This is a genomic window from Deinococcus radiopugnans ATCC 19172, assembly GCF_006335125.1.
GTDB lineage: Bacteria > Deinococcota > Deinococci > Deinococcales > Deinococcaceae > Deinococcus > Deinococcus radiopugnans.
The window spans coordinates 1-112919 of the sequence record NZ_VDMO01000010.1 but is presented as its reverse complement, the minus strand read 5'-3'; the positions used below and the strand labels follow the sequence as shown (position 1 = coordinate 112919).

At 67.8% G+C, this 112919-nt stretch carries 106 protein-coding genes and 1 tRNA gene; 57 read left to right on the top strand and 50 right to left on the bottom strand.

Going from position 1 to position 112919, the window contains the following annotated elements:
- Positions 1 to 355: 355 nt before the first annotated feature.
- The gene (gene gyrA / locus FHR04_RS10840) at positions 356 to 2806 is read right to left on the bottom strand and encodes a DNA gyrase subunit A (protein ID WP_139403215.1); all 2451 of its coding nucleotides are present in this window, start codon (positions 2804 to 2806) and stop codon (positions 356 to 358) included.
- 225 nt (positions 2807 to 3031) lie between these two features.
- On the opposite strand from gyrA, the gene FHR04_RS10835 reads away from it, so the two are divergent.
- The 5 genes from FHR04_RS10835 (at position 3032) to FHR04_RS10815 (ending at position 5587) form a co-directional block, all read left to right on the top strand.
- Positions 3032 to 3709, top strand: a complete 678-nt coding sequence (locus FHR04_RS10835) for a tyrosine-protein phosphatase (RefSeq protein ID WP_139403213.1) — start codon at positions 3032 to 3034, stop codon at positions 3707 to 3709.
- 125 nt (positions 3710 to 3834) lie between these two features.
- Complete coding sequence (locus FHR04_RS10830; protein WP_039682975.1) at positions 3835 to 4185, top strand: roadblock/LC7 domain-containing protein; 351 nt, start codon at positions 3835 to 3837, stop codon at positions 4183 to 4185.
- A complete protein-coding gene (locus FHR04_RS10825) occupies positions 4182 to 4523 on the top strand; it encodes a roadblock/LC7 domain-containing protein (RefSeq protein WP_039682977.1) in 342 nt (113 codons plus the stop codon). Before FHR04_RS10830 ends, FHR04_RS10825 begins: the two co-directional genes overlap by 4 nt.
- Positions 4520 to 4840 carry a roadblock/LC7 domain-containing protein gene (locus FHR04_RS10820; RefSeq protein WP_039682979.1) on the top strand — a complete coding sequence of 107 codons (321 nt, stop codon included), beginning with the start codon at positions 4520 to 4522 and terminating at the stop codon, positions 4838 to 4840. The genes FHR04_RS10825 and FHR04_RS10820 overlap by 4 nt, the downstream gene beginning before the upstream one ends.
- Positions 4841 to 5008: 168 nt before the next feature.
- Complete coding sequence (locus FHR04_RS10815; protein WP_139403210.1) at positions 5009 to 5587, top strand: RBBP9/YdeN family alpha/beta hydrolase; 579 nt, start codon at positions 5009 to 5011, stop codon at positions 5585 to 5587.
- A gap of 72 nt (positions 5588 to 5659) precedes the next feature.
- Here FHR04_RS10815 and trxA read toward each other — a convergent pair whose 3' ends face one another.
- Positions 5660 to 6019, bottom strand: coding sequence for a thioredoxin (gene trxA, locus FHR04_RS10810; protein WP_170213923.1), 360 nt, complete (start codon positions 6017 to 6019; stop codon positions 5660 to 5662).
- Positions 6020 to 6147: 128 nt separating this feature from the next.
- Here trxA and FHR04_RS10805 point away from each other — a divergent pair, with 128 nt between their 5' ends.
- The 6 genes from FHR04_RS10805 (at position 6148) to FHR04_RS10780 (ending at position 12155) form a co-directional block, all read left to right on the top strand.
- Positions 6148 to 6483, top strand: coding sequence for a DUF309 domain-containing protein (locus tag FHR04_RS10805; RefSeq protein ID WP_139403204.1), 336 nt, complete (start codon positions 6148 to 6150; stop codon positions 6481 to 6483).
- A 131-nt stretch (positions 6484 to 6614) separates the two neighbouring features.
- A complete protein-coding gene (locus FHR04_RS10800) occupies positions 6615 to 7235 on the top strand; it encodes a LabA-like NYN domain-containing protein (RefSeq protein WP_039682987.1) in 621 nt (206 codons plus the stop codon).
- Positions 7225 to 8307: a phosphate acyltransferase PlsX gene (gene plsX / locus FHR04_RS10795; RefSeq protein WP_139403201.1), complete on the top strand. Its 1083-nt coding sequence runs from the start codon at positions 7225 to 7227 to the stop codon at positions 8305 to 8307. Before FHR04_RS10800 ends, plsX begins: the two co-directional genes overlap by 11 nt.
- A gap of 172 nt (positions 8308 to 8479) precedes the next feature.
- On the top strand, positions 8480 to 10276 hold the full coding sequence (locus tag FHR04_RS10790; RefSeq protein ID WP_139403198.1) for a circularly permuted type 2 ATP-grasp protein: 1797 nt from the start codon (positions 8480 to 8482) through the stop codon (positions 10274 to 10276).
- Positions 10276 to 11232: an alpha-E domain-containing protein gene (locus FHR04_RS10785; protein ID WP_039682989.1), complete on the top strand. Its 957-nt coding sequence runs from the start codon at positions 10276 to 10278 to the stop codon at positions 11230 to 11232. The genes FHR04_RS10790 and FHR04_RS10785 overlap by 1 nt, the downstream gene beginning before the upstream one ends.
- A gap of 98 nt (positions 11233 to 11330) precedes the next feature.
- Positions 11331 to 12155, top strand: coding sequence for a transglutaminase family protein (locus FHR04_RS10780; RefSeq protein ID WP_039682991.1), 825 nt, complete (start codon positions 11331 to 11333; stop codon positions 12153 to 12155).
- Between the two features lie 68 nt (positions 12156 to 12223).
- Here FHR04_RS10780 and FHR04_RS10775 read toward each other — a convergent pair whose 3' ends face one another.
- The gene (locus tag FHR04_RS10775) at positions 12224 to 12769 is read right to left on the bottom strand and encodes a YIP1 family protein (protein ID WP_249039084.1); all 546 of its coding nucleotides are present in this window, start codon (positions 12767 to 12769) and stop codon (positions 12224 to 12226) included.
- 181 nt (positions 12770 to 12950) lie between these two features.
- Here FHR04_RS10775 and FHR04_RS10770 point away from each other — a divergent pair, with 181 nt between their 5' ends.
- The 4 genes from FHR04_RS10770 (at position 12951) to FHR04_RS10755 (ending at position 17492) form a co-directional block, all read left to right on the top strand.
- The gene (locus FHR04_RS10770) at positions 12951 to 13760 is read left to right on the top strand and encodes an SDR family NAD(P)-dependent oxidoreductase (RefSeq protein WP_139403195.1); all 810 of its coding nucleotides are present in this window, start codon (positions 12951 to 12953) and stop codon (positions 13758 to 13760) included.
- A gap of 60 nt (positions 13761 to 13820) precedes the next feature.
- Positions 13821 to 14822: a GTPase Era gene (gene era / locus FHR04_RS10765; RefSeq protein ID WP_081994934.1), complete on the top strand. Its 1002-nt coding sequence runs from the start codon at positions 13821 to 13823 to the stop codon at positions 14820 to 14822.
- Positions 14823 to 15095: 273 nt separating this feature from the next.
- Complete coding sequence (locus FHR04_RS21185) at positions 15096 to 15818, top strand: c-type cytochrome (protein ID WP_211344191.1); 723 nt, start codon at positions 15096 to 15098, stop codon at positions 15816 to 15818.
- Between the two features lie 93 nt (positions 15819 to 15911).
- Positions 15912 to 17492 carry a flavin monoamine oxidase family protein gene (locus FHR04_RS10755; protein WP_039682997.1) on the top strand — a complete coding sequence of 527 codons (1581 nt, stop codon included), beginning with the start codon at positions 15912 to 15914 and terminating at the stop codon, positions 17490 to 17492.
- Between the two features lie 61 nt (positions 17493 to 17553).
- Here the strand turns inward: FHR04_RS10755 and recA are convergent, their stop codons facing one another.
- Genes recA through FHR04_RS10740 form a run of 3 tightly spaced genes read right to left on the bottom strand, consistent with a single transcriptional unit; the run spans position 17554 to position 20761 of the window.
- Positions 17554 to 18645 (bottom strand): recombinase RecA, encoded by a 1092-nt coding sequence (gene recA, locus FHR04_RS10750; protein WP_039682999.1) that lies wholly within the window; start codon positions 18643 to 18645, stop codon positions 17554 to 17556.
- Positions 18642 to 19559 (bottom strand): RNA 2',3'-cyclic phosphodiesterase, encoded by a 918-nt coding sequence (gene thpR, locus FHR04_RS10745; protein ID WP_139403192.1) that lies wholly within the window; start codon positions 19557 to 19559, stop codon positions 18642 to 18644. Before thpR ends, recA begins: the two co-directional genes overlap by 4 nt.
- Positions 19556 to 20761: a CinA family nicotinamide mononucleotide deamidase-related protein gene (locus FHR04_RS10740; protein WP_139403189.1), complete on the bottom strand. Its 1206-nt coding sequence runs from the start codon at positions 20759 to 20761 to the stop codon at positions 19556 to 19558. The genes thpR and FHR04_RS10740 overlap by 4 nt, the downstream gene beginning before the upstream one ends.
- A gap of 166 nt (positions 20762 to 20927) precedes the next feature.
- On the opposite strand from FHR04_RS10740, the gene FHR04_RS10735 reads away from it, so the two are divergent.
- The 5 genes from FHR04_RS10735 (at position 20928) to FHR04_RS10715 (ending at position 25434) form a co-directional block, all read left to right on the top strand.
- Complete coding sequence (locus FHR04_RS10735) at positions 20928 to 21341, top strand: DoxX family protein (protein ID WP_139403186.1); 414 nt, start codon at positions 20928 to 20930, stop codon at positions 21339 to 21341.
- Between the two features lie 270 nt (positions 21342 to 21611).
- Positions 21612 to 22322 (top strand): phospholipase A2, encoded by a 711-nt coding sequence (locus FHR04_RS10730; RefSeq protein WP_139403183.1) that lies wholly within the window; start codon positions 21612 to 21614, stop codon positions 22320 to 22322.
- Between the two features lie 275 nt (positions 22323 to 22597).
- Positions 22598 to 23275, top strand: coding sequence for a hypothetical protein (locus tag FHR04_RS10725; RefSeq protein WP_039683007.1), 678 nt, complete (start codon positions 22598 to 22600; stop codon positions 23273 to 23275).
- Positions 23276 to 23584: 309 nt separating this feature from the next.
- Positions 23585 to 24778, top strand: coding sequence for a sensor histidine kinase (locus FHR04_RS21590; RefSeq protein WP_139403180.1), 1194 nt, complete (start codon positions 23585 to 23587; stop codon positions 24776 to 24778).
- Positions 24775 to 25434, top strand: a complete 660-nt coding sequence (locus tag FHR04_RS10715) for a response regulator (RefSeq protein ID WP_039683009.1) — start codon at positions 24775 to 24777, stop codon at positions 25432 to 25434. The genes FHR04_RS21590 and FHR04_RS10715 overlap by 4 nt, the downstream gene beginning before the upstream one ends.
- A gap of 18 nt (positions 25435 to 25452) precedes the next feature.
- Here the strand turns inward: FHR04_RS10715 and FHR04_RS10710 are convergent, their stop codons facing one another.
- A complete protein-coding gene (locus tag FHR04_RS10710; protein ID WP_139403177.1) occupies positions 25453 to 27993 on the bottom strand; it encodes a heavy metal translocating P-type ATPase in 2541 nt (846 codons plus the stop codon).
- 199 nt (positions 27994 to 28192) lie between these two features.
- Here FHR04_RS10710 and FHR04_RS10705 point away from each other — a divergent pair, with 199 nt between their 5' ends.
- From FHR04_RS10705 to FHR04_RS10690, 4 genes are all read left to right on the top strand, one after another.
- Entirely contained in the window at positions 28193 to 28408 is a 216-nt protein-coding gene (locus FHR04_RS10705; protein ID WP_375782554.1) for a CopZ family metallochaperone, read from the top strand.
- Positions 28409 to 28464: 56 nt separating this feature from the next.
- Positions 28465 to 28728 carry a metal-sensitive transcriptional regulator gene (locus FHR04_RS10700; protein ID WP_139403353.1) on the top strand — a complete coding sequence of 88 codons (264 nt, stop codon included), beginning with the start codon at positions 28465 to 28467 and terminating at the stop codon, positions 28726 to 28728.
- Between the two features lie 184 nt (positions 28729 to 28912).
- A complete protein-coding gene (locus FHR04_RS10695; protein ID WP_139403175.1) occupies positions 28913 to 31039 on the top strand; it encodes an ABC-F family ATP-binding cassette domain-containing protein in 2127 nt (708 codons plus the stop codon).
- Between the two features lie 36 nt (positions 31040 to 31075).
- The gene (locus tag FHR04_RS10690; protein ID WP_039683015.1) at positions 31076 to 31531 is read left to right on the top strand and encodes a hypothetical protein; all 456 of its coding nucleotides are present in this window, start codon (positions 31076 to 31078) and stop codon (positions 31529 to 31531) included.
- 203 nt (positions 31532 to 31734) lie between these two features.
- Here the strand turns inward: FHR04_RS10690 and FHR04_RS10685 are convergent, their stop codons facing one another.
- Positions 31735 to 41685 carry a translocation/assembly module TamB domain-containing protein gene (locus FHR04_RS10685; RefSeq protein WP_139403171.1) on the bottom strand — a complete coding sequence of 3317 codons (9951 nt, stop codon included), beginning with the start codon at positions 41683 to 41685 and terminating at the stop codon, positions 31735 to 31737.
- 123 nt (positions 41686 to 41808) lie between these two features.
- On the opposite strand from FHR04_RS10685, the gene FHR04_RS10680 reads away from it, so the two are divergent.
- Positions 41809 to 42072, top strand: a complete 264-nt coding sequence (locus FHR04_RS10680) for an acylphosphatase (RefSeq protein WP_039687102.1) — start codon at positions 41809 to 41811, stop codon at positions 42070 to 42072.
- Positions 42073 to 42089: 17 nt separating this feature from the next.
- Here FHR04_RS10680 and FHR04_RS10675 read toward each other — a convergent pair whose 3' ends face one another.
- The 7 genes from FHR04_RS10675 to FHR04_RS10645 all read right to left on the bottom strand — a co-directional run bounded on the left by FHR04_RS10675 (position 42090) and on the right by FHR04_RS10645 (position 47503).
- A complete protein-coding gene (locus tag FHR04_RS10675) occupies positions 42090 to 42662 on the bottom strand; it encodes a GNAT family N-acetyltransferase (RefSeq protein WP_139403168.1) in 573 nt (190 codons plus the stop codon).
- 9 nt (positions 42663 to 42671) lie between these two features.
- A complete protein-coding gene (locus tag FHR04_RS10670) occupies positions 42672 to 43352 on the bottom strand; it encodes a phosphate signaling complex PhoU family protein (protein ID WP_139403164.1) in 681 nt (226 codons plus the stop codon).
- A 214-nt stretch (positions 43353 to 43566) separates the two neighbouring features.
- Positions 43567 to 44157: a protein-methionine-sulfoxide reductase heme-binding subunit MsrQ gene (locus tag FHR04_RS10665; protein WP_249039083.1), complete on the bottom strand. Its 591-nt coding sequence runs from the start codon at positions 44155 to 44157 to the stop codon at positions 43567 to 43569.
- A gap of 89 nt (positions 44158 to 44246) precedes the next feature.
- Positions 44247 to 45239, bottom strand: coding sequence for a protein-methionine-sulfoxide reductase catalytic subunit MsrP (msrP, locus tag FHR04_RS10660; RefSeq protein ID WP_139403158.1), 993 nt, complete (start codon positions 45237 to 45239; stop codon positions 44247 to 44249).
- 410 nt (positions 45240 to 45649) lie between these two features.
- Positions 45650 to 46045 (bottom strand): barstar family protein, encoded by a 396-nt coding sequence (locus FHR04_RS10655; protein ID WP_221265342.1) that lies wholly within the window; start codon positions 46043 to 46045, stop codon positions 45650 to 45652.
- Complete coding sequence (locus FHR04_RS10650) at positions 46045 to 46500, bottom strand: guanyl-specific ribonuclease (protein WP_139403155.1); 456 nt, start codon at positions 46498 to 46500, stop codon at positions 46045 to 46047. The genes FHR04_RS10655 and FHR04_RS10650 overlap by 1 nt, the downstream gene beginning before the upstream one ends.
- A gap of 16 nt (positions 46501 to 46516) precedes the next feature.
- Entirely contained in the window at positions 46517 to 47503 is a 987-nt protein-coding gene (locus FHR04_RS10645; protein WP_139403153.1) for a heme-dependent oxidative N-demethylase subunit alpha family protein, read from the bottom strand.
- 79 nt (positions 47504 to 47582) lie between these two features.
- Between FHR04_RS10645 and hemB the strand changes: the two genes are divergently transcribed.
- The 5 genes from hemB (at position 47583) to FHR04_RS10620 (ending at position 50489) form a co-directional block, all read left to right on the top strand.
- On the top strand, positions 47583 to 48644 hold the full coding sequence (hemB, locus tag FHR04_RS10640; protein ID WP_170213922.1) for a porphobilinogen synthase: 1062 nt from the start codon (positions 47583 to 47585) through the stop codon (positions 48642 to 48644).
- Positions 48641 to 49231 carry a cyclin-dependent kinase inhibitor 3 family protein gene (locus FHR04_RS10635; protein WP_249039082.1) on the top strand — a complete coding sequence of 197 codons (591 nt, stop codon included), beginning with the start codon at positions 48641 to 48643 and terminating at the stop codon, positions 49229 to 49231. Before hemB ends, FHR04_RS10635 begins: the two co-directional genes overlap by 4 nt.
- Positions 49232 to 49258: 27 nt before the next feature.
- Positions 49259 to 49570 carry an antibiotic biosynthesis monooxygenase family protein gene (locus tag FHR04_RS10630; RefSeq protein WP_139403151.1) on the top strand — a complete coding sequence of 104 codons (312 nt, stop codon included), beginning with the start codon at positions 49259 to 49261 and terminating at the stop codon, positions 49568 to 49570.
- Between the two features lie 56 nt (positions 49571 to 49626).
- Positions 49627 to 50139 carry a hypothetical protein gene (locus FHR04_RS10625; RefSeq protein WP_249039081.1) on the top strand — a complete coding sequence of 171 codons (513 nt, stop codon included), beginning with the start codon at positions 49627 to 49629 and terminating at the stop codon, positions 50137 to 50139.
- A gap of 155 nt (positions 50140 to 50294) precedes the next feature.
- Positions 50295 to 50489, top strand: a complete 195-nt coding sequence (locus FHR04_RS10620) for a hypothetical protein (protein WP_139403149.1) — start codon at positions 50295 to 50297, stop codon at positions 50487 to 50489.
- Between the two features lie 26 nt (positions 50490 to 50515).
- Here FHR04_RS10620 and FHR04_RS10615 read toward each other — a convergent pair whose 3' ends face one another.
- The 4 genes from FHR04_RS10615 to sdhC are packed head-to-tail and all read right to left on the bottom strand — an operon-like array spanning position 50516 to position 53868.
- Positions 50516 to 51286 carry a succinate dehydrogenase iron-sulfur subunit gene (locus tag FHR04_RS10615; protein ID WP_039684243.1) on the bottom strand — a complete coding sequence of 257 codons (771 nt, stop codon included), beginning with the start codon at positions 51284 to 51286 and terminating at the stop codon, positions 50516 to 50518.
- Positions 51287 to 51342: 56 nt separating this feature from the next.
- The gene (sdhA, locus tag FHR04_RS10610; protein ID WP_039684242.1) at positions 51343 to 53094 is read right to left on the bottom strand and encodes a succinate dehydrogenase flavoprotein subunit; all 1752 of its coding nucleotides are present in this window, start codon (positions 53092 to 53094) and stop codon (positions 51343 to 51345) included.
- Positions 53095 to 53132: 38 nt separating this feature from the next.
- Positions 53133 to 53510 (bottom strand): succinate dehydrogenase hydrophobic membrane anchor subunit, encoded by a 378-nt coding sequence (locus tag FHR04_RS10605; RefSeq protein ID WP_039684240.1) that lies wholly within the window; start codon positions 53508 to 53510, stop codon positions 53133 to 53135.
- 1 nt (position 53511) lies between these two features.
- Complete coding sequence (gene sdhC, locus FHR04_RS10600) at positions 53512 to 53868, bottom strand: succinate dehydrogenase, cytochrome b556 subunit (protein ID WP_039684238.1); 357 nt, start codon at positions 53866 to 53868, stop codon at positions 53512 to 53514.
- A 276-nt stretch (positions 53869 to 54144) separates the two neighbouring features.
- Between sdhC and FHR04_RS21180 the strand changes: the two genes are divergently transcribed.
- A complete protein-coding gene (locus tag FHR04_RS21180) occupies positions 54145 to 54471 on the top strand; it encodes a hypothetical protein (RefSeq protein ID WP_179162725.1) in 327 nt (108 codons plus the stop codon).
- Positions 54472 to 54554: 83 nt separating this feature from the next.
- On the opposite strand, the gene FHR04_RS10590 is transcribed toward FHR04_RS21180, so the two are convergent.
- Positions 54555 to 57062: a BTB/POZ domain-containing protein gene (locus FHR04_RS10590; protein WP_139403147.1), complete on the bottom strand. Its 2508-nt coding sequence runs from the start codon at positions 57060 to 57062 to the stop codon at positions 54555 to 54557.
- A gap of 188 nt (positions 57063 to 57250) precedes the next feature.
- Between FHR04_RS10590 and FHR04_RS10585 the strand changes: the two genes are divergently transcribed.
- Positions 57251 to 57325, top strand: a tRNA-Val gene (locus tag FHR04_RS10585).
- 477 nt (positions 57326 to 57802) lie between these two features.
- On the opposite strand, the gene FHR04_RS10580 is transcribed toward FHR04_RS10585, so the two are convergent.
- Entirely contained in the window at positions 57803 to 58366 is a 564-nt protein-coding gene (locus tag FHR04_RS10580; protein WP_139403145.1) for a hypothetical protein, read from the bottom strand.
- On the opposite strand from FHR04_RS10580, the gene FHR04_RS10575 reads away from it, so the two are divergent.
- On the top strand, positions 58356 to 58952 hold the full coding sequence (locus tag FHR04_RS10575; RefSeq protein ID WP_249039080.1) for an ATP-binding protein: 597 nt from the start codon (positions 58356 to 58358) through the stop codon (positions 58950 to 58952). The two genes, FHR04_RS10580 and FHR04_RS10575, sit on opposite strands and share 11 nt — an antisense overlap.
- A gap of 2 nt (positions 58953 to 58954) precedes the next feature.
- On the opposite strand, the gene FHR04_RS10570 is transcribed toward FHR04_RS10575, so the two are convergent.
- The gene (locus FHR04_RS10570) at positions 58955 to 59338 is read right to left on the bottom strand and encodes a hypothetical protein (RefSeq protein WP_139403143.1); all 384 of its coding nucleotides are present in this window, start codon (positions 59336 to 59338) and stop codon (positions 58955 to 58957) included.
- A 61-nt stretch (positions 59339 to 59399) separates the two neighbouring features.
- Between FHR04_RS10570 and FHR04_RS10565 the strand changes: the two genes are divergently transcribed.
- On the top strand, positions 59400 to 59744 hold the full coding sequence (locus FHR04_RS10565; protein ID WP_139403141.1) for a hypothetical protein: 345 nt from the start codon (positions 59400 to 59402) through the stop codon (positions 59742 to 59744).
- A 2-nt stretch (positions 59745 to 59746) separates the two neighbouring features.
- Here the strand turns inward: FHR04_RS10565 and FHR04_RS10560 are convergent, their stop codons facing one another.
- Together FHR04_RS10560 and FHR04_RS10555 are read right to left on the bottom strand one after the other, a co-directional pair.
- Entirely contained in the window at positions 59747 to 59983 is a 237-nt protein-coding gene (locus FHR04_RS10560) for a DUF7669 domain-containing protein (protein WP_081995078.1), read from the bottom strand.
- Between the two features lie 146 nt (positions 59984 to 60129).
- Positions 60130 to 60507: a hypothetical protein gene (locus FHR04_RS10555; protein ID WP_139403139.1), complete on the bottom strand. Its 378-nt coding sequence runs from the start codon at positions 60505 to 60507 to the stop codon at positions 60130 to 60132.
- A 623-nt stretch (positions 60508 to 61130) separates the two neighbouring features.
- On the opposite strand from FHR04_RS10555, the gene FHR04_RS10550 reads away from it, so the two are divergent.
- A complete protein-coding gene (locus FHR04_RS10550; protein ID WP_139403137.1) occupies positions 61131 to 61325 on the top strand; it encodes a hypothetical protein in 195 nt (64 codons plus the stop codon).
- Positions 61326 to 61906: 581 nt separating this feature from the next.
- Here the strand turns inward: FHR04_RS10550 and FHR04_RS10545 are convergent.
- The 3 genes from FHR04_RS10545 to FHR04_RS10535 all read right to left on the bottom strand — a co-directional run bounded on the left by FHR04_RS10545 (position 61907) and on the right by FHR04_RS10535 (position 63941).
- On the bottom strand, positions 61907 to 62689 hold the full coding sequence (locus FHR04_RS10545) for an alpha/beta hydrolase family protein (protein WP_139403136.1): 783 nt from the start codon (positions 62687 to 62689) through the stop codon (positions 61907 to 61909).
- A complete protein-coding gene (locus tag FHR04_RS10540; RefSeq protein WP_139403134.1) occupies positions 62682 to 63362 on the bottom strand; it encodes a phosphatase PAP2 family protein in 681 nt (226 codons plus the stop codon). Before FHR04_RS10540 ends, FHR04_RS10545 begins: the two co-directional genes overlap by 8 nt.
- Before the next feature lie 117 nt (positions 63363 to 63479).
- Entirely contained in the window at positions 63480 to 63941 is a 462-nt protein-coding gene (locus FHR04_RS10535; RefSeq protein WP_139403132.1) for a PepSY domain-containing protein, read from the bottom strand.
- 490 nt (positions 63942 to 64431) lie between these two features.
- Here FHR04_RS10535 and FHR04_RS10530 point away from each other — a divergent pair, with 490 nt between their 5' ends.
- The 6 genes from FHR04_RS10530 to FHR04_RS10505 all read left to right on the top strand — a co-directional run bounded on the left by FHR04_RS10530 (position 64432) and on the right by FHR04_RS10505 (position 69938).
- Complete coding sequence (locus tag FHR04_RS10530) at positions 64432 to 65346, top strand: polysaccharide deacetylase family protein (RefSeq protein WP_249039079.1); 915 nt, start codon at positions 64432 to 64434, stop codon at positions 65344 to 65346.
- The gene (locus FHR04_RS10525; protein ID WP_249039078.1) at positions 65343 to 65930 is read left to right on the top strand and encodes a DedA family protein; all 588 of its coding nucleotides are present in this window, start codon (positions 65343 to 65345) and stop codon (positions 65928 to 65930) included. The genes FHR04_RS10530 and FHR04_RS10525 overlap by 4 nt, the downstream gene beginning before the upstream one ends.
- 292 nt (positions 65931 to 66222) lie before the next feature.
- On the top strand, positions 66223 to 67371 hold the full coding sequence (locus tag FHR04_RS10520; RefSeq protein WP_139403129.1) for a heparan-alpha-glucosaminide N-acetyltransferase domain-containing protein: 1149 nt from the start codon (positions 66223 to 66225) through the stop codon (positions 67369 to 67371).
- Positions 67372 to 67435: 64 nt separating this feature from the next.
- The gene (locus tag FHR04_RS10515) at positions 67436 to 68479 is read left to right on the top strand and encodes a hypothetical protein (RefSeq protein ID WP_249039077.1); all 1044 of its coding nucleotides are present in this window, start codon (positions 67436 to 67438) and stop codon (positions 68477 to 68479) included.
- A gap of 8 nt (positions 68480 to 68487) precedes the next feature.
- Positions 68488 to 69150: an ABC transporter ATP-binding protein gene (locus FHR04_RS10510; protein WP_170213921.1), complete on the top strand. Its 663-nt coding sequence runs from the start codon at positions 68488 to 68490 to the stop codon at positions 69148 to 69150.
- Positions 69147 to 69938 carry an ABC transporter permease gene (locus tag FHR04_RS10505; protein ID WP_139403126.1) on the top strand — a complete coding sequence of 264 codons (792 nt, stop codon included), beginning with the start codon at positions 69147 to 69149 and terminating at the stop codon, positions 69936 to 69938. The genes FHR04_RS10510 and FHR04_RS10505 overlap by 4 nt, the downstream gene beginning before the upstream one ends.
- Positions 69939 to 69940: 2 nt before the next feature.
- On the opposite strand, the gene FHR04_RS10500 is transcribed toward FHR04_RS10505, so the two are convergent.
- The 6 genes from FHR04_RS10500 to FHR04_RS10480 form a co-directional block, all read right to left on the bottom strand.
- On the bottom strand, positions 69941 to 70909 hold the full coding sequence (locus tag FHR04_RS10500; protein ID WP_139403123.1) for a S8 family serine peptidase: 969 nt from the start codon (positions 70907 to 70909) through the stop codon (positions 69941 to 69943).
- A 65-nt stretch (positions 70910 to 70974) separates the two neighbouring features.
- Entirely contained in the window at positions 70975 to 71196 is a 222-nt protein-coding gene (locus tag FHR04_RS21640; protein ID WP_311734690.1) for a hypothetical protein, read from the bottom strand.
- Positions 71144 to 71971 carry a PIG-L deacetylase family protein gene (locus FHR04_RS10495; RefSeq protein WP_311734691.1) on the bottom strand — a complete coding sequence of 276 codons (828 nt, stop codon included), beginning with the start codon at positions 71969 to 71971 and terminating at the stop codon, positions 71144 to 71146. The genes FHR04_RS21640 and FHR04_RS10495 overlap by 53 nt, the downstream gene beginning before the upstream one ends.
- Positions 71968 to 72657, bottom strand: coding sequence for a hypothetical protein (locus FHR04_RS10490; protein WP_139403121.1), 690 nt, complete (start codon positions 72655 to 72657; stop codon positions 71968 to 71970). The genes FHR04_RS10495 and FHR04_RS10490 overlap by 4 nt, the downstream gene beginning before the upstream one ends.
- Complete coding sequence (locus FHR04_RS10485) at positions 72654 to 74090, bottom strand: sensor histidine kinase (protein WP_249039076.1); 1437 nt, start codon at positions 74088 to 74090, stop codon at positions 72654 to 72656. Before FHR04_RS10485 ends, FHR04_RS10490 begins: the two co-directional genes overlap by 4 nt.
- Positions 74087 to 74758, bottom strand: a complete 672-nt coding sequence (locus FHR04_RS10480; RefSeq protein ID WP_139403119.1) for a response regulator transcription factor — start codon at positions 74756 to 74758, stop codon at positions 74087 to 74089. Before FHR04_RS10480 ends, FHR04_RS10485 begins: the two co-directional genes overlap by 4 nt.
- 561 nt (positions 74759 to 75319) lie before the next feature.
- Here FHR04_RS10480 and FHR04_RS10475 point away from each other — a divergent pair.
- Both FHR04_RS10475 and FHR04_RS10470 read left to right on the top strand, forming a co-directional pair.
- Entirely contained in the window at positions 75320 to 78547 is a 3228-nt protein-coding gene (locus FHR04_RS10475) for a S41 family peptidase (RefSeq protein ID WP_139403116.1), read from the top strand.
- A gap of 490 nt (positions 78548 to 79037) precedes the next feature.
- Positions 79038 to 80318, top strand: a complete 1281-nt coding sequence (locus tag FHR04_RS10470) for an MFS transporter (RefSeq protein WP_139403114.1) — start codon at positions 79038 to 79040, stop codon at positions 80316 to 80318.
- 262 nt (positions 80319 to 80580) lie between these two features.
- Here FHR04_RS10470 and FHR04_RS10465 read toward each other — a convergent pair whose 3' ends face one another.
- From FHR04_RS10465 to FHR04_RS10415, 11 genes are all read right to left on the bottom strand, one after another.
- Positions 80581 to 80832, bottom strand: a complete 252-nt coding sequence (locus FHR04_RS10465; RefSeq protein WP_139403111.1) for a hypothetical protein — start codon at positions 80830 to 80832, stop codon at positions 80581 to 80583.
- Positions 80833 to 81110: 278 nt separating this feature from the next.
- Positions 81111 to 82010 carry a carbohydrate kinase family protein gene (locus FHR04_RS10460; RefSeq protein ID WP_139403108.1) on the bottom strand — a complete coding sequence of 300 codons (900 nt, stop codon included), beginning with the start codon at positions 82008 to 82010 and terminating at the stop codon, positions 81111 to 81113.
- On the bottom strand, positions 82007 to 82879 hold the full coding sequence (locus tag FHR04_RS10455; protein ID WP_139403106.1) for a PIG-L deacetylase family protein: 873 nt from the start codon (positions 82877 to 82879) through the stop codon (positions 82007 to 82009). The genes FHR04_RS10460 and FHR04_RS10455 overlap by 4 nt, the downstream gene beginning before the upstream one ends.
- Positions 82876 to 83763 (bottom strand): carbohydrate ABC transporter permease, encoded by an 888-nt coding sequence (locus FHR04_RS10450; RefSeq protein WP_081995075.1) that lies wholly within the window; start codon positions 83761 to 83763, stop codon positions 82876 to 82878. The genes FHR04_RS10455 and FHR04_RS10450 overlap by 4 nt, the downstream gene beginning before the upstream one ends.
- Before the next feature lie 106 nt (positions 83764 to 83869).
- On the bottom strand, positions 83870 to 84748 hold the full coding sequence (locus FHR04_RS10445; RefSeq protein WP_139403104.1) for a carbohydrate ABC transporter permease: 879 nt from the start codon (positions 84746 to 84748) through the stop codon (positions 83870 to 83872).
- A gap of 327 nt (positions 84749 to 85075) precedes the next feature.
- A complete protein-coding gene (locus FHR04_RS10440; protein WP_039684196.1) occupies positions 85076 to 86317 on the bottom strand; it encodes an extracellular solute-binding protein in 1242 nt (413 codons plus the stop codon).
- 119 nt (positions 86318 to 86436) lie between these two features.
- Positions 86437 to 88704 carry a PIG-L family deacetylase gene (locus tag FHR04_RS10435; protein WP_139403101.1) on the bottom strand — a complete coding sequence of 756 codons (2268 nt, stop codon included), beginning with the start codon at positions 88702 to 88704 and terminating at the stop codon, positions 86437 to 86439.
- Positions 88701 to 90110 carry a lyase family protein gene (locus FHR04_RS10430; RefSeq protein WP_139403099.1) on the bottom strand — a complete coding sequence of 470 codons (1410 nt, stop codon included), beginning with the start codon at positions 90108 to 90110 and terminating at the stop codon, positions 88701 to 88703. Before FHR04_RS10430 ends, FHR04_RS10435 begins: the two co-directional genes overlap by 4 nt.
- Positions 90100 to 91119, bottom strand: a complete 1020-nt coding sequence (locus FHR04_RS10425; protein WP_139403096.1) for an ROK family protein — start codon at positions 91117 to 91119, stop codon at positions 90100 to 90102. Before FHR04_RS10425 ends, FHR04_RS10430 begins: the two co-directional genes overlap by 11 nt.
- A gap of 165 nt (positions 91120 to 91284) precedes the next feature.
- Positions 91285 to 92370, bottom strand: a complete 1086-nt coding sequence (locus FHR04_RS10420) for a GGDEF domain-containing protein (protein ID WP_139403093.1) — start codon at positions 92368 to 92370, stop codon at positions 91285 to 91287.
- A gap of 153 nt (positions 92371 to 92523) precedes the next feature.
- Positions 92524 to 93672, bottom strand: a complete 1149-nt coding sequence (locus FHR04_RS10415; RefSeq protein WP_170213920.1) for an HD-GYP domain-containing protein — start codon at positions 93670 to 93672, stop codon at positions 92524 to 92526.
- Between the two features lie 160 nt (positions 93673 to 93832).
- On the opposite strand from FHR04_RS10415, the gene aphA reads away from it, so the two are divergent.
- Positions 93833 to 94555 (top strand): acid phosphatase AphA, encoded by a 723-nt coding sequence (aphA, locus tag FHR04_RS10410; protein ID WP_139403090.1) that lies wholly within the window; start codon positions 93833 to 93835, stop codon positions 94553 to 94555.
- Positions 94556 to 94559: 4 nt separating this feature from the next.
- Here the strand turns inward: aphA and FHR04_RS10405 are convergent, their stop codons facing one another.
- Both FHR04_RS10405 and FHR04_RS10400 read right to left on the bottom strand, forming a co-directional pair.
- On the bottom strand, positions 94560 to 95303 hold the full coding sequence (locus tag FHR04_RS10405; protein ID WP_139403088.1) for an SIR2 family NAD-dependent protein deacylase: 744 nt from the start codon (positions 95301 to 95303) through the stop codon (positions 94560 to 94562).
- A 34-nt stretch (positions 95304 to 95337) separates the two neighbouring features.
- On the bottom strand, positions 95338 to 96150 hold the full coding sequence (locus FHR04_RS10400; RefSeq protein ID WP_249039075.1) for an endo alpha-1,4 polygalactosaminidase: 813 nt from the start codon (positions 96148 to 96150) through the stop codon (positions 95338 to 95340).
- 511 nt (positions 96151 to 96661) lie between these two features.
- Between FHR04_RS10400 and FHR04_RS10395 the strand changes: the two genes are divergently transcribed.
- From FHR04_RS10395 to FHR04_RS10385, 3 genes are all read left to right on the top strand, one after another.
- The gene (locus FHR04_RS10395) at positions 96662 to 97225 is read left to right on the top strand and encodes a UbiX family flavin prenyltransferase (protein WP_170213919.1); all 564 of its coding nucleotides are present in this window, start codon (positions 96662 to 96664) and stop codon (positions 97223 to 97225) included.
- A 13-nt stretch (positions 97226 to 97238) separates the two neighbouring features.
- On the top strand, positions 97239 to 97937 hold the full coding sequence (gene ispD / locus FHR04_RS10390) for a 2-C-methyl-D-erythritol 4-phosphate cytidylyltransferase (RefSeq protein ID WP_139403080.1): 699 nt from the start codon (positions 97239 to 97241) through the stop codon (positions 97935 to 97937).
- Positions 97938 to 98001: 64 nt separating this feature from the next.
- The gene (locus FHR04_RS10385; RefSeq protein WP_249039074.1) at positions 98002 to 98856 is read left to right on the top strand and encodes a 4-(cytidine 5'-diphospho)-2-C-methyl-D-erythritol kinase; all 855 of its coding nucleotides are present in this window, start codon (positions 98002 to 98004) and stop codon (positions 98854 to 98856) included.
- Positions 98857 to 98991: 135 nt separating this feature from the next.
- Here the strand turns inward: FHR04_RS10385 and FHR04_RS10380 are convergent, their stop codons facing one another.
- A complete protein-coding gene (locus FHR04_RS10380; RefSeq protein WP_139403075.1) occupies positions 98992 to 99981 on the bottom strand; it encodes an NADPH:quinone oxidoreductase family protein in 990 nt (329 codons plus the stop codon).
- A gap of 134 nt (positions 99982 to 100115) precedes the next feature.
- Between FHR04_RS10380 and FHR04_RS10375 the strand changes: the two genes are divergently transcribed.
- The 9 genes from FHR04_RS10375 (at position 100116) to tmk (ending at position 107640) form a co-directional block, all read left to right on the top strand.
- On the top strand, positions 100116 to 102221 hold the full coding sequence (locus FHR04_RS10375) for a 3-hydroxyacyl-CoA dehydrogenase NAD-binding domain-containing protein (RefSeq protein ID WP_139403073.1): 2106 nt from the start codon (positions 100116 to 100118) through the stop codon (positions 102219 to 102221).
- Between the two features lie 39 nt (positions 102222 to 102260).
- On the top strand, positions 102261 to 102452 hold the full coding sequence (locus FHR04_RS10370) for a type II toxin-antitoxin system HicA family toxin (RefSeq protein WP_139403070.1): 192 nt from the start codon (positions 102261 to 102263) through the stop codon (positions 102450 to 102452).
- Positions 102453 to 102905 (top strand): helix-turn-helix domain-containing protein, encoded by a 453-nt coding sequence (locus FHR04_RS10365; protein ID WP_139403067.1) that lies wholly within the window; start codon positions 102453 to 102455, stop codon positions 102903 to 102905. It abuts the gene before it with no gap.
- Complete coding sequence (locus FHR04_RS10360; protein ID WP_139403064.1) at positions 102902 to 103195, top strand: hypothetical protein; 294 nt, start codon at positions 102902 to 102904, stop codon at positions 103193 to 103195. Before FHR04_RS10365 ends, FHR04_RS10360 begins: the two co-directional genes overlap by 4 nt.
- Before the next feature lie 11 nt (positions 103196 to 103206).
- Complete coding sequence (locus tag FHR04_RS10355) at positions 103207 to 104388, top strand: acetyl-CoA C-acyltransferase (RefSeq protein WP_139403060.1); 1182 nt, start codon at positions 103207 to 103209, stop codon at positions 104386 to 104388.
- 99 nt (positions 104389 to 104487) lie between these two features.
- A complete protein-coding gene (locus FHR04_RS10350) occupies positions 104488 to 105135 on the top strand; it encodes a hypothetical protein (RefSeq protein WP_139403057.1) in 648 nt (215 codons plus the stop codon).
- Between the two features lie 11 nt (positions 105136 to 105146).
- Positions 105147 to 106091: an alpha/beta hydrolase gene (locus tag FHR04_RS10345; RefSeq protein ID WP_139403056.1), complete on the top strand. Its 945-nt coding sequence runs from the start codon at positions 105147 to 105149 to the stop codon at positions 106089 to 106091.
- A 100-nt stretch (positions 106092 to 106191) separates the two neighbouring features.
- A complete protein-coding gene (locus FHR04_RS10340) occupies positions 106192 to 106986 on the top strand; it encodes a Nif3-like dinuclear metal center hexameric protein (protein ID WP_139403052.1) in 795 nt (264 codons plus the stop codon).
- 3 nt (positions 106987 to 106989) lie between these two features.
- A complete protein-coding gene (tmk, locus tag FHR04_RS10335; protein ID WP_139403049.1) occupies positions 106990 to 107640 on the top strand; it encodes a dTMP kinase in 651 nt (216 codons plus the stop codon).
- 128 nt (positions 107641 to 107768) lie between these two features.
- Here the strand turns inward: tmk and FHR04_RS10330 are convergent, their stop codons facing one another.
- From FHR04_RS10330 to FHR04_RS10320, 3 genes are all read right to left on the bottom strand, one after another.
- Positions 107769 to 108635 carry a glutaminyl-peptide cyclotransferase gene (locus FHR04_RS10330; protein WP_249039073.1) on the bottom strand — a complete coding sequence of 289 codons (867 nt, stop codon included), beginning with the start codon at positions 108633 to 108635 and terminating at the stop codon, positions 107769 to 107771.
- A 74-nt stretch (positions 108636 to 108709) separates the two neighbouring features.
- Positions 108710 to 109822 carry a tRNA epoxyqueuosine(34) reductase QueG gene (queG, locus tag FHR04_RS10325; RefSeq protein WP_139403046.1) on the bottom strand — a complete coding sequence of 371 codons (1113 nt, stop codon included), beginning with the start codon at positions 109820 to 109822 and terminating at the stop codon, positions 108710 to 108712.
- A gap of 60 nt (positions 109823 to 109882) precedes the next feature.
- Positions 109883 to 110113: a hypothetical protein gene (locus tag FHR04_RS10320; RefSeq protein ID WP_039684157.1), complete on the bottom strand. Its 231-nt coding sequence runs from the start codon at positions 110111 to 110113 to the stop codon at positions 109883 to 109885.
- Between the two features lie 114 nt (positions 110114 to 110227).
- On the opposite strand from FHR04_RS10320, the gene priA reads away from it, so the two are divergent.
- Positions 110228 to 112744, top strand: coding sequence for a replication restart helicase PriA (gene priA / locus FHR04_RS10315; protein WP_170213918.1), 2517 nt, complete (start codon positions 110228 to 110230; stop codon positions 112742 to 112744).
- Positions 112745 to 112919 lie beyond the last annotated feature (175 nt).

The window sequence follows — 112919 nt, the reverse complement described above, 5'->3', positions numbered from 1 at the left end:
TCCCGACGTGCTTACAGTGTAACCTATCTCTACAATTTTGTAAACACTTTTGTTTCTTTAAATAGTATTTAGCTGACAAAGGCTGATGCTGGCCTGATCGCAGAAATACGTGTGCTGAACGCTAGAACCGTCACTTGGGCTCTTGTTCGTGCTCTCACTCCGACTTCATCTCAGGACGGCCCTGGTGTCGTGCTGCGTTCACCCGTCTGGCGACTGTTCAGGGTTTGAATCAGGCCTGAAATCCCATACAACACCCGGAAAGATGAAACGGCGTCCGAGGCCAGAAACCCCGGACGCGTGTTCTACCGTCCCTATGTAAATTGGGGGTTAACTCCCCAAGTTCACAGGCTGTCGATCAGACCTCATCCTCGCGGCGGATCGGGAAGGCGCTGATCACGCTGTCCTTGTCGCCGATGTTGATGACCTTGACGCCCTGCGCGTTGCGTCCGGTCACGCGCACTTCCTCCACGCGGGTGCGGATGACCGTGCCCTTCTCGGTCAGCACCATCAGTTCCTCGTCACCGGCCACGCGGGCCAGGGTGACCAGCTTGCCGGTCTTGTCGGTCACGTCCAGCGTGATCACGCCCATGCCGCCGCGACCCTTGGCCGGGTAGTCGCCCACCGGGGTGCGCTTGCCCAGCCCACACTCGCTGACCGACAGCAGTTCGCTGGTGTCGTCGCCGCCGGGCACCAAGGCCATGCTGACCACCGCGTCCCCCTCTCCATCAACACTGCCGCCCTCACGCAACCGGATGCCGATGACGCCCTGGGTGGCGCGGCCGGTGTCGCGCACCTCGCCGCTCTGGAAGCGCATGGCCTTGCCGTTGCGCGTGGCCAGCACCACATGGTCATCGTCCTGCACGATGCCGACGCCGATCAGCTCGTCGCCGTTCTGGAGGTTGATGGCAATCAGTCCGGCGGAAGTGATGTTGCCGTAGTCCGTAATCAGGGTCTTCTTGACCACGCCCTTGCGGGTGGCGAAGATAAAGCAGCCCTTTTCCTCGAAGCTCTTCACGCTCAGCACGCTGGCGATGTTCTCGTCGTCGCGCAGGCCCGGCAGCAGGTTGCGGATGTGCGTGCCCTTGGCGTCACGGCCCGCTTCCGGCAGGTCGTAGATCTTCTCGTGGAACACGCGGCCCTGATCGGTGAAGAACAGCAGGAAGTCGTGCGTGCTGCCCACAAAGACGCGGGTGTTGATGTCCTCTTCCCGCAGCTTGCCGCCCGAGGCCCCGCGTCCGCCGCGCTTCTGCTCGCGGTACGAGGTCAGGTTGGTGCGCTTGAGGTACCCGGCCTTGGTCATGGTGATGACCATGTCCTCGACGGCGATCAGGTCTTCCTTGGAGATGTCGTCTTCCAGAATGGAAATCGTGCTGCGCCGCTCGTCGCCGTAGCGGTCGCGGATGTCGCGGATTTCCTTCTTGATCTCGCGCCACAGCAGCTTCTCGTCGCCCAGGATCGAGCGCAGGCGGGCGATGGTGACGCTCAGCTCGTCGTATTCGGCCTGGATTTTCTCGCGCTCCAGCCCCACCAGGCGCTGCAGGCGCATGTCCAGAATCGCCTGCGCCTGAATCTCGGACAGGGTAAAGCGCTGCATCAGGGCGTCGCGCGCCTCGGCGCTGGTGTTGCTGGCGCGGATGCGGGCGATCACCTCGTCGATGTCGTCCAGCGCCTTGAGCAGCCCTTCCAAGATGTGGGCGCGTTCCTCGGCCTTTTTGAGGTCATAGGCGGTGCGGCGCGTCACCACGTCCTGACGGTGGGCCAGGAAGTAACGCATGGTGTCCACCAGGGGCAGCACGCGCGGCTCGCCGTTCACGATGCTCAGGTTGATCACGGTGAAGGTGCCCTGAAGCTGGGTGTACTTGTACAGCTGGTTCAGCACCAGCGTCGGGATTGCGCCGCGCTTGAGTTCGATCACCACGCGCACCGGGTCCTTGCGGTCCGACTCGTCGCGCAGGGCCGAGATATCAGGAATCTTGCCGGCCTTGTACATCGCCGAAATCGTCTGGATCAGGTTGGTCTTGTTCACCTGATACGGAATCTCCGAGATGATGATTTGGTTGCGGCCGTTCTTTTCCTCGATGCGGGCCTTGCCGCGCACCTTCAGACCCGAGTGCCCGGTGGCGTAGGCCTCGCGGATGCCCATCTTGCTGATGCGCCCGCCGGTGGGGAAGTCCGGCCCCTGAACGTGTTCCATCATCTCGTCGAGGGAGATCTCCGGCTTGTCGATCATCGCCAGCAGGCCGTTGCTGATCTCGGTCAGGTTGTGCGGCGGAATGTTGGTCGCCATGCCCACGGCGATGCCGGTGGCCCCGTTGATCAGCAGGTTGGGCACCGCCGAGGGCAGCACGCTGGGTTCGACGGTGGTCTCGTCGTAGTTGGGCTTGTTGTCCACCGTCTCTTTTTCGAGGTCGGCCAGCACTTCCTCGGCCACCTTGGTCATGCGGGCCTCGGTGTAGCGCATGGCGGCGGGCGGGTCGCCGTCGATGCTGCCGAAGTTGCCCTGAGGGTGAACGAGGGGGTAGCGGATGTTCCACCACTGACCCAGGCGCACCATCGCGTCGTAGATGCTGGAGTCGCCGTGCGGGTGGTACTTCTTCATCACCTCGCCCACCACCGAGGCGGACTTGGCGTGCTTCTGGTTGCTGTACAGGCCCTCGAGCATCATGGCGTACATGATCCGGCGCTGCACCGGCTTGAGACCGTCGCGCACGTCGGGCAACGCGCGGTCCACGATCACGTTCATGGCGTAATTGATAAAGTTGGTCTTGACTTCGCTGGTGATGTCAACAGGATGAATTCCAGTCATGTGGCTCCAGTCGGGGCGGCGAGTGATCCGCCCGGCAATGTGGGGTGATGGAGGCCTGGCGCGGCTGCCAGGAGTGAAACGATTCTAGCACATTATGCTGCTGACGTAATGAAAATCGCTCCGCCGAAGGGCTTCCCTCAATAGACCTATTGTACCCGAAAATGTCGGCAAGGACGGTGATTCACCTCGCCTCACGGCTTGCGGTCAGACGGGCATTCTTGAGGGATGCCAAGACCGCCCGAAGGTGCACTGAACTTCCGCCGTCCTCTGCCCGGCCTGTACCGGAGTGGCAATCTCAGCCGTTTAAGGGAGCAGGGGAGAGGCGAGCTGCTGGCCCTGGGGCTGAGCCGCATCCTCGACTTGCGGACGCGGGCCGAACGGGAGCGAGACGCGCCGCCGTTTCTGGGGCGAACGGAATATTTGAACCTGTCCCTGCTGCCGTATCGTGTCCACGCACTGAACGAGGCCACACAGGCTGGAAGCAATGCGGTCTACTCCACCGCTCTGCTGGAACACGGTGCCAACAACATCGTGGGCATTCTGGGGGCATTGTTGGACGCCCCGCCCGGCCCGGTACTGATCCATTGCCATGCCGGAAAAGACCGCACCGGGCTGATCGCCGCGCTGTGTCTGGAACTGGCAGGCTTCAGCCGCAATGAGATCGCCGCCGATTATGTCGCCACCGGGCCGGAGCTGGTGGACTTTTACGCCCGGATGCGAGCGCGCAAAACGCCGGAACAGTGGACGCGCCTTTCACCATTCATCCCCACTGTCGCGGACGACATTCTGCTCCCTCTGGCACATCTGGATGCGGTCTGGGGCGGCGCTGGGCCGTATCTGGCCGCCTACGGCTTCTCAGATGCGGAACAGGCGACATTGGGCGGCAGGCTGCTGCAGGTCTGAACGACTGGTGAGGTTCCCGAACGCTGAAGTCCCACTGTGGACACGCCACGCTCTCAGACATTTGCACGCCTTGAGGCGGAATTTGTGCATGATTTGAAAGGAAGCGTCCCTATCATGGATTCAGAATGCTTGCTCACCTCACCCAACTGGTCAAGGACGTGGACGGCGCGTGGGCGGCGGCCATCGGTGGGCTCGACGGCCTGCTGATCGAGGGCCACGCCATCACCGACACGGACCTCAACCTGCTGATCGCCGAACACGCCGGACTGCTTCAGGCGTCCGCCAACGCCTACACGCAGACCCTGAACGCCGGGCAGCCCCGCGAGCTGTACCTGCGCGGCGAACGCCTGAGCGTGTACCTGCAGCCCATCCGCACCGACTACTTTCTGCTGCTGGCCCTGGACGCCCGCAGCAATCTGGGCCAGGCCCGCCTGTACAGCCGCGAGGCTGCTCGCAAGCTGGAGGGGACGCTGTGAAACTCGACACCCTGACCAACATTCCCGGTGTCATCGCCAGCGCGCTGGTGGGGCCGGATGGCCTGCCCATCGAGTCCAACGGGGACGGCGGCGAGGTGCTGGCCGCCGAGCTGGCCGCCCTGCGAACGGGACTGGACCGCATGGGCCGCCGCCTGGGGTCCGGCGAGGTCACCCGGTTGGCGTTTACCAGTGACCGCATCGAGGTGGTGGCGCTGGCGGTGGGCGACTGGATGTTGGGCGCCGCGCTGGTCCGCAGCAGCGATACCCGCAGCGCCCAGCAGGCCCTGGCCCGGCTGGCCCACGAGGTCGACAGCCTGCCGCGCGTGGACCGCTCGTGATCGCGGCGCTGCTGGAGGTGCGCGGGGTGCGGCACGCCCTGCTGGTGGGCCACGCGGGCGAGGTGGTTGCCCAGGCAGGCGTCGAGGAGGGCCAGCTCAGCGGCGACGTGGGTCTGGTGGCCGCCGGACGCGCGGTGATCGGCAGCCTGCAAAGCCAGATGGGCAGCGAGTCCTGGCAGGAGATGGTGCTGGACGTGGACAGCGGTCCGGTGCTGCTGACCCCCCACGGCGATCAGGTGCTGCTGACCGCCTTCGACGACGTGTCCAACCTGGGCCGCGTGCGTTTTGCCGTGCGGAAGTTGCTGGGCCTGACCTGACCATCCGGGTGTCGGTGCGTCGCACAGGGGAGGAGCCCTCAATCTCAGTTTCCCAGGCCCCCGCCACCTGCTGGGGCTTTTGACGTTCAGCGCGGAGCTGGCGCGGCCACCGGGTTCCAGGGAGCAGGAAGTCTCACAGGGCGGCAGCTGCCTGCTACGCTTTGCCCCATGACCCCCACCCTGATCATCGTGCCTGGCCTGGGCGACAGCGGCCCACAGCACTGGCAGACGCTGTGGCAGCACAAGTTCGGTGCCGAGCGGGTGCGGCAGGATGATCCCGAAACGCCGGTACCCGACGTCTGGGCCGCCCGCCTGCACGAGGTCATCGAGGCCACGCCGGGCGATCTGGTGCTGATTGCGCATTCGGCAGGCGTGGCGACAGTGGTGCACTGGGCGCGGCTGTCTGCCGGTGAGGACCGCGAACGGGTGCGCGGCGCGCTGCTGGTGGCCCCCGCCGATCCGGAGGAACCGGACGTGGCACGGCGGCATCCTGAACTGCTGGCCCTGGCCCCGCTGCCCCTGGAGGTGCTGCCCTTTCCGGCCCTGCTGGTCTATAGCGAGAACGATCCGTACTGCACGCCGGAGCGGGCCGAGGCGCTGGCCGACGCCTGGGGTGCCGCGGCCGTGTCGGCGGGCGAGGCGGGTCACATCAACGTGGACAGCGGTCATGGGGAGTGGGCCGACGGCGAGATCCTCCTGAGCGAGGCCCTGCACGCCTGGACCCCGCCTGCCGTCGTGCGGCTCTGAGCTGAGCCCCAGAACGCTGGAATAGCAAAAAGCCACCCGCAACCTGGGGTGGCTTTCGCTGGAATGTGGGTTTTAGTTGGCGCTGACGGCGGTGTTGCCGCTGGTTGCCTGCGCGGTGCCGATGTGCTTGTCCAGCAGGGTTTCAAAGGCCCGCTTGGGCTGCGCGCCCACCACACCTTCGACCGGCTGGCCGTCTTTGAACAGGATCAGCGTGGGAATGCTCATGACGCGGTACTGGCCCTGGGTCACGGGGTTCTCGTCCACATTGACCTTGCCGATCTTGACGCGGCCTTCGTACTGTCCAGCCAGTTCCTCGATCACGGGGGCAATGATGCGGCAGGGGCCGCACCACGGCGCCCAGAAGTCGACCAGGGTCAGGCCGCTGGCGATCTCGTCATTAAAATTGGTATCGGTGAGTTCCAAAGGCTTCATATTGAAAACTATACGCTTCCTGACGGTAGAGCGGATTTGCCGGGTATGGGCAGGCGCTAAGGCGTCATTCATGCGTGGTGGCAAGGCCCACGTTCCGGCCCGGCCGCCGGGAAGGGGTAGGCTGAGGCATGTTCACAGCCGCCGATCAGCAGGCCTTTGAGGAGGGTGTGCGGCTCTTCGACTCGGGCCAGTGGTGGGAGGCCCACGAGGCCTGGGAGGGGCCGTGGCTCACCGCACAGGGACCGGACCGCGCTTTCCTGCAGGCGCTGATTCTGCTGGCGGCGGCCCTGCACCGACGCTGGCACTACGGCAGCCTGACCTACCGCAATTTCCACAAGGCCGTGAAGTACCTGGAGACCCTGCCGGACGAATACGGCGGCGTCCAGCTGGCCCATCTGCGCGCGGCGGTGTGGGACGCCCTGCACACGCCGGACGTCTTTCCCCGGATTCCACGCCAGCCTTGAAGGTCCTGCCGAGGAAAAAGCCCTGCCAATTGAGTGGACTGCACGGGTCCGCTATGCTGCCGCGATGCCGTGGCAACCGTGCCGGGCCGCACAATGCAGCAGATTGAAGCACGCGATCGGGAGAAACGAGTATGGAACAGACACCACGAATTGCACTTTTTATTGATGGGGCCAATGTCTACGCGGCGGCCAAACGGCTGGGCTGGAACTTCGATCACCGCAAGATTCTGGACCACTTCGCCGCGCAGGGCGTCCTCTACAACGCGTTTTATTACACCGCCGTGCCCCTGCCCATCGACGACAAGCAGCGCCGCTTCACCGACGCGCTGACCTACATGGGCTACACCGTCCGGACCCGCCCCCTGCGCGAGAGCACCGACGAGCACGGCGACCCGTCGCGCCGCGCCAGCCTGGACATCGAGATCGTCACGGACCTGCTGACCACCACCGGGCTGTACGACACCGCCGTGCTGCTGACCGGCGACGGCGATTTCGAGCGCCCAGTGGAAGTCCTGCGGGCGCGCGGCAAGCGGGTGATCGTCGCCAGCATTCCCGAGATGACCAGTTACGAACTGCGCAACGCCGCTGACCTGTACGTGGATCTGGGTGACCTGCGCGGCCAGATCGAGCGTCCCGGCTACCGCTTGCCCAGTGAACAGCGGGGCAGTGAGCAGCGCGGCCCGGAGGCCCGGACGGCGGAAACCCGGCCCTTCTACCTGACCGCCGCGCTGGCCGACAACGATGAGCGCTGAGGCCGGGACTTCGGCGGCCAGCCTGCCCATCGCGCTGGACGCGGCGGGCGGGGACCACGGTGCGGCGCCGAACGTCGAAGGCGCGGTGCTGGCGGCGCGGGCCGGAGTCCACGTCCTGCTGGTGGGAGAGCGCGTCGCCCTGCACGCCGAGCTGGGCAAGTTCCAGGGCAGCGCGGCTCTGCCCATCGAGATCGTGGACGCCCCCGACGTGATCGGCATGGACGAGCACGCCAGCGACGTGCGCAGCCGCACCGGCGCCAGCATCAACGTCTGCACCCGGCTGGTCCGGGAGGGTCATGCCGCCGCCGCCGTCAGCATGGGTCACAGCGGCGCGACCATGGCCTCGGCGCTGCTCACTTTCGGGCGCATCAAGGGCGTCGAGCGCCCGGCCATCCTGACCCATCTGCCCGCGCGCGGCGGCATGACCACGCTGCTGGACGCCGGGGCCAACGCGGACGTCAAGGCCAGTTACTTCGCGCAGTGGGCCAGGCTGGCCACCGTGTACCTGAAGGTGCTTGAGGACCAGGAAAACCCCACCGTGGGCCTGCTGTCCATCGGCGAGGAGGCCCATAAGGGCAGCGCCCTGGTGCTCGAAGCCCACGCCCTGCTGCGCGAGCTGCACGGGCGCGGCATCAACTTTCACGGCAACGTGGAGGGCCGCGACGTCTTTCTGGGCACCACCGACATCGTCGTCACCGACGGTTTCACCGGCAACGTGGTCCTCAAGCTGGCCGAGGGCGAGGCCAAGGTGATGTTCGGCTGGATCCGCGACGCCCTGAACAGCGGCCTGAAGAGCAAGGTGGGCGGCCTGCTGGTGCGCGGTTCCCTGCGCAGTCTGGCCGAGCGCATGGACCCCAGCACCTACGGGGCCAGCATCCTGATCGGCGTCCGGGGACTGGCCTTTATCGGTCATGGCAGCGCCGATGCCACCGCCGTCAAGAACGCCCTGCTGCGGGCCGCCCGTGCCCACGAGGGACGGCTGCTGCCGCGGCTGGAAGCGGCTTTCGGGGCGCAGGCGGCTTCCACCGCGCCCGTGGACGAAGTGAAGGGGACCGAACAGAAAGAGACATAGAGACTATAGAGGGGCGTCATCCGCCGCTCCGTTTCCGATGGGGGAAGTGCACGGCTGGGAAGGAGGATTCCCTCCCGTTTCTAAGGGGTTCACCTAGCCACGCCGTTCCGCATTCGCGTCATCAGCCGTTATGCTGCGGGCCATCATCAGCAGCACAAAGGGGGCAGGGCGCGTGAAATATGAGCCAGGCAACAGCTTTTTTGACGAGATGTACACCGCAGACGGCACGGTCAGGCCGCACTACCAGGGTCTGGAGCAGTACATCGACCTGCTGGGCGTCCCCGAATTCCAGCGGCGGCACGGCATGCTGGACCTGGCCTTCCGCAATCAGGGCATCACCTTCACCGTCTACGGCGATTCCAAAGGCACCGAGCGCACCTTTCCCTTCGATCCGGTGCCCCGGGTCATTCCGGCCTCCGAGTGGGCGCACGTTGAGGCGGGCCTGACCCAGCGCGTCCGGGCACTCAACCATTTCCTGAACGACATCTACGGCGAGGCGCAGATTCTCAATGACGGCGTCATTCCCAGCGAACTGGTCTATACCTCGGCGCACTTCCGGCGCGAGGTTCACGGGGTCACCCCGCCGGGCAAGCTGTACACCCACATCGTCGGCACGGACCTGATCCGTGACGAGAAGGGCGAATATCTGGTGCTGGAGGACAACCTGCGTTCGCCCAGCGGCGTGTCGTACCTGCTGTCCAACCGCGACGCCATGCGCCGCATCTACCCCCGGATGTTCGAGGGCCAGGGGGTGCGCTCGGTTCAGCACTACGCCACCTCGCTGCTCTCGCTGCTGCAGTCGGTCAGCCCACGCGACAACGGCACGGTGGTGGTCCTGACCCCCGGCATGTACAACAGCGCGTATTTCGAGCACGCCTACCTCGCGCAGCAGATGGGCGTGGAACTCGTCGAGGGCCGGGACCTGTTCGTGGACGCGGGCCGGGTCTGGATGCGGACCACCGGGGGCCGCCAGCAGGTGGACGTGATCTACCGCCGCATCGACGACGACTTTATCGATCCGCTGGCCTTCCGCCGCGACAGCGCGCTGGGGGTATCGGGGCTGATCGAGGTCTACCGCCAGGGCCGCGTCGCCATCGCCAACGCGGTGGGCACCGGGGTGGCCGACGACAAGGCCGTCTACGCCTACGTGCCGAACATGATCAAGTACTACCTGAACGAGGACCCGCTGCTGAATAACGTGCCCACCTTCCTGGGCACCGATCCGGACCACCTGGAGCACATCGTCGCCAACGCCGCCAGCATGGTGATCAAGGCGGTGGGGGAGGCCGGCGGCTACGGCATGCTGATCGGCCCCTCGGCCAGCGAGGAGGAGGTGGCGGAATTCGTCGCCAAGGTCAAGGCCAACCCGCGCGATTTCATCGGGCAGCCGGTGGTGGGCCTGTCGCGCCACCCGACGTTCTATCCCGACAGCGGCGAGTTCGAGGGCGCGCACATCGACCTGCGCCCGTACATCCTGTGCGGCAAGGACGAGGTGACCATCGTGCCCGGCGGCCTGACCCGCGTGGCGCTGCGGCGCGGCAGTCTGGTGGTCAATTCCTCGCAGGGGGGCGGCAGCAAGGACACCTGGGTGCTGGACCACGACGGCCCGGTGGCCCCGCAGGGCCTGAACCAGATCATGCACGGCGACGGCCAGGGCCAGTCGCAGAGCCAGTTCCAGTCAGGCCCCGGGGTGGTGCCTGTCGATCTGCCGGTGCCCGACGACGTGGTTCTGGAGGTCATGCCGGAACCCGATGTCGTGTCGCCTGACCAGGGCACCGGGGATGGGCCGTCCAGTGCATTTGCCCAGAGCGGGGAGCTGCAGCAGGGTGAGGGGGGGGACGGCGCCCACCCCGGCCTGTCGCAGGAGCACCCGGGCAGCGGCTCTCAGGCGCAGCGGCAATCTCAATCGCAGGGCCAGATCTCCTACCAGCAGGAACTGGAGAAAAATGAGCTGGAGGGAGAGAACTGATGCTGCTGTTGTCCCGTCTGGCCGAGAACCTGTACTGGATCGGCCGTTACATGGAGCGCGCGGAAAACACCGCCCGTCTGCTGAACGTCAACTACTACGCGGGTCTGGAGGTCTCGGGCCGTGCCCGCGAGTACTGGACGCCGCTGCTGGAACTGACCGGCGGCGAGGCGCAGCTGCGGGCCAAGTATGGCCGCCTCGACGCCCGCAGCGTCAGCTCGTGGATGGCCTTTGACCGCGACAACCCGTCGAGCATCGCCAGCAGTCTGGCCCGTGCCCGCGAGAACGCCCGCGGCCTGCGCGACCGCATCCCCAGCGAGATGTGGGAGGCCCTGAACCGCTCGTACCTGACGCTGTGTTTCGAGAACGGCGACGTGCTGGACCGCGACGGCCTGTTCGAGTACTGCGCCGCCGCAAGGGACGCTTCTCAATTTTTCTTTGGCATCGCGTTCGCCACCCTGCCGCGCGACGAGGGCTGGTCCTTCATGCGGGCCGGGCAGACGCTGGAGCGCGGCGACAACACCCTGCGCGTGCTGCAAAGCCGGTTCAAGGATGCCGACGCCCTGGCCGCCCGCCAGGATCCGGCAGGCCGCGCCCTGCAGGACCAGCGCTGGGTCAGTGCCCTGAAGGGGGCCAGCGCCAACGAGGCGTACCGCAAGCGGGTTCACAGCGGCATCACGCCCATGGGGGTCACCGAGTTCCTGCTGCTGGACGACTACTTTCCGCGCAGCGTGCGCTACAGCGCCGTCAACCTGAACGACGCGCTGGAGCAGATCGACCGCTTCCATCCCGGCGTGCATCCGGAAATCCTGCGCCTGTCGCGCTGGCTGGTGGCCCGGCTGCAGTACGCCCATGTCGGCGACATCATCGAGAAGGAAGATCCCGGCATCGAGACGCTGCTGGAGGACTTCAACCGGGTGGGCGCGGCCATCAACCGAGCGTATTTCGAGGAGGAGTGAAGACGCTCCAGACTGCAAATTCGTCTGCCCTGCGCCGCTCCCGCTCCGCCGCGGCATGTCAGACTGCCCGGCAGAACCGTTAGAGGGTTCTCCCACTTATGCGCTGCGAAATCCGGCACACCACCGAGTACCACTACCCCAGGCCGGCCTGGAACTCCTTTAACCAGGTCCGGCTGCATCCCGCCGTCGAGACGCGCCAGAGCGTGCGGCTGTTTCACCTGAACGTGACCCCCGAGGCCGAGATCACCTCGCACCAGGATTACTTCGGGGCCATCGTCCACCACGTCCACGTCCACGAACACCACCGCCACCTGCTGATCGAGGCCCAGGCCATCGTGGACACCCACGCGGTTACGCTGCCGGTGGCGACGCCATTCAGCGAGCTGCGCCCGGAGCATGGGCGCAACGCCGAATTTCTGGTGCCCAGCCCACGGGTGCCCAGCGGGCGGTGGCCTGAACTGTTCGGCGTGGCCCGTCCCGGTCCCGGCGACGACCTGCCCGGTTTTCTGCTGGACCTGACCAGCCACCTGCGCCGCCGCTTCACCTATGATCCCAGCGCCACCGACGTGCGGACCCCGCTGGCCGAATTCGCCCAGACCGGACATGGCGTGTGCCAGGACTTCACGCACGCCATGCTGGGCATCACCCGGCAACTGGGGATTCCGGCCCGCTACGTCAGCGGCTATCTGTACAGCGGCGGCGAGATGCGCGGCGCGGAGGCCACCCACGCCTGGGTGGAATGCCTGATTCCCGGCTACGGCTGGCTGGGCTATGACCCCACCAACGACTGTCTGGCCCTGGAAAAGCACATCAAGATCGGCCACGGGCGCGAGTACAGCGACGTGTCCCCGGTGCGCGGCACGTACTTCGGCGGCGGCCAGGGCCAGTTGGACGTGGCCGTGCACGTCTACGGCGATCAGTAGCAGGCGCGGAAGGCAGCAGAAAGGGGGCAAATTCGAACTGACTTTGCCCCCTTTTCCTCGGTTTGCGCTTAGCTGCTCACGATATGGCCCACCAGGAACAGCCCACCCAGCACGGCGCCGACGGCGAAGTTGGCGATCCCGGCCAGCACCAGCGTGGCAATCGCGGGCACCTGTTCACGCAGGTTCATACTGCTCTGCACGGCCAGGTAGCCGAAGTAGATCATCACCAGACTGATCAGCACCGACACCAGCCAGCCCAGAATCGGGATGATCCCGATGATGGTGCCCAGAATGCTCAGCGGCACGAAGAACAGCGCGAAGGTGTAGGCGACTTCCGCGTAGGTGCCGGTGCCCTTGAACAGGCTGCCGCCGATCAGGTACACGGCCCCCGTGAAGATCAGGAACTGCACCGGAATGGTGATCAGGCGCGAGAACAGCTGCCCGAAGAAGGTCACGTCCGAGTGGAAGAACGAGAACAGGGCGGCGATCAGGGCCGAGACCACGGCCGCCACCATCACGTAGATGAAAGCGCTCTGGATGCCGCCGCGTTTCTCGTAGCGCTCGAACGTCGCCACGCTCGGCTGGGTGATCACGGCGGTACTCTGCGCGAACATATCCTGAAGACTGACTTCAGGGCCGGAAGTGACTGGTCCTCTCATGCCCTACAGTACGCGGAGAGTGTCATCTTCGTTTCTTTAATCAAGACTTAATGTTTGATGGGGTCACCGTAGATGCATGCGCGAAATTCTCGCCCGGCATGCGGTTTGCCGCTTACCAGCGCCTTACCCTCGGGATATGAACCTTCATGGCACACGCTCCACCGCCCTCGTCACCGGGGCCAGTGGCGGCATCGGCGAGGCGATGGCCCGTCAACTCGCGGCGCGCGGCGCCAATCTGATTCTGGTGGCCCGCAGCGCGGCCCGGCTGCAGACGCTGGTCGAAGAACTGGCCCAGCAACACGGCATTCGCGCTGAAGTGATCGCCACCGACCTGTCCGGCCCCGGCGCCGGCGAAAGTCTTCAGAACGAGGTCGAGGCGCGTGGCCTGCAGGTGGACCTGCTGGTCAACAATGCCGGCTTCGGGGGCTTCAGCGAATTCGCGCGGCAGGACGCCCAGGAGATCAGCGAGATGATCGCAGTGAATGTCACGGCGTTGACGGATCTCACGCGCCGCTTTCTGCCCGCCATGCTGCAGCGCGGACGGGGCCGGGTGCTGAATGTCGCCAGCACCGCAGGCTTCGTTCCCGGCCCGCTGATGGCGGTGTACTACGCCACCAAGGCCTACGTGCTGTCTTTCAGTGAAGCGGTCAACGAGGAACTGCGCGGCACCGGCCTGAGTGTCACGGCGCTGTGCCCCGGCCCGGTCGAGACCGGTTTTCAGGACGCGGCCACGCTGAACGAGAGCCGCCTGATGTCGGGCGTCACCCGGCTGGCGGTGCTGGACGTGGATACGGTGGCCCGCACCGGGGTAGAGGCCATGCTGCGCGGCCAGGGGGTGGCGGTGGCCGGACTGGCCAACAAGGTTCAGGTCTCGTCTTTCCGCCTGCTGCCCCGCTCTGTGGCCGCGCGGATCATCGCGGGCGTGCAGGCCCGGCGCGGGCCGTAGCCCGACTCCGCCTGCGCCGGCTTCCTTTTGCCCGCGCTCCGGCGTGAGACAATATCCGCGATGACTGATTCCTTCTTTCCACCCGATCCGGTCGAGGACGACTCCAGCGCCCACGCTGCCTCGCACGATGCCACCTCCCCCAGCTTTGGCGACCACGCCGCCGGGACCCAGGACACCCGCTCCGGCTTCGTGGCGATTGTCGGCAAGCCCAACGTGGGCAAGAGCACGCTGCTCAACTCGTTCCTGAACACCAAGGTGGCGCCCACCAGCCCGCGCCCGCAGACCACCCGGCGCGGCGTGCGCGGCATCTACACCACCGATACGCAGCAGATCGTTTTCGTGGACACGCCGGGGCTGCACAAGGCCAAGGACGCCCTGGGCAAGTACATGAACCAGGAGGTTCACAGCGCCCTGAGCGACGTGGACGCCATCCTGTGGGTGGTGGACCTACGCCACCCGCCCGGCGACGAGGACAAACTGGTGGCCCGTCAGGTGCGTGACCTGCCCAAGCCGCTGTTCTTGGTGGGCAACAAGCTGGACGTGTCCAAGTACCCTGAAGAGGCCATGAAGCTGTACCGCGCCCTGCTGGACGGGCGCACCGCCCAGACCGGCGAAACCATGCTCAGCGCGCAGAACCAGCCCGAGGCGGTCTCTACCCTGCGCGAGCAGGTGCTGGACGTGCTGCCCGAAAACCCCTTTTTCTACCCGCGCGGCGCCGCCAGCGACCAGACCCGCGAGATGTGGGCCGCCGAAATCATCCGCGAGGAGGCCATGAAGAAGCTGCGCGACGAGCTGCCCTACGCGGTGGCCACCCGCGTTAACCGCTGGACCGAGCGTGAGGACGGCCTGCAGCGCATCGAGGGCGAGATCGTCGTGGAGAAGAACGCCCACAAGGGCATGGTGATCGGCGCGGGCGGCAAGCAGCTGCGCGAGATCGGACAGGCGGCGCGCAAGCAGCTGGAAATCTTCCTGAACCGCAAGGTCTTTCTGGGCCTGGAAGTCATCGTGATCAACGGCTGGCGCGAGGATCCGGAAGCGCTGCGGGAACTGGGCTACGAGTAGAGCCTGAGCACGCCTGCACGCCCAATCCAGACTCTTCTCCCCCCGCCAGTCTCCTGCTGGTGGGGATTTTGATTGCTGCTGCGGAACCACCGCCTCCGGCTCATTTGTCTCCAGGGTCAGTTTCAGCTCGTGGGCTGTGCCCTTTCCTGCTGCCGAAGACCCAATCTCTGGTGAAGGGAACGGTCCCGCCGCTCATCCCGCACCTGCGCTGTGTGGGCCAGGATACAGTGACCGGATATTCGCCTTGAATTGTGCGTCTGGGAGGGGTTCTTTATGGGAGATTACAGTTCGGCACCGTCCAAGGGCTTCGTCTGGGGTGCGGTCATCGCGACGTTGATCGTGGTGGCGGTGCTTGCTTTCATCTTTAAGGTGGTGACGCCGGCCGGGCCAGCCGCCAGCGCGCCTGAGCAGACAAGGGCCACGCCGGCAGCGTCCGCTCCGGCCAGCCCCACGGCTCCGGCCACCGACACGGCGGCGGACGCGCCTGTGGGAACGGACACGGCTTCAGCGGACACAGAGGCGGCGGCCACCACCGCCTCTGCCCCGGATCAGGCTCAGGCGGGCAGCGACACGCCGACCACCGCGCCGGATCAGGACCGCGCCGATGAGGGCGGCACCGCCCAGGCCGCTGCTTCCGAGGAAACGCAGATGGCGCAGGTGGCCTTTACCGGCGACACTGGCGCGGCGCTGTACGTGCAGGCCTGCCAGAGCTGCCACATGCCGGAGGGCCGCGGGGCCAAGGGCGCGGGCCAGTACCCGGCGCTGGCGAACAACGAGCGCGCCACCAGCACGCCCTACGTGACTTCCCTGATTCTGAACGGCAACGGCGGCATGCCCAGCTTCGGGCACTACCTGAACGACGAGCAGATCGCCCAGATCGTCAACTACGTGCGCGGCGACCTGAACGGTCAGGACAGCGACGTGAAGCCGCAGGAGATCAAACAGCTGCGCCCCGAAAATCCCGATTACCTGATCTTCGGCGAGAGCGCAGGCTAATTCCAGGGCAAGCACGGCCCCGCCACGCCAGACGTGTGGAGGGCGCGCTTCCGCTTTTTAAGATTCACGTTCAGCACAGGGGGAGAGACGCACATGAGCGAGATCAACCGCAGGAGTTTTCTGGAAATGGTGGGCATGGTGGGCGGCGGCACGGCCCTGTATCAGGTGATGACCAGCATGGGACTGGCGCAGGCCTCGCCGCAGAAGATGCCCGACCTGCAGGGCGGGGGCCAGGGCAAGAGCGTCCTGATTCTGGGCGCGGGGCTGGCGGGCATGGCCAGTGCCTACGAGCTGAGAAAAGCCGGCTACGACGTCAAGGTTCTGGAGTACAACGCCAGGGCGGGAGGCCGCTGCTGGACGCTGCGCGGCGGCGACGAGTACACCGAACTCGGCGGCTTCAAGCAGAAGGTTGGCTTTGACCGGGGCCTGTACCTCAACCCCGGCCCGTGGCGCGTTCCCTACCACCACTACGCGTACATGAACTACGCCCGCGAGTTCGGCATCAAGCTGGAGGTCTTTCCGCAGGTCAACTTCAACGCCTATATCCACCGCAAGGGCGGCAATGGTCAGGCGGGCACCAAGGTGCGCCTGCGCGAGCCGATGGTGGACATGCAGGGCCACGTGTCCGAGCTGCTGTCGAAGGCGGTGGCGGCGGGCAATGATCTGGACACGGGCGTGACCGGCGAGGACCGCGAAAAGCTGATGGACTCGCTGCGCGGCTGGGGCTTTCTGGACAAGAACGGCCGCTACAGCAAGGGTCTGGCGACCAGCGCGGCGCGCGGCTACGACGAGGACCCCGGCGCGCGGCTGCAGCCCGGCAAGCCGTCCACGCCGCTGACCCTCAAGCAGATTCTGGATGACCGGCTGTGGACCGATCTGGCGACGGGGATGCTGTACGAGTTCCAGAGCACCATCTTCGAGCCGCAGGGCGGCATGGACGCGATGGCCCGCGCCTTCGAGTCGCGCCTGAAGCCCCTGATCACCTACCGCGCCCGCGTGACCGAACTCAGTCAGAACGATTCTGGCGTCACCGCCGTGTACGAGGATCTGGCGGGCGGCGGCACCCAGACCGTGCAGGCCGACTACTGCATCTGCACCATTCCGCTGTCGATTCTCAGTCAGCTCAAGTTGAAGGTGGGCGCGGAACTGGAGGCGGCCATCCGCAAGGTGCCGTACGCGCCGTCGTTCAAGGCAGGCATCCAGTACAAGCGGCGGTTCTGGGAGCAGGACGACGAGATTTTCGGCGGCATCACCTACACCGATCAGGAGATCCAGACCCTCTCCTACCCGGCCAATAACTACCTGTCCCAGGGCAAGGGTGTGGTGCTCAGCGCCTACATGTTCGGCCCCGACGCTGTGCGCTTCACGGGCATGAATCCAGCCGACCGCATGAAAGAGGTGCTGCGCCAGAACACCCAGATCCACCCGCAGGCGCAAAAGGAGTTCGACAACGGCGTCAGCGTGGGCTGGCACCGCGTGCCGTGGACGCTGGGCTGTTACGGCCTGTACACCGACGAGACCCGCAAGAACGCGTACCCGGTGCTGTGCGCCCGGCATGGCCGCCTGATGCTGGCGGGCGAGCACACCTCGTACTGGAACGGCTGGCAGGAGGGCGCGCTGCTGGCCGCCACCACCGCCGTCGAGGAAATGCACGCCTTCGCGATGAAGAGCTGACCCGGCACGGCACGAGAACGCCCCGGCCTTTAATCTGGCCGGGGCGTTCTTTTGTGCGCGGTTACTCTGCCAGCGCGACAATCTTCTCTTCGGCGGGTGGCGCGGCCTTCTCGGAGGCGCCGCCGCTGCGGATGCTGGCCATCACGCGGTCACGGATCTCCTGCTCCACGGCGGGACGCTCGGCGATGTAGGCGATGGCTTTCTCCTTGCCCTGGCCGATGCGTTCGTCGCCGTAGCTGTAGAAGCTGCCCGCTTTCTTGATGATGTCCATATCGGCGGCCAGGCCCACCAGATCGGCCACCTGATCAAAGCCCTTGCCGTAGACCAGCGCCAGTTCCACTTCCTTGAACGGCGCGGCCACCTTGTTCTTGACGGTCTTGACCTTGACGGTGTTCGCCACGGCGTCGTTGCCCACCTTGATGGGCTGGCCGATCTTGCGGACGTCCAACCTGACGCTGGAATAGAACTTCAGCGCGCGGCCCCCGGTGGTGGTTTCGGGGTTGCCGTACATCACGCCGATCTTCTCGCGCACCTGGTTGATGAAGATGGCGGCGGTGCCGGTCTTGGACAGGATCGCGGTCAGCTTGCGCAGCGCCTGGCTCATCAGTCGGGCCTGCAGGCCGGGCAGGCTGTCGCCCATCTCGCCCTCGATCTCGGCGCGCGGCGTCAGGGCGGCCACGCTGTCCACCACCACCACGTCGATGGCGCCCGAGCGCACCAGCAGTTCCATGATTTCCAGCGCCTGCTCGCCGTTGTCGGGCTGAGACACCAGCAGTTCGTCGGTGTTGCAGCCCAGCGCGCGGGCGTAGACCGGATCGAGGGCGTGCTCGGCGTCAATAAAGGCACAGGTGCCGCCGGCCTTCTGGGCCTGGGCCACGATGCTCAGGGCCAGGGTGGTCTTGCCGCCGGATTCGGGGCCGTAGATCTCGGTCACGCGCCCACGCGGAATGCCGCCCACGCCCAGCGCCAGATCCAGGCTCAGGCTGCCGGTGGACACCACCTGCACGTCCAGCTTGCTCTCGGCGCCCAGCTTCATGATGCTGCCCTTGCCGAAGGCCTTCTCGATCTGGCTCATGGCCGTCTCGATGGCCTTGGCGCGCTCCTTGCTGTCGCTGGGGGCGGCGGTGATTTCTTTTGGATTCTCTTTGCTCATGACGGCTCCTGTGCTTCTGGTGATGGTGCGGGAGAGGGCGAATTGGCGTCGGGGTGGTGGGTTGAATGGGGGGAATCTTCGCCCGGCGGCGCGGCGGGCTGGCTCTGCGCGGGCGCCTGAAAGCGGAAGGTACCCACCTGCTCGTACACCGGCCCGGTTTTTTGCAGGTGAGAGCGCTGCAGGGTGGCCCCGCCCGCCGTCCAGCCCAGATCGAACAGCAGCGGCGGCAGTCGCGGCGCCGGCCCCTTCTTGCGCGCCAGGGTGATGTGGGCCTTGAAGCTCAGCTCCTCGGTCTCGATGCCCAGCGCCTGCACCCCGGCCCGCAGGGCGGCGGCCAGCTCGTCGAGGCCCTCGGCCTCCACCTTGACGAACCACACGCGCGGGCTGCCCTCGTTGGGGAAGTAGCCGGTGCCGCGCAGCCGGACGTCCAGCGGCCCCAGCGTCTGCGTCAGGCGGGTGCCCAGCGCTTTCAGCTCGGCCACGCGGGCCAGGGGCACCGAGGGCAGGTAGCACAGCGTGACGTGCATCTGCTCGCGCGTGGTGATGCGCCAGTTGCCCTTGAGTTTGCGCTGCGCCTCCGACAGCGGCCCGGTGACGGATGCCGGGACGTTCAGGGCGTAGAAGAAGCGTCCGGTGGTGGGCGTGTGCTGTTCGGGCGCAACCCTGCCCCGGCGCCCCCCTGCGGACTGGTGTTCCTGGCGCCGCCTGAACTCCGCCGAGGCCTTCTGTTCCTGGGCCTGGCGGGGCACGTCGGCGCTCGCCTGGGTCTGCTGGCCCGGCTGAACGGGTGCCTGGGTGGCCTGGGCAGGAGCGGCGGGCAGGGCGTCTTCCCGCCTGAGCCTCAGGGCGACGTCCAGATCGGAGGCACGCGTTTTTTCCGGTTTGGCTCTGGCCTGTGTTTTCCGGATTTTCATGCCAGTTCACCCCCCGCCCGCAGCGCCCGGTAGGCCAGCGCCAGCGCGGTCACGGCGGCCCGCTCGCGGATCTGCGCGGCGTCGCCGGGCCAGTTGACGCCCACGGCCTTGTGGCCCTTTTCGCTGCTGATCGCGGCGTAGGCCTGCCCCGCGTTCTCGCCGCCCACGCCCACCACCACCGCCAGACCTACGTCCGCGCCCAGGTGTTCGCGTGCCCCGGCGGCCAGTTCCAGCGCGGCCCCCTCGCTGACCAGCCCGGCGTCGCGCAGGGTCACCGGGGTCAGGCCCAGGGTGATCAGGCGGGCGTGATCCTGGGTCACGGCGGCGTCCAGAAAGCCCGCCTCGTCGGCCAGCAGGCCGCACAGCGCGCCCGCACTGCCCGCCTCGATCACGCCCAGACTGCGGCCCGAGAGGGCGGTGCCCAGCGCCCCGGCCAGCGTCTGCGCGTCCTCGCCCCACGTCCAGCGCGACAGCAGGGCGCGCACCGTTTCCAGCAGCGGGGCCAGCAGGGCGCGGGCCTCGGCCTCGGTCTCGGCGCTGGCGGCCACCCGCACGTCCACGCCGGTCTTGCGGGCGTAGGTGCCGACGCTGGGGTTGGCACTCTGGGTCAGCCCGGCCAGCAGCTCGGCCACGTTGCTCTCGCCGATGCCCTGGGTGTGAACCGTGGTGGAGACCAGCGCGTGATCGGGCAGCGGCAGGCGCGGCAGCACCTGTTCGCGCCACATCCGCTGCATCTCGCGCGGCGGGCCGGGCAGGGCCACCACGAACTTGCCCCCCGTTCGGACGAACCAGCCCGGCGCGGTGCCCACCGGATTGGGCAGGGCCTCGGCGCTGGGAATCAGCCACGTCTGCTTGCGGTTGACCCCCGGCATCTCGCGCCCACGGGCGGCGTACAGCCCTTCCAGCCAGGCCAGCAGTTCCGCATCCTCGGCGGGCGTCTCGCCCAGCGCGTCGGCAATGGACTCGCGGGTCAGGTCATCGTCGGTTGGCCCCAGCCCGCCACCCAGAATCACCAGATCGGCGCGCGACAGGGCCAGCGTGATGGCCTCGCTGACGCGTCCCAGGTTGTCGCCCAGCACCGTCTTGCGGTGCAGGATGACGCCCCGGGCGCCCAGTTCGCGCGCCAAGAAGGCCGCATTGCTGTCGACGATCTCGCCGAACAGCAGCTCCGTCCCTACGCTGATGATTTCTGCTAGCAACATAACAACACCGCCGAAGTATAGGCGAATGCGAAACGAACGTCTAGTCCTGAGGGAAGTGCTGACCGCATCCCCAGAGTGTATGTCGGGGGCAGGCGAGGGGAAGGCGACACCGTTTCTGAAGGGTGGCGAAACGTGGAATGGGAGTGTAGGGGTCAGACTGTCGGGCATGGCATCCTCTGTTTCTCCCGTTCAGAATCTGGCCCGCGTGCTGCTGGGCGCGGCCCTCGCCTTCGCGGGCACCGGCCACCTGACCTTCGCGCGTCAGGACTTCCAGGCGCAGGTGCCCGACAGCCTGCCGCTGAATCAGGATTTCGTGGTGCTGGCCTCCGGTGTGGTGGAAATCGGAATGGGCGCGGCGCTGATCGCCCTGCCCCGGCAGCGGGTCACCGTGGGCTGGATCCTAGCCGCCTTCTTCGTGGCGGTGTTTCCTGGCAACATCTCGCAGTACCTGACGCATGCGGACGCTTTCGGCCTGGACACAGACCGCAAGCGACTGATCCGCCTGTTCTTCCAGCCGGTGCTGGTGGCCTGGGCGCTGTGGAGCACCGGGGCGTGGGTGGCGCGGAATAATCGCGACTAGCGTCACCAGGGTGGCAAGCCCGTCCCACCTCTCGGGGGCGTGAGAGGATATGAGAGGATGGTTAATTCGGCCGAATTCTACTGCTGACTTTCGGCAGTGGGCGCGGGACGTGGGGTCACCTAAGCTCTGTTCAGTTCCACAGTTCCGTTCTTCCTGATTTCCCGCCCAGACGCGGCTGCCCGCGCCGCAGGGCAGGGAAGAGACTGTCGGACGTCGCCCCGGCCCTTTCCCCCTTGAAAGGCTCCCGGTCCTGCCCAGGAGGCCCGCGCCATGAAAACCCCCACTTTCCATTTCGGTCTCGGTGTCCTGCTGATGGGCGCCATGCTCCTGACCTCCTGCGGCTCGCAGGGCGACACGGCCAGCACGCCGCCCACACCGTCGGCCGCCGCGGCGACCGCCGCACCGACGGTGGCCGAACAGATCGCCGAATTTGCCGCGCGCCCCGAGTTGCAGGACGCCGAGAGCCAGACCATCCTGCGCGAGAACGCCGATGACCCGCTGCTGCTGCAGGGCCTGCAAGAAGCCTACGGACTGCCCAACGCGGGCCTGGACGCCGAGGCCCTGGCCCTTGCAGCGGGTGACCCGGGCCTGAGCGTTCAGGCCACGGGCAAGGCGGGGTATGCCCAGCGGGTGGCCTGGGGCAGCATCAGCCACTACGCCGCCGAGCGGCGCTCGCCCGATTACAGTGGCCTGAACTGGAACTACGACGGCTGCAGCGCCCCCAAGGGCCTGGGCCTGGGCTACAGCGACTTTTTCCGCAGTGCCTGCAACGTGCATGATTTCGGCTACCGCAACCTGCCCAAACTGATTTCCATTCCCTACTGGCCCTACAACAAGGCCCGGACCGATTCGGCCTTCCTGAGCAACATGCGCGGGCTGTGCAACAGCAAGAGCCTCTGGGCGCGTCCCGGCTGTTACGCCGCCGCGCAGGCGTATTACGTCGTGGTGCGCGACTTCGGCTGGGCCAAGTGGCACCGCTAGCCGCGCGCTAGCCCTCACCCGCCGCCCGCCCCGCAACGTCCCCCCGGACCGTTTAGTGCCCTGGCCCCCGGAAGCCCCCAGGCGCGTTCAGATCGTTTCCCGCCCTTCTCCCAGCCCCAGGAGGTCACGTCCCACCCAGAGTCCCCGCCCAGTTCATGTTCCGGTGATCCCCTCCGCTGCCGCCTCCTTTCCCCCGTCACTCCCGGCAGCGCGACTTCTCCCCAGGCGCAACCCCGCTTCAGCCCGGTCGCGCCCGTCTTCCCCGGAGGCCCACCATGTTCCGCAACACTGTTCCTGCTCGCCGCAGCGCCACCGCCGCCTTTCTGTCCCTGATGATCACCCTGAGCGCCTGCGGCCAGACCCCGCTGGCCGGCGTGCCCGTGCCTGCTGAAACCGCCGCCGAAAGTCAGGCCAGCCTGCCGCTGTCGCCCGCCGCACAGGCGAACGAGCAGCGCACGCTGGACATGGCCTCGGCGCGTGGGCTGACGGTGGTCTCTCAAATCACGCTGGAAGAGGACGGCGTGCCCACCACCTACCTGGAGGCCCAGACCCGCTCCGGCGAGGCCGTCTCCGTGCTGGGCACCGTGGAGGCCGGCACGCCGCGCTTCGCCGAGCTGCGGGTGATTCCCGAGGGCCAGCGTGGAACCGCCGGTTCCCCCTTCGTGATCGTCGGCCTGACCGCCCAGGGCACGGTGGCCACCGGCCTGGCGGCCCAGGGGGTCAGCGACTGGGTGTTTAACCGGCTGGTGTCGCTGGTCAACCAGTACAAACGTGCGCCGAAGTGGGTCAAAGCCGCCCTGAAGGGACCACTGCGTGGAATCATCAAGCTGATCATCGGCGAGGCGATTTCCAGGGGCTGCACCTATGCCTACAACGCGCTGGTCAAGAAGCTCAAGGCCTCGGGGCGCTGGGTGCCGCTGGGCCGGGACCTGCTGTGCGAGGTCATCGTCTAGCCCTGACCAGGGACAACGTGGGGCCAGAGACGCCGCGTTTCTGGCCCCTGCGCCCGGCCTCCGCCTCTTGAACCCGGTGCAGACCCGTGGCCCAGCGCGGCCCAGACCCCCTACAGTACAGGGCAATCCACACCGCACCACCCTGCCAGTTGTCCTGAATCACACCTTCCTGCGGCCCTCTTCCACCCTGCCGAGGCGACAACGATGACGGTTCTGCCCCCCTCTCCGGTTTCTTCGTCCCCCTCTCCTGCTGGCCCCGGCGTGCCGACGCTGGGGCGCTGGCCCTGGCCCAGGTGGCTCCTGACTGCTGTGCCTGCCGTGGCCGACAGCCCGCTGGCGCAGGTGCGCCGGGGGCTGCGCTGGACCGGCCTGCTGTTCTGGACGGTGCTGCTGGTGCATTCCCTGCTGGCCCCACCCAGCCGCGAGGGCCTGACCCCGGAGGAACTGCTGCCCTGGGGCGCGGTGATGGTGGCCTTTATCACCGTATTTCTCACGGCCATCTCGCTGCCGGATCAGCCGCGGTGGCAGCGGCTGGCGCTGTACCTGGCGGCGCTGGAATCGGTGCTGGCGCTGGTGGGCAACGAACTACTGGACGCCAACAGCGTGCAGGCCGGGCTGCTGGTGCTGGTGGCGGCGCAGGTGGCCGTGACCCTGCCGGTGCGCTGGATGCTGGTGTGGGTCACGGCGCAGACCGTCGCCCTGCTGAGCGTGTTCCTGACGCACTGGAATGCTGGGGACGCCTGGGCCTTCGGCACCGGCTACTTCTGTTTTCAGCTGTTTGCCATGACCACCGCGCAGACCGCCGTGCGGGAGGTCCGCGCCCGGCAGCAACTGGCGGTGGTGGTGGATGAGCTGCGCGCCACCCGCGCCCTGCTGGCCGAGGCGAGCCGGCAGGCCGAACGCTTGCAGATCTCGCGCGAGCTGCACGACCTGATGGGCCACCACCTGACCGCGCTGGGCATGAACCTGCAGGTGGCGCTGCACCAGCTGCCGGCAGGTCCGGCGCGGGGGCATGTGGAGCAGGCTGGAGAGCTGGCCCACACCCTGTTAAGCGACGTGAGAACCGCCGTGCGCGGCATGCGCGGGGCCGCCGCCCCCTGTGACGTGCGGGCCGAGATCGAGGCGCTGGCCCGCACCGCCTGCCTGCCGGTGCACCTGAGTTTCTCGCCGGAGTTCAGCGTGCCGTGCCCAGTGCAGGCGCATGTGCTGCTGCGCACCGTGCAGGAGGGCCTGACCAACGTGGTGCGCCACGCCGGGGCGCGGCAGGTCTGGCTGGAACTTGCGTGTGGGACGGCGCAGGACGGGGGGCGGCAACTGACCCTGCATGCCCGCGACGACGGCCACGGCACGCTGCGCCTTCAGCCCGGCTGCGGCCTGAGCGGCATGCGCGAGCGCATCGAGAGCGTGGGCGGCACGCTGGAGGTGCGGGCGCAGCCGGGCCAGCCCCTGGAACTGCTGGCCCGGCTGCCGCTGTCTGGCCCGGTCACAGGAGGCGCAGCATGATCCGGATCTGCATTGTGGAAGACCAGACGCTGGTGCGCCAGGGTCTGCGCAGCATGCTGGCCCTGGCCGGCGACATGACCGTGGTGGCCGAGGCCGAGAACGGCGAGCAGGCGCTGGTCACGGTGCCGGACGCCTGCCCCGACGTGCTGTTGCTGGACTACCGCATGCCCCGTCTGGACGGACTGGGCGTGCTGCGGGCACTGGCGGAGCGGGCGCAAGCCCACGGCACCCCGCTGGTGCCCACCCTGATCCTGACCACCTTCGACGACGACGAGCTGCTGCTGTCCGCCGTGCAACTGGGCGCGAAGGGGTATCTGCTCAAGGATGTGGACCTGCCGGTGCTGCTGCAGGCCATTCGCACGGTGGCGGGCGGGGGGCGCTGGCTGCAGCCCACCCTGACCGATCAGGTGCAGCGCGGTCTGGACGAACTGCGCCCGCAGCGCGAGGATGAAACCGAAATCCGCATCCTCCTGACCAGCCGCGAGCAGGAGGTGCTGCGCCTGATCGCTGGGGGCTTCAACAACCGCGAGATCGCCGGGCTGACCACCACCACCGAGGGCACCATCAAGGGCTACGTCTCCAACATCCTGTCCAAGCTGGGCGTGCGGGACCGGACCCGCGCGGTCCTGAAAGCGGTGGAGTGCCGGCTGCTGTGATGGCTGGACGCAACCGGCTCAGGAGGTCTGCGGCAGTGTGGGAGACACTGGATTGCCAGTCCTTCCAGCGGCGCTGGCATCGCCCCCCAGCGGCGGTTTGAACCCCCGCAGCCGCAGCGCGTTGCTCAGCACGAACACGCTGCTCAGGCCCATCGCCGCCGCCGCCAGCACGGGGGAGAGGGTGATGTTCCACGCCGAGAGCACACCCGCCGCCACCGGAATCAGCAGGATGTTGTAGGCGAAGGCCCAGAACAGGTTGACGCGGATGTTCCGCAGCGTGGCCCGCGAGAGGGCGATGGCGTTCGGCACGCCGCGCAGGTCACCCGACATCAGGATCACGTCGGCCGTCTCTACCGCCACGTCGGTGCCGGTGCCAATCGCCACGCCCACGTCGGCGCGGGCCAGGGCGGGCGCGTCGTTGATGCCGTCGCCGACAAAAGCCACCTTGCGGCCCCCGGCCTGTAGTTCCTGCACGGCGTCCGACTTGCCCTCGGGCAGGACTTCGGCCAGCACGCGCGACACGCCCACCTCGGCGGCCACGGCCTGCGCGGTGGCGCGGGTGTCGCCGGTGATCATGGCGACTTCGGTGCCCTGTCCCTGCAAGGTGCGGATGGCGTCCACGCTGCCTGCCCGTACCGGATCGGCCACGCCCAGCAGTCCGGCCAGTTCACCGTCTACCGCAACGAACACCGGGGTGCGTCCGCGTTTTGCCAGGGCGTCGGCCTGCGCTTCCAGGGCGCCCAGTGCCAACCCCAGTTTCGCCATGTAGCGGGCCGCGCCCACCTCCACGCGCTGGCCGTCCACGGTGGCCTGCACGCCGTAGCCGGGGATGGCCTGGAAGTCGGTGGCGGGGGAGAGGCTATTGACGTCATTTTCCTCGCCCAGGGCCGCCCGCTCAATCGCCCGCGCCAGCGGGTGTTCGGAGGACGCCTCGGCGGCGGCGGTCAGCCTCAGCAGTTCTCCATCACCCTTCAACCATCCACCATTCACCACCACTTCCGTCACCTCGGGCCGGCCCTGTGTGACCGTGCCGGTCTTGTCCACCGCCACCACCTGCGCGGCCCCCAGGCCTTCCAGCGCCGCGCCGCTGCGGAACAGCACGCCCATCTGCGCGGCCCGTCCGCTGCCCACCATGATGCTGACGGGGGTGGCGAGGCCCATCGCGCACGGGCAGGCGATGATCAGCACGGCCACGGTATGCACCAGGGCATTCGCCAACGCGCCCTCGCCCCCGATGAACATCCAGACCGCGAAGGTCACGGCGGCAATCACCAGCACCACCGGCACGAACACGGCCACCACCCGGTCGGCCAGCCCCTGGATCGGTGGGCGGCTGGCCTGCGCGTCCTCCACCATGCGGATAATGCGCGACAGCGCGGTGTCGGCCCCCACCCCGGTGGCTCGGAAAGTCAGCGCGCCGGTGCCGTTGACCGTGCCGCCTGTGACCCGCGCGCCTGCCGTTTTCTGCACGGGGACGCTCTCGCCGGTCAGCATGGACTCGTCCACGTAGCTGCTGCCGTCCGTCACCTCGCCGTCCACCGGCAGGCGTTCGCCGGAGCGCACCAGCACGTGGTCGCCCACGCGCACGTCGTCGGCAGGGACTTCCACCACGCCGCCGTCCCGCTGCACGCGGGCCACGTTGGGTTGCAGCGCCAGCAGCGTCCGCATGGCCTCGCTTGAGCGGCCCTTGGCCAGCGCCTCGAACAGCTTGCCCAGCAGGATCAGGGTGATGACCACGCCGGACGCCTCGTAATACACGTGGGCGCTGCCTGCCGGAAACAGGCCAGGAGCCAGCGTGACCAGCAGCGAGTACCCGAAGGCCGCCGACGTGCCCAGCATCACCAGCGTGTTCATGTCGGGGCTGCGGTGCTTCAACGCCGCCCAACCGCTGCGGTAGAAGCGCAGGCCGGGGCCGAACTGCACCGGGGCGGCCAGCGCCAGCATCACCCAGTTCAGCGTCTGCATGCCCACCCGGTCCATCAGCCACAGGTCCAGCGCGGGCCAGAGCATCGGCAGCATCGCCACCAGGAACAGCGGAATGCTGAAGGCGGCGGCGAGGGTCACCGAACGCCGCAGCGCCGCGATTTCCTCGGCTTTGCGGGCGCGGTCGGCGTCCAGGCGCGACTCCGCCTGCGTGGCCTCGTCGGGCACGTCATAGCCCGCCTCGCGCACGGCCTCTTTCAATGCGGCGGGGGAGGTGGCGGCGGGCAGGTACGTCACGCTGGCCCGCTCGGTGGCGAGGTTGACGCTGGCGCTCAGCACGCCCTCGGCCTTTTGCAGCCCGCGTTCCACCCGCCCCACGCAGGCCGCGCAGGTCATGCCCTCTACCGGGAAGGACAGTTCCGCCGTGCCCGCCTCGTAGCCGGTGTCCCGCACGGTCTTCACCAGCTGGGCCGGGGTGGTGAGCGCCGGATCGTAGGTCACGCTGGCCCGCTCCGTCGCCAGATTCACGGCGGCGTCCTGCACACCGTCCACCTTTTTCAGGCCGCGTTCCACCCGGCCCACGCAGGCGGCGCAGGTCATCCCGCCCACATCCAGAGTCAAGGTCTTCGTCGTCATGTGAACAGTCTATCCCCCTGGGGAGGGTAAGGCAAGATGGGCAAGGGTGATGGTAAATGCTTGATGGAGCGAGGCTCTGCGCTTTTGGCAAGCCCGAGCTGACCGAATAGAAAATCTTCCCCCTTGGACCTTCAGACCCTTTGACCCTTAGGCCTTCCTGCTCTTGACCTTCCTCCCCCCCAGGGTCTAGAATTCAGCCATGACCCACACCATGACCACTGAACTGAAAGTTGACGGCATGACCTGCGGCCATTGCGTGAAAGCCGTGGAAAAGGCGCTCAAGGGCGTGACGGGCGTGCATGACGTGCAGGTGGATCTGGAGGCCGGCAAGGCCACCGTCCACGGCGACGCCGATGCGGGGGCCATGATCAGCGCCGTGGCGGAAGAAGGCTACGCCGCGCAGGTGGCGGGTTGACCGACGCCTCTGCCGTGGCGGACGCCCCCCACTGCACCGCCGAGGGCAAGCTGTGCATGCCGGAGGACGCCCGCAAGCGCGCCCGCCGCCGCCTGAGCATCGCGCGCGGTCATCTGGACAGCATCGTGCGGATGCTGGATGACCCGGATGTGTACTGTGTTGACGTGCTGCGGCAGATCAAGGCGGTGCAGGGCGCCCTGAGCGGCGCGGGCGACGTGGTGCTGCGCGGCCATCTGGAAGCGCATGTCGCCACCTCTGCCGGACGCGGCGACAGCGTGGAAATGGTGGAAGAGGTGATGGAGGCGTTGCGTTACCGCTGACGCCGCACCGCAGGCCAGGTCTTCATTCCAAAGTCAAACCGCCAGGGCCGCCCGTGCGCTCCGGCGGTTTGTCCTTTGGCCCATACCCTGCAGACGCTGAATCCTGCTGGCGGCCACAGGCGGCCCGCGCAACTGGGCCTTTTCGCCGATTCTTTCCTGCCGCGCGTGCGCTAGCCTCCTCCCCGTGTCCACGCTGATCGCCGCTGAAAATCTGACCGTGTTCTACGGGGAGCGGGCGGTGCTGCGTGACGTGTCACTGAGTGTCTCGGGCGGCGAGCGCGTGGCGCTGCTGGGCCGCAACGGGGCCGGCAAGACCACGCTGCTGCGCGTGCTGACTGGCGAAGTGCTGCCGGAGGAGGGATCGGTGTGGCGTGCGGACGGCCTGCGCGTCGGCGTGCTGGAGCAGCACCACACGCATCCCGCTGGCAGGACCGTGCGCGCTCTGGTGGACGCCGCGCACCCCTACCGCGAGCTGGAAGCCGAGCTGCTGGCCCTGGAGGCCAATCTGGGCGATCCCGCCGTGCTTGCCGCCTGGACCACGCTGAACGCCCGCCTGGAAGACGCTGAGGCGTTCGCGTGGCCCTCGCGGGTGGCGCGCGTGCTGGGCACGCTGGACCTGACCCGCTTTCTGGGCCGCGAGGCCGCCACGCTGTCGGGCGGCGAGCGCACCCGGCTGGCGCTGGCGCTGGCGCTGGCCCGCGAGCCGGACCTGCTGCTGCTGGACGAGCCCACCAACCACCTGGACATCCGCATGCGCGAGTGGTTGGAAGGCTGGCTGCGGGCGTTCCGGGGCGGCGTGGTCCTGACCAGCCATGACCGCGACTTTCTGGACGCGGCGGCCGGGGCCGCCGGGGGGCGCAGCCTGTGGCTGGAGGCGGGCGAGGCCACTGCCTACCCCGGCGGCTACACGCGGGCCAGGGCGCAGCGTGAACTGGAACGCCGCACCCAGGAACGCGCCGCAAGGCTCTCGGCGCAGGAGAGTCGGCGGCTCTCGGACAGCGCGGAGAACCTGGACCGCTGGGGCCGCCGCTCGCGTGGCCTCAAGTCCCGTGCCGGACGCCTGCCCACCGCCGAGGCGCCGCTGCCCGAGCGCCAGTTGCGGATGCGGCTGCTGGCCGGCAGCGCCCGCGCCCCGCTGGTGGCCTGGGGCGAGCACCTGTCCAAATCCTACGACGGGCGCAACGTGATCTCCGGCGTGGCCTTCAAGCTGCGTCAGGGGGACCGCGTGGCTTTAATGGGCGCCAACGGCACCGGCAAGACCACACTGATGCGGCTGCTGGCCGGGGAGGAGCAGCCGGACCCGGCGGCGGACCTCGGCGTGGCCGCTCCGGTGTTGCGCGTGGCAAACGGCGTGAGCGTGGCCAGTCTGGACCAGACCTGGCACGGCCTGCTGCCCGGCGAGGGGCTGCGCGCCCAGTTCGAGCGCCGCTTCGGCGCGCAGGCCGCCCCCCTGCTGGGCCGTGCCGGTTTCACCGAGGCCGACTGGCCCAAGACGCCGCGTCAGCTGTCGGGCGGCGAGCGGGCGCGGGCGGGGCTGGCGCTGGTCAGCGCGCTGCGGGCCGACCTGCTGCTGCTGGACGAGCCGACGAACCACCTGGACATCGAGGCGCTGGACGCGCTGGAGGCCGCCGTCCACGCCTACGGCGGCGCGGTGGTGATCGTGACCCATGACCGCCGCTTTGCCCGCGAGGTCGCCAACCGGCTGTGGGTCATCGAGGACGGCCAGTTGCGCGAGGTCAGCGGCTGGGGCAGCCGGGAGTACACGGACCCGGCCCGGCACCTGCGGGGCGACCCGCCGCCGCCGCCGCCCCGGCCCACCGCGCGGCAACGGCTGGTCCACATCGAGAACCAGCTGGCCGAGGTCCGGCGGGCACTGGATTCCACGCCCGGCGGCCTGAGCGGGCGCGAGGAAGCGCGGCTGCGTTCCCAGGCCCATCAATTGCAACATCATCTGTATGACCTGTACGCCGAGGCCTTTGCCGCCCCGCAATACGATTTGCAGGTCCGCGAGCCGCCGCTGACGGTGCGTGCCCAGCGGCTGGGAGACCCGGCGGTGGGCGGGGGCGGCATGTTCTGGGCGGCGCGGGACGAGAGCTGTCCGCACCTGGCCTGGGACGGCACCGTGCTGCGCTGGAGCGCTACGCCGCCCGCGTGGTACGGCGCGGCGCTGCTGGGCGGGGCGCTGCGGATTCTGTTCGAGCACTGGAACGTGGGGCGGGTCCGGCTGGGCGAGGACGGCCCCCCGCTGACCCGGCGGCACTACTTCGAGCGGCTGGGCCTGATCCGCGCCGCCGCGCCGGCCCCAGCCTGAGCCCACGGTCAGGCCACGCCCGCTATACTTCCGCGCATGGACGACCTCATCAAGGGACGCCTCGGGGGCGCGGACGGATACGACATCCGCTGCACCATCGATGGCGACACGATTTCGGGCCGCGCAGGCGGCAAGCTCCACGGCAAGGACATCGATCTGGAAATTACCGAGCGCGGCGTGCAGGGCACGGTGGGCAATGATCCTGTGAAGATCGAGCTGGACGGCGGCGAACTCAAGGGCAACGTGGGCAGCCAGAAGCTGGTGCTGCGCGGTGTGGACCGCGTGACCGGCTTCATGGGCGAACCCATCGTGGGCTGGAACGTGGTGGCGCAGCAGACCGGCGAGCGCCTGACCGGGCAGCTGGGCAGCACCGTGCTGGGCCGTCCCTTCGAGCTGGAACTGGGCAGCGCCCCCGGCTGGGTGGGCACCCTGGTGGCGCTAGTGGCGTTCTACGCCCTGGAACCCCGCGCCAGCGTGACCGTCAGCCGCTAGAGCATTTGTCAAAAGAGCTGTTTCCTTTTGACCGAACGGAGTGAGTGAATTTCAACGAGCAGTTGAGAGAATGGAGGCATCAGAAGTCTTCTTTTCTGATGCTGCAATTCGGACAACTGCTCTAAGCTCCTCAACCTCTGGAAGGGCCGCCGAAAGTGGGCGGCCCTTCCTCGTTTGACCCGTTGCTGGGGCGACGAACTGACTTACCGTCCCCCGATCCGGTACGTCACGCCGAAGCGGATGCGCGTGCTGACGTCGCCGTTCTGCACGCCGATGCTCAGGTTGGTGCGCGGGTTGACGTTGTACCCGGCGCTGAAGCTGGGGCGCAGGCTGCCCAGGTCCAGCCCGGTCAGCGGCGTGCTGACCCGGAAGGTGAAGCGGTCGTCCGGGGTGCTGTAGGTGGCGTCCAGCAGGCCCTGTCCCGCCAGATCCACCTGATACTGCAGGTACAGGTCACGGGTCAGGTACGAGCCCAGCGTCAGGGTCGCGCCCAGGTTGCCGTCCTCGGCGGTCAGGTTGGGGGTCAGGCGGAACACGTCCAGCCCGAAGGCCTTGGCCAGGGTCCGTTCCAGCTCGCCCAGCACGAAGACGTTCAGGGCGGTCTGCACGGCGCTGGCCCCCAGCGCGCCGATGTTGCCGGGCAGCGCGGTCAGGTTGGGCACCCCGGTGGCGACCAGCGCGTACAGCTCCGGCTCGGTGTAGTCCTGACCGGTGTCGGGATTGCGGCAGGCGCTGCCCTCGCTGGTGCAGCGCAGCGTGGTGTTCAGGTCCAGGGCCGCCTGACCGTCGGCGCGGGTCACGAATTCGCCGCGCAGGTTCAGGGTCACGGGCACGCGCTGGCGGGTGGTGACGGCCTGCACCTGCCCCGCCGCCGTGATGTCGAAGGTGGGCAGCAGGCCCTCGCCGCCGAAGGTCACGCTGCTGCCCGCCAGGGTGAATTCGTTCTCGCGCAGGTAGATCAGCCCACGCTCGGAGCGGACACTGCCGCTCAGGCGTGGCCGCGCGCCGCTGCCCGCCAGGGTCAGGCCCGCCGTACTGAATTCGGCGCGCGCCAGGCTCTCGTCGACCCGGACGCCGCCAGGCGCGCGGATGGGAAGGTCCTCGAACACCACCCGTTCCAGAAAGGGACGCGCGGGCCGGGGGGCGGCCTCACCGGTGGGCGCCGGGGCCGGGAAGGTGGAGTAGATCTCGGGCAGCGGGCTGACGTAGTTGTCGGTGGTGCGCCCGGTGCCGCTGCCCGGCCCGTTCAGGGTCTGTCCGTTGGTCTGTCCCAGCGTGGGAATGGTGGCTTTCGCGTCGGCGCGGCCCAGGATCAGGCGCTGGAAGCTGGCCGCGCCGCTCACGCGGATCAGGGTGCCGTCGTCCACCGCGCGCAGGTCCGCGTTCAGGGCGCTTTCGCGGGCGAAGATCACCGACAGCGGCAGGTTGTAGTTGCGGGCGGTCAGGGTCAGGTCCAGGGTGGGCGAGACCTGCCCGGTCAGCCGCAGGGTGCCGGCCCCACTGGCCGCACTGCTGCTGCGGCTTGCGGCGTCCACCGTGAACGCCTCGCCGTTCTGGGTCAGCACCACCGTGCTGTTCGGCAGCGCACCCAGGCCCTGTGGGGCCAGCAGGCCGCTGAAGGCCACGCGGGTGCCACTCAGCCGGCCCAGCGTGAGCTGCCCGCGCACGTCCAGCGTGCCGTTGGCCCCCAGCGCGCCGCCGGTCAGGACCGTGCCGCCCGCCGTGAACGCGCCGCTGTCGGGCAGGTCGCCCGCGAAGCTGGGAATTTCCAGGCTCAGGCCCGCCACGCTGCCGCTGAGGTTCTGCACGCGCAGCAGCCCGCGCGGGCGCTCGTAGGTGCCCGCCGCGCTGAGGGTCAGGCTGCCGCGCAGGCTGGGGTCCAGGTCCGCCAGACCGGGAATCAGGCGCAACACCGGGGTAAAGGTGGTGTTGGTGAAGCGGGCGTTGAGGTCGACGGCCTGCCGGGTGTACTGGCCGCGCACGTCCCAGGTGCCGGCCCCGGTCAGCTGAATGTTCACGCCGCGCAGTTCCCGCCCGGCGTACTCCAGCGTCCCGGTGCCGGTCAGCGTCTCGGTGGAGGCGGCCTCGCCCGCGCCGCTGCTGGCGCTGACCCGGATGCGCTCGGCGACCACGTTGGCGCTGCCGGCCAGCGGATCGGCCAGCGGGAAGCGGAAGCGGGCCACCCCGGTCACGACGCCCTCGCCGGGGGCCGCCCCGGTGAAGGCCGCCACCAGCGCCCCCACCGGCAGGGCGCGCAGGCTGCCCTGACCGAAGACCTCGCCGCTGCCCTCCCCGGCGGTGCTGAAGCCGGCCGTGAAATCCGACTGGCCCAGGAAGCCGCGAATGCGCCAGCTGCCCCCGGCCAGCGTGCCCTCCAGCCGGGCCGGCAGCGTTTTCGGCCCCACCATCAGGCCCTCCGAGCGCAGCACGAAGGTGCCGCCGCCGTCTTGCAGGTTGGCGTTGCCGCTCAGCCGTCCCGACAGGTCGGGGGCAATCTTCAGGTTGCTGATCTCCAGATCGTCCAGCACAGCCTGGGCGCTGTAGCCCTCGCCGGTGGGGCGCAGGGCCAGCAGCTCCAGCGGCGCGTCCGGCAGCAGATCGGCGATGCCGCCCGAAGCCGCCACGCTGGCGCCCCCCACCTCGTTGCGGGCGCTCAGGGTGGCCCCGAAGCTCTGGCCCTTGAGGTTCACCTCGCCGTCCACGGTCAGCCGCTGATTCGCCACCTCGACCGGGTAGGTCACGGCACCCAGCCGTCCGGTCAGGCCGCCGCTGTCCAGGCCCACGTTCACGTTCAGCGTCCCGCCCTGCTGGCGCAGGCTGCCGGTCAGCCGTCCGGTCCAGGTCTTCTGGCCCTGCAGGGCGTTCAATTGCAGCGTGCCGGAAGGCAGCGTGAGCTGCGCCGCCACCGTGGGCCGTCCGCCGCGCAGCGTCACGTCCGCGCGGCCGTCGCCGGACAGTTGCAGCCCCAGGTACGGCACCTCGGCGGCGGAGGTGAAATCCGTGACTTTCACCGACACCTGCCCGTCTTGCGTGCCGGTGTCCAGGGTGCCGCTGGCGGTGAGGACGCCGTTCAGGTCTGGGATGCCCAGGCGGGCCAGTTGCAGGCCCGGCAGACTGGTCTGCAACTGGCCGTCCCTGAAGCTCAGGGAGCCGTCGCGCTCGCCGTCACTGACGCGCAGGTCCGTGCCCGCCAGCGTAGCCGTGCCGCTGGCCCGCCACTCGCCCCGGCGCACGCTGAGCAGCACCCTGGGATCGGCCAGCGCGCCGCTGGGGGTGACGCTCAGGCTCAGCTCGGGGCGGGTCAGGCTGAGCGCGCCGTCCCAGCGCCACTCGCCGTTCTGGCCGGGCCGCACGCCCACCGCGCCGTTTGCGCTGGCGCCGGGACCGTCCACCAGCCGCACCTGCACGCCGGTCTGCGCGGCCACGATGCGCGCCCCCGCTCCCAGCAGTCCCGCCGTGCCCCGCGCCAGCGGGTGGGCCAGCGGTCCCGAGACGTTCAGCACCGCCGGGGCCGTCAGCACGTCGCCGCTACCGCCCAGCGACGGCCCGCCGGTCACGCGCACGTCCCCGTGCCAGCCGGTGAAGGGATCGGCCCGCAGGTCCACCGCCGCCGCCAGGTTCTGCGGCCCCTCCAGCTGGCCTGCCAGGGACAGTGAGCGGGCACGGTATTTGGCTGTCAGGACCCCCCTCAGCGTCCCGTCGGCTGTCAGGTCGAGGTCCGCGCGGCCGTCCAGCCCTGCCGCACCACTGACCCTCACGGTGCTGCCCGCCGCGCTCAGGCGCAGGCCGTCCAGCGTGACCTTCCCAGCGTCCAGCGTCGCCACGGTTTTGCCGGCCTGACCCAGGGTGCCCATCACGTCGTTCAAGGTGCCGCCCAGCCGCCCCGCCGTATCGGCCAGCGTCACGCCGTAGGCCGAGGCCCCGCGCGAGACCACGGTGGCCGCAACGGTGGGGGCGCTCAGGGTCCCGGCCAGCGTGGCGGCGACATCCAGCTGCCCGCTGCCGTTCACCCATGGCAACGGTGTCAGGCTCAGGCTTCCGGTGAGGCCGGGAATAAATCCCTGACCCTGCTGAAGCGTGACGGTGCCGCTGCCCAGACTTCCGGCGTCCAGCGCGTAGCCGCCGCGCCCGTCGGCAGTCAGGTTGAGGGTATCGTCCACTCCAGCCAGCGTGGCCTGGACGGTGCCGGCCAGCCGGGGCCACACGCCGTTCAGGTTCACCGTTGCCGTGTTGCCGCCGCTCTGGACCGTGCCGTAAAGCTTGGCCCGCAGCGTTCCAGCGCTCAGGTCCAGAGCCTGTGCGTCGGCGTAGAGGGTGCCTCCTGCTGCGCCCAGCAGCGTGATGCGGGCCACGGCGTGGGGATCACGCACGCGCCCGGCAAGGGTGGCGAGCGCATCGAAGCTGCCGGTCCGGGCGGTGACCGAACCTTCCACCGCCGGGTTGCCCACCGCGCCGCGCAGCGTTACGTCCGCGCCCACCTTGCCCCCGTTCAGAACAGGTGAGTTCAGGAAGCTGGTGCCCAGATCGCGCACGGTCACGCGCACGCCGTCTGGCAACTGGCCCTGGGCTTTCAGCACGCCGCCGCGCAGGCTGCCGCTCAGGGCCGTTCGCAGGACATCCTGGCCGCCCGCCCGCCAGCGGTAACCCGCGTCGCCGTACAGGCTGAACGGCCCGGCCTGCTGCTGCTGGCCTTTGAGGGCGATATTTTGCAGTTCCAGCACCTGGGGTCCGGCGGCCAGCGTGCCTGCCGCCTCTACCCGGCCCGCGAAGGTCAGGGCGTCCACGTCCAGCCCGCGCGGCAGCAGGCGGGCGAGCCGCAGGGTGCCCGCCTTCAGGCTGGCCACGTAGCGCCCGCTCTCCAGCGCGGCGCGGCCGGTCACCACCGGCCCGTTCAGCTGCGCGCTGACGTTCCCGCCGCGGTAGGAGGCCGCCAGGGTGCCGCTCAACTCGTTGCCGCTGTCCTGCAGCTTTCCGGTGAAGCTGCCTTCGGGGGCACTCCAAGACGCGCCGCCCACGGTGGCGGCGCCGCTGACGCGCAGCTGTTCGGGGCGGCCCCACAGCGCCCCCACGTCGAAGGCCTGCAGATTCAGGGTGCCGCCGGGCCGGAAGGCCAGATCGGCGGGCAGGCGGCCGGTCAGGCGGGCCTGGGTCTTTCCGGTGCCCACCAGTGCGGCCACGTTCAAGGCCCCATCGCCGTCCAGCACCGCGTCCAGTGGTCCGCCGGGAACGTCGCCCACCGCGCGCAGGGTGCCGCTCCAGCCGGTGCGGGCGTTCCAGCCGGGATGGCCGCTGAGGCGCACGCTGATGGGCGCGTCGGCACCGCCTCCCAGGTAGGTGGCGTTCACAGTCAGATCGGCCCTGGACACGCCGCCCAGCGCATTCGTCCCCAGCTGACCGCGCAGGGTGCCGGCCAGTTTCGTGCCGCTCAGGCCCACCTTCCAGTCCTGGCCCAGCAGGCGGGCGCTCAGTCGTGTGCCCTGGGCCTGAAGACCGGCGAGACCCTCCTTCAGCACGCCCTGCACGTTTATATCGGGCTTGCCGTACGCCCCCGTGATCTGCACGGTGTAGCTGCCCGGTAGCAGCTCGGTGATGGTGGCCTTCGCGCTCAGCCTCAGCGCTGGAAACACCGGCCCGCTGGCCCGCACTGTGCCCTGCGGCAGCGTGGCCGTGGCCCCCTGTAGGCGCAGCACGCCGCCCCGGTAGGAGGCGGGAGCCTGAACGTGAACTCCTGCGACGGTGCCGGCGGTGTTCAGGCGCAGATCGGCCAGGGTGCCGTCCAGCGTCGCCGTCAGGTGGCCCGCAAGGTCTGAGCCCAGAACAGGTTTCAGATCGGGCACGCTGACGCTGCCCGCCGTATTCCAGGCGGCAAGTCCCTTGCCTGCGCCCTGATTGACGGCCAGATTCAGGGCCGCGCCCGCCACCGTCCCGTCAAGCTGGACCGAGGCCGCGTCCGTGGTCAGGCCCGTCGCTGCCACGGTCACGTCGACTGCCCGCTCGGCGTACTGCCCGGTGGCGCGCAGGGTCAGCGTGTTCTCCGCGTTGCCCCGGAGTGTCGCCTTCAGCCCGTCCAGTGTCAGGGCGGCGTTGGCCTGCGGGTACAGCGGCCCGCGCAGCCGCACGTTCAGGCCCGCCAGGGTGCTGTTCAGATTGGCACTCACCTGTCCCCTCGCCAGGGCAATGTTTCCTGCGGCCCGCTGCCCCTGCGCGCTCAGGTCGAGGCGTGCCTGCCCACTGGCCTGGGCAATGTCCAGCTGAGGCACACTCAGGTCGAGGGTGGCCCGGCCCCTCAGGTCGCTGAGCGGGTCACCCAGCACGGGCTTCAGTGCGCGGGCGTCCAGCGTGGCCCCCCTGATCTTCAGAGTCTGACCGGCGTAGGTGAAAGGCAGCCGCGCCCACGGGTGGTCCAGAGCACCCGAGGCCGAGACCGCCCCCTGCCAGTTCACGCGGGCCTGCAGGTCCAGCGGCTGGCCCAGGTAGCGGGTGCCCGCGCTGCTCAGGGTGGCTCCGGCCTGCGACAGTTGCGCGGTCACGCGGCCCGGCAGCACCTCGGCCCGCAGGGCTGCGGGCAGCAGCGGCAGGGCGGGGGAAAGGCTGGCCGTGACCGCGCCGCCCAGTTGCGGCAGCACCTGCACCCGCCCGCTCAGCGGCCCGAACGGCACGGCGGCCAGCGTCTCGTTCCCGCCCACCAGCCTGACCGTGCCGGGCGTGCCCGACAGCGCGTAGCGGGCGGTCAGCGTGCCGCTCCATCCTCCGTTCGAGTACGTCAATCCGCCCACCGTCGCCCGCCCCCCGGTCAGCGACGCCGTGAGGGGAAAGCGCTGGGCCGGCACACTCAGGGTCAGCGGAGCCGCGCCGAACCGCTGCGCCCTGAGGGCAACCGTCCCGCGCAGGTCAGACACGCCGCCGCTGGCCTGGGCGGTGAGGTACGGCCCGCTCACGTTCAATTTCAGATCGTCCAGCGTGGCCGGGAGGGTCAGGCGTCCGCTGGCGCTGACCGTCTGCCCGGCGATCTCGCCTGCCGCGTTGATGCGTCCGTTCTGCGCGTTGACGGTCAGGGGTCCGGCCTGCAGGGTGCCGCTCAGAACGCCGCTGCGCGCCTGCAGGTCGCCTGTCAGCTTTTGCCCCGCCAGCGTCAGTCCGCGCGCCTGGACGTCGAAGTCCGAGAAGCCGCGCAGGTCCACGCGGGCCGAGCCGCCCTGGCGGTCCCGCACGGCAATGCGTCCGCGGGGCTCGCTGCCGCGTCCCTGCACCTGGCCCTCCACGAACAGTCCGCCCGCGATGGGGCCGCGCACGTTGACGTCGTAGCGCCCGTCCGGCAACGAGGCGGTGCCGCGTGCGCTGAGGCCCTCGCGGTCCGTGAGCAGCACGTTCAGGTTGCTCCATGGGCCGCTCAGGGCCACCGTGTACTGATCCAGTTGGCCGCGGGCGTCCACCGCGCCCCGGAAGGCGCCGCTTTCGCCCGGTCCCCAGGTGGCGCGGCCCTCCACTCGGCCTGTCTGCCCGAAGGCGGTCAGCGCCTGCGTGCCGGTCACGCGGGCCAGCCCGGTGGCGCCGTCGTAGGTCACGTTCAGCTCGCCCCAGCTGCCGCTGACCGCCAGCCGCGGCGTCAGGGTGCCGCTCAGGTCCACCGCCTGGGGCGGCAGGGTCACGCCGCTGAACGACAGTTCGCCGCTGCGGCCCGTGACCCGCGCCCGCAGCGCGTCGTAGGGGCCATTCACCGCCGCGTTCAGCGTCTGCCCCTGCGCCGAGACGGTGCCGCTGACCGCCACCCGCGGGTAGACCTGTCCGCTCAGGCGGGCGGTGGCCTGGGCATAGTTCGCTTTCAGGTCCGCCGTCACCGCGCCGTCCGTGCGGTTCAGTGTTCCGGCCACGTCTGCCCCCGCCACGCTGGCGTCCACGGCCACCGTCCCTCCCCGCCCGGCCAGATTCAGGTTCAGCGTGCCGTTGAGGTCCGGCAGGTTGACCAGCGGGCGCAGCGCCGCGAGGTTGACGCGCCCGCTGGCGTCCACGTTCTGGCCGTCGATCACGCCCCGCGCCGTCTGCCCCGCCGTGGTCAGATCGAAACGGACCCCCGCGTCCGTCAGGCTGAGATTGCCCTGAATGTCGGCGCCCTGCAAACGGGCCGCCGTGTTGTAGGGGGCTTGCAGTTGGGTATCGGCCAGCACGGTCACGCCGTTCGCGCTGCCGCGCAGGCTGGCGCGGGTGCCGCGTCCGGTGGCGGTCAGGTCGAAGCCGTTGCCGCGCGCCGTCAGGGTGCCGAAGGCCTTGAGGGTGTTGGTCACGGTCACGTCGCCGCTGACCCGCAGGCCGCCCGCGACCGGCAGATGGCGGAGCGTGACCGGAAAGGCGTCGCCGTTCCAGCGCAGCGCCTGCTGACCAGAAGTGAAGGTGCCCTGCTGCCGCAGATAGTTCACGCTCAGCGGCCCGCTGAGGGTCTGGGTCACGCCCGGCACGCGGGCCGTCAGGGTGCCGGTCACGTCGCCGCTGGTCAGGTCCAGTCGCCCCGCGCCGGACAGGGTCAGGCCCGCGCCCTGCACGTCGCGGGCGCGCCAGCTGCCCTGAAAGTCGCGATTCAGATCGAGCTGCACCGTTCCCGCAGCCCCGCTGGTCAGGGCCGCCTGCAAGCCCTGCCCGTTCAGGCGGGCCGTGCCGGCCAGCGGGAACGGTCCGGCCGCGCCGTCGGTGATCACCGCCCGCAGGTCGTCGGGCGTGCCGCTCAGCGCCACCCGCGCCCGCGCCGCGCCGTACTCGGGCTGGATGAGCGCGTTCAGGCGAGTGTCCTTCAGATTGAAGGTGCCCGACAGCGGGCCGCCCAGCCCCTCCCCGTTCAGTGTGACCAGATTCTGCGCGTCGATGCTGGCCTGCACGTTCAGCGGCTTTTGCCCGAACGCGCCGATCAGCTGGGCCTCGCCCATCTGCCCGAAGGTCCAGTTGCCGGTCAGCCGCTGCGGGGCCTCCCCCAGCTGGGTGTCCGCGCTGAAGGTCAGGTCGTTGTTCTGCGGCGCCTTTTCCCCCGCGACATGCCCAAAGGCGTAGCTGGCCTGCGCGTCGCTGAACTCAATGCCGGCCAGGCGCCCGGTCCCGGTGGCCTGCGCCGAGACCCGCACGTCCTGCCAGCCACCCGCCGTGACCCGTAGCGCCAGCGTGCCCGCACCCGTGGTGCCCAGCGCCTGCGCCAGCCCCGAGACGGTGGGAGCGGCGTCCGCCGTGACCGCCCAGTGCTGGGCCTTCAGGTCCACCCGCCCCGTGGCCGTCACCGGGCCGTTCCAGCCCTGCCCAGCCAGTGTCACGTCGATGTCGTCGCCCCGCTGGGTCACGGTGCCGCCGATGCCGGTGACCGTCACGAATTTCGCTTCCGGCACGCGCAGGGCGGCGCCGGTGAGCTTCAGATCGCCGCGCAGGGGACCGTCGTTCAGCACGTACGTTCCGCGGAGGCGCCCCGCCGTCACGCCCGGCCAGTAGAAGTTGATGATCCGGGCGTCCGCGTTCAGATCGGCGGTGATGACGTTATTGTCGCCCAGGGTCACGTCGGCACTCAGTTCGCCCTGGGGCGTGCGACCCTGCACATTCCAGCCGCCGTCCGGACGCGCCGTCACCTGGAACTGCCCGTCCGGGATCTCGCCCTTCTTGCCGTCCACGTTTACGCGGGTGTTCTGCACCTCGACCCGGCCGGGGATCACGGTCCAACCGGCGCCGCCGCCCTCGCCGCTGCCCCCGCTGTCCAGGCTGCGGATCAGCTCGTCGGCGTTCAGGTTCACGGTGGCGTCGCGCACCGACGCGCCCAGCCGCAGCGTCCGGGTAAAGGGGTTGAACGCTTCCACCGTCACGCCCGCCGACCCGGCCTGCGCGTCCACACCGGGCCGGGTCAGCGTCACGCCTTCAAGCCGTGGCGCCCAGACTGGCCCGGTCACCCGCCCGGCGCTGAGGCCCAGGGCCGGGCCGGAGCGGGCCAGCAGCCAGCCGCCGAACAGGGTGGGGGAGAACACCACCACCAGCGCCAGCACGGCCAGCAGGCCCAGCACGGCCCACGGCCAGCGCCGCCGGGCGGCGGGGCGGGCGGGTTGACGGTGTTCAGGCTCGGCGCGGACCTCGCGGGCCGCCGGGTCGTCGGTCACGCGCCCCCCACGCCGCGCCCGGTCCAGTTTCTCTCGCATTGTTCCTGGGCCGCGCGCATTGCAGGTATTCTAAAGGCCAGCGCGTGAGTTGGCAGCCCCGCCGCTCACCGGACCGTCAGATTTCCACCCTCTGTTGCCCTGGTGGGCGTTACCCTGGGAACCATGCGTCTGACTGCCCTGGTGATCGGCGACGTGCAGGGGGTCGGCTACCGCCTGTACGTCCAGAGATATGCCCGAGATCTGAACTTGCAAGGTTACGCCGAGAACCTGACCGATGGCCGTGTGGAGGTCGTCGCCGAGGGCCACGAGGCCGATCTGGAGCGCCTGCTGCACTGGCTGCGGCGCGGCCCGCCCCACGCCCGCGTGCGCGACGTGCAGACCCAGATGAGCGAGGCGACGGGGCTGCGGGACTTTCATATTTATTAGTCAGGCCTGTTGAGGAGTTAGGCTCCCTCAACCCGGCGGGTCATGTGGTTATAGCCGTGCCCGCCCAGTTGCCGTTCTTCCGCCAGCACGAAGCCCTCGCGCTGGTACAGCCGGGCGGCGCGGTTGCCGTGTTCCACCAGCAGCCCCACTTGCTCCAGCCCTTGTGCGGCGGCCTGTGCCGATGCCTCCTGCAACAGCCGGGCGCCGAGGCCATGCCCCCGCGCCGCTTCGGTGACCGCCAGGGTGTCCAGGTACCACTCGCCGGGCTGGCCCTCGGAGGGAAAGTCGTCCGGCAGGCCCCGCTCCCGCAGGTGCGCCCGGAACGGTTCGTCCAGCGCCGCTGCCGCCGCACCGGCGTAGCCCAGCAGCAGGCCCAGCGTCTCGCCGTCACGCTGCGCGATCCACACGTTCTGGAAGCTCAGGCGGTTGCCGGGCCGGGCGAAGAAGGCCAGCATCACGCCCTCGGCTTCGGCGTCTGACGCCGCCCCGATCAGGATCAGGCCGATGTGGCCGATGGTCTCCTGAATCAGGGGAACGGCAAACGCGGCGTCGTCTGGCGTGGCGGGGCGGACGGTGACAGGCTCAGTCATGCCCGCAGGCTAGTGCGTCGGGGCGGCCTGCTGCCTAGTGACCCGGCCCAGCACCAGCGCCTCGAGCCGCTCGGCCACGTTGACCAGATGGTCTCCCAACCGCTCCAGATTGCGCGCGATCTGCCCGGCGGCCAGGGCCACCTCGGTGTCCTCGGGGCGCTCCAGCAGCCGGGTCAGGCTGGCGCGGCCCATCTGCTCGTACAGGGCGTCCACCTGCTCGTAGTCCAGCCGCATCACCTCGCGGGCCGCGCTCAGATCGCGCTCGGCGAAGGCGTAGGCCAGCCGCTCCAGCATCCGCGACAGCAGCCTGACCAGCGGCAGCACGTCCTGCAGGGTGGCGCTGCGGGCGCGCGGGGCAAACCGTTCTAAGTCGCGGGCCAGCTTCAGCGCGTAGTCGCCCACCCGTTCCAGGTTGGTCAGGCTGCGGAAGACCACCAGATGAAAGGCCAGCTCGTCCTCGCTCAGCGGCGCGGCAAAGGCGCGCAGGCAGGCGTCCTCGATCTCGCGTTCCAGCTCGTTGGTCTCCTGCTCCAGCGCCCCCGCGCGGGCGGTCAGGCCAGCGAACTCGGCGCGGGCGTCGGCGTCGCGCACGGCTTCGAGCTGCTCCAGCGCAATGCTCAGCATCCGCAGAAACCGGGCCGTGACCTGCTCCACGCTGGCCGCGCCGCTGGGAGTGGAGGAGAGGGTCATGCGGCCAGTATGGCGTTTCTGTGCCAGGTCAGGGTCAGGGCGGCGCCCGCCAGGCGTTCGCGTTCAGACGAAGCGCCCCGTCCGGTCTGCCTCGGTCCCCCGTGGTGCGGCGACTGATATAGCCTGGCGGTGGGGCCATGTGCCATCCGGTCACCTGCGAAAAAGGCACGCCGCCCCTCCCGGAGCAGAGGGGGCGGCGCACGGAAGCGGCTTCTCAGGTGGGGCTGGCCTTTTTCCGTGTCGGCCTGCGCTTAAGGAAACGCACCGCGAACAGCGCGGCGATCACCCCGGCGTAGATCAGCGGCGGCGTGTGATCCTGCTTGACCCCCCAGTAGTAGTGCAGCGCCCCCAGCGCCACGGCCAGATACACCAGCTGGTGCAGCCGCGTCCACCTCTGGAAGCCCAGCCTCTTGACCGAGTTCCGGCCGCTTGTCAGGGCCAGCGGCACGAGCAGCAGCAGCGCCGTGAAACCCACCGTCACGAAGGGGCGTTCCAGCACGTCTTCGAGCATCAGGCCCAGGCTGAAGCCGTGATCGAACAGGTAGATCAGGAAGTGCAGCGCGGCGTAGCCGAAGGCCAGCAGCCCCAGCGCCTTGCGGATGCGTGCCGGCCACGTCCAGCCGGTCAGCAGCCGCAGCGGCGTGCAGGCCAGCGACGCCACCAGCAGCGCCAGCGTCAGCAGGCCGGTCTGCAGGGTGGCCCGCTGAATAGGATTGGCCCCCAGCGCCCCCGTGTAGGCGTCCCAGATCAGCACCGCCACCGGCAGCAGGCCGCCCACCGTCACTGCCGGCACCAGCCAGCCCACGGAGGCCGCCTGACGGCGCGGTTGATACGCACGTCGGGCCGGTGCGCTTGCCACAGGTGGCGGGCGGCGCGCGTCTCCAGTGCTCATGCTTAGAAGTTCTTCCGGAGGTCCATGCCCTTGTATAGCCCGGCCACCTCGTCGGCGTAGCCGTTGAACGGCAGGGTCTTGCGGCGGCCCAATTCCCCGATGCGGCGCTCGGTGGCCTGGCTCCAGCGCGGGTGCGGCACGGCGGGATTGACGTTGGCGTAAAAGCCGTACTCGCTGGGCGCGGCGCGCATCCAGGTGGTCTGCGGCTGCTTTTCCGTCAGGGTGATCTTCACGATGCTCTTGATGCCTTTAAAGCCGTACTTCCACGGCACCACCAGCCGCAGCGGCGCGCCGTTCTGACCGGGCAGCACCTTGCCGTGCAGGCCCACCGCCATGAAGGCCAGCGGATGCAGCGCCTCGTCCAGCCTCAGGCCCTCCACGTAAGGCCAGTCCAGCACGTTTCCCCGCTGTCCCGGCAACTGCTTGGGGTCCAGCAGCGCGGTGAACTGCACGTACTTTGCCTTGCTGGTCGGCTCCAGGCGGCGAATCAGCCCGGCCAGCGGGAAGCCCAGCCACGGCATGACCATGCTCCAGCCCTCCACGCAGCGCATGCGGTAGATCCGGTCTTCCAGCGGAAACCACGACTGCAGGGTGTCGATGTCCACGGTCTGGGGCTTCTTGACCTCGCCGTCGATTTTCACCGTCCACGGACGCGGCTTTAGGCTGCCCGCGTTCCGGGCCGGATCGGCCTTGTCGGTGCCGAGTTCGTAGAAGTTGTTGTAGGTGGTGGCCTGCTGGTAAGGCGTGACCGCTTCCTTGGTGTCGTACGGCCCCAGCGGACGGTTCGGGCGCACGAAGTCGGTGCCCTGGGCCTCGGCGCTGCCTGCACCGGGCCGGCGGGTCAGCACCTCCAGACCACCGCCCAAGGCGGCCACCGTGCCAGTAAACAGCGCGGCGCTGCGCAGGAATTCGCGGCGGGGGTTCAGGCTGCTGCCGGGCACCAGAATGCGGCGCTCGTCCGGGTTGCTGTCGGTGTGCTCAGGTTTGTGACTCATGACGGTCCTCCTGTGATGGGCTGTGCCTCTCGTTCAGCTATATGCAGTCTGCGCTTGATCGGTTCACCAAACCGTCATAGGCTTTGCCAAAACGGCAGGAGCATGGGCATTCTCTTCAGGCCACGTGAGCGGCCATCGGCGCATGGCACCTCAACGGGTTTACGTCAGGCGGCATCGTTTGAGGGGCGCCGGACTTGCACTGGCAGCGCCGCCGCTCTGGTGCTGGGTTGCGCTTTAGAACATTTGTCAAAAGAGCTGTCTGATTTTGACCGAACGGACTGGCACAGCTCGCAGAGAGGGAGTGAATTTCAACGAGCAGTTGGGACTGATTCAGCTCCGAAGGAGAGAATGGAGGCATCAGAAGTCTCCTTTTCTGATGCTGTAATTCGGACAACTGCTTTAGAAGTCTCTCACCAGTTCGCCGGATCGCTTTCGAGTTCCTCGGACAGCAGCCACAGTTGACGGCCATGCTCGGCGGCGTCGCGCTGGGCGTCGAGCAACACCCGTTCCAGTTCGCCGCTCAGGTGTGGATGGCGGTGGCAAAAATGTTCGAAGTCGCGCAGCAGCAGCCCCAGTTTGGCGGGCCGGGCCTCCGGGTCGGTCAGCACGTCGTACAGGGCGTCCCAGTTGCGCCCGAAATTGTCGGTCAGGGCCAGTCCGCGCAGCAGCGCCAGCATCAGCGACTCCTTGTCGTGCACGTCCGAGAACACCACCTCGCGCAGGGCCACCTGATACCCGGCGGCCAGCATGCGCGGCTCGTGCGGAGCCTTCTGAATGCCCTCGGGGGCCTCGTCAAACACTTGCATCACGGACGGATCCTCCTGAAACTGGCGTAGTGGTCGGCAGTGTAGTAGCACTCGGCGGTGCGGGTGACCGGCTGGCCGCCGCACACGATGCGCCGCGCGCCCCGGTCGCCCTCGCCGGGAGTGGGCACGGTGTATTCGCGGTAGTAGCCGCTCGCCTGCCGGGGCAGGATCCGCTCCCGGTTGCCGAAGGTCACGCCGTCCTTGCGGTAGCGGAATGGGCCGCCCCCCGCGATGTCCTGCAGAACCTGGGTCCCCTCGCGCGGCAGGTCGCTGGCGTCGATCCAGCGCAGGCCGCTCTGAGGGTCACGGCTGGCGGTGGCTGGAGTCGACGGAGAGCGGGTCTGGGTCTGGGTCTGGGCAGGCGGCTGCGCCTGCGCCGTGTCCTGACCTCCGGCGGGCAGCTCACACCCCGCGAGAAAGGCGGCCAGCAGGGGCGTCAGCAGGAGGGCGCGCATGTTCACGGCCCCTACTCTAGAGCGCCCGCGCCTCCAGCCAGATGAGGAGTTCGGGCAGAACGCCGCGCAAACCCTTGTAGATCTGCTGCTCCGGCGTCATGGTCCGCAGCGCGGCGGCCAGTGCGTGGGCCTGTGCAGGCGTCTGGACCGCCACGTCTAACGGGTACACGTACGGGCGGATGGTAAACAGCGCTCCGTGCGCCGCCGGGAACCCGGTCAGGGTCTGGCGCTCCACCCGGAGAAACGTCTGATCTGGATCAAAGGCAGCCGCTTCTCCTGCCCCCAGCGCGGCGGGATGATGGTCTAGCCGGTCATCTCGGGTGAGGCCCCAGGCAAAGCGCACGAAGGGGCCGCGCCCGATCACCGCGTCCACCAGCCGGGGCGCGGTGGCGTTCATGGGGCCGCTGCCCGCCACCGGGGCGTGGACCGCCACGAAATCCCGGCCCAGCTTGTCGCGCGGGTCCCAGCGTTCCGGCGACAGCACGTGCGTGGCCGCCAGCCAGTCGCGCCCGGTGTGCGGGTCTCGCGCGATGATCGCCAGGTCTTCGGGGGCGTTCAGGCCCAGGAAATCCAGCGCGCCCCTCGGTTCCAGGTCACCGCGCACCCCCGCGAGCGGAGCGTCGAAACGGCGCAGGTCCGCCACTCCACCCCAGCGGAGGTCCAGGCGAGCCTGCCAGCCCAGCCGCCGGTTGTGCGGGGTCTGCCCGTCCCAGGCCACCACCCCGCCGCTGTCGGCGTCCAGCGTGCGCGCCGTGAAGGTCAGGGCCGCCGCGCGCAACTCGGGCGATAGATTCGCCTCACCCGCGTATTCGTGCAGGCCCCGGCGGTGGGCCGCCCATTTGCTGACCACGAAACGCTCGTACCCGTCGTCCAGGGCGAAGGTGTGCGTCTCCGCCATGCTGTCCTCGCGCCAGGGAATCGGCTGCGTGCCCATGCGGAACAGCCCCGCCGAGACCGTGTAAGCGCCGTTCAGGAAGGGGCGGTAGACGGTGGGCGCGGGCATGGGGAAAGTGTGGCAGAAAGCCGGGAGCCTCTTTCTCATCTTCCATTTCTGGACGGGCATCCGCGTTAGCCTGTGGCCCATGCCAGAACGTCCCCGGCGACTGCGCCGCACCCCCGCCCTGCGCGCCCTGACCCGCGAGGTCAGCCTCAGCCCCGCGCACCTGATCTACCCGATCTTCGTCCACGAACAGCCTGGCGAATCCCCCATCGCCTCCATGCCCGGCGTGAGCCGCCACAGCATCGACGGCGCCACCACGCAGGCGCGTGAGGCCCTGCGGCTGGGCGTGCCCAGCGTCATCCTGTTCGGCATTCCGGACCACAAGGATGCCAGGGGCAGCGGGGCGTATGCCGACGACGGCATCATTCAGCGGGCCACCCGCGCCATCAAGACGGCGGTGCCGGCACTGACCGTCATGGCCGACACCTGCCTGTGCGAGTACACCGATCACGGCCACTGCGGCCCGCTGTGCGAGGTGCCCGGCCAGAGCGGCGCCGAAGCCTGGACCGTGGACAACGACCGCAGCCTGGAACTGCTCGCGCTCACTGCCGTATCGCAGGCCCGGGCCGGGGCCGACGTGGTGGCCCCCAGCGCCATGATGGACGGGCAGGTGGGGGCCATCCGCGCCGCCCTGGACGCGGCGGGTTTCAGCGACATTCCGATCATGAGCTACGCGGTCAAGTACGCCAGCGCGTATTACGGCCCCTTCCGGGACGCGGCGGGGTCGGCGCCCAGCGTGGGCAACCGCGCCACCTACCAGATGGACCCGGCGGGCGGCCACCGCGAGGCGCTGCGCGAGGCCCGGCTGGACGCCGAGCAGGGTGCGGACACGCTGATGGTCAAGCCGGCGCTGGCGTATCTGGACGTGGTGCGGCTGCTGCGCGACGCCTTCGATCTGCCGCTGGTGGCGTACAACGTCAGCGGGGAATACTCGCTGGTCAAGGCCGCCGCGCAACTGGGCTTCATGGACGAGCGGCGCACCGTGCTGGAAAACCTGACCGCCATGCGCCGCGCCGGCGCCGACGCGATCATCACCTACCACGCGCTGGACGCCGCGCGCTGGCTGACCCAGGACGTCTTGCAGGAGGACGCCCTGCGTCCGGTTGGCGCGCGGCAAGACGCCGCACCGGAGAATGGCGCGTGAGCCCTTCGTCCCGCACCAACAGCCCAGCGGCCAGCAGCCCGGCCTCCGACAGCCCGATTCGCGTGGACTGGATTCCCACCGGCCTGTGGCCCGGACGGCTGGGCCTGACCTTTGCCCCCGGCAAAAAGGGGCGCAGCGTCGTTCAGGCGGGGGTGACGCATGACCGCGACGTGCACGGCGACATGCAGACGCTGGCGGCGGATGGGGCCACCGTCCTGGCCCCGCTGATCGAGGACTTCGAGTTCGACATGCTGGGCATGGACGGGTACCACGCCGCCGCCGAGCTGAACAATCTGGAGGTCAAGGCCTTCGCCATTCCCGACCGGCACGCGCCCGGCAGACGTGCGGATTTTGCCGCCTTCATCGACGAATTGATGACCGATCTGCTGGACGGGCGTGGCGTGGTGGTGCACTGCCGGGGCGGACTGGGACGCGCAGGGCTGGCTGCGGCCTGCCTGCTGGTCCAGGGCGGCATGGCCCCGGACGAGGCCGTCACGCTGGTCCGCCGGACCCGCAGTCCACAGGCCATCGAAACGCGCGAGCAGTTGCAGTTCGTCCACGATTTTGCCGACGCCCGGCCCGTCTGAGCGCCCCTTCCCACCGGAGGTTTTGCCATGATCACCGTTGCCAACCGCATGTACGTCAGCCCCGAATACCGTGAGCAGTTCGAGCAGCGCTTTCGCCAGCGCGCCGGATTGGTGGACGGCATGCCCGGCTTCCTCGCCAACCACGTGCTGCGCCCCACCAAGGAGGGCGAACCCTACGTGGTCCTGACGTTCTGGGACAGCCGCGAGGCCTTCGAGGCCTGGACCTCCAGCGACGCCTTCCGCCAGGGCCACGCCCGCAGCGGCGCGCTGCCCAAAGAGGCCTTCAACGGACCCGGCGGTCTGGAAGTGCACGAGGTGCTGGAGTTCGGCGCCGGCTGAGCGGTCCCCGTCGCGTGGCTCATGGCCCCGTCAGGCGCGCGCCCTACACTGAGGGCATGATGAACCGAATCCCAGTGCTGCTGGGCGCCGTCCTTGCGGGCGTGCTGGCGTCCTGCGCCCCCACCGTGGCCGGCCCGCAGCTGGGCCGCATCGTCAACAGCGTGACCGGGCAGGAGGGCACCGTCAGTTTCGTGCGTGGCACCCTGCAACCGCGTCTGGGCAACCCCTTCGCGGCGGACAACGCCACCATCCGCATTGGCGGTCAGACCTACAGCGGACGCACCGCCATCCTGAACGGCAGCGCGGCCAGCCTGCTGCCCGCCGGCCTGGGCCTGAGCCTCTCGGTGGGTGGCAGTGCGGCCGTCGGCGAGAACGGCGCGGTGGCGGTCGGCACCCGCCTGGACACGCCCCGGCCCGGCGCTCCTGCGGTCCGCAGCGGCAACCTGATCGCCCGCACCGCCGGCACGCCCACCCTGACCCTGACCTGCACCCTGACCGTTGACGAATCTGAACACGGCATCGGCGAATGCACCGGCAACGACGGCGTGAAGTACGCGCTGCAATTCTGACCACGAATGGTCCGGTAGTCGTCTGCCTGCGGCGGCAGCGTGCGCTTGCTGGACGGGTTCGACGCGGCCTCCCTGGCGGAAACGCTGGCGGGCCGCATTGCCTGAGCGTGGGCAGCCACCTTCGCTCCGACTCCGAGATGTTTGTCGGTGTGACGGTGAGCGAGCAACAGACTGCGCTGGAAAGTCTCGCCGAATTCCACCGCCATAAGATTGATCTGGCCGGCGAGATTCTGGTGATCAATGTCGGCCGTGACGTGGGCGAGAGCACCCGCGCCGAAATTGAATATGCCCGCGCTCGGGGCAAGCGGGTGCGCTGGCTGGAACCAGAAGAAGGGCGCGGAAAGCCGTAGCCTCCGCGCCCCTCCTGAACTCTGCCCTACGCCTGCTGGTACATCACCGCGCGCTTGACTTCCTCGATCAGCTGGGTGATCGGGATGTCGCGCGGGCACGCCTCGGTGCAGTTGTAGGCGGTGCGGCAGCGCCACACGCCGGTGTTCTGGTTCATGATGTTCAGCCGCTGCTGGGTGGCCTCGTCGCGGCTGTCGAAGATAAAGCGGTGGGCCTGCACGATGCTGGCCGGGCCGAGGTACGAGCCGTTGACCCAGAAGATCGGGCAGGAGGTGGTGCAGCACGCGCACAGGATGCAGTTGCTGGACTGCGCCATGCGCTCGGCCTCTTCCTCGGACTGGATGCGCTCGGCGGCGGGGGCCGGCGACTCGTTGATGAAGTACGGCATGATCGCCTTGTAGGAGTCGAAGAACGGCTCCATGTCGACCAGCAGATCCTTTTCCACCTTCAGGCCGCGAATCGGCTCGACGGTGATGGTGCCGCCGTCCTTGGCCACGTCGCGCACCAGGGTCTTACAGGCCAGACGGTTGCGCCCGTTGATCAGCATGGCGTCCGAACCGCAGATGCCGTGCATGCACGAGCGCCGGAAGGTCAGGCTGTGATCGTGGTACCACTTGACCTCGTTGATCACGTCCAGCACGCGGTCACCGGCCTGCGCGTCGATGGCGTAGGTTTCCCAGTGCGCCTTGCGGTCCTTTTCTGGATCGAAGCGCAGAATCTTGACTTTGATGTGCAGCATCGGCAGCGCCTGCTGTGCGGCGGCTGGGGCGGTGCTGGTTTCGTGTTGCGTTTGGGTCATTTGGAATTCCTTTGAGGGAAGAAGCTGGAGAGAGGTCTTCTCCCCTCAGTCACGGATCAGTACACGCGGGCTTTCGGCTCGAAGGCGCGGGTAAAGCCTTTGAGCGCCACGTCCTTGTAGCCGATCAGGACGTTGCCGGGCCGGTCCAGATCCTTGTAGGCCATGGTGTGCTTGAGCCAGTTGACGTCGTCGCGGGTGTGGTAGTCGGCGCGGTCATGCGCCCCACGCGACTCGGTGCGGTTCAGGGCGCTGGCGGTCATGGCCTCGGCGCAGTCGAGCATGAAGCCCAGTTCCATGACCTCGATCAGTTCGGAGTTGTAGCGCAGGCTGGGGTCGCCCACGTTCACGTCCTGGTAGCGCGACTTCAGCTCCTTGAGGATCTCGACCTGCTTCTCCATGTCCGGCCCGTTGCGGAAGATGCCGACGTTGTTCATCATCGATTCCTGCATTTCCTTGCGGATCAGCGCCGGGTTTTCCTTGCCGCTGCCGCTGCGCAGGCCGTCGAACATATCCTTGGTGTCGCGCTGCGGGTCGTCAGGCAGATCGGGGAATTCCACCTGGCGGGCGTACTGCGCGGCGTAGATGCCGGCGCGGCGGCCGAAAACCACCAGGTCGCCCAGACTGTTGGTGCCCAGGCGATTGGCGCCGTGCAGCGACACGCAGGCCTGCTCGCCCGCCGCGTACAGCCCCTCGATGCTGCCGCCGTTGCCGTCGCTCAGGCACAGGCCGTTCAGGTCGGTGGGAATGCCGCCCATCGCGTAGTGCGCCGTGGGCTGCACCGGCACCAGATCCTTGACCGGGTCCATGCCCAGGTAGGTGCGCGCCAGGTCCGTGATCTCGGCCAGCTTGCCCTCGATCACCTCGCGCGGCAGGTGGGTCAGGTCGATGTTGACGGCGTCCTTGTCGCGGCCCACGCCCCGGCCCTCGCGGATCTCGCTGATGATGCTGCGCGAAACGATGTCGCGCGGCGCGAGGTCCTTGATGGTCGGTGCGTAGCGTTCCATGAAGCGCTCGCCGCTGTCGTTGCGCAGGATGCCGCCCTCACCACGGATACCCTCGGTGACCAGGATGCCCAGCTTGGCGAGGCCGGTGGGGTGGAACTGGTAGAACTCCATGTCCTCCAGCGGCAGGCCCTTGCGGTAGTAGATGCTCATCAGGTCGCCGGTCAGGGTCAGCGCGTTGCTGGTGATCTTGAAGATGCGCCCGTAGCCGCCCGCCGCCAGAATCACGGCCTTGGCGTGGAAGGTGTGGATCTCGCCGGTCGCGAGTTCATAGGCCACCACGCCCCGGCAGCGCCCGTCCTCGATCAGCAGGTCGGTGACGTGGAACTCGTTGAAGAACTTGGTCCCTTCCTTGACGTTCTGCTGGTACAGCGTCTGAAGGATCATGTGGCCGGTGCGGTCCTTGGCGTAGCAGCTGCGTTCCACGGCGGCCTTGCCGAACTCGCGGGTGTGGCCGCCGAACTTGCGCTGGGCGATCTTGCCTTCCGGCGTGCGCGAGAAGGGCAGGCCCATGTGTTCCAGTTCGTACACCGCGTCGATGATGTCCTTGGAGAACACCTCGGCCGCGTCCTGATCGGTCAGGTAGTCGCCGCCCTTGACCGTGTCGAACATGTGCCATTCCCAGTGGTCCTCGGCGACGTTGCCCAGCGCCGCGCCGATGCCGCCCTGCGCCGCGCCGGTGTGCGAGCGGGTGGGGTACAGCTTGGAGATACACGCCACCGAGACATTGCCCTTGGCGGCGTACAGGGCGGCCATCAGTCCTGCGCCGCCCGCGCCGATGACCAGTACGTCATAACGATGTTGCATAGTCAGTTACGTCCTTTCAAAGCTCTCAGAGAAACGGCTCAGATCGAGAACAGGCCGATGGTGCCGAAGGCAAAGACCAGCGCCACCACCGTGTAGAACACGCCCTTGACCCAGGCGCGGTTGGGGCGGGTGCGGATGTAGTCCTCGATGGAGTACCGCGCCCCGTTGGTGCCGTGCATCAGCGCCAGCGCCAGGATCAGCCAGTCGTAGAACTTCCACGCCGGATTGGCCAGCTTGCCCACCACCGCCGTAAAGGTGGCGTCGGACTCGGAGACCTGAATAAACGTCATGTAGATGTGGCCCAGCACCAGGAACACCAGGATCAGGCCGCTGATGCGCATGAAAATCCACCAGTTCAGCTCGGCGTTGCTGTGCGACTGCTGTTTCGCGTCAATAAACGTTCTCGCGCGGATCATTCTAGTAGCCTCCCAGCAGGCGCGGCAGCAGGGTCCAGGCCGCGTAGAGACCGCTGATCACGGTCAGGACCATCACGGCGTACCACATCTGGCGCTGGTAGGCCACGCCCGCCCCGGTAAAGTCCATCACGATGATGCGCAGGCCGTTGAAAGCGTGATACACCACGCCCGCCGTGATGAACACCAGCCCGATGCGGAAGACCGGCCAGTCATAGGTCTCGTGAATCGCCATGTAAAACCGCTCGCCAAAAATAAATGAGCCGATGCTGAAGACATGAATCAGCAGATACGCCAGGATCGCGATTCCCGACAGGCGGTGAAGCATGAATGCCCATTGCCCCTCTCTTCCCTTGTACATTCGTTCCTCCCCAGGTTGCCCGTGGGCCCCTCAGCCCTGAACCCACAGCCCGGACTTCTACTCGGCCCGTATTTTAAGGCGGGCATTTTGCCGTGTGGGTAACCATCATGACCGTTGCCATCCGGCGATTTTCAACCTGCACAGGATAACACCCGTCCCTCTGTTTGGCGCCCCGGAGCGGCGCACGGCTGCCGCGCCGGGCTGTCACCCGCTGGGGAGCAGCCGCCGCCCCGGGGTGGCTCCCAGCCACCGTCCGGCCGCGCTACTCTGAAGCGCATGAGCGATGTCAATCCTTTCAAGACCCCCGAGCAGGAGGCCGAATTCACGCGCAAGCTGGTGCTGGGCCTGCTGAGCACCCTGGAAAACAAGGGGTTGCTGACTTCACCCGAGCTGGACTCGATCCTGCGCGCCGCCCGGCTGGCCGCGTATCCGGTGGCCCCAGCCCGCACCGCCGGTCCGGCCGGCCCCGGCACCCACTGGGTCAAGCCCGGCCAGGCCCCGAAGGAAATGGACCGCACCACGCCCATCGGGATTCCAGACGTGCGGGCCGGTGGCAAGGACGGCAAAGAGAACCCGCTGATGATCGATATGGAACTGGACTGAAACCGAACTTAGAAGTGTAAGGGGCCACACGCAGTTAATCGCGTTGGCCCCATTGATTTAATGGAAATGGAGTCTGGCGGAAATCAGCGCAGCGTGGTCACAAAACCGACCTCCATACCGTCGTTCGGACTGAATTCGGACGTGAGAACGGCGAGTCCTCCGCCAGCCAGCGTGACGGCACGGTTGGTGTTGCCCAGCGAAACGTGACTGAACTTGCTGCCGTTGAGATCGAGACGCCCTACCCCGTCGCTGTGAAAGCTCCATAGAATCGTTGGGTTTTTGCGGTCGAAGCCGATCAGGGTGCCTGGGTTGGTGTCGTTGAAAATGGTGACGGTGCCGTCGGCATTTAACCGCCGCAGAGGCCCATTCTCGGTGAAATAGACGGTGCCGTTGTCGTCGATTGCCACGCTGCTCAGGCTGTTGGTCAGATCGAGCTTGGTCACTTCGCCTGTAACCGCATTGATTTTGAGTCCCCCCGCAGAATACTGAGGACGGTACAGCATCCACCGTCCATTGTTGCTGCGGAAGAGTTGACCGCCAGAGCTGTACGCCTGAGCCGCATCCACGATTTCTGTGGTGCCAGTGGTGGGTGTCCAGCGCACCAGTCGAAACTGATAACCGTAGGCGGCAGCTGTACTCTGAACAAACACCAGCCTTCCCAGATGGTCCACCGCTCCGGAGGTCGCGCCATCCGGCGCAACCGCACCTGGAATAGCACCCTTGTCGGTCACCACCCATGTTGCGCCTGACCCTAATGCCAGCACCGCCGCGTCAGGCAGTCCGAAAAGGTGATAGACGGGTCCGGTCACGGTAATGGCGGCGCTATCCTTGCCGTCCACGACGTGCCTGAGGGTCGTTTCGAAGCCGCCAGCACCATATTTATCACGGGTGACCCAGATGCCCGCGTCGCCTGCCGCCAGTCCGAACTGGCTGACATAGCCGAGCGCCACGCGGGTGGGACGAACAGTCAGCCGCACGGGTGGACCGTCGCCGTCTGCCCCGGCGCTGTCAGATGAGGTCACCTGAACGCTGCTGGTCCCTAACTCAGCGTCCGTAGCAACCGTCAATGGAATTTTCAGCGTCGTCGACTCCATGGGCTTGACCTGAACAGAAACCGGTGCCGCCATCACGCCTTTGGGCAGCCCAGTCAAGGACAGGGTCGTCGTGCCCTGAAAGCCGAACGCGCTGCTGACCAAGACTTCGATAGAGCCTGTCCCGCCCTGATAGACCGAAATTCCGTTGTAGGCATACGGGATTGAAACCGCCACAGACGGTTTCGGAACTTCCAGATTCAGGCTGGCGGTGGCACTGCTGCCCTCACCCCGTGCCGTGATGGTGACTGGGATCACCCCTGGCTTGAGCGAGGCGTCACTGGTGAGGGTCAGGCTGCCTGTGGCAGGCCTGTCTTTGGTCACGCTGACCGTCATGGGCGTTGCCTTGACGCCGCCCGGCAAGTTCTCGGCACTGACAGTCACCGTGCCGCTGAAGCCCATCACGCTGCTCAGAACAAAGGGAACTTCAACGGTGCTGTCGCGGCCAAGCGTGAGTGGGAAGGGTGAAACGAAGAGGTCGAAGCCAGGACGGACTGCCGTGACCTTCCCGGTGCCGCTCCCGACCTGCTTGGAATTCGAATCCTTGATCAGGAGTTCAAATGGCATATCGTTCAGGTTGGGCTTTCCCGTGTACCGGAACGTCAGTTTGGTTGCCAGAAGCTGGGGCTCCAGATCCAGTATCCTGAGCCGCGCTGTACGTCCGCCTGTTGCCTGTGCACTTACCTTGGGCAGAGGATTGAGCGTCAGGGTGGCTGGTTCGACGCTCAGCCCTGCGACGTTGGTGGAAAGCTGCACAACGCCGGAATAATTGCCGATCTGGATCAGGCGTGCGTTCACCGTCATCAGGTCATTGTCGGCGAACATCAGACTTTCCGGGTCAAGGCGCACTGCCACCCTTGGTGTGGCCGAAGTGAAGGTTAATTCAGCGCGGTTGCCAGACGCTGCATTTCTCACCGTGACGTTCTGGCCCTCACCTGCGAAAACCAGTGTGTTCCAGCCCTTGACTGCCTGGATGTCGTCTTTCTCAGTCATGACCGTGCCGTCGGAGCGGGTGTACTGGCACTCTCCCTTGAATGTGAAGGGACGGTCCGAATACAGGCGGTAGACCAGGGGATTGGGCAGCATGGCGTCAGGGCCATCAACAATCTTTTCCCGAATGGTTCCAATCAGATCACCCTCAGGGCTGTAGGCGTTCAGGCTCAGGCTTTCAAGGACACGGGCCTGAGGGTCCGTATTGGTTCCGGTACATCCCTCGCCATAGAAGCCCCCCATTAGATCTTCAGATCCTGGGATCAACTGAGATAGATCCAGAGTCAGAATGTTGTTCTTAACTGTCGCCTCGCCGAAAAAAGGGTTGTCGTAGCTCAGAAGACTGGCGCTGTCGATCTGTAGATCTGTCCCTGTAATTTTCCCCGAAATGAGGATGTTGCTGAGCGTGGATGTGGGCGGTGATGTGAGCGGTGGGGTGCCGCCTCCGCCGCAGGCAGAAAGGAGGGCGCTGAGGCTGAGAACAGCCGGGAGAATCAGAAGTTTCTTCATAAAACTTCAGAATTCTAATTCAGCAATTGGGATGCGGGGTGCGAATTTTCGTGTCTCCGCCCGGATGCGCCGGCTTCATTAAGATCGGTCAGTTTGCTGGACAAGAGAGTAGAGGTCAGTGGACCCGTCCTATTGGCCGCTGGCTCTTGATCCTCCTCGCCAGACCTCGTACCATAGGCCCCCGGATTGGGCGGTTAGCTCAGCGGTAGAGCGTTCGCCTTACAAGCGAGTGGTCGTAGGTTCAAATCCTATACCGCCCACCAAAAAAGCCCGCCCAGCGCGGGTTTTTCATTTGAAGTAAAACGGTCCCCGGTGCGCCATGCGTAACGCGTGCGTAACCGCTCAATCCGCCCCCAGCAACTCGGACAGGTTCAGCGCCCACTTCTCGCGCTCCGAGGTGAACACCGTCCGGTACTGGGTCAGGGTGAAGGCCGGGCTGGCGTGGCCCAGCTGCTTGCTCACCGCCTCCACCGGCACGCCGCCGCGCAGGGCCAGCGTAAGTGTGTGGCAGGCCGTGGCCCGGCAGCTCGCGCACCCTGGCCGCCGCGCAGCTGCGCGTCATGTCCCGCTTCAGGTTGCCTGGCAGCAGAGCGTTGCCGAACGAATTCACGAACACCCGCCCGCTGTCGCCTCAGGGCCGCCTGCGCTGGTAGTCCCGGCGGTGCCCGCGCACCGCGCCGTTCAGCGCCGCCTTGTGCAGGGCCTGCTGGGCCAGCACCCCGCGCAGCAGCGTCACCGTGTCAGGGGAGAGGTAGACCGTCCGGCGGGACTTGCTGGTCTTGGGTGAGGTGAGGATCACGCCGTGCAGGCCCTCGGCCACGATCTCGCGCACGTGGGCCTGGGCCGCGTCCGGATACGTCCTGCCAGCGCAGCCCCACCGCCTCACCGCGGCGCATTCCCGTCGAGAGCGCGAACAGCAGCGGCGCCTCCCGGTGGTCTGCCGCCGCTGCCCCGGCGAACGCGGCGGCTTCCTCGGCGGTGAAGCTAGGCAGCGCGCCCTGTTCCTTGCCCCGGGCTGGCGTCGGCTTGACCACCTCGGTCACGTTGCGGGTGACCAGTTCCAGGCGCTGGGCATCCCTCAGGGCAGAGATCAGGAACTGACGCACCTGGCGCTGAGAGGACGCGCCCAGACCCGCCCGGTTCAGGCCGTTGAACAGGCGGCGCAGGTGGGCGGGGGAGAGCTTCTGCAGCCGCTCCTTGTCGAGGACCGGCAGGATGTGGCGCTCCAGATGATCGAACTGGATCTCATGTGCCCACACCGCCCGCCTGGCCGCCCAGTACGCACGCGCCGGGGTGCAGGGCACCCTGTACCACCTGGGCTGGAAGAACGTCCAGATCGAGCACGAGAGCTGGCGCATGGCCCGCGCCCTGGGGGAGAGCGTCGCGGATATGCTGGCCGACTGCATCAACGTGGCGATGGTGGACCTCAAGGGCCGCGGTAAGACCCAGACCGAGGGGCTGCTGGCCAGGGACGCCATCGACGCCGGGCATTCCGCGCTGGTGGTGAGCTGGGCCGAGTGGGTGGACGAGGTCCAAAGCGATTACACCCGCCGCGCCCGCACCCAGGCCGAGCACGTCGCCACGCTGGCCGGGCCGGACCTGCTGGTGCTGGACGACGTGGGCGCAGGCGGCAGCAAGGAGGGCGAGATCGAGCGCAAGCTGTTCACCCGCGTGATCGGCGCGCGCTACAACGCCCGCAAGCCCACGGTGATCACCGCCAACCTCAGCAAGAAAGAGCTGGAGGCCGCGATGGGGGACCGCGCCTTTGACCGCATCCAGCACGCCTGTGAGTGGGTGGTGTTCGACGGGCCGCAGTACCGCGCCGAGGTGGAGAGTGCGCGGGTGCAGGGCACGCTGGCGCGCATCCGGCAAGCGGCGGGGCGGCGGTGACGCTAATTCGACAGGCCCACCACGGTGTGTGCCCCCGCGCCGGACGTCTCGTCCCAGCGCAGCGGCCACGCGTAGTACCAGACCCCCTCTATCCGCACGCCCAGCGGCTTGCGGTACGGTGGACGAAAGGTGACGTCCGGAAGTTCGAGCATCCAGCGGGTGTCCAGGGCAGCCAGGCCCCGAAGCTGCACGTCGCGCCCCTGCTCGCGGACCACGCCCTCAACTTCGTCTGGCGTCAGGTCAGAGACGTCGAACGGCACGGTCATCCCCTCGGGCTGGAGAAGCGCCGTGTGGCCGTCATACGCCACCGCGCTCAGGCAGGGAATCTCAAGGATGCCTGTCCGCGGGAACGTCTTCGAGGTGATGGGATACATCGGTGGCGTCATGCGGCTGAGGCTACGCCCGAGAGGGCCGAGGGTGCGAAAGGCCGGGCGAGGCGGCGGACCCATGCCTGACCTCAGCGAAGCCCAGACCGAGGCCCAGATCAGCGACGTCCTGACCCGCCACGGCCGGTACCCGGTCAAAACCGACGCCGCCCTGGTGATTCTTGGCTGGGGCCGCGTTTCACGCTCCCACATTCCGCAGGGCTTCCCAGACATGACCTATCTGCTGGCCCTGCCCGGCACCCCGCTGGGTCTGGCCGCGCTGGTGGAGAAGCACGCCGAACTGCACGACCAGTACGGCCTCCACGCCCACGTCCTGCGCGAGCCGCCCCCGGCGCTGGCGCTGGTGACCGAGGCGCGGCGCGTGGTGGGCCTGCTGCGAGACCGTCAGCGGGGAGGGCAGGCGTGACGTCAGAGCAGCCGAAACAGACCGCGCCCCACGCGTTCCAGGTCCTGGTATTTCCCCGCCCCTGGGCCGACGGCGTTGCTGCACATCTCGGTGGCGACGTGGCGGCGGATGGTGGTGTCCAGGTGGCGGGTGCCGCGTTCGCGCATGGCAGCGACGATCTCCTGGGTCGTAAAGGTTCCTTCCGTGCGCTCACGACACAACTTGCGGGCGACAGCGAGAATTTCGTCACGGCAAGTCATGCGTCCATTGTGCATGGGTTGCAGGAACCCCGTCGACTGTGCCCTGCTCCCAAGCCCCTGCCGCCCCGTTTGCGCGCCTGGCCCCGTCACCCATTGCCGAGCCGTCAGGCCCTGGACGGTGCGACGTGGCTGGGGTGAAGTGGGGCCTACCTGTACAGGCCCAAGACGACATAACGCCCGGCCACGACGGTGGGCACCGTGTTGATCGGGGAAATGTAGTACCAGATGTCCTCAATCTCAGTCCCAAGCGTCTTCTGACTCATGGTGGTGGCCTCCATCACCCCGATCAGCCAGTCCACGTCGACAGCAATCAATCCCTGAATGGTCCACATCTCCACTCGCTCGCTGCGGGCCCGATCGAAGTCTCTTTCAGACAGGGTGGCAAAGTCGAAAGGCACGGTCCGGCCCTCAGACTGAAGCAGGGCCGTCTTGCCGTTGAACGACTGTGCGGCGTAGCAGGGCACGTCAATGACCCCAGCTCTGGGAATGGTCGTGCTGGAAATGGGAGACATCACGGGGGTCACATCGCGAGAGTACCGTCGCGCCCTTCCAGGGGGACCCGAGCATGAACCAACCCTCAGTCTTGCCTGGGTGCCGGATGAAGGGACCATGACTCGCCCGGACACCACCGCTTTCCTGGCCCGCTTTCCCGGCAGGCAGACCTTCCTAAGCTCCGCAAACCGCAGGAGGCCAGTTCTGGGGCTGACGGCCGACGAGGAACTCACCGAAGTCAGTCAGGGGGGCGCTGTCTCAGAGGTCTATCCCCGGACCCTCCTTTACCTGATCAGCAACGCCCTGGAAGGCCGTCCACACACGCCGCTCCTGGGCATGCAGCGGTCCCCTTCCCTGCTGCGCTGGTGCCTGAGGGCAGCGTCATCGCCTGGACGTCCGATGCAGCGTTGCAGCTCGATCACAAAACGCACGGATTCTTCGTCCACAACCTGACGGTTCGTCACTGGATTGACCAGCAGCTTTGCGCCCAGGGATGAACTTCCCGGTCAGGCTTAATCAGAGTCGCTTCGGGATCGGCGCGCTTCACAGCAGCGGGAGGCAGAGTTGATGCGGAACGCCCGCAGCAGGACGCGGCGCGCCGTCCTGGGCAGGGCGTGCCCACGGGGGACAAGACCTCAACGCACGTCAGCGTGAGATGCTCAATAGCCTGCTCGACGGCTTCGACAGCCAGCTGCGCTCCAGCAAATATGTGGCGTTCATCCACTGCCCTCAGCCCATAGCGGTGCGCGATCTGGGCGACCTCATGGCGAAGAAGCTGCCGCGGATCATGGAGGGCCCGGCCGGGCGCGGAAGCGCATATGAACTTATTCAGCCTACAGATTGGGCGTGACCGAACAGCGGCTCAATCCAGGCTGTCCACCTCCGGCGAGGAATTCGGAAGAGCCCATCTACTCGGCCGCGTCAGCAGCACTGACCCCTTGCGCTATGCTTTGAATAAGCGCGTGCTGGACGTGAAGGCCCTATCTCAGGACTGTTTGTTCACTATGGCGGACGGCGCCGCGCTGGAAGCGTCTGGCCCGACGTGTTCGCCGAGCTTCAGGACCAAGTGGCCGACGTCCAGCCGTTCACCGCTTGCCGTCTGAGAACCATTCGCTTAGCACAGGCATAACGAGGGCGATTTTGGGCAGGCTGCTGGACTCTGGATACCACGTCATATCGCCGGGTCTGTCCAGCACCCGGCTTTCGTTTTCCGCGCTCCTCAGCGGGACGTCCTGAAAAACGCCCCGATCTGCCGGCCCACGTCCGCATTCACGTACTGACGGTTCAGGTGCGGCCCCATGACCCCGATCACCCTGGTCTGATACGGACTCCGATTGAAAGGTGTTGAAAACACCTAGAAATCCGAGCGAAGCGAGCAGGAGAAAAACGGGTTCCGGACGTGGAGTGTGGAAATCGGAGCTGTCCCGATTTCTACACGAAACAAACGGAATCCGTATGAGCCCCCACCTTGCGGGCCAGCATCACCAGCAGCAGGCCGTTCTGGCTGCCACGGACCGCCGTATCCTGCGGACTGCTCACCACCAGCAGCGGCGTTCGCCGGCCGGCGAAGCCACTGAAATCGTTGACTGGATCATGCCCCTGCGTGGACGCCCCGGCGAAGGCCGCCGCGACACTTCGGCCCCGGCTCCTGGACGTCCGCACTGCATTGTTCAGGTTGACCCGGCCCGCCACCAATGCCACCGCATGGATGGGAAAACCCAGCGTGCGCCGGTAGGCCGTCAGCGTCGCGGGCAGCCCACCCATCGAGATGCCCAGCGTGTAGACCCGCCCATCGTGCCGGAAATGGGGCAGAGCGGCGCGGTAGGCCCGGCGCAGCGTGTTGAGCGCCCGTGGACTGCCCCAGGTTTCGCGCCCGCCGTCACTGCTCAGCAGCAGCACGAAGCCCTGAACATCGAGGGCGTCCAGCATCGCGTCGAAGGGCGCGTGGGTGCTGCCGTCGCTGGCCTGTCCGCCGCGCCCGTGCGAGACGATCACCAGGGGGCAGGTGCGCTGCCAGCACACGGGCGGCACCACCAACTCAGAGTCTCCCTCTGGATCGGGCAAGATAAGGGACCGCCGTCCATCCGGATCCAACGTCCAGCCTGCGCTGCTCTGTGTCTGTCCAGCCTGTGCCTGTCCAGCCTGTCCCTGCACGCTGCCCAGTGCCCCGAGGGCAACGAGCGTCAGGGCCACCGTCCTTAATCCATTACGCATCGGTCTTGACCTCCTGATGATCCAATCGCAGCGCTCGCAAAGAGACGCCCAGCACGCTGTAGGCTCCCAGCACGCAAGCCAGGCCGGTCAGCCAGCCTGCCAGCACGTCGGTGGGGTAATGGACGCCCAGCACGATGCGCCCGTAACCCATGAAAAAGGCGTACAGGACGGCCACGATCAGCACCGGCCAGCGCCAGCGGCTGCGCCAGGCCAGCAGCGCCACGAAGGTGGCCAGCGCCGCCGCCACAGTGGAATGGCCGCTGGGAAACGACGCCCCGTTTTCCACCACCAGCCGAGGCCACAGGGCCGGGCGAGCGCGGTTGAAGAGCAGCTTCATGGCGAAGGCCACGGTCACGGCGCTGCCCAGGCCCAGCAGGGCGAAGACGGCCTGCTGGCGGCGGTGGGTGAACCACAGTCCCAGCACGATCAGAATGAAGACGCCGCCCATCAGTTCCGGGCCGCCAAAGGTGTGCAAGACGAGGCTCAGGCGGGTCAGCATGGGCGTGGCGTGGGCATGCACCCACAGCAGGGTGGGCACCTCGAAAGCGAAGCGCTGACGCTCCAGCACGTCCTCGGCAATCACGCCGATGATGATCAGCGGCAGCAGAATGCCCAGCAGAAAACGGATGATGAGCGCTGGGCGCAGGCGGGACAGGGAAGTGTACAGACGCATGAAGCGCAGCATGAAGGGAGAAGGTAAAGCGGCGGTATACCCCATGGGCCACGCCGCACACAGTAAAAACCACCCTTGCGAGTGGTTTCTGGAGGTTGGGGCGGCAGTCAGTTCAGATCAATCGTCGTTCCCGCTGTCGTGGTCGTGGTCATCCGCGTCCCTCGCACCCTGGGACAGCACCTTGCCGTTGCCCGCGTCAATGATGACTTCCTGGCTGCCGATCTCTACCTCGTAGACCAGGACGCCGTCCTCCTCGCCGAGCTCGATGCTGGTGACGGTGCCGGGAACGGCGGCCAGCGCGGCGGCCTTGGCCTGATCCAGCGTGATCCTGGCCAGCTTGACGTACAGGGCCGATTCCTGGGCGTCGGTCATTTCCACGCCCTTCTGCTGAGCGGGCAGCAAAATACTGCCCCTGATCATGGGTGCCTGGGCCGTGTTCCTGATCTGCGTCTGGGCCAGCGGCTGGGTCAGGGCCGGGGCCGCCTTGGGGGCGGTCTGGGCCAGCGCGAGTCCGGCCAGGGGTAGAGCGGCAATGGCGGCGGTGATGGTGACGAGTATGGTCTTGGTGTGCTTGTTCATGGTGGGGCTCCTTTGGGGTGATGCTGGGCGGTGAAGGTGGATTCCGTTCACCTGCCATCAGGCTGCCCGACAAAGGTAAAGAACGCGTATAGCACGGTATCGTTTCGGTCTGGCGGCAGATCAGGGCGCTTCCAGGCGCTCTGCTTGGAGGTTGCCTGTGCTGGTCCATGTACGGGTATACCGGAGCTTTACCCTGGGGTCATGAAGCCGCTGCTTCTCTTCGCTGCTGTGCTGGTCTCGCTGGCCCTGGGCCAGAGCGCGTCCGTGACCCATGCACGCCCTGCCAAGAGCCAGCGTACTGGACAGGTGCAGCCGCTGGCCCCCGGTACGCGGGCCGTGCCGACGATCCCCACGCTGAAACTCACGCCCGCCATCCCGCAGGTCAGGGCGGTGGAGGTGATGGGCAACGGCTTTATCCGCGTCGCGCACGCCCTGGTGCTGGTCACGGACGCCGAGGCCGGCGGGATCCCTGACGGCGCTGGCCCAGGCGGTGACGGCCGCGAGCTACCGCGCCGATCCCGGACTGGCCGAGGTGGATGTCAGCGTGTACCGGGCGGGCGATTACGGCGGCTTCGGGGGGCCGCTGCCGCTGCTGACGCTCTCGGTGCCGCGCAGCCGTCAGGCCACGTACGCGGCAGCCCTGAAAGCGGGCAGCTACGAACGGGTCTGGGTGGGGGACAGGGCCGCCGCGCCCGCCCCGAAACTGACGCCGCTTCAGGACCTTGAACGTCTGCCCATCTTCGCGGGCACCCGCGCCGCACTGCTGGCCGAGAAGCTGGAGCAGCAAAAGGGCCTGCAGACGGGGGGAATACGCGGCGGCAAGCTGTACCGGGGTTCGCCCCTGAGGCGCCAGGTGGCCCTGACCTTCGACGACGTGCCGCATCCCATGTACTTTCCGCTGCTGCTGGACGTGCTGGGCCGGGAGAAGGCGCACGCCACGTTCTTCATCATCGGACGCAATGCCCAGGCGTACCCGTACTTCATCCTCGATCTGATCCGGGGCGGCCACGAGGTGGCCAACCACACCTTTCACCACGTCCGGCTGCCGGGCCTGAGCGACGCGCAGATCACGGCGGAGTTGCAAAGCACCAATGCGCTGATCAGCGGGATCAACGGCCAGCCGGTGCGGTATTTCCGCCCGCCGGGGGGGCGCTACAGCGCGCGGGTGACCCGGATCGCCGAGGGATTGGGTCTGACCACCGTGTTCTGGACGGATGACCCTGGCGATTTCCAGAACCCAGGTGTGGAGACGGTGGAGGCCCGCTTTGCCCGCCACCTGCATCCCGGCGGGATCATCCTGCTGCACGACAACGCGCCCGACGGTCTGGCCGCCCTCCCCGATCTGCTCAACGTGGCGAGGCAACAGGGGTACGTGGTGGACACCGTGGGAGACCTGACCCGGTGAACCTGTCGAGCTGGATTACGAACGTCGACCCGGCGGTGCTGAACTATTCCACCTTCGGCCTGATGGCCCTGGAGGGCGCGGGCATTCCGGGCGTTCCGGGCGTGCTGCCGATGCTGGCACAGGCGTCGGCCATCGACGCGGGCCACACCACCCTGACGGCCGCGATTGCCTGGGGCGTGCTGGGCAACTGGCTGGGCAGCCTGCTGGGCTACGCTGCCGCCCGCTGGGGCGGACAACATCTGCCGCAGTCCTGGCGCGAGAATCTCAGGATGGAACGCGCCGGGGCGCTGCTGGGCCACTACGGTGCGCCGCTGGTGATCGTCAGCCGCACCATCGGCAGCCTGCGAACGCCCTTGACCGTGCTGTGCGGGCTGAGCCGCTTTCCGCTGCCTGCCTACGTGCTGCTCAGCCTGCTGGGCGCGCTGCTGCATGTGGGCGTGTGGCAGACGGCGCTGTGGAGGTTCGGCCCGGTGATCGTGCCGCAGGTGGCGCGCTGGGGAACGCAGATCGGTCTGGGCGCGGCGGCGCTGCTGCTGATCGTGTGGTTGTGGCGCACCTATGGCGGCGGCAGGGTGAGGCTGTGATACGGATTCCGTTTGTTTCGTGTAGGAACCGGGAGAGCGCCGGTTTCTACACTCCACGTCCGGAGGGACGTCTTTCTCTTTCTCGCTCTGCTTCGCAGCTTTGCAAGTCTGCTCGGATTTCCAGGTGTTTCCAACACCTTTCAATCGGAGTCCGTATGACAGCTCCAAAAAAGACGATGCCTCAACGCACTGCATCCGAAGCGACGACAGGGCCAGAAGGTGATTTTGAGGTGCTCCACAGACTGTTGCCACCACTCACCCGGCCATCACTGCCGGGGCGCACCATCGCCGCATGAGCAGCTTTTCCGTCAGCCGGAGTCCGGCCGAGGCTCAGACGGACTCCGGCGCGCTGCAAAAGGTCAGGGTGGCCCGCCTGACGGCGCTGGACGCCTGGCGCGGCCTGACCGTGCTGCTGATGCTCCTGGTCAACAACGTGGCGCTGGGCGGACGCACGCCGTCCCAGCTTGTCCACGCGCCCTTCGGCGGGCTGACGCTGACCGATCTGGTCTTTCCGTGGTTCCTGCTGTGTGCCGGGGCCGCGCTGCCGTTCTCGCTGGCGGCCATGACCCGCAGCGGCGTCACCGGTTGGCTCCGGGTGCGCCGCTTGCTGACGCGCGCCGCGCTGCTGTACCTGGCAGGCGCGTTCCTGACCAGCGTGACCCTCCACGCCCCCACCCTGGGGCTGGGCGTGCTGCAACTGATCGCGCTGGCAACGCTGTGCGCCGCCCTGCTGGGCGATTTACGGGGGCGCTGGCAGGCGGGCGTCGCCGCCGCCCTGCTACTGGGCTACGCCGCCTTCCTGACCCTGACCGCGCATCCGTGGGGACTGGGCATCGTGTCCGAGACGCACAACCCGGTGCAGATGGTGAACGACATGGTGCTGTCTCCCATCGGTCTGCGCGGGCTGATCTCGGTGATTCCCACCACTGCGTTGGTCTTGCTGGGCGCGCTGGCGGCCCGGCCCCTGCAACAGCGGGACGCCCGCGCGCCGCTTAAATTGCTGGGGTTGGGCCTTGCGCTCAGTGTTGTGGGCTTCGGCTGGGCCGCCAGCAGGCATCTGCCTTTCAGCAAAGCGCTGTGGACGCCCCCGTACATCCTGTACAGCGCGGGGCTGGGCATTCTGGGGATGCTGGCCTTCTGGCTGATCGCCGATTCGGGGCGTGTGCGCTTTGGGTGCAGGCTCCTGGCCCCGCTGACCATTCCAGGCCGCAACGCGCTGGCCGGATACATGCTGCCCCTCCTGATCAAGTTCTGGATCCTGCTGCAGTGGCAGGTGAACTGGACGGGCCGGAGCCAGAGCATGCTCGCCTCGCTGCTGGAGCTGAGCCGCACCCACCTGGGCGGCTTCGCGGGTGGGCTGGTCTATACGCTGGGCTACGTGCTGGCGGTGTGGCTGGGCCTGGCCTGGCTGGCCCGGCGGGGGCTGATCTGGAAGCTGTGAAGACTGGGCGCCGCGGCTCGCCTCACCTGTTCGCCTCAACGCAACACCACGTCTGGAGAACCGAATGCGAATGCAACACACCCTTTGCCTGACCCTGGCCCTGCTGGGAAGCACCCTTGCGGCGCCTGCCCAGGCTGACCTCAGCTACGGCGGCAAGAACTTCAAGACCCTGGCGGCAGAGTCCTACACATTGGCCAGGCTCCACGGCCAGTTCACCGACTGGCTGGACGCGGCATACCTGAAAGCGGGCCTGCCGCTGGGGGCTGGAGCGGCGAAAGGCCAGACGCTGGGGGCCGCGCTGGACGCGCGCAAGGCCGACCTCAGGGCCGCGAAGGGGGAGACAAAAGATGTCCTGGCCCGTGAAACTGCTGTCTGGGCGCACACCTTCATCAAAAAAGCCATGCCGAAATTCAGCCTGGAACGCGGCTTCGAGTTCGCCAGCATCGCCCAGACGGGCGAGCGCCAGTGCCTGCTGCAAAGCACCCTCATCGCTGCACTGCTGCAGCGTGCCGGGCTCAGCGCCGGACTGGTGATGGTCTGGAACAGCCAGAGCGGCCAGGAGAGCAACCTGGGCCACGTCACCAGCGTGCTGCGGCTGCCGGGTGGCGCGGGCGATCTGGAAGTGGATGCCAGCGAACCCACGCCCACCGCGAAGCACAGCGGCGTGCTGGCCTGGGCAGAGGGCGGCTCCCGCTTCCTGAAGGCGAGTTTTGGCCCTGGCGACGTGATCACGGCCTACGCCCGCGCGGACGGCAGGGGAACGGTCAACCCCGCGGACCTCACCTTCCTGAGCCTGGGGTACGTGCGTTCCCAGTTCGCCTACTACCGGAGCGAGCGGGCCACCGGCGGCCTGCTGGGCACCGGCACGGGCAGGGCCACCGCCGAGGGCCTGAAGCGGAGCGAGCAGTGGCTCAAGGCGGCGCTGGCCGAGGAGCCGAACAACGCGCTGGCCGCTGGCGGGCTGGGCAACGTCTGGCGCAAGGAGGGCCGCAACGCGGAGGCGCGGGCGCAGGACCTGAAGGCCGCCAAGATCTACGCTGCGCAGGGCCACACGCCCGCCGGGATGCTGGCCAATCTGAACTGGGCCAGGAACCGGGCGGGGCGCTAGAACAGCCGGTGGAAGCTGGTGAGGTTCTGCTGAGCGCACGTGGCCTGAGCCGCGCCGTCGGCTCCCGGCGGCTGTGGCAGGACGTGGAGTTGGCGGTCGGCGTGGGCGAACGGCTGGGGATTTCCGGGCCGTCCGGCGTGGGCAAAAGCCTGCTGCTGCGGGCGCTGGCGGGCCTGGACGCGCTGCAAAGCGGGGAGGTGTGGTTGCGCGGCAAGTCCCAGTCAAGCTGGCCCATGCCCCAGTTCCGCGCGGAGGTGATGTCCCTGCTTCAACGCCCCGCACCCGCGTCTGGCACGGTAGGGGCACATCTGGCCGAACCATTCGGATTCAAAGTCCACGCTGGGAAACGCCACCAACCAGAGGAAGCCGCGCGCCTGCTGAACCAGCTGGGCCGCCCGCCCACCTTTCTGGATCAGGACGCCGCGCATCTGTCGGGCGGTGAGGCGCAATTGGTGGCGCTGGTGCGCGCGCTGCTCCTCTCGCCCACGGTACTGCTGCTGGACGAGGCCACGTCGGCGTTGGACGCGGATACGGCGGAACGCGCAGAGAGCGTGTTACGCGCCTGGCTGGCCGATGGCCCGGCGCGGGCGCTGATCTTCGTCAGCCATGACCGCGCGCAGCAGGCCCGCTTCGCCACGCGCGTTCACTCTCTTTCGGGTGTAGGCGCATGAGCGTGCCCATCTCCCTCTTTCAAGTCGTGCTGGCGGCGGCGCTGATGCTTCTCAGCGCCCTGCTGTCGTGGCGGCTGCGACTGGGCCTGGGCCGCGACATTCTGACTGCCGGCACGCGCATGACCGTGCAACTCCTGCTGGTGGGCCTGATTCTGGGCTGGGTCTTCGCCCTGCGTTCCCCCTGGCCGATTCTGGGCATCGGGCTGGTGATGACCGTGCTGGCCGCGCAGGCGGCGGTGGGCCGCACGCGGGGGCGCTATCCGGGCATCTTTCTGGACGCTTTCGCCGCCATCTTCGGCAGCTCCTTCGTCTTAACTGGACTGACGCTGGGCGCCGTCCTCCAGATCAGGCCGTGGTTCGAGGCGCAGTACGCGGTGCCGATCCTGGGCATGGTGCTGGGCAACACCTTGACTGGGGTCTCGCTGGCCCTCGACCGCTTTACCTCTGATCTGGGCCACAACCGCAGCGCCATCGAGGAACGGCTGGCCCTGGGGGCAACGCGCTGGGAGGCGGCGCGCGGTACCGTGCGGGCGGCCGTGCGCACGGGGATGCTGCCCACCTTGAACAGCATGGCGGTCATGGGCATCGTCAGTCTGCCGGGCATGATGACCGGGCAGATTCTGGCAGGAGCCTCGCCGGCGGTGGCGGTGCGGTACCAGATCGTGATCATGTTCGTGCTGGCCGCAAGTTCGGCGCTGGGGAGTCTGGGCGCCGTCCTGCTGGCCTACCGCGCCTTGTTGGATTCGAGAGACCGGCTGCGGGGCGAGCGGCTGAAAGCGCCGCGTTGAGTTCAGTGGACCTGGCCCTGACCCAGCGGTGACGCGGCCCTGAGCGCGGCCGTCACGTCGAGCACACCTGCGCCGCATCCTGCCCGGTGCCGTGGATCACAGCTTCCAACCGCAAAGGGGCGGGCGCTGCGCTGCAAAATGGCCTTGACCTGGGCCGGGGTCAATGCCGGATGCTGGGCCAGCAGCAGACTGGCGGCCCCGGCCACCAGCGGCGCGGCGTAACTGCTGCCGCGCCGCTCAGCCCAGCGCGGCCCCCACCATACGTCGACCCCCTCGGCTTGCGTGCCGCCGGGGGCCGAAAGAGTCACGGCGCTGCCCCAGTCGGAATATGGCGCGCGGCGGTCTTGCGTGTCCGTGGCCCCCACGGTGATCACGCCCCGGCAGCCGGCCGGCGTGTTGCGCCACGCCGGGGCGTTGGTGTTGCCCGCCGCCGCGACGATCACGCTGCCGTGCGCCAGAATTTCGCTGACGGCGCGTTGCATGGCGGGGGCGCAGCCGGTGTGAGGCACGGTCTTCAGGACGAACGAGGCGTTGATGACCCGTGCCGGAAAATGGTTGAGGGGCGCGCCGGCCACCTCCAGGCCCGCCGCCCAGCGCAGCGCGTCGATGGCCTTTTTCAGCGTGGTGCGCCCCTGTGTGTCGCTGAGCCGCACGTCCAGAATGCGCGCCCCCGGATCGACACTGTGAACCATGCCCGCCACTGCCGTTCCGTGGGGATGGATCCGGTGGGGAGGGCGGGCAGACCCGGCAGCGAAATCGTAGCCACTCTGGCGGCGGCCATCCAGGGCGGCCTGGGGCAGAATGCCCGTATCCACGACGGCCACGGTGACCGGGTGGGCGGCGGCCAGGCGCAGTCCGGCGGAGGCGTCGATTCGGCGGTTGACCCAGTTCGACTCTGTTTTGCTGACGTTCCAGGCTCCGGCCCCGGCCAGCACAGTCAATCCAATCACCCACGCGCTCAGTCTGTTCATGGGGCCAGCCTGCGCCCCGGAAGTTGAGGGAAGGTATAGCGGCGGGTCAGGAACCGTGTGGAGCGTTATGGCCCCTGGCTGCCAGAAGGCAGCGCGCCGCCCTCCGGCAACGGCTCCGCGCTCAGCAGTTCGTTGCGCCGCACGAACGCGCGCATAAAGCGCCCCATGATGCGGGTCTGGGTGGCGTAGGCGTCGGTGGCCTGCTGCTTGCGTTTCAGTTCCGGTGCGCTCAGGTCAACGCGCTGCCACGGCAGCCGGGCGGCCAGCGGGGGCAGGGTCAGCGGCAATTCCGGGTGCAGGCCCTTGGGGACCGGCCATTCCAGCCCGTCGTGAACCCCCCAAGCGCAGCCGTCCGGCCTGCCCCCGCGCGCTCATCAGCCGCAGGGCGATGTGCGACAGCGTGCGGTGATCGGGGTGGAAGTCCTGTGGAGCTGGGGCCAGCACCAGATCGGGCTTCACGCGGTCCAGCACCCGGCCCAGGTCCGCTTCCAGCGCCTGCCCGGTGAACGGCGCGCCCGGCGTCTGAGCGCCCCGCACGTAGACGGCCGAGGCTCCGGTGGTCCGCGCGGTGTACGTCTCCGTGTAATTCGTGGTGAACAGCGCGCTCAGGCCGCCGTCCGGGTAGCCCAGCATGACCGTGTGGCTGGCGGGAATGCCCAGGGCCGCCGCTGCCTTGAGCGCTTCCTGCGCGCGGGTCTGGCCCATGGCGCGCATCTGGGGGTCCCCCGGATCGAGGGTGCGCTCGGCCAGCGAAGCCGCGAACTCGAACCCGTCGCCCGCCGTGACCCAGACCACCGAGACCTGCGCGCCCGCCACGATGGCCCCAGCGATCATGCCGCCGCAACACAGCGTCTCGTCGTCCGGGTGGGGGGAGAGGATCAGGATGCGCTGGCCGCGCGTGAAGACTGGGGCAGGAGGCAGGGCCGCGATCCGGTCCGCGCTGTTGTTGAACAGCCGTCCGATCTGGGGCAGGTTGATCCAGGCGGCCAGGGCCAGCACCACCACGGTGAGTAGAGCAACCAGCCCGTGCCACGCGGAACGGGGACGCTTTAAGAGCCTCACTTGAGAACGCTCACGGCGCGGCTGGCGACCAGCACCACGGTCAGAATCGAGGTGGATGGCTGCACCAGCATCAGCGCCTTGGCCCGCCACGACAGCGGCATGGTGTCGGTGGGGCTGAACGCGGCGGCGTTGGTAAAGGCCACGAACAAATAATCCAGGGACTCGGGCCGCCAGCCGGGCGCGGCGTGGGCCGGATTGGCGGCCTGGGGAAACAGGAAATCGGCGGGCTTGCCATCCTGGCCCCGGCGCAGGGGCCCGCCCTGGTCCATCTCCCAGGACCACAGGCTGAACACGAACACGTTGGTCATCCAGATGTTCAGCGTTTCAGCCAGCAGGGTCGCGCCGGACGCGCTGCTGCCGCGCAGCAGGCTGACGATCAGCAGGGTCAGGGATGACAGGTTGGTCAGGTGGAGCAGGGCGATCAGGCTCACGGTCAGGCCCCGGCGGCCCTGGGACCAGTCCATCTGCTGGTGACCGGCACGCAGCAGGCGGCGGCGTTCCTGGCTGCCCACCACCGACAGCGGCATCAGCAGGCCCAGTTCCAGCGCGGGCAGCAGCCAGCGCGGTCCCAGGGTCAGATACTCGCTGAGCAGCAGGTTCAGCCCGATGATGGCCAGGATGACGAGTCGGGCCGGCCACAGCGATTCGGGCGCGGCATGGACCGGTGCCGGGCTGACCGTGGTCATGAACCCGTGCGCCTGGGCAGGGTCAGGTGGGGCGCGTGGCCCAGCGGGTCCGCAGGAGGGGATGAGGCCTCGGCGCCGCCTGCCGGAAACACCAACCTCACGCTGAATGAGGCCTCGTCCCAGAGCGGGACCAGTTGGGCCTCCCAGCGCCGGGCCAGGGCCGAGACCAGCGCCAGCCCCAGGCCGCTGCCGCTGACCCCTTGCACGCCCGCGCCGCGCTCGAAGGGTTGCAGCAGCCGGGACCACTGTGCCGGATCGGGGCCAGGGCCACCGCTGACCACCTGAAGTTCATGGGCAGCGACTTTGACCAGCACCTCGTCATCTGCGCCGTATTTCAGGGCATTTTCCAGCAGGTTGCGGATGGCCCGCTCGACCCCCTCGCCCTCAGCCTGCACCCAGCTCGGCTCCAGGTTCAGCCGGATGTGCTGACCGGCGGCCCGCGCCAGGTCCTCGCAGCCCTCGGCCACCTGTGCGGCGATTGCGGCCAGCTCCACCCGTTCCAGTTGTGCGGGCGCGTCGGTGCGGGCCAGGGCCAGCAGTCCCTCGGTCAGGGCGGTCAGCGCCTCCACCCGGCCGACCATGCCGGTCAACGCCTTCTGATACTCGGCGGCTTCGCGTGGACGTTCCAGCGCCAGGTCCAGACGGCCCCGCAGGACGGTCAGCGGGGTTCGCAGTTCGTGGGCCGCCGTGCGCGCAAAATCCTTCTCGCGCTCGATGGTGCCGGCCAGACCGTCGAGCATGAGATTCACGGTGCGGGTCAGCCGGGCCATTTCGTCGGTGCCGGGAGACTGCGGGACGCGCTCGGCGTAGTCGCCCCGCGTGGCAATGCTCTCGGCGGTGCGGGCCACAGCGTCGACGGGCTTGAGGGCGCGGTGGGCCAGCCAGTATCCGGCCCCGCAGGCCACGGCGATCATGAAGGCGCTGCCCACCAGCAGCAACCGGGCCAGCGTTTCCAGAAAGCCGGAGAGCGCGTCGGTGGGCCGCGACACCCGCAGGTACAGATCATCCACCCGCAGGGTCAGCACGCGGCGGCCGTCCTGGGTGACAAAGCCAGAGGTAACCGGATGGGGCTGGCTCGCCGCCTCTTCAACGTCGCCGGCCCGCGCCAGAATGCGTCCGCTGGAAGACAGGAGTTCGATCCTCAGGTCACCGCTGGGCTTCAACTCGGAGGTGAAGTCCGCCGGCTCCGGCGCCGTGCCGTCACCCTCCTCGTCCTCGTGTGGATCAATGCTGGCCTGCGCCACGCTGGCGGTCTCGCGCAGGGTGGCGTCCAGCGAGGCGGTGAGCGCCCGCTCGGCGGCGTAGTACACGCCCGCCCCGCCCAACAGCACGGTCACGGCGAACACCACGGCGTAGCCCAGCGTCAGCTTGAGGCGCAGGCTCAGGCGGCCCAGCACCTTCTGAATGGGCGTGGGCAGCGCGGGCCGGGTCAATCGCCACGTCCCAGTCGGTACCCCACGCCGCGCAACGTCTCGATCAGGCGATCTTCGGTCTTGCGGCGGATGGTGCTGACATAGACGTCGATCACTTTCGGCTCCACCCCCGTCTCACCGCTCCACAGCCGGTCAACGATGTCGTCGCGGCCAAAGGCGCGGGTGCTGTTCAGGGCCAGCAGTTCCAGCAGCCCAAACTCGCGGCGCGTCAGGTCGGCGCGCACGCCCGCACGGTACAGCTCCCGCCCGCCCAGGTCCATCACCCAGCCGCCAGGCAGGGGCAGGGTGTTCTGCGCGTTGCCGCCCGCCCGGCGCAGCAGCGCCCGCACGCGCGCCCGGAGTTCCTTGAAAGCAAAGGGCTTGAGCAGGTAATCATCGCCGCCCGCTTCCAGGCCCTCCACCCGGTCTTCCACCGTGCCGCGCGCCGTCAGGTACAGAATGGGGGTGGTCAGTCCACCTTCGCGGAGCGTTCGGCCCAGGACATAGCCTGCGTCGATGCCCTCGGGCAGCATGACGTCCAGGATCAGCAGGCCGTAGGGAAAGAGCCAGGCCAGCTCCGCACCCTGATCCGCGCTGGCGGCGTGATCACACTCGTAGCCTTCCTCGCCCAGACCATCGCGCAGCAGTTCGGCGATGTGGGGGTCATCCTCGACGATCAGTAAGCGCATGGGATTTCCTTTTGCGGTGTGGCGACTGATTTCTGAAGGGCGAGGTGCGGCATGCCACTGACTCTGTCGCATTCAGGTAAAGGGGCGGTATACCCGCCGGGATTCACCGCCCCTGCAGGACTGGATGTGACGAGAATCTCACTGCTGTTCAGGCGGATGGGAGATCTGGAACCGGTGTGGGCAGCTGGCTCACCGTTGCGATTGGCCGCCGTTGTGCCCTGGCGTGGGTGCTGGACATCGATCTGCGTGGAAGACATGGCCGGCGTCAGGGAAGACCGGGCGACCTTTGACAAGATGGATTGGTGCGGCGTCAGGATAGGGCGTCACGTGGGTCGAATGTTGCCGCAGCCCCGCCGCGCATGATCTACGCGTGTCCTCGCAGTTGCGGCCCGGCCGCCCCGGGCACACACTATTCACTGACATCGGACTGGCCACCGCGCGCGACAGGCTGGGCCTATCTCCCTGTGCCGGACCCCAGCCATGTCACGCCGCTCTGGCGTCCGCGGTGCGGTAAGGTCACACCACACCGACGCCGTTCCCCGCCTTCAAGGAGTGTTTCCCATGTCGCTTCCCGAGACCCTGCTGCTGCGTCAGCCGGCCCTCAGTGCCGAGCACCTCGCCTTCGTGTACGCCGGAGACCTCTGGCTCGCCGATCACCGTGGACAGAACGTCCGGCGCCTGACGGCCACACCCAGCTACAAGCAGACGCCGCACTTCTCGCCGGACGGGCAAGTTGTGGCCTTCAGCGGCAACGACGACGGCGCCGCGAGCGTCTACGCCGTGCCGGTCGAGGGCGGCACGCCCCGGCGCCTCACCTACCACCCGGGCGACGACCTCGTGCGCGGCTGGACGCCCACGGGTGAGGTTCTGTTCGCCTCCGCCCGCCATACCATCTCCGCGCGGGTTCGTCGCCTCTACACGCTGTCCCTGGAAGGCGGGCACCCGGCGGCCCTGCCCATGCCGATGGCCGAGCGCGGCGCCTTTTCCCAGGACGGCCGCCTCGCCTACACGCCGTTCGCCGAGCCGTTCTGGTCCTGGAAGAGGTACCGGGGCGGCATGACCGTGCCGATCCGGCTGCTCGACCTCGACACCCTTGACGAGACCGAGGTGCCGCACGAGAACGCGACCGATACCTTTCCCTGCTGGCTGGAGGGAAAGGTGTATTTCCTCTCGGACCGCCGCGGGGTCGTGAACGTCTGGCAGCACGAACCCGGAACCGGCGACGTCAGGCAGATGACCTTCCACGACGACTTCGACGTGCGTTCCCTCACGGCCGGCGCGGGCCGGCTTGCCTACGAGCAGGGGGGACGGGTCCATCTTCTGACGCCTGGTGAGGCGCCCGAGCCCCTGCAGATCACAGTGAGCGCCGATCTGCCCAACCTCCGGCCCCGCCGCGTGAAGGCCGCGCCGCACGTCACGTCGTTTGGCCTCTCGCCTACTGGGGCGCGGGCCGTCTTCGCCGCGCGCGGCGAGATCGTGACGGTGCCTGCCGGCAAGGGCGATCCCCGGACCCTCACGAACACGCCCGGCGTCTTTGCGCGGGACCCGGCCTGGTCACCACACGGACAAGCCGTCGCGTACCTGTCCGACGAGGGCGGCGAGTACCGGCTGGTGGTCGCCGATCAGAAGGGCGCCGTTCTCCGCACCTGCCCGCTGAGTGAGACGCCGACCTTCTTCTACAGCCCGCTGTGGTCGCCAGACGGCACCCGCATCGCCTTCACCGACAAGGCGCTGAACCTGTCCTACGTCGTGCTGGAGACGGGTGAGGTAAAGCAGGTGGACACCGACACCTACGACCACCCGCAGCGCAGCCTGGACCCGGCGTGGTCGCCGGACGGGCAGTGGCTCACCTACACCCGGCGCCTCCCGAACCACCTGCGGGCCGTGTTCGTGCACGACGTGCCCCGCGGCGAATCGCATCAGGTCAGCGACGGCATGAGCGACGCGGTCAGTGCCCGCTTCAGCCGCGACGGGCGCCTGCTGTACTTCGCGGCGAGCGTGAATTACGGCCTGAACACCGGCTGGCTCGACATGACCTCCTACGATCGGCCCGTCACGCGCAGCCTGTACGTGGCGGTCCTGCGCCGGGATGACCCCTCGCCCCTGGCGCCGCAGAGTGACGAGGAGCCCGAAACCCGCCCGCCTGAGGCCGACGCTCCTGCGGCGGCGCATTCGCCTGAGCCGGTGCGCATCGACCTCGACGGGCTGGGCCAGCGCATCGTCGCCCTGCCGGTGCCCCCCGGCGAGTACTCACGTCTGGAGCCTGCCGAGGACCGCCTGTTCTACCTGGAGCGCGACCCCACCGCCGAAGTCAACCCGGAGCAGGCCCCCGAGCGGCACGTGCTGCGCGTCTGGGACACCGGGAAGCGTGAGGCGCGCGAGTTCCTGCCGGGGGTCAGCGACTACCGGGTGAGCGCTGACGGGAAGAAGCTGCTGTACGCCAGTGGGCAGCCCGTGACCTACGCCGTCGTCGGTGTGGCCGACGCGCCGAAACCTGAGGACGGGCGCCTGGACCTGGACCGCGCCGAGGTGCGCGTCGAGCCGCGTGCCGAGTGGGCGCAGATCTTCGAGGAGGGCGTGCGGATCCACCGCGATTTCTTCTACGACCCTGCGATGCACGGTCTGGACTGGGCGGCGGTGGCCGAGCGCTACCGCGCCTTCCTGCCGCACGTCGGGCACCGCGAGGACCTGAACTTCCTGCTGGCCGAACTGTCGGGTGAACTGGTCGTCGGGCACGCCTACGTCGCGGGCGGGGACGTGCCGCGCGGGGAGGACGCGCGCGTCGGGCTGCTGGGGGCCGACTACGAGCTCGCGGACGGCCGCTACCGCTTCCGGCGCATCTTTAGCGGCCTCAACTGGAACCCGGACCTGCGCGCGCCCCTGACCGAGCCGGGCGTGAATGTCCGGGACGGCGAGTACCTGCTGGCGGTCAATGGCCGTCCGCTGCGCGCAGCCGACAACCTCTACGCCCTGTTCGAGCAGACGGCCGAGCGCGTCACCGAGCTGCGCGTAGGCCCCACGCCGGACGAGGCCGACGCGCGCACGGTCACCGTGCGTCCGGTGGCCGACGAGCGCCGCCTGCGGCTGCGGGCCTGGATCGAGGCCAACCGCCGCCGCGTGGACGAACTGTCCGGGGGGCGCGTCGCGTACGTCTACATGGCCGACACCGCCCGCGCCGGCTACGAGGCCTTCAACCGGTACTACTTCTCGCAACTCGACCGGCAGGGCGTCGTGCTCGACGAGCGCTTCAACGGGGGCGGCTCCGTCGCGGACTACGTGGTGGATCTGCTGGACCGGCCCCTGCTGAGCCTGTGGGCGACGCGCGAGGGCCGCCCCTTCGCGTCGCCCAACGCCTCGATCTTCGGTCCCAAGGCCATGGTCATCAACGAACTCGCCGGCTCCGGCGGGGACGCCCTGCCGCATTTCTTCCGCCGGCGCGGGCTGGGGCCCATCGTCGGCAAGCGCACCTGGGGGGGATTGATCGGCATCTACGACTATCCGCCCCTGATCGACGGTGGCATGCTCACATCACCGCGCCTGGCCATCTTCAGCCCGGAGGGCGAGTGGGAGGTGGAGAACGTGGGGGTTGCGCCCGATATCGAGGTCGAGTTCACCACGAAGCTCGCCGCCCAGGGCCGCGATCCGCAGCTGGAGCGCGCCGTGGAACTGGTCCTGACCGCCCTGGAAGCCAATCCACAGCGCCGGGTGCCGCGCCCCGCGCCCGATCCCCGGGCCGTCCGCGAACCGGCGGCGAACGGAGCGCCTGCACCGGACGCCGCGCGTTACTGAGCCATGCGTTGGTTCGTAGCGTTGGCAGTGCAGAGGTGTCGTTCCTGGCGAAGACTCTGACCACCGGGGCGCTACCGACTTACGCTCGGATCAGTGAATGAGCCGTATCCAGCGTTCCAGCGTGTGCGCTTTCGCACGATGGGCTGCGTCCAGCCGTCTTCCAAGACGCGGATCTTCAGTCGCTCCAGCTCCGGCCGGGCGACGTGGCTGGGGTTGTGGCCGTCGGCGTGCAGATCGCCGCGGTAAACCCACCGGGTCACCGCCGGCGGCGGGTCTCGGCTTCACTTCGTGGTGCTGCGCCTGAGGGCCAGACCGTTCAGGGAGGGCTGCACGCCGGCGCGGCCCTTGGCGAGGTGGACGGCCGCAATTCGGCCCGGACGTCTGGTCCTGTTCCCTACCTGCGCGCATGTCCATGCCCATGGGACGCTCCCGCCCGGTCCCTGCGTATCCTGTGGCCCGCGCCCGCGTCACTCCTTTCTGAGGTCCCGCTATGTTCTCCCTGCTCCGCGACCGCCGCATTCTGATTCTCTGGATCGGCGAGAGCATCAACGCCTTCGGCAACGGCCTCACCTTCATCGCTCTCGCCTGGTTCCTGTACCGCCTCTACCCGAACTCGCCCGCGCTGTCGGGCACCGTGATCGGCGCCTGGACCGCGGCCATGCTGCTCGGCACGGTCAGCCTGGCCAGCTTCACCGACGTCTGGGACCGCCGCCGTATCCTGCAGGTCGCCAATGGCCTGAGCGCCCTGTGGATTAGCCTGATTCCACTGCTCTACACCCTGGATCTGCTCTCCTTCCCCGTGCTGGTGTGTATTGCGGCCCTGACGGGCTTCACCGGTAGCGTGATTTTCCCGGCGCAGCAAGCTTCCCTGCCCACCTTCGTGTCGCCGGAGCGGCTGCAGGGCATCCAGGCGCTGTTTAATCTCACCTGGACCACCAGCGGGCTGCTCGCCCCCATCAGTGCGGGCTTTCTGGTGGCGGGCATCGGGGCGCCCGGGGTGATGTGGGTGAACGCGGCCACCTTTGTGGTGGCCCTGATCGCCTACTCGCTGATCCGCTTTCCAGCGGTGACCCGGACCCGCGACAGCGGGCGGGGCCTGGCCGCCTGGTGGGCACGGACCCGGTTCGGCTTCGCATTCGTCCTCGCGCGGCCCGCGCTGTGGGCGACGCTGCTGGGCCTGGCCAGCGTGAACTTCGCCATGGAGCCCTACACGGCGGTCTTCTTGCCCCGCATCGCCGACCGCCTGATGACGGGGGTGGAGCTGCCCGCGGCCCTGTCCTGGATCCGCGCCAACAGCCGCGGCGCGCTGGGGGTCGGTCTGCTGGGTTCGGTTCTGGCACTGGCCGAACTGGGCATGGTGATCTGGATGGGACGCCGGGTCAGCCGTCATCCCCTGAACTGGATCGCGCTGGGCTGCATCGGTCCGGCGCTGTGCATCGTGGGCGTGGCGTACGCCCCCTCGCTGGGGGTGGCCCTCGTCCTCGCGCTGCTGATGGGGCTGTGTTTCGGCCCCCTGAACGTGATGGTGGGGACGCTGTTCGCCCGCCTCACGCCGGAGGAGGTGCGCGGGCGGGTCTACAGCGCCCGCATTCTGGTGGGGCAGGGCCTGCGCCCGGTGGGGGTGAGTCTGGCCGTCGTGCTGATGGGTGCCGTGGGCCTCGCACCGGCCGTGGCCGTCCTAGGCCTGTTCGCCGCCCTGCTCACGCTCGGGGGCTACCTGCGGGCGCAGGGGAGAGGCGGCGACGTTCAGGGGGCCGCGGCCAGCGACTGATACGGATTCCGTTTGTTTCGTGTAGGAACCGGGAGAGCGCCGGTTCCTACACTCCACGTCCGGAACCCGTTTTTCTCTTTCTCGCTCCGCTCGGATTTCCAGGTGTTTCCAACACCTTTCAATCGGAGTCCGTATGAATGGTGTGAGGGTGAAGATCCATGCCGGTCCTGGCCGGCGCCCCCGGACCTCGCAGCGGGAGCCGGTGGCGGCTGGTGACCAGCAGGGCCGCCGCTTTCAGGTCCTCGCCCCGCTCCAGCTGCTCTCAGGGGCTGCTCGGCCCACAGCGGGAGCTGTGTGGGCTGGGGAGCGCCCGTCCAGGCCGGACCAGCGGCGCGTCGGCCCGCACCGCCGCCGTCCGGCAGGGAACGTCCCGCAACCACTCCTCCGCCGTGTGGGTCTTGCCGATTTCAGCTTCCCCCCACAGCCCGAGGGCCAGACCGGCACGCTGGGTCGGAAGCGACTGAGGCCGGGCCTCGAAGTCGGGCATCTGGGCACACTTGGAGAGGCGCTGCACGGTTCGGGCCGCGTCTCCGCGCCGTGCCGGAGGCCGGAATCTCAACAGACAATCTACAGACAACGGGGCGGTGAATAGCCAGATCAGACGGGGCGGGGCAGGAGACCCAATTTTACGGGGTTTGGCACTGGGATTTTCCCCAGTGATCCCCTCACAAGCGAGTGGCCGAGGGTGCAAATCCTATATCGCCCACCAACAAAAAACCCCGCCTGGAGCGGAGTTTTCTAATTCACGTGCGGGCCGTTCACAACCGGCGTCGCTGCCTGCACACATGACCTTCACCCGCCCGGTGCGAGGTAGCGCCGCGGATGCGTGGACACGGCCAGGGAAGCGACCTGTACGGCGAACCCCGCCGCAGTCTCAACGTCACTGCCTCGGCTGAGGGCGTGCAGGTACGCGGCGTTCCAGATGTCGCCGGCTCCGACGGTGTCGCTGACCCGAACCGCCGGGGCCGCGTGGGTGCTGACCTGCCCGGCGTGGTGCAGCACGGCGCCCTCGGCCCCGCACTTGATCACCAGGGTGCCTTCGGGGTGCAAATGGGCCGTCAGACACCCGGCGGCCCGCTGGAGGTCACTTTCACCCGTCAGGGCCTGCGCCTCAAGATCATTGATCAGCAGGTGGTGCGCCTGTGGCAGCCACCCCAGCACCTCCCGGCGCAGTTCCGGAGTGTAGCCGCCGTCGGGCCAGCCCATGTCGAGGGCCACCTGCGTCCCTGTCTGCTCGAAGTGCGTCAGCATCTCGGGGTACTCGCGGCGCAGCGCCGGGGTGAGAAAGGCCCCGGCCAGCAGGACGCGGCGGCTGGGCGGCACGTGGAGGCGCAACTGTGCCCACTCCAGGGTGGCCAGATGCCCCAGCTGGGTCAGGAAGGTGCGTTCGCCGTCCGAGTGGCTGACGGCCACCGTCACCGAGGTCGGCCCGGCGTGCGGCAGCCACGTGACCTGACTGGGGGGCAACTGCTCGCGCAGCCACGCCCCGGCCAGGTCATCCCCGACGGTACTGATCACCGCGCAGTCGGTGCCGAGGGCCGCGCAGGCCGCGGCGGCGTTTCCGGCATTGCCGCCGACGCGCCACTGCAAGTCCGTCACCAGCGCCTCGGTGCCGCGTGCGGGCCAGCCGTCCAGCGGGCCGAGGATCAGGTCGACGTTGACGTTGCCCAGCAGGGTCAGGTCACGGGTCATGCGAACTGCTCCTGCGCGCTCCCCCCACGAATTTCTTCCCCACAGACTTCGGCGTGAAATTCGACGTCCAGGCCTGCGAACAAGTCGTCCATGGGGTACTGGGGCACCGAGGAGCGAATGCCGCCCAGACTGAAGGTTTCGGCGGCCATCAGCGGGGCGAACTGCTCGTCGGTCAGGGTGCCCAGCGTGCTGAGCGGGCCGGTCTGCGTGCGGTGGGCGAATAGCGCGGCCCGCTTCTGCGTGGCGTGTGCGCGGATGTCGATGCGTGCGGCGATGGTGCAGTCGCACACCGCGTAGGTCTCCGGCTCCAGCCCCTCCAGCACGCCCAGCGAGCGGCCACTCTGCAGGCGCAGCATCTCCTCGCGGCTCTGTACCGTGTAGAACAGGCGCTGCACGCGCACCTGCCGGAACCCGCTGCTGGCGTAGGCGGCGGTGGCGACGCGGTGGGCGATCAGGTGATCCGGATGGCCGTACATGCCGTGCGGGTCAAAGGTCAGCAGAAGCTGAGGGTGGGTTCTTTCGATCACCTCCAGAATCTGACGTTCCATCCGGCCAGGATCGGCGTTGATGGCGGCCAGGGGATCGTCTCGGCGCAGCCGGTCACCGCGTCCGCTGTCGTGGTAGCCCAGGAAAATGGGCGGCTCGATGCCCAGGGCCGCGCAGGCGCTCCGCAGTTCCTGCTCACGCTGGGCAGGCAGGTCCACATCACCCAGACTGGGATCGGTGTTGCGCCCCGCCTCGCCGCGCGTCAGGCAGATCAGGTGCACCCGCGCGCCGCGCGCCGCGTACAGCGCCAGCGTGCCGCCGCAGCGCAGCGCCTCGTCGTCCGGGTGGGCGAAGACGGCCAGCAGCGAGGCCGGCGCGCTCATCCCTTCATCCCGGTCAGGACGATGCCCTCGATGATCTGCCGCTGGAAGATGGCGAACACGATCAGCACCGGAATCACCGCCAGGCTGCTGGCCGCCATGATCAGGCCCCACTGCGTCCCGGCCTCGCCGTTGAACAGCGCCGTGCCCACCGGCAGCGTGCGGAACTCGGGTTTCTGGATCACGATCAGCGGCCACAGGAAGGCGTTCCAGTTGCCCAGGAAGGTGAAGATCGCCAGGCTAGCCAGCGCCGGGCGCACCAGCGGCAGCGCGATGCGCCAGAAGATCCCGAACTCGCTCATGCCGTCGATGCGGGCGGCTTCCAGCAGGTCATCGGGCAGGGTCTCGAAGAACTGGCGCATCAGGAACACGCCGAACGCGCTCATCAGGCCGGGGAACATGATCGAGAAATACGCGCCGGGCGTGCTCTGGGCCAGGTTGAGGTCACTGACGCCCACGAACCAGGGAATCACCAGCATCTCGGTGGGAATCATCAGCGTGGACAAGATCAGGATGAAGATCAGGTTCTTGCCCGGAAAGTCGAACTTCGCCAGGGTGTAGCCCACCATCGAGTCGAAGAACAGCACGCTGGCGGTGGTGACCCCGGCCACCAGCAGGCTGTTGCCGAACCACACGACGAATTTGGTTTCCAGCAGCACCTGACGGTAGTTGTCCAGCGTCGGCGACTCGGGGAAGAAACTCAGGTTGAACAGTTCCTGGAAGCTCTTGAGGCTGGTCAGCAGCATCCACATGAAGGGAAACAGCGTGACCACGATGCCCACGGTCAGCACGGCGTAGGCCAGCAGCATGGGCGTGTTGAGCGGGCGGCGCGGGCGGGGGTCACCCGCAGAGTCGCGGGCCTCGGGTTTGGGAAGGGTTGTGGTCATCGTGACTCCACTTCAGGGCGCCGTGTGGCGAAGGGGCTGGGACACCCCAGGCCGGGGCGTCTGCTGGACGGGCGGAGGCGCTGCCACGCGCTGAGGGACTGCCGGCTCACAGGTCATACCGCCGGGTCAGGAAGCGCAGCTGGAACAGGGTGATCGCCAGGATGATCAGGAACAGCACCACCGTGATGGCCGAGGCGTAGCCCATCTGGAAGCGGCCGAAGGCGATCTGGTAGATGTACAGGGCCACCGTCGTGGTGCTGCCCAGCGGCCCGCCCTGATCGGTGAAGTTCAGGTTGACCACCTGCGTGAACAGCTGCAGGTAGGAAATGGTGCCGGTCACCACGCTGAAGACGATGGTGGGGTTGAGCAGCGGCCAGGTGATCTTCCAGAACGCCTGCGTGCCGTTCGCCCCGTCGATCTCGGCGGCCTCGTAGTAGCTGCGGGGAATGGCCGACAGTCCGGCCAGGAACAGCACGATCTGGAAGCCCAGGTTCTGCCACACCACCAGCGCCGCCGTCGTGGCCAGCGCCTGGGTGGGCGAGGTCAGGAAGTTCTGCGGGGGGATATGCAGCCAGATCAGGAACGTGTTGACCGGGCCGAACTGCGGGCTGAACAGCCACTGCCACACCCACGCGGCGGCCACGATAGGGGTGACGTAGGGAGCGAAGTACAGCGCCCGGAACAGGCCCCGCAATCCCTGAATCTTGTTGAGCAGCAGCGCCACCGCCAGCCCCAGCGCAATCTGGGCCGGCACGCCGATCACGGTGTACAGCGCGGTGTTTTTCAAGGCCTGTGCGAATTTCTCGTCGGCGAACAGCCGCTCATAGTTCTCGGTGCCGACGAAGGGTTGCTGCTCCTTGAGGATGTTCCAGTCGAACAGGCTCAGGCGCAGCGCGGACAGGGTGGGTAGAAAGCGCACGATCAGGAAAAAGACCAGCGGCACGAGCAGGAAAACATAGGCGGTGCGGGTCTGGTGGCGCCGCATCGAACCCCCGCGCCGGACGGGGGGGGCCGCTTTGGTGGTCATGGGTGGACTCGCGGGCGGTGGAGTCTGGTCATGTTTACCTCTGGCAGTGGGAACGGGGAGTCTGGGGGGAAACGGGCAGCAAAGAACGCCGCGCCTCCGCCCCGGCGCTGATCGGCTGGGGCGGGTGCGCGGGCAGGCGCGGGCAGGCTCATACGGATTCCGTCTATTACGTTAACAAACCGGGAAAGAGCCGGTTTGTTAACTCCACGCCCGGAACCCGTTCTGCTCTTTCTCGCTTCGCTCGGATTTTCATCGTTTTTGCAAACGATTCAATCGGAGTCCGTATTACTTGTAGTAGCTGTTCAGGATCTTCTGCTCGTCGGTGGCCGCCTGCTTGATGGCGTCGGCGGGCTTGGCGCCCTTGAGCAGCACGGTGTTGATCGCGTCTACCCAGGCCTTGCGCTGGCCGGCCTCGTCCACGAACAGGGTGGAGTGCGCGAAGGGCAGCGAGCCCACGAAGGCCCCGAACACCGGATCCTTGCGCAGGGCCGGATCGCCGGCGAGCTTGCGGCTGGCGGGAATCTCGCCCACATTGTCCAGCCAGGTGCGCTGGGTCTGTTCGCTGGTCAGGAACTTCAGGAACTTCACGGCGGCGTCGAGCTTGTCGCCCTTGGCGTTCTTGGTGATGCCGTTGACCCAGTACGACCCGAAGTTGCTGCGGATGCCGTTGTCCTTGAAGACCGGCAGCGGAATCACGCCCCAGTCGAACTTGGCCCCGCTCTTGATGGTGTTGATGGCAAACGAGCCGTCGATGATCATGCCCACCTTGCCCGCGATAAAGGCGTCGCGGTAGCTGTTGTTGCCGGGGAAGAAGTTCGGCACGCCCAGCTTGTACTTGGTCTGCAGGTCGGTGTAGAAGGCCATGGCCTTGCGCCCGGCCTCGGTGTCGAAGGTGGCGGTCTTGCCGTCTTTGCTATACGGCTGGCCGCCGAACTGCCGGATCAGCACCTCGCGCACCACGTGGTAGTCCTGGCCGTCGGGCTGGATGCCGAAGCCCAGCGTGGTGAAGCGGGGCGGCGTGCCCTTGACGATCTTTTCCCCGGCGGCGATGAACTCTTCCCAGGTGCGCGGCGGGGTGATGCGGGCGGCCTTGAACAGGTCTTTGTTGTAGAACACCGCCAGCGTGCGGACCGAGGTGGGCAGCGTGTAGTACTTGCCGTCGATCTTGCTGGTCTGCACCATCGGCACGAAATCGGCCTCGATCTTCTTGATCGGGAAGTCCTTGGCGGGCAGGGGCAGCAGGTAGCCGCTGTCGACGTACTGCGGCAGCCAGCCGTAGAACAGGTTGACCACATCCGGCCCCTGTCCAGCCGGCACGCTGGAGGCCACCTTCTGGTTGTAGGCGTCGTAGGGGAAGGTTTCCTGCTTGATCTTGATGTCGGGGTTGGCCGCCTCGAACTTCTTGATCAGGTCATTCATGGTGCTGACCTTGCTGGCGTAGTCGTACTGCCAGTACGTCAGCGTGACGGGCGCGGCGGAGGCGGAAGCAATCGAGAGGCCGAGGGCCAGCGTAAGCAGCTTTTTCATAGATCTCCTTGGGGCATGCCCGAGATGAGGAACAGTTGAGAATTTAAACTATACGGCGCAGGGAGCGGGAAAAGGGAGCTGGCTGGCAATGTCGCCCGCCTGACCGCCCTCCCACCGGCCTACTTGCCCAGCGTCACGCGCGGCCACAGGTACGGCAGCGCCTGCTTGCCGCCCCAGGAGAACGCAGCCCACGCCAGTCCGCTCTGGCTGATGTTGGCGCCCACGCGGGCGTCCGCCTGATCGCCGTCGTACATCACCAGATTGAGACCAATCGTATCGCCCGCTTTGGGCTGGCTGGGCATGGCGGCCCAGGGCAGGCGGAATTCGATGTCATAGCCGCCGGCCACCTTCTTGGAGGCCACCTGCATGCCGGGAGCCGTGTCTTCCATCACGCCCTGGTTGGCGTCGGCGTCACGGAAGCCGCGCGCCCCGAAGCCGTCCGTGGTGCAGGGGAAGGCGGCGGCCTGCATGGTCGTGCCGGTGTCGCGGCTCTTCCCGCTGGGGTCCACCGTCACGCCGATGGCGTCCGAGCGCAGCTGGGCCTTGATGTCGTCGGGGGCGATGTTGCAGGCCACCAGCTCATCCTTGACGTTCATGCCCACGTACAGGTACTGATCGTCGTAGCCGAGCTTGAATTTTGCGCTGGCATCTGCCGCATTGTCGGGCTTGGCGCGCCACCACAGGTCTTCCGGACCGATCTGCCCGTCCGCCCCGGCGGCCATGTCGCTCAGGTCGCCGTCGATGGTGGGCGCTTTGCTCAGGCGCGGAATGGTCAGACTGGGCAGCACGTAGGCGTTGGCGGTATCGGTGAAGTTGCCGGTGCTCAGGCTGACCGGCAGCAGCGCGCTCTGGCGTCCGGCGGGCAGCGCGGCGGGCGCAGCTTCCATCTGCAAGGTCAGCGTCTTGCTCTCTCCGGCGGCCAACCCATAGGCCGTGTCGCCCGACAACGTGATGCCGGGGGGCATCTTCAAGTCGACCTTGCCGTTCACGGCGGCCCCACTGCGGTTAGTGACCAGCACGTTCACGGGGGTCTTCTGCCCCAGCGCCAGCGCCAGTCGGGTGGGCAGCGAGCCGATGACCCAGTCGGTGCCCGTCTCCTTGGCGAAGTCCTGATACGCGGCCACGTCGAAGGTGGGCGCGAAGGTGGCGACGACGGCGGGCAGCGGGCGCACGAAGTTGCTGGCGCGGCCCGTGATGGCCTGGGCGTCCTGCACGGCGCGGTAGCTGCCGGTCAGGGTGCCCCGCTCGGCGGCGGCTCCGGCGGGGGCGGTGACCTGGAAAGTGGCGCTGGCCGTCTCGCCGGGTTTCAGGGTTTTGGCCGCCGGGGCCGCCGAAACCTTCCAGCCGGTTGGGGCGTTCAGGGCCAGGGTGACCCCGGTCATGGGCTGGGTGGTGGTGTTGATCAGCTTGACCGTCACGGGCGTGGCCTGCCCCGCGCCGATGTCGTAGGCGCTGGGCTGCACTTCCAGCCTCACGCCAGCCGGGGAGGAGCCGCTGGGCGTCAATGCGCCGCTCAGCAACGAGGTTTCCTGGGCCGGAGTGGGCACGCGCGAGGCCACCAGCATGAACGATTCGGGGTTGGAGGTCTTGGCTGGCAGCGTGGAGAAGGTGTCCCAGCCCTGCGAGCGGTAGTTGAACTGCGCGATGTTCTTGAGGTCCGAGTAGCGGATCCGGGCAGTGCGCGACACGTCGTCGGTGGGAATCTTGACGGTGGCGTCCTCGGCGTTGTTGGGGTAGTAGTACAGCTTCAGGGGCGTAAAGGGCTCGATGCCCTCCTTGAGCTGTTCGGGGCAGTACGCCGGGTCACCCGCCGAGTTGTAGGCCAGCGTGGCGGTGCGGGCGGCCATCTGGTGCTGGCCGTGGGTGCCGGGGCCAGGCCACATGGTCACGATGACCTCGGGGCGGCGCACGCGGACCAGCCGCACCACGTCGCACACGAAGGCGGGGCCGCCCCACTTGGCCAGGGTTTCCTCGGCGGACAGCGTGAAGTAGAAGTCGCGCAGGCCCAGGAAGTGCGGGCTGTCCACGCCCAGCATCGCCAGCGAACGCCGTTCTTCCTCCTCGCGGATGATGCCCAGGGCGCGGCCTGTTTCGCGGCCGGTGGCGTTGCCGCCGCCCTCGCCGCCGGTCAGCGTGACCACCGTGCCCTTGTAGCCGCCGTCCAGCAGGTAGCGGGCCAGGATGCCGCCGACGCCGCCGTCGTCGTCCGGGTGCGCGCCGATGAACATCAGGTCCACGTCCATCAGGTCCATGCCGCTGACCGTGCCGCCGTAGGAGCCGGGGCCACTCTGGATGGGATTGGGCGCGGCGGGCGCCGGGGCGGTCTGCGCGCTGGCCGCGCCGATGAGCAGGGAGAGCATCAAGCTGGACAGGAACCGTTTCTTCATATCGAACCTCCTACAAGGTGGGTGCGGGCGTCCGCAAAGCGGGTGCTGAGGCTGGCATGGTGGGTGAAGTCGGTATCCAGGCGGGTGCGGGCCGCCGCGATTTCCCCGGCCATCACCGAGGGCGCGGGGCCGCCGAAGGTGGTGCGGCGGGCGATGAATTCGGCCGGGTTCAGGGCGCTTTGCACCTCGGCTTCCGGCAGGTGCAGCCCCACCGCCGCCAGATCGGCGGCCATCAGGGTGCTGACGGCCCGGCCCTGATGGTGCAGGTGGTCCAGCAGCGCCTTGACATGGGCGTGAGCGTCCCGGAACCCGCAGCCGGTGTTGCGGGCGATCACGTCGGCCAGTTCGGTGACCACCGACTCCCCCTGCTGGGCTTCCCGCAGCCATTCCTCGCGGTTGAGGGTGGGGTTGGTCAGGGAGGCGATCAGCAGTTCCAGGCCATCGCGAAAGTCGTGCCACATGCTGGTCAGGGGCGGCTGCATGTCCGGGCCGGGGTCGTTGATGTCCCCGAACGGCACGTTGTGGCTGGAGATGATCACGCTCTGGGTCACGCCGATGGCCTTGCTGAACTTGGTGCGGGCGTGTTCCAGCGCCACCGGGTTGCGCTTCTGCGGCATCACGCTGCTGCCCTGCACCAGCCCGTCTTCCAGCGACAGCAGCCCGCGCGAGGCCCAGAACAGCAGGTCGTACAGCACCCGCGAGAGCGTGGTGGACACCACCGTGATCACGCTGGCGATCTCCACCTGCCAGTCGCTGGCACTCACGGCGTCGTAGGTGTTCTCGATGGGCCGGTCGAAGGCCAGCAACTCTGCCGTGCGCGTCCGGTCAATCGGGAAACTGGTGCCGCCCAGGGCCACCGCGCCCATCGGACTGAGGTTCAGGTGGGTCATGGCCCCCACCATCCGCGCGGTGTCTCGGGCCAGCACGTTTTCCACCGCCGTCAGGTAGTGCGCCAGGGTGGTGGGCTGGGCGGGCTGGTGGTGCGTGTACGCCACGATCACGGTATCGATCTCGCGTTCGGCCAGGTCCAGCAGCGTGCGCCGCAGCCGCAGCACCCGCTCCATCGCCCGCATCAGGCGCAGCCGGGCGCTCAGGCGGTAGAGGGTCATGTCCAGATCGTTGCGCGACAGCGCCGTCCGCAAGGCCCCCGCCGCGTCGGCATTGCGCCCCGCCAGCGTGCGGTCCAGCGTGAAGAACACGTCCTCGACGCCCGGGTCGTAGGCGGGAAACGGCTGTCGGCGCAACTCGCGCAGCAGCCCCGCCGCCTCGCCCGCGTGCGCCACGCCGCAGCCGTCCAGCATCAGGGCGTGGGCGCTCAGGGCGTCGAAGAGGTGGGGCAGCAGGTGCTCGGAGGCGTAGTCGTAATCGGGTTGCAGGACGACTTTCAGGTACGTGTCATGCCACATCGGTCCGGTCTCCCCCCAGGTCTTCCACGCGGGCCAGCAGGTGTTCGTACGCCTGCTCGCGCGCCAGCAGGGCCGCGCCGCGCAGCACCGCCTCACCCACATCCGGCAACAGGTGGGTGGTGATCGACAGGTCCAGCAGTGGACTCAGTTTTTCCTGCAGGGCAAAGGCGCGGTCCTGCGGCAGGCCGAGCACCACCCGCTGCAGGTCCAGGGTGTGGACCAGGCCGGCCAGCATGAACGCCGTGGCGTCCAGGCGTTCGGGAACGGGCAGGCTTTCCAGCGGCTCTGCGCCGCGCGTGGTGGGCCAGCGGGAGCGTCCGATCTCCCCGGCACGCCCGTGCATGCCCCGGTAGAGTTCGCCGCCCAGCAACAGGCCCATGCCGGTGCCGCTGGCCCGCTCGATCAGCACGGCCACGTGGCTCCAGCCCGGCGTCTCGCGGGTGGTGGCCAGGGCAACGAGATTGGCGTCGTTGGCAAACGCGTAGGTGACCCCGGCGTGGTCCAGAAACGCGGTGACCTGCTCCACATCCAGATGCCGGGTGACGTTGGGTTCCCGGACGCGCCCCTGGGGATCGACCGGGGCAGGAAGACCGATCAGCACGTGGCGCAGCGGCCCGTAGTGCCGTCCGGCCAGCGCCTGACCGATCACGTTCAGCAGGGCCGGCGTGAGTTCAGACTCGGCGCACTGCAGGTGCTGGGTCTGGGCCTCGTCCCCGGCCAGACTGCTGAGGTGGGTGTGGATCTCGGTGGGCTGCAGGTCGACGGCCAGCACCGCGGCGACCTGCGGCTGCAACTCGACCCGGTGTGGGGTGCGCCCCACGCCCTGCTCGGGCGAGATGGACAGCTGGGCGATGCCGTGATTCAGCAGTTCCTGCACCACGACGTTGACGGTGACCTTGGAAAGACCCGTCCGGTCAGCCAGTTGCGGACGCGTCAGCCCGGCCCCACTGAACAGCAATTGTGTAACGGCACGGCGATTAAGACGCCGAAGCTCGCGCGGCTGACCCATGGCATCTCCTAGATAAGAAACCTTCTTAACGATTGGAGGCCACTGTACAGGCGTGCTGCTGAAAATGCAATGCTCGTTGTGCGCTGAGGCGTTCAGGGCGGGTGGACGCCACCTCCCGGTCCGCCGATCTCCCGTCCAGTGTGTCCAGGCGTTGTGGCGACCCGTTCAGGTCCGGGCGTGAGCAGCGTCCCCGAAATCTAGGCCCCAGTCCACCTGATTGCCCACGATGCGCCGCCGCTTGGCGGTGTACATCCGCGCGTCGGCCTGCGACAGCCACTCGTCCAGGTCCCCGTCCGGCGGCGGCATCGCCACGCCCCCTTGCAGGCAGATCGGGCCGGGACCAGGCGGCCAGTCGGCGGCGCGCAGGGCGTGGGTCAGGCGGGTGGCCAGCGGTTCCAGGCGTGTGCGCGGCTCCCAGACCAGCAGGGCGAACTCGTCCCCGCTCAGGCGGAAGGCGGCATCCGGCGAGGGGCACTCCTGCGCCAGGATCTGGCCCACCGTGGCCAGCACCGCGTCGCCGGTCTTGTGGCCGAAGTCGTCGTTAACCTGCTTGAATTCGTGGACGTCGAGCATCACCAGCCCCAGTTCCCGGCCTTGCCGGCGGGCCTTCTCCCGACACAGGGGCACGTCGTGGTAAAAGGCCCGGCGGTTGGGCAGGCCCGTCAGCGCGTCGGTGCGGGTCAGGCGCTCAAGCTCCTCGCGCAGCGCAGCGTTCTCCAGCGCAATCGAGACGTGCTGGGCCAGCAGTTCCAGAAATTCCAGATCGGTGTCGTCGAAGGCGCCCGGCTCGTAACTCTGGATCGACAGCACGCCCGCCCGCTCGCCCCGCACTTCCAGCGGCACGTACAGCATCGACTGGGCGCGCTGATTTTTCGGCTCGTCCCTGACCTGCACGTCGAGCAGCACGCCTTCCCGGACCATCCGGCGAAACCGTCCCGGAAACACCTCCAGGTAGTCGCCGATGTCGGGGATGGACAGGGGACGGCCGCGCAGCACGCCCTCGATGATGCCGTCGGGATAGAACGGAATGGACTGGGTGGAGCGCTGGTTTTCTTCGTACAGCTCCCACCGCCAGTCGCCGCCGGGTTGCCGCAGGGCCAGCAGGGTGATCTGCGCGTGGAACAGCGTCCCCACCTGCTGATGGACCGCCTGCACCACCGCCTCCACCTCGTGGCTGCTGCGGGCCAAAGAGGCCAGCACCTGCACCAGCTGGCGATAGCGAACAAGTGGGGTTGTCTCGGGCCTCGGCATGGGGGGAACTCCAGGATTGGGTGGACGGTCAGACCGGAAGCAGGCCGGGTCGGGCGCAGTCTACTGTGCGCTGAACACTGTGCTCTGATCGCTCTCACAGCGAACTGACGGCTGTCCCGCACCGCGCCGTCTGAAGGTCAGCTCAAGGGACACTCAGTGGGCGGCGGACTGGTCCTGGCCCATCACCTGCAGGAACAGCCGGGTGAGCTCGGGGTCGAAGTGACGGCCCGCCTGCGCCTCGATCTCGGCCAGCGCCGCCTGCGAGGTCCAGGCCACCTTGTACGGCCGCTCGCTGGTCAGCGCGTCGTACACGTCGCACAGCGCGAACAGCCGCCCGGCCAGGCTGATGGCCTGGCCCGCCTTGCCCGCCGGATAACCCTGCCCATCCCAGCGCTCGTGGTGGTCCGTGACCACGTCCAGCGCCGTCTGCGGCAGAAAGCCCAGGGCCTTGGCGAAGCGCACCCCCTCGCCGGCGTGTGAGCGCATCACCTGCCACTCCGCACCGTCCAGGGGGCCGCGCTTGAGCAGCACCGCGTCGGGAATGGCGATCTTGCCGATGTCGTGCAGGTACGCCCCCCAGCGCAGCGCCCGCGTCTGGGACGGGGACCAGCACAGCGCGCGGGCCAGGCGCAGGGCCAGGGCGGTCACGCGGTCGGTGTGGCCCTTGGTCTCGCCGTCGCGGACTTCCAGGGCCAGGCCCATGGCGCGCAGGGCGGCCTCGCGGGCGGCGCTGGCCTGCTCGTCGGCGGCCAGGCGCCCGGCGAGGCCCGCGATGGTGCCGGCGACCAGACTGAACACGGCGGCCTCCTCCTTGGTCCAGACGTGCGGGGTGGAGGTGTACATCAGAAAAGCGCCCAGCAGTTCGTCGTCCTGGGCGCGCACCGGCGCGGCGGCCAGACTGGCGATGCCCACGTCCCGGAAGCCCAGGGTTTCGCAGGGCGTGGTGGTGTCGTCGAAGAACAGCGGGCCGGGGCTGACCTCCAGCGCCCGCATCATGGGCGTCCGCAGCGGCAGCCCCTGGAAAACGATGTCCTGCACGCTGGGGGTCCGGGGCACCTGACCCCAGGTGGCGCGCACCCGGTAGCCCTGGTCCTGCGCGCCGGTCACCTGGATATAGGCCGCGCCCACGGCGGCGGTGCGGGCGACGAGATACTCCAGCGTGGGGGTCACGCCCTGCACCAGTGTGGACGCGGAAAACACCTGATGGGTCAGGTCCAGCACGGACTGGGCCACCACGGTGCGCACGTCGCCGTCTGAGGTCAGAGCGGGAGAGTGGTCAACGGGCTGTCGGGCTGGAAACATGCGTCAAGGATCGTGGAGCCGGTCTTTCATGGCTCTCACAGGGGGGCTGTCCCAAGGACGGAGCACAGGAGGACAGGGGAGAGGGAACCAGGGGAATTGGAGAGGCCCGGCAGCCCCCCTGAAAAGAGTCATTGATCGTATGGAGGCGTACACTGCCGACATGAAACGCTCACTGTCGGCCCTGGCTTTGCTCGCCCTGACCTTCGCTGGAGCGCAGACGGCTCCTGCACCCACGCTGGCCCCCAATCCGACCAACAAGGCCCTGAATATCAGTGGCCGCAGCCTGCAGACGCCGGACAGCATCCGCTGGGTGACCGTGGACGAGATCCGGGCCAGCCTGCCGGACCGGCCCATCAACGTCAGCTTCGACATCGACGACACCGTGCTGTCGACCAGCGGGTGTTTCTGGTGGGGCCAGCAGACCTTCTCGCCGGGCAGCAACGACTACCTGAAAAAGCAGCTCTTCTGGGACGCCGTCAACGGCTGCGACCGCTTCTCGATTCCCAAGGACAGCGCCCGCGCCCTGATCAAGATGCATCAGGACCGCAATGACCAGATCTTTTTTATCACCGGGCGCACCGCTCCGCGCCAGATGGAACTGCTGACGCCCCTGCTGGTCAAGACGTTCGGCAGCAAGAACATGCACTTCGTCAACTTCTCCGGCGGCATCCCGCACGACACCCAGTACGACAAGACGCCGTTCCTGAAGGCCCTGAACATCGATCTGCACTACGGGGATTCCGACAACGACATCACGGCGGCCATGGAGGCCGGGCCGAACGTGCGCGCCATCCGCGTGATCCGGGCGGCCAATTCCACCAATCTGCCCATGCCCGCCGTTGGTAGTTTCAACGAGGAAGTGCTGCGCGATTCGGCCTGGTAGGCCGTCAGCCCGCGTCCATCAGCGCCGCCAGTCCGGCTGAAGCCGTCTCGCGCAGGCTGAAGCTCAGGCGGGGCGTCAACTCGGTCTGGTCAGGATTGATCTCGATCACCGTGCCGCCGCGCCGCAGGGTCTCGAAGGCCAGCCCCGCCGCCGGGTACACCACGCCGCTGGTGCCGATGATCAAAGCCACGTCAGCGGCGGCGAAGGCGTCGGCGGCGGCCTCCAGCGCCGCTTCGGGCAGGAATTCGCCGAACCACACGATGTTGGGCCGCATCCGTCCCCCACACACGGCACAGACGGGCGGCGGCGTGAAGTCCTGTGGGGCGGGCAGGGCGTCCACCTGCCCGCAGACCTCGCAGCGGGCGGTGGTCAGGTTGCCGTGCAGCTCCACCAGCCGCCCGCCCGCTGTCCCGCTGCCGGCGCGGGCATGCAGTCCGTCCACGTTCTGGGTGGCCAGAAAGAAGCCGTCCTCCTTCTCGCGTTCCAGCCGCGTCAGCAGGTCATGACCCGCGTTGGGCGTCGCGGCCATCACGTCGCGGTAGCGCCCCGCGTACCACTCCCAGACCAGCGCCGGATCGCGGAAATAGGCGTCCGGGCTGGCGAGGTCCTCGGGCCGGAACCGCGCCCACAGCCCCTGCTGCGCGTCTCTGAAGGTGGGAATGCCGCTCTCGGCGCTGACGCCCGCGCCGGTCAGGACGGCCACTCGGCGGGCGGCGGCCAGGGCGTCGCAGGCGTCAGCAAGGTTCATGGCCCGAGTCTAGCGGGCCTCACCCCACGTCCGCTCAGTGGCAGGTCTCGCGCCGGTACCCGCTCATGGTGGCCCCGGCCAGGTTCAGGTCCTTCTTGAGGGCGTTGACGCCCAGCCGGGCCATCAGGGTGCAGTCCAGCGTGCTGTTGCGGCGGTATTCCACGTTCAGGGCGAGCTTGCCGCGCGTAACGTACTCGGCCAGTGCCGAGCATTCGCCGAACTGCTGGCATTCCTCGTTCAGGATGCCGTCGAACTTGTCCACCATCATCTTGCCGGTGCGGTCCATGAGCAGGATCTTGTCCGGCCCGTTCTTCTGAAACACCGCCAGCCCCAGCGCGTGCGCCTCGTCGGCGATCCAGCCGTTGAAGTCGAGCTGCTGCTGGGTGGTGATGCGCCCGCCCCGCACGTTTTCGTCGTTTTGCAGGTTGTCCGGTTCCAGCGCATCGAAGCCTTTATCACGGCACATTTTCATGCGGTCGATCAGGATCGCGGCCAGCACCGAGTCGGGTTTAAAAACGTCGGTGATGTCCAGAAAATACTCGTCCGGCCAGTCAGGATCTTGCTGAATCTTCAGGGCGTCGGGGTAGCGCGCCGAGTCCGGACGGCCCGGCTCGTAACTGCCCGCATCGATGTAACACACGGTGTACAGGCCCTGAGCCTTCAACTGTGCCACCCGGCCTGCCGTCACGGTGAAGCCGTCGAGATCGATCAGCTGGACGTCGGGGGTCACCTGAACGGCGCTGTCGGTGGCCGCACCGATCTGCCAGTCCCAACTCACGCGGCCCGCCGGGGGCAACCGGATGGTGCCGGCGCGGCCTTCCGTGGTTGCTGGGAGCTGTCCAGGCACGCCAACGATGGGCGAGGCTGCCGGTGCTGGAACGGCGGGTGGGAGGGTGGAACGCGGCGAAACGCTCTGCCCACAGGCCGTCATGATGAGGGACAGGGCCAGCACTCCTGAACAAGTGACGCGCATAGGAAACCTCGCATGGCGGGGGTTGTGCGTGGTGGCGGTGTTGAAGTCTCGATGTTGAATGGTGCACCGGGTTGAATGGTGCACCGGGTTGAATGGGGCACCGGACTGAGGTGGTGGGCTGGCTTTGCGGCCCCCGGTCCTGGGCCGGTCAGGGGATGAACTGGGCCGAACGTACCGGAACCGTTCTGACAGGAACCCCACCTGGGCCGCGCCCCGCCTGCCTAAAGACTGACCTTCCAGCCGTGATCAGGTGAGGTCTGGCCGGCGGCGCCCATGTGGCCGCCGGGGCAGCCGAGGCCGACCTCGCGCGGCTCCTGCTACCCTGCCGCCATGAGGCAAGTGAGTTGAGGCGCTGCAGCTTGTGCGGCGCACTGAGGTCCAGCGCTTGAGGCTGGTCGTGGGCGTGTCCGGCGGCAGCGGCATTCCCTACGCGCAGGCGGTGCTGCGGGCGCTGCATGGCCTGGGGGTAGAGACCCATCTGGTGGTCAGCAGCGGCGCCAAGCGCGTGATGAGCGCCGAGGGCGGGCCGCAACTGGCCGACCTGACGCAGTACGCCGCCCAGGTTCACGAGGACCGCGATCTGGCGGCCAGCGTCGCCAGCGGCTCGTACCGCACCGACGGCATGCTGGTGGTCCCGTGCAGCGCGGGCACCCTGGCCAAGATCGCGCACGGCTTTGCCGACAACCTGCTGTCGCGGGCCGCGCACGTGACCCTCAAGGAGCGCCGCCCGCTGGTGCTGGTGCTGCGCGAGGACCCGTTGCCCCGGCCCACGCTGCAGAACATGCTGGCCGCCCACGACGCGGGGGCCACCGTCATGACCGCCAGCCCAGGTTTCTACCACGCGCCCAGGGACGTGGAGGAACTGCTGCACTTCGTGACTGTCCGCGTGCTGGATCAGTTCGGGCTGGACGCTCCCGGCTTCAAACGCTGGCGAGAGGACGGGTCTTGAGCGGGAGGAGAGGATGAGCGGCGCCTGCCTGCTGTCCGGCACCACGGCGGCGCTGATTCCCGCCGCCGGCAGCGGCACCCGCCTGGGCCTGGGCCACAAGGCGTTCGTGACGGTGGGCGGCCTGTCCCTGCTGGCCCGCAGCGTCGCCGCCCTGGCCCCGCACGTGGACGAGGTGCTGGTGGCCCTGCCGGACGGCTTGGAGCTTCCCCTGGGGATCAAGGCCCGCGCGATTGTCGGCGGCCAGACCCGCCAGGACAGCGTGCGCCGCCTGCTGCGCGCGACGGTGGCCGATACCGTGCTGGTTCACGACGCGGCGCGGCCTTTCCTGAGTGCCGACATCGTCCTCACGCTGCTGGAGGCCGTGGCGGAAACGGGGGCGGCGACGGTGGCCCTGCCCGTCGCCGACACGCTGGTGGGGGCAGACGCAGGCGAGATGTGGGGAGCGGCCGTCTCCCGCGAGGGGCTGTGGTCGGTGCAGACGCCGCAGGGCTTCCGCCGCGAACGGCTGCTGCGGGCGCACGCGCAGGCGGCCGCCGACGGACACGTCGCCACCGACGACGCGGGCCTGATCGCGCGGCAGGGCGGCGCAGTGCGGCTGGTGCGCGGCGACACCCGGCTGTTCAAGGTGACCACCCCCGGCGACCTGGCGCTGGCCCAGGCGCTGGCTCCGGTGTGGGACGCGCAGATGAGCGGGGGCGGCGGCCCGGTATGAAGCCTTCGAGACACACGGAACCGCCCCGGTTCGTTTCCGCGCGTGTTGTGGAATGCTGGGGGGCGTGAGCCTCCGCACCCCCACCCTGTCCCGCAAGACCTATCTGGCCCCGGCCAAGGTCAATCTCGGCCTGAGCGTGCGTGACCTGCGGGCGGATGGCTACCACGAACTGCACACGCTGATGGTGCTGCTTTCGGTGGGGGATGAGCTGGAGATTGGCCCGGCAGCCACCCTGACCCTGGAGGTCAGCGGTTCAGACCTGCCTGCCGATGAACGCAATCTGGTGTACCGCGCCGCCCGCGCCTACCTGGACGCGGCGGGGGTGGGGGAGGGTGCGTTCATCACCCTGCACAAGCGTCTGCCGCTGGCCTCCGGGCTGGGCGGCGGCAGCAGCGACGCGGCCACCACCCTGATGGCCCTGGCGCGGCTGTACCCGTCGCAGGTGTCGCTGCCCGAACTGGCGCTGAGCCTGGGCGCGGACGTGCCCTTCTTTCTGCTGGGCCAGGCCGCCGCCGCCGAGGGCGTGGGCGAACTGCTGGTGCCGGTGCCGGTGCCGCGCACTGCGCTGGTGCTGGTCAATCCGGGCGTGGAGGTCAGCGCCCGCGACGCCTACGCGTGGCTGGACGACGAGGAAGCCTTTACCCCGGCCCTGGACGTGGGCGCGATCCTGGCCGCACTGGGTGGCGAGCGGGCCGTGCCCTACCACAACGCCCTGCAGGACTGTGTCAGTGCCCGCCACGCCCCCATCCGCGAAGCTCTGGCCGCGCTGGGGGCGGCGGGTCTACGCTCCCCCCTGATGAGCGGTTCGGGCAGCACCTGCTTCGCGCTGGCCGCCAATGATGGGCAGGCTTACGACGCCGCACGGGCCATTGCCGCCGCCCATCCGGAGTGGTGGGTCCAGGCGGCCCAGACGTTGTAAACCCAGACGCTGTCAAGACGTTGATCTGGCGCGAGATACCCTGACGTGCCTTGAGGCGGCGGGTCTCGACGGAGACATCCAAACAAAAAGCCCCACTCCGCAGGGAGCAGGGGCGCGACTGGAGCGGTGGGATGGTTACCGTCCGGGTTCGATGACCACTTTCCCCGTCGTCTTGCGGTCCAGAATGTCCTGAAAGGCGCGGGCGCTGTCGGCCAGGGCGTAGGTGGGGCCGACTTGCGGCGTGACCTTGCCGCTGGCCACCAGGGGAGTCAGCGCCTGGGTGGCGGCCATCGTTGCCTTGCGGTCTGACATCAGGCTGGTCAGCCACAGCCCCGTCACGGTCAGGTTGCGTTTCATCAGTTCCACCGGGCGCAACTTCGCGTCCTCGCGGCTGGCGTTGCCGATCACGATGATCCGGCCCTGCCCCGCCGCCATGTCCAGGCTTTCCTGAAAACGCTTGCCGCCCACCACTTCCAGGATCAGCGGCACGCCCTGTCCGCCCGCCGCGTCGCGCACCTTCTGCACGCGGTCTGGATCGTCCTGCAAGAGGGTCACATCTGCGCCGAGGTCACGCGCGAGCTGCAATTTTTCCTCGGTGCTCGCCATCGCAATGACCCGCATGCCCAGCGCCTTGGCGAGCTGCACGCTGGCGGTGCCCAGTGCGCCCGCTGCGGCCTGCACCAGCACCCACTCGCCTTCCTGTCCGCGCCCCAGGGTCTTGAGGCCGTGGTAGGCCGTGAAGTACGACACCGGAAAGGCGGCGGCCTGCGCCCCCGTGAAGTTCTCTGGCACGGGAATCACGGCCCCCGCCTTGACCACCGCGTACTTTGCCAGCGAACCGCTGCCGCCCAGGCAGGCCACCCGCTGGCCCACTTTCACGTTGTCCACGCCCTCGCCCAGCGATTCCACGATGCCGGCGAATTCCATGCCGGGGGTGTACGGCACGCGCGTGCGGGTCAGGTACTGCCCGGCCACCGCCAGCACGTCGGCGAAGTTGATGCCCACCGCCTCCACCTCGATGCGGATCTCGCCCTCGCCCGCCACTGGCACGGGGATGTCTTTGATTTCCATCACGTCCGGGGGGCCGAGGCGTTCGACGACAATGGCCTTCATCAGTTCGCTCATGAAGGCCAGCATAGCCGAGTGTTTCCAAAAATGTACGCGCACGTCTACTATGAACGCTGACGTATTTGACCGCAGGCGGGCGACATGGAAGCATGGACGCCTCAGTACCACGCAAAACTCAAGGAGGTTCCACCATGACCAACGCGCAAGAAATGGTTCACCCCGATCTAGTGTCACAGTCCCGTGACGGCGAGGTTCTGATTCTCACCATCAACAACCCGCCCGTGAACGCCTTTTCCCCCGGCGTGCCGGAGGGCCTGAAGGCCGGGCTGGACGCCGCTGCCGCCGACGACGGCGTCAAGGCCGTGGTCCTCATCGGCGGCGGGCGCACCTTCGTCGCGGGGGCCGACATCAAGACCTTTGGCCGCCCGCGCGAGGAAGCCCCCGATCTTCGCGGCACCATCGAGAAGCTGGACGGCTTTTCCAAGCCCACCGTCGCCGCCATTCACGGCACGGCGCTGGGCGGCGGGCTGGAATTGGCGATGGGCTGCAATTACCGCGTGGCGGTCAAGGACGCGCAGGTGGGCCTGCCCGAGGTCAAGCTGGGCGTCCTGCCGGGCGCGGGCGGCACGCAACGCCTGCCCCGCGTGGTGGGCGCACAGAAGGCGCTGGAGATGATGCTGTCGGGCAATCCGATCAAGGCCACCGAGGCGCAGAAACTCGGCCTGATCGACGAGATCGTGGACGGCGACTTGCTCGCCGGGGCCGTCGCCTTTGCCCGCAGCCACGCCGACGCCCGCCCGTTGCCGCGCATCAGCGAGAGGGACGTGGAAGGTGGCACGCCCGAAGTCTTCGCCGCCGCCCGCGAAGGCATCAAGAAGACGCACCGGGGCCAACTGTCGCCCTCGCTGATCATCGATCTGGCGGAAATGGCGGCCACCAAGCCCTTCCAGGAAGGCTGGGACGCCGAGGCGGGCAAGTTCCTGGAGGCCATGAACAGCCCGCAGTCGCGCGGCCTGCGCCACATCTTCTTCGCCGAGCGCGAGGCGGGCAAGATTCCCGGCATCACCAAGGAGACCCCCACCACCGAGATCAAATCGGCGGGCATCATCGGCGCGGGGACGATGGGCGGCGGCATTGCCATGAACTTCCTGAACGCTGGAATTCCCGTGACCATCGTGGAAACCCAGCAGGAGGCCCTGGATCGTGGCCTGGGGGTCATCCGCAAGAACTACGAGAACACCGCCAAAAAGGGCCGCATCAGCATGGACGACGTGGAAAAGCGCATGTCCATGCTGACGCCCACCCTCGACATGGCTGACCTCAAAGACGCCGACATCATCATCGAGGCGGTCTTCGAGAACATGGACGTGAAGAAGGACATCTTCAAGAAGCTGGATGGCATTGCCAAACAGGGCGCGATCCTCGCCAGCAACACCTCCACGCTGGACGTGAACGAGATCGCCAGCGTTACCTCGCGGCCCGAGCAGGTGATCGGCCTGCACTTCTTCAGCCCGGCCAACGTGATGAAGCTGCTGGAAATCGTGCGGGCCGACAAGACCAGCGACAGCGTGCTGGCAACCAGCATGGCGCTGGCGAAGAAGATCAAGAAGGTGGGCGTGGTGGTGGGCGTCTGCGACGGCTTCGTGGGCAACCGCATGGTTCACCGTTACGGCGACGAGGCCCGCAAGATGGTAGAGGAGGGCGCGAACGTGCAGGACGTGGACGCCGCCATGAACGCCCTCGGCCTGCCGATGGGGCCGTTCCAGATGAGCGATATGGCAGGTCTGGACATCGGTTACGCCATCCGCCAGCATCAGGCGAAAGAGCGCGGCGAACCGAAGCCCGACGGCTGGCTGGACCGCATCGTGGAGCGCGGGCGCAAGGGCCAGAAGACGGCGGCGGGCATCTACGACTACGGCGAAGACCGCAAGCCGAAGCCCAACGCCGAGATGACCCAGCTGATCGCCGATTACCGCGCCGAGAAGGGCATCACCCCGCGCGAGATCACTCAGGACGAGGCCACCAAACGCCTGACCTACAGTCTGGTCAACGAGGGCGCGAAGATTCTGGAAGAGGGCATCGCGCAGCGCGCCGGGGACATTGACGTCATTTACATCTATGGCTACGGCTTCCCCGCTTACCGGGGTGGCCCCATGCAGTACGCCGACGAGCAGGGTCTACAGAACGTGGTGGCCGACTTGAAACAGTACGGCCAGACGCCCGCGCCCCTGCTTCAAAAATTGGCGGATGAGGGGGGGACGTTTGGGGGTTGGGATAAGGCGAAGGGACAGGGCTGAGGCTTGTTCTCAAATCTGATAACATTTCTGGTATGATCTATGCCGCGTAAAGTCCGCGAACTCATCCGCGATCTGGAGCGGGCGGGCTTTGAACTTCAGAGCGTGCGCGGCAGCCACCGAAAGTATGTGCGTGGCGGTGCAGTAGTCATCATCAGCGGCAGCGCAGGAGACGACGTGAAGCGGTATCAGGAAAAGGCCGTGCGCGACGCGATTCAGGACGAGGAGGCGTGAATGTATCTGACCATTGTCAGCAGCGGTGAGCGCAATTGGAACGCCCTCGTTCCCGAATTGCATTGCATCGTCACTGCGCCCGGCCACGCGGAAGTGCTCAAATTGGCGGGCGAAAGCATCGCGGTGGCTTTGGAAGATCAGCCGCATCATGTCGCACAGATTAAAAGTCTTGAAGATTTAGACACTGATTTGCGTGCCGATCTGGACGGCTCCGAAGAAATCGTCTTTCTAAATCCCGCCCCCATGAACCCGGTCAGTCTAGAGATTGAACACGCCCTGAATAATGCTCAAGTCTCTCAAGCCGAACTCGCCCGGCGCATCGGCAGCAGCCGCTCGGCGGTCAATCGCCTCGTCAACCCGTTTTACTGGGGCCACTCGCTGGACGTGCTGCGGCGCGTGGCGGCGGCGTTGGATGCTGAAGTTCAGGTCAAGTTTGCGGCGAAGGCGTCTTGACGACTCCAGAATCTTCCGGCAGTGCTAAGCGTCTATTACGAGGTTTAGACGTTTACGAGAGACAAGGCGAGGAGCAGGTTTACCGCTACCGAATGGTGCAAGACCTTGAAACACACGAGTACGCCATAGTTCAAATTGACGGCTGGCACAAGAATTTTGATCAAAGCGGCTGGCACGATCAGGAAAAGTATTTTCAGGAGAACATGGTTGCCAATTGGAGCGACTTCCGTTTTCATCCGACTATCCGCGAAGCCATCGTCGCCTTCTTTGAAGACGCAGACGCAGAGTAAGGAGAATTTTTATGCCCGAAGCAGTCATCGTTTCCACCGCCCGCACCCCCATCGGCAAGGCTTACCGGGGTTTCCTCAACGACACGCACGGCTCCGATCTGGGCGCGCACGCGGTCATGCACGCCGTTCAGCGGGCCGGAATTGACCCCGCCGAGATCGAGGACGTGATCATGGGCGCGGGCAACCCCGAGGGCGCCACCGGCAGCAACATCGCCCGCCAGATCGCCCTGCGCGCCGGCTTCCCGGTCAGCGTGTCCGGCGTGACCGTCAACCGCTTCTGCTCCAGCGGCCTGAACACCATCGCGCTGGCGGCCAATCATGTGATGGCCGGACAGGGCGAGATCTTCGTGGCGGGCGGCCTGGAAAGCATCAGCCTGACCCAGAACGAACACGCCAACAAGTACCGTTTGCGCGGCGAGTGGCTGATGGAACACAAGCCCGCGATTTATATGTCCATGCTGGAAACGGCGGAAATCGTGTCCAAACGCTACGGCATCTCGCGCGAGGCGCAGGACGAGTACGCCCTGAAAAGCCAGCAGCGCACGGCGGCGGCGCAGGAGGCGGGCAAGTTTGACCACGAGATCGTTCCCATGACCGCCACCATGAAGGTGCAGGACAAGGCGACGGGCGAGATTTCCGAGCAGACGGTGACCCGCAAGCTGGACGAGGGCAACCGCCCCGACACCACGCTGGAGGGCTTGCAGAAGCTCAAGCCCGTCTTTGAGGGCGGCGTGATCACGGCAGGGAACGCCTCGCAACTGTCGGACGGCGCGGCGGCGGTGGTGGTCATGGACGCGGATGTGGCCCGAGAGCGCGGGCTGGAGCCGCTGGGGCTGTTCAAGGGCTTCGCGGTGGCCGGTTGCGAACCCGACGAGATGGGCATCGGCCCGATCTACGCCGTGCCCAAGCTCCTGAAGCGCCACGGGATGACCGTGGACGACATCGATTTGTGGGAGCTGAACGAGGCGTTTGCGGTGCAGACGGTGTACTGCCGCGACAAGCTGGGCATTGATCCCGAGAAGTACAACGTCAACGGCGGGGCCATCTCCATCGGCCATCCCTACGGCATGAGCGGCGCACGCCTGACCGGCCATATTCTGCTGGAAGGCAAGCGCCGGGGCGCAAAGCATGTGGTGGTGACCATGTGTGTGGGCGGCGGTATGGGCGCGGCAGGATTGTTCGAGGTGTTGTAAAAAGTGGATATTCATGAGCAGGAAGTGGCTGCTGTAAGATTCTTACGTCACCACAATTTTGATATCTTTGAAGATCTCGTAGCTAGGACTTATAATTTCATGAGTGACGTGCTTAGGATATTGCCGAATGAAAATCCTGACGGTAACGCCTTCGTAGCTTCTACACTCATATTTTCTAGATTAATGCAGGATCTTCGTTGCGTGCATCTGTGCGCCTTGCGAGGTTATCCCTCAGCCGCTGGGACAGTAGCAGCATCTATATGGGAGTTATCCTATGAGATAAGGTTTCTGATCCTTAATCCACATAACGCGGAAAGGTGGTTTAATCATCGGGATATCAAGCATACTGAATCAACCCATTACAATAGATTTAACGAAGTGATGAAGACCCTATTTCCCGAGGATATAGAGAGAAAATTCGCTTCTGATGTTGAATGGAATAATTATTCTTACCTTTGTGCCTTTAAGCATGGCAACTCAATGTTTCAGCAGATTCTAAATATTAGAGAAAATGGCGAAAATGCGGAAATATCTCCAAATCCTGATTTGTCCTGTTTCTCTATTGAATCTTTGTCTCGTATATTATATCATTCATGTAATTATTGCATCTTAAGCGCTAAATTTATCGCAAACGAGTATTGCTCTGAAGATGAAAGATCGCATTTATCAATCAAGCTAGAAAAATTACAGCATGATTTAAAAAATTGTATCGATGCAGTCTTACCTAAATCGGCTGAAGATATTTAGGAGGTTCCACCATGCCCCTTGATCCCGCCCTCAAAGAAGTCCTGCTCCAATTCGCCGCCGCGCCTCAACCCAATGGTCTGGAGGAGATGCGGCAGGCCGTCATCGCCACCTCGGCCCGCACGCCCAAAAGGACGATCACCGGCGTTTCCGCCCGTGATCTGAGCATTCCCGGCCCCGCCTCGGCGCTGCCCGCCCGGTTGTACACGCCGGAAGGCACGGCCCCGGCGCAGGGCTGGCCGCTGACTGTGTTCTTCCACGGCGGCGGCTTCGTGGCCTACAACATCGAGACGCACGATCAGGTGTGCCGCGAGCTGTGCGCGGGTGCGGAAAGCGCGGTGCTGAGCGTGGAATACCGTCTGGCCCCGGAGAACAAGTTCCCGGCCCCGGTGGACGATGCCTACGCCGCTTTCACCTGGGCCGCCGCCCATGCCGCCGAACTGGGCGTCAATCCGGCCCGGCTGGGGCTGGCGGGCGACAGCGCGGGCGCGAGCCTGTGCATCGCTGTGACCCAGCGCGCCCGCGACGAGCATGGCCCGGCCATCGCCGCCCAACTGCTGATCTACCCGGCCGCCGACTTCGTGAACACTGAGCGCTACCCCTCGCGCCGGGAGAATGCCGAGGGCTATTTCCTGACTGAGGAGCGCATGAAGTTCTTCGGCCAGATGTACCTCGCGGAAGCTGAACACGGTGCACACCCGCACGTCTCCCCTCTGCACGCCGCCAATCTTAAAAATCTTCCGCCCGCATTGGTGTTGACGGCGGAGTTCGATCCGCTGCGCGACGAGGGCGTCGCCTATGCCGAGGCTTTGCGGGCGGCGGGCAACCGCGCCGAACACCAGCCCGGCCCAGGCATGATCCACGGCTTCGCCAACATGACCGGCGTGTCCCCGGCGGCGGCAGCCCTGATGGACACGGCGGCGGCGTGGCTGGGCCGCGAACTGACACAGGCCGGGTAGCTCTGGCAGCAGCGGGCCAGCCTTCCTCCGGCGCGGGGTGGGCTGGCCCGCTCATTTCCAGTGGGTTCGGAGGCATTGGCCCCCGCCCCCGCCCCCTACAATGCCTCCCATGACCGATTCCTCTACCCGCAAGTCCCCCGAGGTCAGCCGCGAAGACCTCGTGCGCTGGCTGAACGATTACCTCAAGATCGACGCCTACCCCGATCCCAGCATGAACGGCCTTCAGATTGAGGGCACCGGGCGGATTGCTCGTGTCGCCGCCAGCGTGGACACCAGCGTCAAGACCCTGCAGCACGCGGCGGACAGCGGGGCGGACATTCTGCTGGTGCATCACGGCCTGTTCTGGGGCGATCCGCTGGCGGTGACCGGGCCGCACCGCACCCGCCTGCAAACGGCGCTGGCCGCAGACCTCAACCTCTACGCCGCTCATATTCCGCTGGACGCCCACCCCGAAATCGGCAACAACGCCATGATCGCCAATGCGCTGTCGCTGGAGAACCGCGTGCCCTTCGGGGACTGGGCAGGCCACAAGATCGGTCTGGCCGGTGAATTGCCCCTGGAGCAGACCTTGCAGGACTTCGCAGACCGCGTGCAGAAGCTGACCGGCGAGATCTGCCTGGTTCACGGCGGCGGCCAGCCCACCGTCAAGAGGCTGGGCATCGTCAGCGGCGGCGGCGCGGGCGCGGTGGCCGAGGCGGCGGCGATGGGCCTGGACACCCTCCTGACTGGCGAGCCGGAGCACAAGCACTTCTACGACTCCTTTGAAAATGGCGTGAACGTGGTCTTCGCCGGGCACTACGAAACCGAGGTCTTCGGTGTCCGCGCCCTGGCCGCCAAGATCGAGGAGGAGTTTGGCCTGCCCTGGCAATTCCTGCACCACCCGACGGGCCTGTAATCGGTGTTTTCATCGTCTCGGCCCGATACCGGCCTGTTCGTCTCCTTTGAAGGCCCGGAAGGCGCGGGCAAAAGCACCCAGATCGCGCATCTGATCCGGCGGCTGGACGGGCTGAATCTGTCCCACACCGTGACCCGCGAACCGGGCGGCACTCCGCTGGGTTCGCGGGTTCGGGAAGTGCTTCTAGACCCCGAACTGACCATCGATCCGCTGCCCGAGTTCCTGCTGTACAGCGCCAGCCGCGCCCAACTCGTCGCCAACGTCATCCGGCCTGCGCTGGGCCGGGGAGAGGTGGTGGTCTGTGACCGCTACGCCGATTCCAGTCTGGCTTATCAGGGATTCGGGCGCGGCCTGGATGCCGAACTGCTGCGCGACATCACGGCGGCGGCGACGGGCGGGCTGTGGCCCCACCTGACGGTGCTGCTCGATCTCGATCCACAATTGGGCCTGGAACGGGCGGCGCGGCGCGGCCAGCCAGACCGGCTGGAACGTGCCGATCTGGCCTTCCATCAGCGGCTCAGGCAGGGTTTTCTGGAGTTGGCCGATGCAGACCCAGAGCGCTTCCTGGTGCTGGACGCCACCCTGGACGAGGCTGAGCTTGAGCAAAGAATCTGGGAGGCGGTGCGATCCCGTCTCCCCGTCCCAAAAAGTTAAGTGCCTTGAACCTAATATTGCGAGCTTCCGGGAAAACGCCGGAAGCTCTCCACTCCCGGTTCAAGGTACTTTTTCGCCACTCGCTCTGCTCGGTTTGTCTACAAGACAAACGCGGTGTACTTAGAGCCTTAGCGTCGGGGCTGGCCGCGTCCGTTGGTGACTCCCAGCCCCGGCACCTTGACCTCAAAGACCGTGCCCCAGCGCTTGCCGGTCAGCAGCAGCGTGCCACGTTCGGGGACGTAGGCGATGCCGTTGGGGATGTCGTCGAAGGTCAGCGGCTTGCCCAGTTTGGCGGCACCCGCGCTGGCCTCGCGGGTCAGGGCCGACACGTCGATCCAGGCGGTGACCTTCCCGGTTTGCGGATCGATACGGGCAATCCGATCCGTCAGCCAGATGTTGGCGTAGACGCTGCCCCCCACGTATTCCAGCTCGTTGAGGTTCTTGACTGGTTGGCCGCCGTCGGTCACGGTCACGCTGCGCTTGGCGGCAAAGGTCTTGGGATCGCGCCATACCAGCGTGGGCGTGCCGTTGCTCATGATCAGGTCACGCCCGTTGGTGGTCAGGCCCCAGCCCTCGCCGCTGTAGCGGTAGCGCCCCACCTCCTTCATGGTGGTCATGTCGAAGGCGAAGGCCAGCCCGTCCTGCCACGTCAGGTGGTAGGCCAGGCCGCCCAGCACGGTCACGCCCTCCCCGAACGCGGTGGGCAGCGGTGTGGCAATCCTGCCCAGCACCTTGCCGGTCTTGAGTTCCACCCGCCGCACGCCGGACTCGCCCACCAGGCCGGTGCTTTCGATGTAGGTGCCGTCGCCCAGGTACTGCAAGCCCTCGGTGAAGGCGGCGCGGTCATGCGGGTAACGGTTGACGACGGTGGGGGTCAGCACGGGTGGGGTGGTGGGCGCGGCGGGCGCGGAGGAGGGAGCAGGCGAGGTGGACTGGGCCAGCCCCGAATTCAGGGACAGGAGACCGAGCAGAGACAGCAGGAAAGCGGCGCGCACGCCTCTACTGTAGGCAAGGCGGGCGTCAGGTGTCTGACATTTGCCCCAAGATTCTTGAGGGTGCCGGAAGCGGGCTAGACAACTGTGGGGGCGGCCAGCAGACGGGCGGCGCTGCCGCGCACCTGTTCGTCGGGGTCAGCCAGCAGGGCGCGCACCCGGTCAGCCTCGCCCCACTGCGCCAGCGCCCAGGCCGCGGCCTCGCGCACCTCGGGGGCGGGGTCTGCCGCGCCCGCCAGCAGCAGCGGCCAGCCCTGGGGCGCGCGGGTGTTGCCCAGCACGTTCAGCGCGTTGCGGGCCATGCCCTTGCGACGCGGGCGCAGGAAGGCCGTGCCCGCAAAGCGGCGGTTGAACTCCCGCTCGCCGATACCGAAAAAGGTACTCAGATCGGGATGGGCCAGCTCGTGCTGTGGTCTGAGCAACCGCGCCAGCGGCCCGGCCTTCTGTGACCACGGGCAGACCTCGCTGCACACGTCGCAGCCGAACAGCCACTCGCCCATATCGGCCCGGAATTCGGCTGGGATGGGGCCACGGTGCTCGATGGTCAGGTACGAGATGCAGCGCCGGGCATCGATGGCGCGGTCACTCCCAATCGCGTTCGTCGGGCAGGCGGCCACGCACCGGAAGCACCGGCCGCAGCGGTCAGGGTGCGCCTCTCCTGTGCCCTCGAAGGGCAGATCGGTCAGCAGCACCGCCAGCGTGACGAACGCGCCCAGCCGCGTGCTGACCAGCATCCCCGACTTGCCCCGCCAGCCCAGAAACGCGCCCGAGGCAAACAGGCGTTCCATCACCGGGCCGTGATCCACGTAGCCACGCGCCCGGACGCCCAGCGCGGCGGCCTCGGCTTCCAGGCGGGTCAGGAGGGGTTGCAATTGATCGTGGTAGTCAGGTGTCCAGGCGTAGCGGGCGACGCGCCCCACCCGGACGCCGCCGGCGGGCGCAGGCGGTTCCTCGAAGGCGTGCGACACGCCCAGCACCAGCACGCTGCCCACCCCCTCCAGCCGCGAGGACGGATCGGCCCGCACCGGCAGCTGCCGTTCCAGGTAGCTCATGCCCGCGTGCCGCCCGGCGTCCAGCCAGCGGGCGTACTCGTCCACCGCGCTGGCAGGCACCTGCGCCGCCGCCCAGCCCACCGCGTCTGCCCCCAGGCCCTGGGCGAGATCGGCGAGCAGTTCGGCGGGTGCGGTCATGCGGGCCAGTATGCCGCGCCCGCCAGACGAGAAAAGGAGTCTGGTGACCGGGGCCGGGGTTCAGCGGCGGCGGCGCCCGGCACTCCCCATCTTCCGTTCGGCCTGACCCAGCAGAAAGTCGAGGGCGCGGTCCCGTTTGCGCGCCTTGACGTACTTGCCCCGCCTGACTTTCTGACTGCGGCGAATCAGGCCGATCACCTGCAGGGCCATCGGCGCGTAGACCAGGAGTCTGCTCAGGGTGTCGGCGGACGCGCGTTTGCCCTTGACGGCGCGGGTGCGAGGGAGTTTCATGCCTCCATTACGCCACTGTCTCCCCCAGAGTTGCTGAGAACGCCACAGGGGGCGCAGGCCGTCAGCCCCCCCGCTCACCCTTGCCTGACCCCGCGCCGCGCTAGCCTGCGGGATGTGACTGTCGCCGCCGCTCCTGCCCCGCAACCCTGGCTGGTAGTGGTCAATCTCCCCGTGCCAGCGCAGGATTTCAGCGCTCCGCACGGCTGGACGGGCCGTGTTCCTACCGGCTGCCGGGTGCTGATTCCCTGGCGTGGCGAACTGGTGGTGGGGCTGGTGGTGGGCGAGACTGAGCCGCGCGGGTCTTACCGCCTGCGCGAGGCGGTGCAGGTGCTCGACACCCCAGCGTGCCCCTGGGTGTTGCCGCAGACGGTGGCCGGCGTGTGTGCCTGGGCGCACGACGCCCGCATTCCCGCCGGGCTGATCTGGGGCGACCTGCTGGGCGTGGGCTGGACGGCGGATTACCTCCATACCGTTCGCGCCGTGGAGGGGGCGGACCTGAGCGCCTTTGCCCGCAAGGCCCCGACGACGCTGTGGACGGACGCGGCCGCGTTCCACCCCGCCCTGCTGGACGCCGTGCGCGAACAGGGGCTTTTGGAAGAACGCTTCGAGCTGTGTCCCCGCACCAAGACCGTCATTCGCGCCCGCGCGCTGGCTGACGTCCCTGCTGCCGTCCGCGCCGTGGTGGCCTTGCATGCCGTGATTCCGGCCCCCGCGCCCCTGACGCCCAGGCAAACGCACGCCCACGCCTGGCTGAGTGAATATGGGCCGCACGACACGCTAAGCGGCTGGGCCAAAGCGGCGGGCGTCAGCGCCAGCGTCGTGACCGGTGTTTTGAACGCGGGCGGCGCGCAGTACGTCCAGTCGGCAGCCCCACCGCCGCGTGCCTGGGCATGGCTGAGCGAGGCCGGGCCGCAGGACACCCTGAGCGGCTGGGCCAACGGCGCAAGTGCGGACGGCGTGCCGCTGTCGCCCACCGCCGCCGGAACGCTGCTGGCGCGCGGCTGGGCCGACACCGTGCAGGTGCTTGCGCCGCCGCCCGCGCTGCCGGAGGCCGTGCCTGCGGCCATGAACGACGACATGCCAGACCGCCTGCCCGAGGCCCCGCTATGGCGCCTGCACGGCGGGCGGGCCGCGTCGCGCTTCCGCACCCTCGCGCCGCGTGTGCTGCGGCTGCTGGGTCAGGGCCGGGGCGTGCTGGTCCTGGCCCCCGATCACGCCACGCTGCGCCGCGCCTGGGAGGGGCTGTCGGGCCTGGCGGCCCACGCGGGAACCCGCGCCGTGCAACTCAGCGGGCAACTCAATGAAAATCAACGCGCCCACACCTGGGAGCTGATTCGCAAGGGTGCGGCCCGGCTGGTCATCGGCAGCGCCCACGCCCTCGCCGCGCCGCTGCAAGACCCCGCCCTGATTGTGGTGCTGGAGGAGGGCAGCGACGCCCACAAGCTCTTGTCCGGTTCGCGGGCCTTCGTGCCGGACCTCGCCGCGCGGGTGGCTGCTGCCCACGACATCCCGCTGGCCGCCCTGGGAGCCACGCCCGCCGCCGAGAGCGTGCCGTGGCCGGGGGCCGTGTTGCCTCCTCCGCGCACGCGCGTGCATGTCGTGGATTACGCCACGCCCCCCGAGCAGCCCACCCTCGGCCCCCTGAGCGGCGCCCACCTGGGCATCGGGGACATGGGCTACCCCATCAGTCATGATCTGGCCCGGCTGCTGCGGCAGGTGCAGGAACGCGGACGTCAGGCCGTGCTGCTGGCCCCCCGGCGCGGGTATTCGGCGCTGCTGCGTTGCCCCAGCTGCGAACACACCCCGCAGTGCCGCAATTGCGACGTGCCGCTGAGATTCCATCAGGCCACCCGCCAGATGACCTGCCACCAGTGCGGCTACCACGAATCCATGCCGGACCGCTGCGACAACTGCGGCGAGCAGATGTGGAAGGCGCGCGGCCCCGGCACCGAATGGATCGCGCAGGAGGTGGGCCGGTTGTTGCCGGGCATGCCGGTGTACCGCATGGACAAGGATCAGCAGGATTCCCTGGCCCCGCTGCACGCCGGGGAGCCGGGGGTGGTGGTGGGCACGCAGCTGCTGCTCTCGCACGACGCGCCGCCGGATCTGGCGCTGGTGGCGGTCACGCTGGCCGACACCTGGCTGAACGTCTCGGACTTCCGCGCCTCCGAGCGCTATCACCGGCTGCTGCGGCAACTGGCCGAGTGGCACCCGGCCCGCGCGCCGCTGCTGGTGGTGCAGACCTTTCAGGCCGATCACCCGGCCCTGAAGGTGCTGGCCGAGGGCCGCGACACCCTGGCCTACCCGGCAGCCGAGGAACGCGCCCGCAAGGCGCTGGGCTACCCGCCGCATGCCCGGCTGGCCCAGGTGGAGGTCACCGCCCGCGAGGCCAAGCGCGCCCAGGCAGCGGCAGCAGAACTGGCTGAAGCGCTGCATGGCGCGGGAGCCACTGCCCAGGAAGTCCTCGGTCCCGCGCCCAGTCCGGTGGCCCGCCTGCGCGGCGTCTACCCGTACCACCTATTCCTGCGCGCCCGCAACGACGCCCGGCTGGCCGAGTTGCTCAAGGTGCTGGATACCCGGACTTGGAAGGCGCGGGTGCGGGTGGACGTGAACCCACGCGGCGGGCTGTAGGCATCAAAGAAGCCCCCTCCACCTGGGAGAGGGCCTTTCCTCGACGGCTAATACGGACTCCGAATAAATCGTTTACAGTAAAAGGATCAAACAGTCTGCTTTTACCCAACCCCTCCAGCATTCCGCTGAAGATTTCTGGAGCCTCTTTGAAGCCAGTACCTGCGCCGTCGAGCGT

Coding starts and splice junctions, on each gene's coding strand:
- gyrA (WP_139403215.1), bottom strand. CDS start 2,806: ATGACTGGAATTCATCCTGTTGACATCACCAGCGAAGTCAAGACCAAC.
- FHR04_RS10835 (WP_139403213.1), top strand. CDS start 3,032: ATGCCAAGACCGCCCGAAGGTGCACTGAACTTCCGCCGTCCTCTGCCC.
- FHR04_RS10830 (WP_039682975.1), top strand. CDS start 3,835: ATGCTTGCTCACCTCACCCAACTGGTCAAGGACGTGGACGGCGCGTGG.
- FHR04_RS10815 (WP_139403210.1), top strand. CDS start 5,009: ATGACCCCCACCCTGATCATCGTGCCTGGCCTGGGCGACAGCGGCCCA.
- trxA (WP_170213923.1), bottom strand. CDS start 6,019: ATGAAGCCTTTGGAACTCACCGATACCAATTTTAATGACGAGATCGCC.
- FHR04_RS10805 (WP_139403204.1), top strand. CDS start 6,148: ATGTTCACAGCCGCCGATCAGCAGGCCTTTGAGGAGGGTGTGCGGCTC.
- FHR04_RS10800 (WP_039682987.1), top strand. CDS start 6,615: ATGGAACAGACACCACGAATTGCACTTTTTATTGATGGGGCCAATGTC.
- plsX (WP_139403201.1), top strand. CDS start 7,225: ATGAGCGCTGAGGCCGGGACTTCGGCGGCCAGCCTGCCCATCGCGCTG.
- FHR04_RS10785 (WP_039682989.1), top strand. CDS start 10,276: ATGCTGCTGTTGTCCCGTCTGGCCGAGAACCTGTACTGGATCGGCCGT.
- FHR04_RS10780 (WP_039682991.1), top strand. CDS start 11,331: ATGCGCTGCGAAATCCGGCACACCACCGAGTACCACTACCCCAGGCCG.
- FHR04_RS10775 (WP_249039084.1), bottom strand. CDS start 12,769: ATGTTCGCGCAGAGTACCGCCGTGATCACCCAGCCGAGCGTGGCGACG.
- FHR04_RS10770 (WP_139403195.1), top strand. CDS start 12,951: ATGAACCTTCATGGCACACGCTCCACCGCCCTCGTCACCGGGGCCAGT.
- era (WP_081994934.1), top strand. CDS start 13,821: ATGACTGATTCCTTCTTTCCACCCGATCCGGTCGAGGACGACTCCAGC.
- FHR04_RS21185 (WP_211344191.1), top strand. CDS start 15,096: ATGGGAGATTACAGTTCGGCACCGTCCAAGGGCTTCGTCTGGGGTGCG.
- FHR04_RS10755 (WP_039682997.1), top strand. CDS start 15,912: ATGAGCGAGATCAACCGCAGGAGTTTTCTGGAAATGGTGGGCATGGTG.
- recA (WP_039682999.1), bottom strand. CDS start 18,645: ATGAGCAAAGAGAATCCAAAAGAAATCACCGCCGCCCCCAGCGACAGC.
- thpR (WP_139403192.1), bottom strand. CDS start 19,559: ATGAAAATCCGGAAAACACAGGCCAGAGCCAAACCGGAAAAAACGCGT.
- FHR04_RS10740 (WP_139403189.1), bottom strand. CDS start 20,761: ATGTTGCTAGCAGAAATCATCAGCGTAGGGACGGAGCTGCTGTTCGGC.
- FHR04_RS10735 (WP_139403186.1), top strand. CDS start 20,928: ATGGCATCCTCTGTTTCTCCCGTTCAGAATCTGGCCCGCGTGCTGCTG.
- FHR04_RS10730 (WP_139403183.1), top strand. CDS start 21,612: ATGAAAACCCCCACTTTCCATTTCGGTCTCGGTGTCCTGCTGATGGGC.
- FHR04_RS10725 (WP_039683007.1), top strand. CDS start 22,598: ATGTTCCGCAACACTGTTCCTGCTCGCCGCAGCGCCACCGCCGCCTTT.
- FHR04_RS10715 (WP_039683009.1), top strand. CDS start 24,775: ATGATCCGGATCTGCATTGTGGAAGACCAGACGCTGGTGCGCCAGGGT.
- FHR04_RS10710 (WP_139403177.1), bottom strand. CDS start 27,993: ATGACGACGAAGACCTTGACTCTGGATGTGGGCGGGATGACCTGCGCC.
- FHR04_RS10705 (WP_375782554.1), top strand. CDS start 28,193: ATGACCCACACCATGACCACTGAACTGAAAGTTGACGGCATGACCTGC.
- FHR04_RS10700 (WP_139403353.1), top strand. CDS start 28,465: ATGCCGGAGGACGCCCGCAAGCGCGCCCGCCGCCGCCTGAGCATCGCG.
- FHR04_RS10690 (WP_039683015.1), top strand. CDS start 31,076: ATGGACGACCTCATCAAGGGACGCCTCGGGGGCGCGGACGGATACGAC.
- FHR04_RS10685 (WP_139403171.1), bottom strand. CDS start 41,685: ATGCGAGAGAAACTGGACCGGGCGCGGCGTGGGGGGCGCGTGACCGAC.
- FHR04_RS10680 (WP_039687102.1), top strand. CDS start 41,809: ATGCGTCTGACTGCCCTGGTGATCGGCGACGTGCAGGGGGTCGGCTAC.
- FHR04_RS10675 (WP_139403168.1), bottom strand. CDS start 42,662: ATGACTGAGCCTGTCACCGTCCGCCCCGCCACGCCAGACGACGCCGCG.
- FHR04_RS10670 (WP_139403164.1), bottom strand. CDS start 43,352: ATGACCCTCTCCTCCACTCCCAGCGGCGCGGCCAGCGTGGAGCAGGTC.
- msrP (WP_139403158.1), bottom strand. CDS start 45,239: ATGAGTCACAAACCTGAGCACACCGACAGCAACCCGGACGAGCGCCGC.
- FHR04_RS10655 (WP_221265342.1), bottom strand. CDS start 46,045: ATGCAAGTGTTTGACGAGGCCCCCGAGGGCATTCAGAAGGCTCCGCAC.
- FHR04_RS10650 (WP_139403155.1), bottom strand. CDS start 46,500: ATGCGCGCCCTCCTGCTGACGCCCCTGCTGGCCGCCTTTCTCGCGGGG.
- FHR04_RS10645 (WP_139403153.1), bottom strand. CDS start 47,503: ATGCCCGCGCCCACCGTCTACCGCCCCTTCCTGAACGGCGCTTACACG.
- hemB (WP_170213922.1), top strand. CDS start 47,583: ATGCCAGAACGTCCCCGGCGACTGCGCCGCACCCCCGCCCTGCGCGCC.
- FHR04_RS10630 (WP_139403151.1), top strand. CDS start 49,259: ATGATCACCGTTGCCAACCGCATGTACGTCAGCCCCGAATACCGTGAG.
- FHR04_RS10625 (WP_249039081.1), top strand. CDS start 49,627: ATGATGAACCGAATCCCAGTGCTGCTGGGCGCCGTCCTTGCGGGCGTG.
- FHR04_RS10615 (WP_039684243.1), bottom strand. CDS start 51,286: ATGACCCAAACGCAACACGAAACCAGCACCGCCCCAGCCGCCGCACAG.
- sdhA (WP_039684242.1), bottom strand. CDS start 53,094: ATGCAACATCGTTATGACGTACTGGTCATCGGCGCGGGCGGCGCAGGA.
- FHR04_RS10605 (WP_039684240.1), bottom strand. CDS start 53,510: ATGATCCGCGCGAGAACGTTTATTGACGCGAAACAGCAGTCGCACAGC.
- sdhC (WP_039684238.1), bottom strand. CDS start 53,868: ATGTACAAGGGAAGAGAGGGGCAATGGGCATTCATGCTTCACCGCCTG.
- FHR04_RS21180 (WP_179162725.1), top strand. CDS start 54,145: ATGAGCGATGTCAATCCTTTCAAGACCCCCGAGCAGGAGGCCGAATTC.
- FHR04_RS10590 (WP_139403147.1), bottom strand. CDS start 57,062: ATGAAGAAACTTCTGATTCTCCCGGCTGTTCTCAGCCTCAGCGCCCTC.
- FHR04_RS10570 (WP_139403143.1), bottom strand. CDS start 59,338: ATGACGCCACCGATGTATCCCATCACCTCGAAGACGTTCCCGCGGACA.
- FHR04_RS10565 (WP_139403141.1), top strand. CDS start 59,400: ATGCCTGACCTCAGCGAAGCCCAGACCGAGGCCCAGATCAGCGACGTC.
- FHR04_RS10560 (WP_081995078.1), bottom strand. CDS start 59,983: ATGACTTGCCGTGACGAAATTCTCGCTGTCGCCCGCAAGTTGTGTCGT.
- FHR04_RS10550 (WP_139403137.1), top strand. CDS start 61,131: ATGCTCAATAGCCTGCTCGACGGCTTCGACAGCCAGCTGCGCTCCAGC.
- FHR04_RS10545 (WP_139403136.1), bottom strand. CDS start 62,689: ATGCGTAATGGATTAAGGACGGTGGCCCTGACGCTCGTTGCCCTCGGG.
- FHR04_RS10540 (WP_139403134.1), bottom strand. CDS start 63,362: ATGCGTCTGTACACTTCCCTGTCCCGCCTGCGCCCAGCGCTCATCATC.
- FHR04_RS10535 (WP_139403132.1), bottom strand. CDS start 63,941: ATGAACAAGCACACCAAGACCATACTCGTCACCATCACCGCCGCCATT.
- FHR04_RS10520 (WP_139403129.1), top strand. CDS start 66,223: ATGAGCAGCTTTTCCGTCAGCCGGAGTCCGGCCGAGGCTCAGACGGAC.
- FHR04_RS10515 (WP_249039077.1), top strand. CDS start 67,436: ATGCGAATGCAACACACCCTTTGCCTGACCCTGGCCCTGCTGGGAAGC.
- FHR04_RS10505 (WP_139403126.1), top strand. CDS start 69,147: ATGAGCGTGCCCATCTCCCTCTTTCAAGTCGTGCTGGCGGCGGCGCTG.
- FHR04_RS10500 (WP_139403123.1), bottom strand. CDS start 70,909: ATGAACAGACTGAGCGCGTGGGTGATTGGATTGACTGTGCTGGCCGGG.
- FHR04_RS10490 (WP_139403121.1), bottom strand. CDS start 72,657: ATGACCACGGTCAGCCCGGCACCGGTCCATGCCGCGCCCGAATCGCTG.
- FHR04_RS10480 (WP_139403119.1), bottom strand. CDS start 74,758: ATGCGCTTACTGATCGTCGAGGATGACCCCCACATCGCCGAACTGCTG.
- FHR04_RS10475 (WP_139403116.1), top strand. CDS start 75,320: ATGTCGCTTCCCGAGACCCTGCTGCTGCGTCAGCCGGCCCTCAGTGCC.
- FHR04_RS10470 (WP_139403114.1), top strand. CDS start 79,038: ATGTTCTCCCTGCTCCGCGACCGCCGCATTCTGATTCTCTGGATCGGC.
- FHR04_RS10460 (WP_139403108.1), bottom strand. CDS start 82,010: ATGACCCGTGACCTGACCCTGCTGGGCAACGTCAACGTCGACCTGATC.
- FHR04_RS10455 (WP_139403106.1), bottom strand. CDS start 82,879: ATGAGCGCGCCGGCCTCGCTGCTGGCCGTCTTCGCCCACCCGGACGAC.
- FHR04_RS10450 (WP_081995075.1), bottom strand. CDS start 83,763: ATGACCACAACCCTTCCCAAACCCGAGGCCCGCGACTCTGCGGGTGAC.
- FHR04_RS10445 (WP_139403104.1), bottom strand. CDS start 84,748: ATGCGGCGCCACCAGACCCGCACCGCCTATGTTTTCCTGCTCGTGCCG.
- FHR04_RS10440 (WP_039684196.1), bottom strand. CDS start 86,317: ATGAAAAAGCTGCTTACGCTGGCCCTCGGCCTCTCGATTGCTTCCGCC.
- FHR04_RS10435 (WP_139403101.1), bottom strand. CDS start 88,704: ATGAAGAAACGGTTCCTGTCCAGCTTGATGCTCTCCCTGCTCATCGGC.
- FHR04_RS10430 (WP_139403099.1), bottom strand. CDS start 90,110: ATGTGGCATGACACGTACCTGAAAGTCGTCCTGCAACCCGATTACGAC.
- FHR04_RS10425 (WP_139403096.1), bottom strand. CDS start 91,119: ATGGGTCAGCCGCGCGAGCTTCGGCGTCTTAATCGCCGTGCCGTTACA.
- FHR04_RS10420 (WP_139403093.1), bottom strand. CDS start 92,370: ATGCCGAGGCCCGAGACAACCCCACTTGTTCGCTATCGCCAGCTGGTG.
- FHR04_RS10415 (WP_170213920.1), bottom strand. CDS start 93,672: ATGTTTCCAGCCCGACAGCCCGTTGACCACTCTCCCGCTCTGACCTCA.
- aphA (WP_139403090.1), top strand. CDS start 93,833: ATGAAACGCTCACTGTCGGCCCTGGCTTTGCTCGCCCTGACCTTCGCT.
- FHR04_RS10405 (WP_139403088.1), bottom strand. CDS start 95,303: ATGAACCTTGCTGACGCCTGCGACGCCCTGGCCGCCGCCCGCCGAGTG.
- ispD (WP_139403080.1), top strand. CDS start 97,239: ATGAGCGGCGCCTGCCTGCTGTCCGGCACCACGGCGGCGCTGATTCCC.
- FHR04_RS10380 (WP_139403075.1), bottom strand. CDS start 99,981: ATGAGCGAACTGATGAAGGCCATTGTCGTCGAACGCCTCGGCCCCCCG.
- FHR04_RS10375 (WP_139403073.1), top strand. CDS start 100,116: ATGACCAACGCGCAAGAAATGGTTCACCCCGATCTAGTGTCACAGTCC.
- FHR04_RS10370 (WP_139403070.1), top strand. CDS start 102,261: ATGCCGCGTAAAGTCCGCGAACTCATCCGCGATCTGGAGCGGGCGGGC.
- FHR04_RS10365 (WP_139403067.1), top strand. CDS start 102,453: ATGTATCTGACCATTGTCAGCAGCGGTGAGCGCAATTGGAACGCCCTC.
- FHR04_RS10355 (WP_139403060.1), top strand. CDS start 103,207: ATGCCCGAAGCAGTCATCGTTTCCACCGCCCGCACCCCCATCGGCAAG.
- FHR04_RS10350 (WP_139403057.1), top strand. CDS start 104,488: ATGAGTGACGTGCTTAGGATATTGCCGAATGAAAATCCTGACGGTAAC.
- FHR04_RS10345 (WP_139403056.1), top strand. CDS start 105,147: ATGCCCCTTGATCCCGCCCTCAAAGAAGTCCTGCTCCAATTCGCCGCC.
- FHR04_RS10340 (WP_139403052.1), top strand. CDS start 106,192: ATGCCTCCCATGACCGATTCCTCTACCCGCAAGTCCCCCGAGGTCAGC.
- queG (WP_139403046.1), bottom strand. CDS start 109,822: ATGACCGCACCCGCCGAACTGCTCGCCGATCTCGCCCAGGGCCTGGGG.
- FHR04_RS10320 (WP_039684157.1), bottom strand. CDS start 110,113: ATGAAACTCCCTCGCACCCGCGCCGTCAAGGGCAAACGCGCGTCCGCC.